The organism is Mycolicibacterium chengduense (assembly GCF_033741155.1).
Lineage (GTDB): Bacteria > Actinomycetota > Actinomycetes > Mycobacteriales > Mycobacteriaceae > Mycobacterium.
The window spans coordinates 678,164-791,320 of the sequence record NZ_JAWQNH010000001.1 but is presented as its reverse complement, the minus strand read 5'-3'; the positions used below and the strand labels follow the sequence as shown (position 1 = coordinate 791,320).

Here is a 113,157-nt window from a genome sequence, read left to right as displayed (position 1 = left end):
ACTCCGGCATGTCCACGGTCGAGTACGCGATCGGCACCATCGCGGCCGCCGCGTTCGGCGCGATCCTGTACTCCGTGGTCACCGGCGACTCCATCGTCAGCGCACTGTCGAACATCATCGCCCGCGCGTTGAACACCAAGGTCTGAGCGGCGATGCGGGTGCGGTCACCGTGGAGGCGGCCTTCGCGGTCGCCACACTGGTGGCGGTCCTGGTGTTCTGCGCGGCCGGGCTCACCGCGCTCGGCATGCAGGTGCGCTGTGTCGATGCGGCGCGGGAGGCCGCCCGGCTGGCCGCCCGTGGCGCCGACGGTACCGCCGCGGCCGAACGGGTCGGGCCGCCGGGTGCGGTGCTGGCGCTGCGCCGGGACGGTGGTTTCGTCATCGCCAGGGTCAGCGCGAAAGCGCCCTTGCTGCCCGGTATCACGCTGGTCGCCGAAGCCGTCGCGGCGGCCGAGCCCGGCCCGTGACGATCGTGGTTCGGCCACCCTGATCGCGGTGGCCATGGTGGGTGTGCTGATCACCGTGACCACGGGGCTGGCGGTGCTCGGCGCGGCGGTCATCGCCAGACACCGCGCGCAGGCGGCGGCCGATCTGGCCGCCCACGCCGCCGCCCTCGGTCTCCCGGCCGGTCGCCAATTCGCTTGTGCGCAAGCCGACTCGGTGGCCGTCGCGATGGGAACGGTGGTGGCCGGCTGCGTTATCGACGGGTTGGACGCGGTGGTGACCGTGGATGCCGACACCGGGGTGCGGCGGTGGCGGGCCAGGGCGCAGGCCCGGGCCGGCCCGGCAGATCACTCCGCTTCGTCCTCCGATTTGCCCAGCCGCAGCAGCGATTTCAGGGTGGGCCTGGTGTTCGCCTGGTCTGGGTCTTCGGCCACCACGGCACCCTGTACGGCGGCCGCAAGTTCCTCGTCGGTCGGCAGCCGCACCGACAGCAGGGCGGCGACGGTGTTCTCGTCCAGCTCGACCCGAGTAAGCGTCACGTGGACGGGGGTGTAGCCACCGCCGTGCGCCCGCAAGCCCAGCACCCGGGTGGTCGGGCCAACCGCGAATTCCCGTGCCATGGAAAGGACGTGATGTTCATCGGCCGGGTCGAGCATCGGGATCTCGCGGTCACCGGCCCGCCAGTCGTAGAACGGGCACGGGTCGTCGAGCCACTTCAGCACCCGCCAACTGTTGATGTCGACCAGGGCCCGGTGCACGCCGGGAGTGGCCAACCCGTGCAGGATGCGCTGCGCCAGATCGTCGGGTGGTGACGACGGCTCGGCACGTTCGGCGCGCCAGTTCATCGACCGGCAGATCAGCCGCTCGGACCCGTCGTCTTGCACCTCCAGGCCGGCGCGAGCCACGAAGCCGACCGCAACGGGCTGGCCGCGAAAGTCGGTGACGTTCCAGGTACTGCACAGCACATTGCCCGGCTTGGCCTGGATCACCATGGACAGCACCTTGGATTCGTCCGGTTGCAGGGTCCGCGCGGGCAGGTCCTCGGCGAATGCGCGCCCGTGGGTGGCTTCCCGGGACGGGTCGCGGCCACTGTTGGCCAGCGCCTCCGGGGTGTCGGTGGCGACGCCGGACTCCAGGTCCCATTTCAGCGGCCCGATCACCGGGCGTTGTGGCGCTTCGATATCCGGCGGGCCGATCCACAGCTGCACGCCGTGGATCACCCCGTCGGACATCCGCACCACGTCGGTGCGGATCACCCTGTCGTGCTTGGAGGTGATGCTGGTCAACGGCTGGCCGCCACGCACCGTCTCGCCGATCGCCGACTGGATCGCCATCAGGTGCGGATTCCGTCGTAGGAAGGTGGTGATCGGAACGAGGTTCTTGGTGCGCGATCCCTGGGCCACCACGGCCGGCTCGTCCCCGAGCGTCTCCACGAGCAGCCAGTCGTGGTCCATGAGGGCAGTTTAGCTGGCAACCCTGGGCCCGCCCGAAGTTTGCGGCAGCTGCGGATTCCGTCGGAATTTGCTGATCGGAGGGCTCGAAGCGCGGACTCGTCGGGGTCGCTGCGCCCAGGACGGGTTGCGTCTGCCCAGGTCGCGGGGTACTTTACGTCGGCACCCGGTTTGATCCGGGGTTGAAAACGGATCGCGTTGTCCGACCGTTTGTCGCAATGTCGCGGTGCTCGGCGTGCCGCAGCGGTACGTCGGGGCAGCGGGCGATTGCCGAGGGGTGAATCGTCACTGCTCGTGGCGCGCGAGTACGCCGAGCACCATGCGCAGCACCGCAATCGCCCCGGCCTTGTCCAGCGGGTCATTTCCGTTGCCGCACTTGGGCGATTGCACACATGACGGGCAGCCTGACGGGCATTCGCACGCTTCGATGGCGGCCGCGGTGGCACCCCACCAGGTGCTGAACCTACGGAATCCGCGGTCGGCGAAACCCGCCCCACCCGGGTAGCCGTCGTAGACAAAGATGGTCGGCAACCCGGTCAGGTCTCCCGGGCCCGGGCCCGCCGCCGTCGACACCCCGCCGATATCGCCCCGGTCGCAGCTGGCCACCAGCGGCAGCAGGCCGATCGCCGCGTGTTCGGCGGCGTGCAGCGATCCGGGCACCCGCAACATATCAATACCGTTGTCCGCCAACAGCTCCGGCGTCAGCGTGCACATCGCCGCCACGGTGTCCAGCGTCCGCGACGGCATGTCCAGCTCGATGAAGTCGATGACTTCACCATCCACCCGGCGTCGCAGATAGCCGGTCACCGTGTTGGTCACCGACACCGGAACCAGGCCGATGGTGATATCGCCGAACGTTTTTCGTTCCCCCGGTCCGGACACACTGATATCGGTGATCTCGCGGGCAGAGGTGGTGTAGCCGGGGTCCTCGGCGTGGACGAAGGCGATACCTTCCTCGAAATCCAGCGAATCCACCAGGTAGGTCTCACCCTGGTGCAGATACACCGCCCCGGGGTGGATCGAGGCCGGGGCCTGGCCGGTGCCGGTGGTGCCCAGCATGCGTCCGGTGCCGTCCTCCAGGATCGCGATCTGCCCGCCCGAGGAACCCCGGATGTCGACGGCGTGGTGCGGATCCACACCGGGCGTGGGGAAGTAGCCGCCCGGTCGGTGCCGCAGCAATCCGTCGTCGACCAGTTCACCGGCCACCGCCTCGGCCCCCCAGGTGCGCACCTCGGCGTCGGTCAGGGGCAGTTCGGTGGCAGCGCACAGCAGCTGCGGACCCAGCACATGCGGGTTGGCCGGGTCGATCACCACCCGCTCGATCGGCTTGTCCAGCAGGGCCGCCGGATGGTGCACCAGGTAGGTGTCCAGCGGATCGTCGCGGGCGATCAGCACGATCAGGGCGCTCTGCCCGCGCCGGCCCGACCGGCCGGCCTGCTGCCAGAACGAGGCGACGGTGCCCGGGAATCCGGCCAGCAGCACGGCGTCCAGCCCGGCGATGTCGACACCGAGTTCCAGCGCATTCGTCGTGGCCAGGCCGCGCAGGTCACCTTCGGCCAAGGCCCGTTCCAGTTCGCGGCGGTCCTCGGCGAGGTACCCGGCCCGATACGACGCCACCTGGTCGGCGATGTGCGGCGCGATCTCCTCCAGCCGGGCCCGCGCGCCAAGGGCGGTCAACTCGGCACCGCGCCGGGACCGCACGAACGTCAGCGTGCGGGCACCTTCGGCCATCAGGTCGGCCATCACCCGGGCCGCCTCGGCGCCGGCGGACCTCCGGACCGGGGCGCCGTTCTCCCCGGTGAGGTCGTCGAGCAGGGCCGGCTCCCACAACGCCACCGTGCGCCCGCCCTGCGGTGAGCCGTCGTCGGTCACCGCGACGACGGTCTGGCCGATCAACTCGGCGGCGGTCTCGGCGGGCGAAGCCGTTGTGGCACTGGCGAAGACGATGGTCGGGTTACCCGAATACCGCTCGCACAACCGCAACAGGCGGCGCAACACCATCGCCACGTTCGACCCGAAGATGCCCCGGTAGTAATGACACTCGTCGACCACGATGTATCTGAGATTGCGCAGGAACACCGCCCATCGGGCATGGTTGCGCAGCATCGACAGGTGGATCATGTCGGGATTGGAGAAGATCCACCGGGACCGTTCCCGCGCGAAACGCCGCATCTCGGTGGTGGCGTCGCCGTCGTAGGCGCTGGGCGCGACGTCGCGCAGGGCGCCGATCTCGCCGGTGAGGGCCTGGGCGGTGCGCAGCTGATCGTGGCCCAGCGCCTTGGTCGGGGACAGATACAGCGCCCTGGCCCGCGGATCGGCCGACATCGCGGTGAGGATCGGCAGCTGGTAGGCCAACGACTTGCCCGACGCCGTCCCCGTCGACAGCACCACGTGCCGGCCCGCGTGGGCCAGCTCGGCGGCGGCCAGCTGATGCGACCACAGGCCGGTGACGCCCCGATCGGCGTACGCCGCGACCACGTCGGCCGGTGCCCACTGCGGCCACGGGCGGGTCTGCGCCCGGCGCGGCGGCAGGTCGGTGACGTGGCGTAACGGATGCTCGTCGGCCGCCGTGCCGTCGAGCGCCCTGGCCAGCAGGTCATGCCCGAATTGCGACCCGGATTCGGCCGCCGAACCGCCCACCTGACTTCCTCTCTCACATGCCCGGAGGATCGCTGCAAATTTCGCCGGTGTTTCCCGGATTGTGTCCCCAGGTGAATTGTTAACTACTGACGCGTGCCGAGACTGTCGCAGACGGCTCGAACATGATTGACTTATCGCGGTCGCAGCTTCTGTGTTCGTGTACTAGCACTCGCAGGATCGTCGTTGCGATCGCGGTTCCTGCGAGGGTTGTAGGTCGGGGCTAGTTCCGACGACTCCACGAAGGATTGGCGGTCGGAACGGGCCCGGTACACCGGAAGTCGGTGAACCGCACCCGGTAAGAGAAGGAATGTACGGAAAATGCCACAGGGAACTGTGAAGTGGTTCAACGCGGAGAAGGGCTTCGGTTTCATCGCCCCCGAGGACGGCTCCGCTGACGTGTTTGTCCACTACACGGAGATCCAGGGGTCGGGCTTCCGGACCCTGGAGGAGAACCAGAAGGTTGAGTTCGAGGTCGGCCAGAGCCCCAAGGGTCCGCAGGCCACCGGCGTTCGCGCCGTCTGAGCCAGTCGATCTGAGGAAACACCCCCGGCCACGCCGGGGGCGTTTTCGTTTAGGGTGGCCAATCTCCCGTCACGCGTCGATCTCCCGTCGCTGCGCTCGCCACGCGTCAATTCCCCGTCGCTGCGCTCGCCCCGGATAGTGTCGTGCGGGTGAGCCAGCTGTCGTTCTTCTCGGCTGAGTCGATACCTCCCCAGGTAGCCGACCTGACGGGGATTCTGGCGGCGTCCGGCCAGGTGGTGATCTCCGGCCAGGAGGCACGGCTGTCGGTGGTTGTCGACCGGCTCTGGCGTGCCGAGGGGCTGGCCGAGATGATCACCGAGGCGGGCTTGACACCCGAGATCGCCAGGACCGACGAGAACACCCCGCTGGTCCGCACCGGGATGGACAACCGGCTGATCGGCATCGCCAGGGCGTGGACCCGGGGTGCGGTCAAGACGGTGCCCCCGGAGTGGTTGCCCGGTCCGCGCGAGCTGCGGGCCTGGACACTGGCCGACGGCACGCCGGAGGCCGACCGGTACCTGCTGGGCCTGGATCCGCACGCGCCGGATACCCACGCGGCCCTGGCGGCGGCGCTCATGCGGGTGGGAATTGCGCCCACCCTGATCGGCACCCGCGGCTCGCGCCCGGCACTGCGAATCAGTGGCCGTCGGCGACTGTTACGCCTGGTAGAGACGGTCGGGGAACCGCCGGGGGACACCGATGCGTTCGCCAAGTGGCCGCGGACATGAGCGCCTCCTGCGGGCGAGCCGGTTTGCGTTGATCAGCGCGGGGTGCGAAATTGTCAATTGCTGACGCGCTGGACAAGTGGCGGCACGCAGTACATATAGAAGTGGAGTGTAGGAGCAGGTGGCTGACGACGACCGGAGCCGGGGAGGCGCCGGTACCGTTCGGCGGCTCGTCATAGTCGAGTCGCCGACCAAGGCGCGCAAAATCGCCGGCTACCTGGGCTCCAACTATGTCGTGGAGTCTTCCCGGGGGCACATCCGCGACCTGCCGCGCAACGCCGCCGACGTCCCGGCCAAGTACAAATCGGAGCCGTGGGCCCGACTCGGGGTCAACGTCGACGACAACTTCGAGCCGCTCTACATCGTCAGCCCCGACAAGAAGGCCACCGTCGCCGAGCTGAAAGATCTGCTCAAGGGTGTCGACGAGCTCTATCTCGCCACCGACGGTGACCGCGAGGGTGAAGCCATCGCCTGGCATCTGCTGGAGACGCTGAAACCACGCGTCCCGGTCAAGCGGATGGTGTTCCACGAGATCACCGAACCGGCCATCCGCGCCGCCGCCGAGAACCCCCGCGACCTGGACATCGACCTGGTCGACGCTCAGGAGACCCGCCGCATCCTGGACCGCCTCTACGGCTACGAGGTGTCCCCGGTGCTGTGGAAGAAGGTGGCGCCCAAGCTGTCGGCGGGCCGGGTGCAGTCGGTGGCGACCCGGATCATCGTGCAGCGCGAGCGTGAGCGCATGGCGTTCCGCAGCGCCGGCTACTGGGATGTCACCGCCGAGCTGGATGCCAGCGTGTCGGATCCGCAGGCGTCGCCGCCGCGGTTCACCGCCAAGCTGAACACCGTCGACGGCCGGCGCGTGGCCGCCGGCCGGGATTTCGACTCGCTCGGCGCGGTCCGCAAGCCCGACGAGGTGCTGGTGCTCGACGAGGCGGCCGCGGGTGCGCTCGCCGCCGGGTTGCGCGGCGCGCAGCTCACCGTGTCCTCGGTGGAGCAAAAGCCGTACACCCGTAAGCCGTATGCGCCGTTCATGACCTCGACGTTGCAGCAGGAGGCCGGCCGCAAGCTGCGGTTCTCCTCGGAGCGCACCATGAGCATCGCGCAGCGGCTGTACGAGAACGGCTACATCACCTACATGCGTACCGACTCGACCACCCTGTCGGAGTCGGCGATCAACGCGGCGCGCAACCAGGCCCGTCAGCTGTACGGCGAGGAGTACGTGCACCCCTCGCCGCGGCAGTACACGCGCAAGGTCAAGAACGCCCAGGAGGCGCACGAGGCCATCCGTCCGGCGGGTGACGTCTTCCAGACCCCCGGCCAGCTGCACAGCGCACTGGACACCGACGAGTTCCGGCTCTACGAGCTGATCTGGCAGCGCACCGTCGCCTCGCAGATGGCCGATGCCCGCGGTACGACGCTGTCGTTGCGGATCTCGGGTCAGGCTCGCAGTGGCGAGCAGGTGGTGTTCAACGCCAGCGGCCGGACCATCACCTTTGCCGGCTTCCTCAAGGCCTACGTCGAGAGCCTCGACGAGCAGGCCGGTGGCGAGGCCGACGATGCCGAGAGCCGGCTGCCCAACCTGACCCAGGGGCAGCGCGTGGACGCCGCCGAGCTGACCGCCGACGGGCACACCACCTCACCGCCGGCCCGCTACACCGAGGCTTCGCTGATCAAGGCGCTGGAAGACCTCGGCATCGGCCGGCCGTCGACGTACTCGTCGATCATCAAGACCATTCAGGACCGCGGCTACGTGCACAAGAAGGGCAGCGCCCTGGTGCCGTCCTGGGTGGCGTTCGCCGTGATCGGCTTGCTGGAACAGCATTTCGGTCGACTGGTGGACTACGACTTCACCGCGGCCATGGAGGACGAACTCGACGAGATCGCCTCGGGAAACGAGCGGCGCACCAACTGGCTGTCCAATTTCTATTTCGGCGGCGAGCACGGGGTGGACGGGTCGATTGCCCGCGCCGGTGGCCTCAAACAACTGGTGGGCGGCAACCTGGAGGGCATCGATGCCCGAGAGGTCAACTCCATCAAGCTCTTCGACGACGACCAAGGTCGTGCCATCAACGTCCGGGTCGGCCGCAACGGGCCGTATCTGGAGCGGATGGTCGAAGACCCCGAGAACCCCGGTGAGCTCAAGCCGCAGCGCGCCAACCTCAAGGACGAGCTGACCCCGGACGAGCTGACCCTGGAGCTCGCCGAAAAGCTCTTCGCCACACCGCAAGAGGGCCGCTCGCTGGGAGTCGATCCGGAGACGGGACACGAAATCCTGGCCAAGGACGGTCGTTTCGGGCCGTATGTCACCGAGGTGCTGCCCGAGCCCCCCGAGGATCCGGATGCGGGCGTGGGTGCCAAGAAGGGCAAGAAGCCGACCGGCCCCAAGCCGCGGACCGGTTCGCTGCTGCGTTCGATGGACTTGGAGACCGTCACCCTGGAGGACGCGCTCAAGCTGCTGTCGCTGCCGCGGGTCGTGGGTGTCGACCCGGCCAACGGTGAGGAGATCACCGCGCAGAACGGCCGCTACGGCCCATACCTCAAGCGCGGCACCGACTCTCGTTCGCTGGCCACCGAAGAACAGATGTTCACCATCACCCTGGACGAGGCGCTGAAGATCTACGCCGAGCCCAAGCGGCGCGGCCGTCAGGGCGCGGCCACCCCGCCGCTGCGTGAGTTGGGGGTGGACCCGGTTTCGGAGAAGCCGATGGTGATCAAGGACGGCCGGTTCGGCCCGTACGTCACCGACGGTGAGACCAATGCCAGCCTGCGCAAGGGTGATGACGTGCTGTCGATCACCGACGCGCGCGCCTCGGAACTGCTGGCGGACCGCCGGGCACGCGGCCCGGTGAAGAAAGCGGCCAAGAAGACGCCTGCGAAGAAGGCCGTCAAGAAGACCGCCGCCAAGAAGGCGCCGGCGAAGAAGGCCGTCAAGAAGGCCTGAGCGCCAGTCGCTTTCGCGCGAACAACTCAGCTCTGCGAGTCCGACGGAGTGTCTGCGACCAGGTCGCGGCGTTCCGGCATGGCCAGCTTGACCGGTCGCGCCAGCTGAGTGGGGGCCACCCGGCCGCGCAGCGAGACGATCTCGCCGACATCCCAGCACAGGGCCTCGGCGTCCAGCGCGCCGCTCACCGCGATCGCCGACGCCAGCACGTGACCGGCCTCCAGCTTGGCCAGTTCGGTCAGGCGCGCAGCCTCGTTGACCGGGTCGCCGATCACGGTGTACTCGAACCGGGCCTGCGCGCCGATATGCCCGGCGATGGCGCGGCCGGCGGACACCCCGATACCGAATTCGGTCTGGCCCAGCACCGTCACCAGTTCGTCGTGCAGTTCACGGGAGGCGGCCAGCGCGGCACCGGAGGCGTCCGGGTGCTCAATCGGCGCGCCGAAGATGGCCAGCGCCGCGTCACCCTGGAACTTGTTGACGAACCCGCCGTGCTTGTTGACGGTGTCGACGATGACCCGGAAGAACTCGTTGAGCAGGTTCACCACTTCCGACGCGGGCACCGTCGAGGCCAGCTGGGTCGAGCCCACCAGGTCGACGAACAACACCGCGACGTCACGCTCCTGGCCGCCGAGTTCGGTGCCGCGCTCCAGCGCACGGCGGGCCACGTCCTCGCCGACGTAGCGGCCGAACAGGTCGCGCAGCCGCTGCCGCTCGGCCAGGTCGCGGACCATGTCGTTGAACCCGGCCTGCAGCAGGCCCAGCTCGCTGGCGTCGTAGATCTGCATGTGCGCGTTGTAGTTTCCGCGCTGCACCTCGCCGAGGGCCCAGCGCAGCTGGCGCAGCGGGTCGGCGATGGACATGGCGACCAACACCGTGCCGGACAGTCCGATCACCAGGGCGGCGATGGCCAACAGCAGCAGCGGGGTGTTCAACCGATCCGCCGGTGCGGTGAGGATGGCGAACTTGCTGGCCACCAGCGCCAGCACGATGGCCAGCAGCGGCACCCCGGTGGACAGCACCCAGGTCAGCACCTGGCGCAGGATGACGCCGGGGGCGCGGAAGTTCTCCGGCACGCCGCCGCGCAGCGCGGCCACGGCGACCGGGCGCAGCACCCGTTCGGACTGCAAGTAGCCGATGATCGCGGTGGCGGTGGCACCCAGGGCCGTGGCGACCGCGACGACGGGCGCGGACTTACTGGCCACCGGCCAGCTGGCGATGATGAACACGATCGACCCGAGCAGCCAGTTGGAGACGCTGATCAGGGTTCGGTAGAAGGGCATCTTCAGCGCGCGCACCCGCGCCAGGCCGGTGATCGTGGGGTCGCCGTCGGCCAGCAGGGTGTCCCGACGTTGCCAGCGGATGACGGGCAGCAGCAACCGCAGGCTCAGATAGGCGCCGACGGTGAACGCGACGAACAGGTAACCGAGGAAGACCGCGAGGTTGACCGCCGGGAGGTCCTGCAGCTGGATACGGTCCTCGGCCGGTAGTCCGAACCGCAGGAAACCCAGCACGAACAGCGCGCCGATGATGTCGGACTGCACCATGCCGAGCGTGAACACCGGCCACGGCGTACGCGCCACCCAGCGGACGAATGCGCCGATTCGCCCGATCGGGTTGGTTGCCGTGCTCACCCGTTTACCGTATCGGTCGGGTGTGACCTCGTGCGTCGCAGTTCTTATGTCGTGTCTGTCGGCACCACTAGTCTTGCTGCGGTGGGAAGCGGTGTATTCGAGCGGCTGGTGGGCCAACATGCCGTGGCGGCCGAGTTGGTGGCCGCGGCTCGGGCGGCCCGTGGTGATTCGTCTCACAGTGCGCTCACAGCCGGCGGGATGACGCATGCGTGGCTGATCACCGGTCCGCCCGGGTCCGGCCGGTCGATCGCCGCGGTGTGCTTCGCGGCGGCGCTGCAGTGCCAGTCCGAAGGCGATCCGGGCTGTGGTGAGTGCCGGGCCTGCACCACGACGCTGGCCGGCACGCACGCCGACGTGCGGCGCATCATCCCGGAGGGGCTGTCCATCGGCGTCTCGGAGATGCGCGAGATCGTGCAGATCGCGTCGCGCCGACCGGGCACCGGCCGTTGGCAGATCGTGGTGGTCGAGGATGCCGACCGGCTCACCGAAGGTGCGGCCAACGCGTTGCTCAAGGTGGTCGAGGAACCGCCCCCGTCGACGGTGTTCCTGCTGTGCGCGCCCTCGGTGGACCCGGAGGACATCGCGGTGACGTTGCGCTCCCGCTGCCGCCATGTCGCATTGGTGACGCCGCGGGCCGAGGCCATCGCCCAGGTGCTCACCGACAGCGACGGGTTGGCCGAGGATGTCGCCGCCTGGGCGGCCTCGATCAGCGGTGGGCACGTGGGCCGGGCCCGCCGGCTGGCGACCGACCCGGAGGCCCGGCAGCGCCGGGAGCGGGCACTGGGGCTGGCCCGCGACGCCGCCACGCCGGCCCGCGCCTACGCCGCCGCCGAGGATCTGGTGGCCACCGCGGAGGCCGAGGCCAAGGCGCTGACGGCCGGGCGTAATGAGACCGAAGCCGAGGAACTGCGGACCGCCCTGGGTGCGGGCGGCACCGGCAAGGGCGCCGCCGGGGCGATCCGTGGCGCCGCCGGCGCGATCAAAGACCTTGAGAAACGGCAGAAGTCGCGGCAGACCCGGGCATCCCGGGATGCGCTGGACCGGGCGTTGATGGATCTGGCGACCTACTTCCGCGACGCCCTGGTGGTGTCCGCCGGTGCGGGCGGGGTGGTGGCCAACCATCCGGATATGCAGGACAAGGTCGCCGCCCTGGCCGCGCATGCCCGCCCCGACAAACTGCTGCGGTGCATCGAGGCGGTGCTGGAGTGCCGCGAGGCGCTGGAGACCAACGTGAAACCCAAGTTCGCCGTCGACGCCATGGTGGCGACGGTGGGGCAGGCGTTGAAGGGCTGATGCGGGGCGGCCTTTTGGGTGGTGGGCGGGGACTGCCGTAGACTCACCTGCGCCTGCGTGTCGGGCATCGCCGCCTTAGCTCAGTCGGTAGAGCATCTCACTCGTAATGAGAAGGTCGGGGGTTCGATTCCCCCAGGCGGCTCCATCTCGCCCTCGGGATATCCCGGCGGCGCATCCAGCCCACACTCCGCCAGATTGCGGTTGTTGCGGCGAAGTTCGAGTGGAAGCCGCACCAACCGCAATCTCGCGTGCGGCCCGCAGACCGTCCGCGTGGACCCCTCGTCCCAAGCGGATGCCGCGAGCCACCGCAGCGGCGTGCCTGCACGACGCTAAGGGACTCGAGCCCGCGGGTACTGAGTAGTCGACTACTCGATCGCTCAGGCCGGCCGCGCGGCCCGGGTCCACGCCAACGGGTTCAGCTCCCGGTAGGGATCCTCGACGCGCACGGCCTGCAGCTCCTGCAGGGTGCGTTCCAGCGTCTTCTTGGTCTCGTCGCGCACCGTCGCCACCCACGTCTGCTCGTCGATGCCTGCCGGCTTCGTGGTGTCGATGGGGGTGGCGAAGCGCAGGTACATCCGCTGCGGGTGGGGGATCAGGGTGGGGCCGACGCCCCGCAGCAGCGGCATGGCCATCTCCGGCTTGCCGCCCAGCTTCTCGGCCAGCCCCTGGCTGAACCGGCCCCACCGGCCGTCGCGCCGGGTCAGGCTGGTGTAGACGTCGTCGCCGCCGAGCAGGGCCACCGGCACGATCGGGTAGTCGTGCTCCACCGACAACCGGGCGAACCCGGCGCGGCCTTCCCAGCGCAGGGTGTTCTGCTCACCCTTGAACTTCGCGATCTCGCGGCCACCGCCGGGAAAGACCAGGATGGGTTGATCGTGGCGCATCAGCTGCCGCGCGGATTCCGGTGAGCCGACGGTGGCACCGAACGCGGCCATCAGCTCACCCGCCGGGAACGGCATCTTGCCGAAGCCACGGTCGGTCAGCGGACGGACCAGAACACCGAGTTCTCGACGGACCGCGAACGGGATCAGGAAGCCCTCGACGCCGCTCTGAGAATGGTTGCCCACCAACAGGAATCGGCCGTCGCGGGGTAGCTTGTCCTGCCCGTCGACGTACGGCCGGTACAGGTCGACCAGCGGGGCCGCCGCATCGACGACGGATTCGGCGGCGCGGCGCAGGGCGCGGATATGGGCGGGCGGGTCGAGGAGGGCATCCACATTGGTCATGATGTGCGCGGACATGGTCACCACGCTACCGAACGAACTAGTTCGTATGGCTATGATCCAGCTGTGAGGTCCACGACCGAATTGCGCGACGAGATCCTGACGGCGGCCCGCGCCGAATTCGCCCAGTACGGGCTGGCAGGCTCCCGCATCGACCGCATCGCCAAAGCCGCCAAGGCCAGCAAGGAACGCCTGTATGCCCATTTCGGCGACAAGGAGACGTTGTTCCGGGAGGTGGCACTGGCCGACGCCGCCGAGTTCTTCCGATCCGTCACGATGGCGCCCGAGGATGTCGCCGAGTACGCCGCGGGCGTCTACGACCTGGCCTCCCGGCACCCCGAGCATCTGCGCATGCTCACCTGGGCCCGGTTGGAGGGCTTCGCGCTGCCCGGACCGGACAGCGACGGCCATCCCATCCCGGCGACGGTGCTCGCCGCCATCGCGGCCGCCCAGGCCGACGGCCGGGTGGACCCGTCCTGGAAACCCGACGACCTCATCGTGCTGTTGTTCGGCGTCGGGCTGGCCTGGGCGCATCTGCCCGACGCCGTCACCGGCGCCGCCGACGAAACGACCATCGCGCACCGGCGGACCCTCGTCATCGAGGCCGCCCGACGGATCATCACCGCCCCGGGCGCTTAACCGGCCTCGGCTCGCAACGCCTCCCTGCGCACCGCCAGGCGCTGGAACAGATCGTCGAGGTCGATGTCGTTGGCCTGACGCGGCCGGCGCCGGTAATGCCGGGAATCGTCGTAACTGGCTGGGCAGCCGAACCTGTGCAGGCTCAGACATTGTGCCGGCCAGCGTGATTCGAGGACGTTGTCCAGATCGACTACCTGACGGGTACGGCGCGCGATGGCGAACCGGTTGCCCGGCGCGCTGTCGTCGATCGGCTGCATCTTCGCGTCGAACAGCTGCCAGCCCCCGTGCACCGTCTGCAGCCAGACCGTCTCGGTATCGCAGTGCGGGCACGGCGCGACGACCGACGGTCGGGAATCTGGCCAACTCATGGGCAAAAGCGTAGGCAATGCCACCGACAAGTCCCGGTGTCACACGCCGGGGATCACCGGGGCGCCCACGTCACTTCGGTGCCACGAACCCGACCGGACCCGAGGCGATACACACCGACAGCGCCGCGGTGTTGGCCCGCACCCGGATGGCCGCTCCCGCGCCGGACAACCGCACGAACACCCGGTTGAGGCCGGGCCGCACCGGCACCTTTGCCGGCACTCCCTCGGGCAGTGTCATCGTCAGCGAGCCGTCGTTGTTGGCCAGGTAGTTGATCTCGGCGGTCCAGTCGGCGGGCAGGAGCGGCCCATCGAGCGGCATGGTGACCTCGGTATCGGGCTGCACCAGGTAACCGCAATGCGGTGCCGGCCCCTCGACGATGGTCCGCACCCAGGTGACTTGGGCGTCCAACAGCCGTCCAGCGCTGTCGAACATCCGCAGTTCCGTTGTGGCGGAGGCGAACTCCGGGCGAGGTCGGGTGAGCGCGAACATATGGCTGGCCAGGTTCTCCGGCGCGGCCACCCGCTGCAGGATCAGCGGGTCCACCTCCTGGTCCAGCAGGGGAGTGTCGACCGCGGCCAAGCCGGCTCGGGCGTTGGCCAGGTACGCGGGCACCGGGCTGTCCCGCCACACCCGTAGGAATGTCACCGTCGAGTACAGGCTGCTCGCCACGAACGCCACCGCCACCGCGACCACCGCCACCGAACGCGATACCGAGGCGTCCAGACGCGCAGACGGCCGGTTCGGCGCACAGAACGCGACGGCGGTCAGCAGTGCGAGCACCACCACCAGGTCCGGCAGATAGCGCAACGTCTGGGCCAACTCCAGCGCCGTGAACCGGGAGGACCGCATCAGATAGATGGGCACCTGACAGGCCACGGCATAACCGAGCGCGGCCGCCCACACCCAACCGATCCGGCGTTTGCGCGCCAACGACACCGCCACCACCGCCGCCAGCACCACCCAGCCCAGCACCATGGCGCCGACCGGCGGTGTGGCCCACGGCGACGCCGGCGCCCAGCGCTGCCACTCCCACGGGCCGCCGGCCAGGCTGGGCACGATGGCGTGAGTCACCGAGCGGCGCAACAGGTCCCACGTCATCGCCGGATCGAGCGTCCAGCGCTTCTGGTCGACGACGAGCAGGTACACCCCGATCCACGCCACGGTGATCGCGAGCAGCGCCACCCACAAGTCCCGGCCGCGCACCCACACCGCCCGCACCGAGTCGCCACGGACGTGCGCGAGAAGTGCGGCCACCGTGAACGCGACGAACGGGATCACCGCCGACTTCTCGAAGAACAGCAACGCGCCGACATACGCCAGCACCGCCGACCAGAGGTGCCGTCGCTCACCGCTGCGCACCAGCAGGATCGCCGACCCGCACACCCAGGCCAGCGCGGCCTGCAGTGGCAGCGAATTCAGCCCGGCCGCCCACCACGCGAACGCCGGCACCGTCAGCGGGGTGAACAGCGCGAAAGTCAAGGGCACCAACAACACCGGACGCCATCCGAGGATCACCTGCAGCGCCCGCAACAACGCCAGCGATGCCAGCAGCTGCAACACCAACAGGCTGAGGGCCGGCCACACCCACGAGAACGGGGCCAACCGAGTGATGATTCCGGCCACCAGGAACGCCCCCGGCATGACGTGCCCGTCGTGATCGTCGAACAGATAACCCGGAGACAGCAGGCCCTGGGTGCCGGCCCGGCCGATCAGGATCAGGTCATCCCAGTAGAAGTACCCGCCGAAGGCCACCACGGCGCGGATCACCAGCTGCGCCACGATCAGCGCGATGGCGGCGCGGACCCATTTCCCGTCGCTTCGCTCGCCCAGGAGCCATTTCCCGTCGCTTCGCTCGCCCAGGAGCCATTTCCCGTCGCTTCGCTCGCCCAGGCCGATCCATTTCATCGTCGCCGACTGTACGGACGCACATCTGCGCTCGTTAGAGTGAGCCCGTGCGCACACTCGTCACCGGGGCAGCCGGATTCATCGGATCAACCCTCGTCGATCGTTTGCTCGCCGACGGGCACACCGTGGTGGGCATCGACGATCTCAGCACCGGCCGACGACCCAACCTGACCTCGGCTGAAGCTCATCCGAACGGCACCTTCATCGAGGCCGATATCGTCGACGCCGACCTCGGCGCCATCGTTGCCGACGCCAAGCCGGAGGTGATCTTCCACTTGGCCGCGCAGATCTCGGTGCGCCACTCGGTGGACAACCCGCAATTCGATGCGACGGTCAACGTGGTGGGCACCATCCGGCTGGCCGAGGCCGCCCGCACCCACGGTGTCCGCAAGATCGTGCACACCAGCTCCGGCGGTTCCGTCTACGGCACCCCGCCGGTGTACCCCACCGGCGAGGACGTGCCCACCGACCCGGCGTCGCCGTACGCGGCGAGCAAGGTGGCAGGCGAGGTGTACCTCAATACCTTCCGCAACCTCTACGGGCTGGACTGCTCCCATATCGCGCCCGGCAATGTCTATGGCCCGCGCCAGGATCCGCATGGTGAGGCCGGTGTAGTGGCGATCTTCGCCAAGGCGCTGCTGGCCGGACAGTCCACCAAGATTTTCGGCGACGGCACCGACAGCCGCGACTACGTCTACGTCGACGACGTGGTGGATGCGTTCGTCAAGGCGGCCGGGGAAGCCGGCAGCGGGCAGCGGTTCAACATCGGCACCGGCGTCAGCACCAGCGTCCGTGACCTGCACACGGCGATCGCCAAGGCGGCCGGGGCCCCCGACGATCCGGAATTCCTGCCGCCGCGCCTGGGGGATCTGCGCAAGTCGCAGCTGGATATCAGCCGCGCCGCGCAGGTGCTGGGTTGGCGCCCGCAGGTCGGCATCGACGAGGGCATCGAGCGGACAGTCGACTATTTCCGCGACAACTGATTTCGTCAAAAGATTGTGAGCGCTCGCTATCTAACCTAGGCTCGCGTGATGTCCTACGACGTGATCATCCGCGACGGCCTCTGGTTCGACGGAACGGGACGCGTCCCGCTGGTCCGCACCCTCGGAATCCGCGACGGTGTCGTCGCCGACGTGTCGTCCGGCCCGCTCGACGAGACCGGCTGCCCCGAGGTGATCGACGCGGCGGGCAAATGGATCGTCCCGGGGTTCATCGACGTGCACACCCACTACGACGCCGAGGTGCTGCTCGATCCCGGCCTCCGCGAGTCCGTGCGCCACGGTGTCACCACCGTGCTGCTGGGCATGTGCTCGCTGTCGACGGTGTACGCCGACAGCGAGGACGCCGCCGACCTGTTCAGTCGGGTCGAGGCCGTCCCGCGCCAATACGTGCTGGGCGCCCTGCAGGGCCACAAGACCTGGTCCACCCCGGCCGAGTATGTGGCCGCCATCGACGCGCTGCCACTCGGCCCAAATGTCGCGTCGCTGCTGGGGCATTCGGACCTGCGGGCCTCCGTGCTCGGTCTGGACCGCGCCACCACGCGCGATGTCGTGCCCACCGACGCCGAACTGGAGACCATGGCCGCCCGGCTGGACGCGGCGCTGGACGCCGGGATGCTGGGGTTGTCCGGGATGGACGCGGCCATCGACAAGCTCGACGGTGACCGGTTCCGGTCCCGTGCGCTGCCGTCCACCTTCGCCACCTGGCGGGAACGTCGACGGCTGATCAAGGTGCTGCGCAAACGCGGGCGCATCCTGCAGAGCGCGCCGAACGTCGCGAAAATACAAGAGGCGCTGAACTTCTTCCTCGAAAGCAGCACCCAATTCGGGCGGCGTCGCGGCGTGAAGATGAGCCTGCTGGTCTCTGCCGACGCCAAGTCGTCACCCGGCGCGGTGCACGTGCTGGGACGAGGCACCCGGCTGTTGAACCGGCTGCTGGCCGCGAAGGTCCGCTTCCAGCACCTGCCGGTCCCGTTCGAACTGTATTCCGACGGTATCGATCTGCCGGTGTTCGAAGAGTTCGGCGCCGGCACCGCGGCCCTGCATCTGCGCGATCAACTCGAACGCAACAAGCTGCTCGCCGATCCGGAGTACCGCAGGCGCTTTCACCGCTCCTTCGACCGGCGCAAGCTCGGACCGGCGTTGTGGCACCGCGATTTCCACGACGCCACCATCGTCGAATGCCCCGACGCCACACTGGTCGGCAAGAGTTTCGGACAGATCGCCGATGAGCGGGGCCTGCACCCGCTGGACGCTTTCCTCGACGTTCTCGTGGAGAACGGCGAACGCAACGTGCGGTGGACCACCATCGTGGCCAACCACCGGCCCAAGCAACTGGACCGACTGGCCAAGGAACCGTCGGTGCACATGGGGTTCTCGGATGCCGGTGCGCACCTTCGCAACATGGCCTTCTACAACTACGCGCTGCGGCTGCTCAAGCGCGTGCGCGACGCCGACCGGGCCGGCCGGCCGTTCCTGACCACCGAGCACGCCGTGCACCGGCTCACCGCCGAGGTGGCCGACTGGTTCGGGCTCGATGCGGGCACCCTGCGCCGCGGTGATCGGGCCGACTTCGTGGTCATCGACCCGGCCGCTCTTGATGACTCGCTGAACGAGTACCACGAGGAGACGGTGCCGTTCTACGGCGGGCTGAGCCGCATGGTCAACCGCAATGACGCCGCCGTGGTCGCCACCGGGGTGAACGGGCAGGTGGTGTTCCGCGCCGGTGAGTTCCGCGACGGCTACGGAACGACCGCCAAGTCCGGCCGGTACCTGCGGGCGGGCACCGGGACCGTGCAGTACCCCGCCACGGTCTGATGGCCCGCACCCAGCAGCAGCGCCGCGAACAGACGGTCGCCCGACTGCTCGACGCCAGCATCGAGACGATCATCGAAATCGGTTACGCCAGAGCGTCGGCCGCGGTCATCTGCAAGCGGGCCGGGCTGTCCGTGGGGGCGCTGTTCCGGCATTACCCGACCATCGGGGACTTCATGGCCGCCACCGCCTACGAGGCGCTGCGCCGTCAACTGGAACTGTTCAGCAAGCGGGTCGCCGAGATCCCGACCACGGAACCGCCGCTGCCCGCCGTGCTGACCGTGCTGCGCGACATCACCGGCAACGACACCAACGCCGTGCTGTACGAGCTGATGATCGCGGCCCGCACCGACGGCAAGCTGCGGGCAACGCTGGCCGACGTCCTCACCGAGTACAGCGCCAAGATCGTCGAGGCGGCCGGCTCGGCACCGTCGGCCGAACTGTTCCCTGCCGAAGGTCGCGCCGTCGTCACCGCACTGCTGACCAACACCTTCGACGGCGCCGCCATGCTGCGCCCGGTGCTGCCCGACCCGGAGTTGGAGGCCCGCAAGATCGCCCTGCTGACCAAGCTGCTCAGCGGTCAGTGAGCGGGTTCGTCCGGGGGACGGGCCGATTCCAGGGCCACGGCCCGCGCCAGCCGCGCATACCGCAGTTCCAGGTCCTTGAACCGCATATAGGTGCTGATGGTGGTGAACAGGAACGCGATGATCAGGGCGTACTCCAGCAGGTCGGCGCCGCGTTTCACGCCCAGCCAGTTGGCCACCACGGTGGTGTCGTCGGGTCGCACGATCGCGTAGACGGCCGCGACGACGAACAGCAGATAGCCCAGCTTCACCCATGCCTTGGCCTGGGCGCTGCGCCGGGACCGCAACAGGTACACCAGCAGCGTGATGACCGAGGCGATCAGCAGCACCTGGATCCAGTTCATCGCGGCATCCTTCCGCGCAGCAGACCGTCGAACAAGATGTTGACCCCGTTGAGCAGCGGCTGGCCCTTGGACTTGGAATAGTCGGTGTAGAGGATCTCTACCGGTTCTTCGGCCACCCGCCAATGGTTTTCGACCGCCAGCGCGATGAACTCGCCGGCGTGCGACATCCCGTTCATGGTGATGTTGAGTTCGTCGGCCACCTTCTTGTTGAACACGCGCAGGCCGTTGTGTGCGTCGGTCAAGCCCAGGCTGCGGCTGTGCGGGCTGACGGCGGCCGCGACGCGCAGGATGATCCGTTTGAGCGGCGGGGTGTGGGTGACCGTACCGCCGAACCGGGTGCCGATCACCAGATCGACCTCGTCGGTCCGGCCGGGCGCCAACCGGTCGATCATCCGGATCACGTCCTTGACCCGGTGTTGACCGTCGGCGTCGAACGTGACGAACACCGCCGCACCCGGCCTCGCCCTGGCGTACTCCACGCCGGTCTGGATGGCCGCCCCCTGGCCGAGGTTGACCGGATGACGTACCAGGTGCGCGCCGGCGGCATGCGCGGCCTCGGCAGTACCGTCGCGGCTACCGTCGTCGACACACACGACGTTGGGAAAGGCGGTGCGCAGATCGGCGACGACATCGGCGATGACGCTCGCTTCGTTGAAGGCGGGGACGATGATCCAAACGTCCTGGTACGGGGTATCGATGCGCATCAGACTACCGCGCGTCATCCCCGCGCCAGCGCGGTCAGGTGCACGGCGATTCCGACCACCGGGCCGCACAACAGCGCGATGATGGTCCGGGTCTCCAACCCGACCGGCAGCAGCAACAGCAGGGTGGCCGCCACCGTGGCACTCACCCACCCGACCGCATACGCCCGCTGCCGGGCGGCGGCCACGGTGGCCGCGCCGGTCAGCGTCAACAACGCAATGGCCACCGCCCCTGCGGTCAGCCAGGCCAGCAGCGGCCCACCGGCCACATAGTCGGATCCGAACGCGGTACGCAGCAGCCACGGCCCGGCCAGTCCGGCGGCGACCACGCCGAGCAGCCCGATCACGGCCACCACCAGCACCGGGGTGGTCAGGGCGCGGATCCGCTCGTGCGGTTTGTCGACGAAGTAGGCGATCAGGTTGCCCTGCAGCGCGGTCAGCGGAACCAGCAGCGGTGCCCTGGTCAGGGTGACGGCCAGGATCACCACCCCGCCGGTGGCGCCCAGATGCGTGGTGGTGGCCTTGAGTAGCACCGGAAACCCCATGATCAGAATCGCGCTGGCACCGGCGGCCGCGATCGAGTGGGTGGCGCCGGCCAGGAAGGTGCGCACCCCGCCCGGGGTCGCGAGCCTCGCCGCGGCCCGGCTGGCCGGTGAGGCCGACAGCAGGATCAGCCACGCCACCGAGCCGGCGACCGTCGCCCACAGATAGCCGGTCAGCCCCCACCCGGCCAGGAAACTCGCCGCCGCGACCAGCACCCGGATCCCGGCGTCGGTCACCATCAGGGCGCCGTACTGGCTCCAGCGATCCACCCCCGCGAGCATGCCCAGCAGCGTGGCGTGCAGACAGAAGCCGGCCAGCCCGACGCTCAGCAGCGCCACCGACAGCAACCTGGACTGCGCGAACACCTGCGCCGACCACAACGGTGCGCTCAGCGCGGTGACGATGGCGGCGGCCACCCCCACTCCGGCCGCCACCCGCATCGGGTGGGTGCGCGGACCGGTGTCCGCCGCGGTGTACCGGGCGGCCCGAACCTCTCGGGTGGACTCCTGCAGCAGGCCGAAGGCGGCGCCGGTCACCAGACCGAACGCCCCCCAGAACACCCCGAACAGGGAGAACCCGGCCGGTTCCAGACTGCGGGCCGCCAGGTAGAGCACGGCGTAGCCGCACACGGCGGACAGCACCGTGGCCACCCCCACCCTGGCGACGCTGTTCCGCGTGACCGGCCCCTCCGTCATCCGGCCGTCACAGCTCCGGCACGGCCGTCGAATACAGCCAGGCATCCCACAGTGGGCGCAGCGACACGGTGGCGTGGTTGGCGGCCAGCCCGGTGAAGTCGTCGGTGACCGCGGTGCTGTGCCGGTATCGGGTGGTCCAATCCCTGAGCAGCGCAAAGAAACTCGCATCGCCGATGGTCAACCGCAGGGCGTGCAGGGTCAGCGCGCCCCGTTTGTACACGCGGTCGTCGAACATATCGGCCGGCCCCGGATCGGTCAGCAGCAGATTCTGCGGGGAATGCTGCAGGCGCTTGTGATACGAGCGGGCCCGCTCGTCGGCGCTGGGACCACCGGACTGCTCGGACCACAACCACTCGGCATAACAGGCGAACCCCTCGTGCAGCCAGATATCGCGCCAGCGCCGGGCCGTCACCGAATTGCCGAACCACTGGTGGGCCATCTCGTGGGCGATCAGCCGCTCGCAGCTGCGCCTGCCATCGCAATGGTTGGCGCCGAAGATCGAAAGACCTTGCGCCTCGAGGGGAATTTCCAGATCGTCATCGGTCACCACGACGGTGTAGCCGTCGGCCAGCGGGTAAGGGCCGAACAGCTTGATGAACAGCTTCATCATCTCCGGTTGCCGGCTGAAATCGTGATCGAAGTTGCGGCGCAACCGATCCGGCAGCACCGCGTACATCGACACCGGACTCTTCTGCAGCCGCAGCCGTTCGTACATCCCGATCTGCAGGGTGACCAGATAGGTGGAGGTGGGCTCGGCGAGCTCGTAGGTCCAGATGTTCAGGCTGGCTCGGCTCTGCCGGGACACCAGCTCGCCGTTGGCAATCGCGTAATAGGGATTGTCGGTGGCGATCCTGATGCGGAAGCTGGCCTTGGCGGCGGGATGGTCGTCACACGGGAACCAGGACGCCGCGCCGTTGGGCTGGCCGGCCACGAGTGCGCCGTTGGTGAGTTCCTCGAAACCCACCTCACCCCAGACACTTCGGATGGGGCGCGGGTTCCCGCCGTAGCGGACGGTGATGGTCATCGCCGCGCCGGCGGGCAGTTTGGCGGGCAGCGTGATGTGCAACTTGCCGTTCGAACATCGGAACTGGTCGGGCCGGCGCCCGTTGACGGCGACCTTTGTCACGCTCAGTGGGTCGGCCAGGTCGAGGGTGAAGGTGCGCAGCTCGGCCAGTGTCACCGCGGTGATGGTGGCCGACCCGCTGAGCCGGTTGCTGGACACCTTGTACTCCAGGTCCAGTTCATAGCGTGACACCCGGTACCCGAAATTGCCGTTGGCCGGCAGGTACGGATCGATGACAGGTGGGCTGGAAGCGGCCGCTCCCGCGGGCTTCTTCGCGGCCTTCCTGGCGTTCGACCTCATCCGTTCTTCTTCTTACGCGAGGGATCCCACACCGCGATCGGGTTGCCCTGCCAGCGGGTGGACGCCGGCACCTCGTCACCGCGCATCACCAGCGATGCCGGGCCGACGGTGGCGCCGGCGCCGATCCGGCTGGCCGGCAGCGCCACGCAATGCGGCCCCAGGGTGGCGCCCGCATCCAGGATCACGGTGTCCATCCGCATGATCCTGTCGTGGAACAGGTGCGTCTGCACGACGCAGCCGCGGTTGACGGTGCTGCCGGTGTCCAGCCGCACCAGGTCGGCCTCCGGCAGCCAGTACGTCTCGCACCACACGCCGCGGCCGATCTTCGCGCCGAGCCCGCGCAACCAGATGTTCATCACCGGTGTGCCGGTGGCCGCCCGCGCGAACCACGGCGCCGCGACCGTCTCGACGAAGGTGTCCGACACCTCGTTGCGCCACACGAACGACGACCACAGTGGATGCTCGACGGCCCGGATGCGGCCGATCACCAGCCATTTGGCGACCACCGCGATGGCGCCGGCGACCGCTCCGGCGATCAGCAGGACCAGCCCGCCGGCCACCGCGGCGACACCGAACCCGTAGGCGCCGGCCAGTGCCTGCAGGGCGCCGAGCACCGCCACCCCGATCGCGAACGACACGATGACCGGGATGATGCGGCAGGTCTCGACCACCGAACGCATGATCTTCAGCTGCGCCGACGGATGGAAGGTGCGCATCGCGTCCGCGTCGGTGGGGTTGCGGCGCAACCTGATCGGTGGGCTGCCCAGCCACGACGAGCCGGCCTTGGCCTTGTGCGGCGCGGCGGACAACACGGCGACCAGACCGTCGTCGGGCACCCGGCGCCCCGGCTGGGTGATACCGGAGTTGCCCAGGAAAGCCCGTTTCCCGATGGTGGCCCGCGCGACGTGGATCCAGCCGCCGCCGAGTTCGTAGGAGGCGACCATGGTGTCGTCGGCCAGGAACGCGCCGTCCTCGACGACGGTGAACTTCGGGGTCAGCAGGGCCGTGGAGATCTCGGTGCCCTTGCCGACCTTGGCGCCCAGCAGTCGCAACCACCACGGCGTGAGCAGGCTGGCGTAGATGGGGAACAGATAGTTGCGCGCGGCATCCATCAGGCGTTCGGTGGCCCACAGCTGCCAGCCCACCCGGCTGCGCACCGGGTGGTAGCCCTCGGTCAGGCCGATCGAGAGCATGCGCACCCCGATGACGGTCAGCGCGGCGTACGCGGCCATCGCCGCCACCGCGGCCACGGGGGTCCAGATCAGCGCAGGCACGATCGCGGCGGTGGGTGTGGTGGTGTCGCGGACCGCCCAGGCCAGCACGGCCAGCCCCGCCCCGATACCCGCCAAGGGCAAGGCCCCCAACAACATCGACGTCACCGCATAGATGCCCATCCACACCGGGGAACGCGGCGGCCTCTCGTCGGGCCAGGGGTGGCGGGCCTTACCGGATTTCGCCGCGGGCGAACCCTTCCAGTACTGCCCGTTCTTCACCTTGCCGACGACACCGGAGCCGGGCGCCACGTCGGCGTTCTTGCCGACGCTGGCCCCGGGGAACAGCGTGGTGCGCGCGCCGATGGTGGCGTCGTTGCCGACGCTGATCGGACCGACGTGGAACAGGTCACCGTCGATCCAGTGCCCGGTGAGGTCGACCTCGGGTTCGATCGACGCGCGATGCCCAATGGTGAGCATGCCGGTAACCGGCGGCGCCGAATGCAGGTCGACGCCCGAGCCCACTGAATTACCAAGGGCCCGTGCGTAATACACCAGCCAAGGGGCGCCTGCCTGATTCTCCGCGCCGCTGGCGTCGGCGAGCCGTTCGGCGAACCACACCCGCAGGTGCTCCGATCCGCCGCGCCGGTAGGTGCCCGGCTGCAGATTCGACAGCAGGGTGCGCGCGCCGAGCACCGCGATGCCCATCCGGCCGATCGGGGTGATGAAGACGACGAATCCGGCCAGCACGATCCACCAGTTCAGGTGTGTCGCCCAGGGCACCAGGTGCGTCGCGGCGGCGATGTTGTTGAGCACGGCCAGCCACACCACCCACTGCAGTCCGCCAAGGGTGGCCAGCGGAACCGACAGCACCACCTGGGCGAGCTGGCTGAGCAGCGGGGTGGGGGCCACCGTGCGGGTCTGCACCTGGGGCGGGGGAGCCAACTCGTCGAGATAGCCGGCCAGCGAACCCAACCGGGGATGGTCATAGAGGTCGGCGACGGTGACCTGCGGATAACGGGACCGCACGGCGGTCACCAACTGGGCGGCCGACAGCGATCCACCGCCGAGGGCGAAAAAGTCGGCTTCCGGCCCGTCGACGATGGCACCCAACACATCGCGCCACAGGCCGGCCAGCCAGCCGGTGGTCCCGGTGCCCAGATCGGGTTCGTCCGCCGCGGCGGATCCCGGTGGCGGCCAGGGCAGCGCATTGCGGTCGACCTTGCCCGAGGTTCGGGTGGGCAGTTCGTCGAGCAGCACCAGCCTGGGTACCAGCGCCGCGGGCAGCGCGGCGGCCAGCGCGGTGCGCGCGGCGGCCAGATCGAACGCCGGGTCGGCGCTGGCGATGTAGCCCACCAACAGCGGGGTGCCGCTGGCGGTCTTGCGCACCGCCGCCGCACCGCCGCTGACCCCGGGCAGGTGAACCAGGGCGGCATCCACCTCGCCGAGTTCGATCCGGCGGCCGCCGACCTTCACCTGATCGTCGGCGCGGCCCTGGAAGTACAGGCCGTCGGGCTCCAACCGCACCAGGTCGCCGCTGCGGTAGGCGCGATCCCAGCCGAGGGTCGGCATCGGCGCGTACTTCTCGGCATCCTTGTCCGGATCCAGGTAGCGGGCCAGGCCCACCCCGCCGATGACGAGTTCCCCGACGTCGCCGTAACCGACCGGGGCGCCGTCCTTGTTGACCACCACCAGGTCCCAGCCGGGCAGCGGCAGCCCGATACTGACCGGGCCCCTCCCGTCCAAGCGGGCCGCGCAAGCCACCACGGTGGCCTCGGTGGGGCCGTAGGTGTTCCACACCTCGCGCCCGACAGCATCCGGACCGGTCGCCAACCGCTCGGCCAGTTCCGGCGGGCAGGCCTCACCGCCGAAGATCAGCAGCCGCACCGCCTCCAGGGCCTCGGCCGGCCACAGCGCGGCCAGCGTCGGGACCGTCGAGACGACGGTGATATCGCGGGACACCAGCCACGGGCCCAGGTCCATGCCGCTGCGCACCAGCGATCGCGGCGCCGGCACCAGGCAGGCGCCGTGGCGCCAGGCCAGCCACATCTCCTCACACGATGCGTCGAACGCCACCGACAACCCGGCCAGCACCCGGTCCCCGGGGCCCAGCGGATTGGCCTGCAGGAACATCCGCGCTTCGGCGTCGACGAAGGCCGCCGCGTTGCGATGTGTCACGGCCACCCCCTTGGGCGTGCCGGTCGATCCGGAGGTGAAGATGATCCAGGCGTCATCCCTGGTCAGCGGCGCCGCGGCACGCCAGCCGCGCGATGAGCCCGATCCGCGCACCAGGCCTTTCTCGGTGATCACCGCGACCACATCGGCCTCGCCGAACACCAGCGCGGCGCGCTCGTCGGGATCGTCGGCGTCCACCGGGACGTAGGCGGCCCCGCAGGCCAGGGTGGCCAGGATGGCGGTGTAGAGCGCGTAGCTGCCCGAGGGCATCCGGATGCCGATCCGGTCGCCGCGGCCGATACCGCGGGCAGCCAGCCAGGCCACGCTCTCCTCGATATCGCCGATCAGCTCGGAGTAGGTGAGCTGGATCTCGCCGTCGTCGATGGCGGGCGCGTCGGGGTGGCGGCGTGCGGTGTCGTACAGGATGTCGATCAGCGTGCGGGGCTCCGGTGCCGACGACGACAAGAGGTACTGAGGGGGAATCACCGGGACCGGTTCCGCTGTCACCCGTACAAACTACTAAGCGTCGGTGACGGGCCGGTGACGGCGCACCTGCCGGAGGCATTCCCATTCGGTCTCGCTGATCGCAACCGTTTGGCCGGGTACGGTCCGCGCCTAGGGTGACGCCGTGCGGCTATTTCTGGCAGACGAAGCATGGAGTGAACTGACCTCCGGCGCGGAACCCGCGGTGCGGGTGGCGGCCGCGGACCTGGGCCAGGCCAGGCGCGCCCGGGCGCGGCTGCGCGGTGGGCCGGAGCGGGTGGCGGTGATCCTCGATATCGAGGTGGCGGTCGCCGGCGATGTGCGCGTGGCGGCTGCGTCGCTGGCCGGGACGACCGCGGGGGTGCGCTACGCCGGCACCGTCGACGGTCTGGCCGGCTTGATCGCCGATATCGAATCGGCCGAGGTGGCCGACGGGGTGACGTTGATCGCGTCGGCATCCGCGCAGGATCTGCGTGGTCTCGGCGAGGATGTGCTGCGCCGGCTGGCAGAACGGGGCCGGATCTCGGCCTGACGGGCCGATCACTCCATTCAATACAGGTATCAGTGGGTGCTAAATCGGTCTTGGACATGAATTGATTGGCGTCCTAGCGTTGGACGGGTGACCACCCAACTGACCGCCCGCCCGACCGGCCAGATGATCATCGCCGGGACGCCCGTCACCGGGACCGGCACCGAAATCCGCGGCTTCAACCCCGCTACCGGCGAGACTCTGGAGCCCCCGTTCCGCTACGGCGACGAGTCGCACGTCGATGCCGCGTGCGCGGCGGCCGCGCAGGCATTCGGTCCGTACCGGTCCACCACCGCCGAGCAGCGAGCCCAGTTCCTGGAGACCGTCGCCGCCGGCATCGAGGCCATCAAGACCGAACTGGTGCAGCGCGCCGTCGCCGAGAGCGGCTTGCCCGAGGCCCGCATCACCGGGGAGGTGGGCCGCACCACCGGGCAGCTGCGCCTGTTCGCCGCGGTACTGCGTGAGGGCAGTTGGAACGGTGCCCGCATCGACCCCGCCCAACCCGAGCGCAGCCCCATGCCCCGGCCCGACATCCGCCAGCGGGCGGTGCCGCTGGGCCCCGTCGCGGTCTTCGGTGCGAGCAACTTCCCGCTGGCGTTCTCCGTCGCCGGCGGCGACACCGCCTCGGCGCTGGCCGCCGGCTGCCCGGTGGTGGTCAAGGCGCACGACGCTCATCCGGGTACCTCCGAATTGGTCGGGTCGGCCATCACACGCGCGGTCGCCGAGGCCGGGCTGCCTGCGGGCACCTTCTCGCTATTGTTCGGTTCCGGGCCCGGTCTGGGTACCGCGCTGGTCACCGACCCGCGGATCAAGGCCGTCGGGTTCACCGGATCACGTTATGCCGGAACCGCATTGGTGGCTGCCGCGGCTGCCCGCCCCGAGCCCATCCCGGTGTACGCCGAGATGAGCGCCGTCAACCCGGTCTTCCTGCTCGACGGTGCCCTGCGGGCGCGCGGCGCGCAGATCGGCGCCGCCTTCGTCGGGTCACTGACCATGGGATCCGGCCAGTTCTGCACCAATCCCGGACTGGTGCTGGCCGTCGACAGCCCGGGGCTGACGGACTTCCTGGCCGCCGCCGAGGCGGCGCTCGCGGGTGTCGCGGCCACCCCGATGCTGACCCCTGGCATTGCCGCCGGATATGCCAAGGGTGTGGACACCTTGCGCGGCGAGGCCACGCTGCTGGCTCAGGGCCGGCCTGCCGACGACGAAACATCCTGTCAAGCAGCGCTTTTCAGTGCCGATGCCGAGACCTTCCTGGCCTCGGAGGCGTTGCAGGCCGAGGTGTTCGGCGCCGCCAGCGTGCTGGTTCGGTGTGCCGACGTCGACGAGATGGTGCGCGTGGCCGCCGCATTGGAGGGCCAGCTGACGGCCACCGTGCATGCCGAGGAGTCCGACTACGGCGTCGCGGCCACGCTGCTGCCGGTGCTGGAACTCAAGGCCGGGCGCATCCTGTTCAACGGCTGGCCCACCGGTGTCGAGGTCGGCTACGCCATGGTGCACGGCGGCCCGTACCCGGCCACCTCGGACGCGCGCACCACCTCCGTGGGCGCCCGCGCCATCGAGCGTTTCCTGCGTCCGGTGTGCTACCAGGATGTCCCACCGGCGTTGCTGCCCAGCGCCATTGCCGACGGCAACCCGGATCGCATCTGGCGCCGGGTCGACGGCCAACTATCCCGCGACTGACCTTCCACGATTCCCGCTAGGAGTACCCCCATGCTTGACGGCGTCTTGTTCTTTCCTGTCACCCCCTTCACCGGCACCGGCGAGGTGAACCTGGAGGCGCTCGCCGCGCACGTCGCCAAGGGCGTGGATGCCGGCCCCGGCGGCGTGTTCGTCGCGTGCGGCACCGGCGAGTTCCACGCCCTGGAAGCCCAGGAGTTCGGCGGGGTGGTACGCACCGCGGTGGCGGCCACCGCGGGCCGGGTTCCGGTGTACGCCGGCGCGGGCGGTGCGGTGGCCCAGGCCAAGGTGTTCGCGAAGACGGCCGCCGCCGCCGGCGCCGACGGGTTGCTGCTGCTGCCTCCGTATCTGGTCACCATGCCGCAGCAGGGTCTGATCGACTACACCCGCGAGGTCGCGGCGGCCACCGACCTGCCGGTGATCGTCTACAACCGGGGTAATGCCCGCTACACCGAGGAGTCCGCGGCCGAGGTGGCCCAGATCCCCAACGTGGTCGGATTCAAGGACGGCACCGGCGATGTCGACCGGGTCGCGCGCATCGTGCGGGCCGTCACCGACGTTCTCGCCCCGTCCGGCAAGACCTTCCAGTTCTTCAACGGACTGCCCACCGCCGAGGTGTCCCAGCAGGCCTACCGGGCCATCGGGGTCACGCTGTACTCGTCGGCCACCTTCGCCTTCGCCCCGGAACTGGCACTGGCCTACTACCGGGCGCTGGAAACCGGCGACGAGGAGGCTCTCGGGGCGTTGCAGCGCGAGTTCTTCCACCCCTTGGTGCGGCTGCGTGACACCGTGCCGGGATATGCCGTGTCGCTGGTCAAAGCCGGTGTGACGATGGAGGGTATCGACGCCGGGCCGGTGCGCCCGCCGCTGGTCATGCCCTCGCCCGAGCACCTTTCCGAACTCACCCAGATCGTCAAAGCCGGCCGCGCGGTGCTGTGATGGCGCCCGCCTCCATCCGGATCACCGGGGCCCGCATCACCCCGGTGGCCTTCGTCGACCCGCCGCTGTTGAACACCGTCGGTGTGCACCAGCCCTACGCGCTGCGTGCCATCGTCGAACTGCGCACCGACGCCGGCCTGGTCGGACTCGGCGAGACCTACGCCGATACCCGTCACCTGGCCCGGCTGAACGCGGCGGCCGAGGCGATCACCGGACTGGATGTGTTCGCGCTCAACGCCATCCGGGCCGCCATCGCCCAGCGGCTGCGCGGTGACGACGCCGCTGTCGGAACGGCGGGGATGATCACCTCCGCCAGCGCCGTCGACCAGGTGTTCTCGCCGTTCGAGGTGGCCTGCCTGGACGTCCAGGGCCACGCCACCGGCCGGCCGGTGGCCGACCTGCTCGGTGGTGCGGTGCGCGACGCGGTGCCGTTCAGCGCGTACCTGTTCTACAAGTGGGCCGCGCATCCAGGAGAGCGGCCCGACCGGTTCGGCGAGGCGCTGGACCCGGCCGGCCTAGTCGCGCAGGCGCAGCACATGATCGACGAATACGGTTTCACCGCAATCAAACTCAAGGGCGGGGTGTTCCCTCCCGAGGAGGAGATGGCGGCCATCGAAGCGCTGCACGCGGCGTTCCCGAACCACCCGTTGCGACTGGACCCCAACGCCGCCTGGAGTCCGCAGACCTCGGTCAAGGTGGCCTCCGGGCTGGCGGGCATCCTGGAATACCTGGAGGACCCGACACCGGGCATCGCGGGCATGGCCGAGGTGGCGGCCCAGGCTCCGATGCCGCTGGCGACCAACATGTGCGTGGTGGCCTTCGACCAGCTGGCGCCCGCCGTCGCCGCGGGTGCGGTGAAAGTGGTGCTCTCCGATCATCATTACTGGGGCGGCCTGCAGCGCTCCCGGCTGCTGGCCGGCATCTGCGACACCTTCGGGCTCGGCCTGTCCATGCACTCCAACTCGCACCTGGGCATCAGCCTGGCCGCGATGGTGCACCTGGCCGCGGCAACCCCGAACTTGACCTATGCCTGTGACACGCACTGGCCTTGGAAGAGCGAAGACGTCGTCAAGCCGGGGGTACTGAGCATCCGGGACGGCAGTGTGGCCGTGCCGACCACCCCGGGCCTCGGCGTCGAACTCGACCGTGACGCGCTGGCCGCGCTGCACGAGCAGTACGTGCGGTGCGGTATCCGCGACCGCGACGACACCGGTTACCTGCGCAGCATCGACCCGACCTTCGAGGCGATCAGTCCACGCTGGTAGTGGTCCGTACGGCCGCGAACAGGGTCACCAACACCTCGACGAGGTGGGCGCGCTCCACCTGGACGTCACCCTGCAGCACGGCACCGACCGTGCTGATCATCCCGCCGACCAGGAACTGCGCGATCAGCCGGATATCGGTGGGCAGGCTGTCGGGCTCCAGGCCCGGATCACCACCACTGGCGGCCGACGATGCCAGCATGCCGGCGAACCGGCGCGACTCGGCCAGGCTGCGCCTGCCCAGTGCCGGTGAGGCGGTGGACTCCAGCACCAGGATTCGGCCTTTGCGCGGGTCGGCGAGGATCAGGTCGACCATTTCCTCGAGCACCGCCCTGATGCGGGCACGGTCATCGGCGGGTGCGTTGGCCAGCGCGGCCACCGAGCGCTGAGCGCCCTCTTCGATCACCTCGCCGTACACCGCGAGGTGCAGCGCCTCGATATCGGCGAAGCTCTCGTAGAAGTATCGGGGTGCCACGCCCGACAGTTCCGTCACGCCGCGCACCGTCGTTCCCGCCACGCCGCGGGTACCCATCAGTTCGAGGCCGGCCGCCAGTAACCGGCTGCGGCGCTCGGCGACTCGGTCCGCTGCCTCCTGGCCGCCGTAGCGCCGGCGGACGCGGGGCGCGTTGTCGGGCCTGGGATCGGACACCGAATCATCTTGACACAGACGCCCATCCGATTGGCCTAGCGGACATTGGCCCTGCCCGCGCGGCGGCGCGCATAGACTGCAGCGATGTTCTCGTTGGCCCGGCTGTCCTGTTTCATCGCCGTCGCCGAGGAACTGCATTTCGGCCGCGCTGCCGAACGGCTGCACATGACCCAGCCCCCGCTGAGCCGGCAGATCCAACAGCTGGAGGCCGAGCTCGGCGTGCAGCTGATCGATCGCACCACCCGCTCGGTCACCCTCACCCCGGCGGGGGTCGCGTTCCTGCCGGACGCCCGCCGCATTCTGCAGCTGGCCGAGAGTGCGGCCCTGACGGTCAAGCGGGTGCCGGCCGGTGACTTGGGCACCGTTGTCGTCGGATTCACCGCGGCCTCGGCCCATGCGGTGCTACCGCGGCTGCTCGAACGCACCAGGGCCAAGCTGCCGGATGTGAAACTGGAACTGCGCGAGATGGTTTCGGCCGCCCAGATCGAGGGGCTGATGACCGGCGAGATCGATCTGGGCATGGCGCGGCCGCCGCTGAAGCGGCCCGGCATCGTGTCCCGGCCGCTGCTGCACGAGCAGCTGGTGGTGGCGCTGCCCGCCGAACATCCGCTGGTCGGTCAGGCTCGGCAGCTCACGCTCAACGACCTGGACGGCCACGACGTCGTCATGTACTCGCCGATCGAGGCGCGCTATTTCAACGAACTACTCATCAGCGCATTCACCATCGCCGGCGCGACGCCGCGGTACGTGCAGTTCGTGACCCAGGTGCACACCATGCTGGTGCTGGTCCGCTCGGGCATCGGGATCGCGCTGGTGCCGGCATCGGCCGCCACGCTGCACCCCGAGGGCGTGGTGTTCCGGTCCATCGGTGCGTTCCGGGAACGGCCGGTCGAACTCGATGCGGCCTGGCGTCAGGACAGCACGAATCCGGCGTTGCTGCGGCTGCTGCGCGATGTTCTGCCCACCCGGGAGTGGACCACTGACGACCTGGTGGAACGACACACCTGAGCGGTCGGCGTCAGACCCGCGCCGCCGGCTGCAGCACCGGGGTGACCAACCGCCCGGTGGCCAGGAATTCGTCAAGGTTGCGCAGCGTGAGGGCCTCCATCGCGGCACGGGTCTGCACCGTGCCGCTGCCGACATGAGGCAGTAGCACCACGTTGTCCATCCGCAACAACTCCACCGGGACATTCGGTTCGTCGGCGAAGACGTCCAGGCCGGCGCCTGCCAGCCGGTCCTGCTGCAGCGCGGTCACCAGCGCGGCCTCGTCGACGACGCTGCCGCGCGCGATGTTGATCAGGTAACCCGCGGGTCCGAGGGCATCCAGCACGTCGGCGCCGACCAGGCCGCGGGTGGCATCGCCGCCGGCCGCGGCCACCACCAGGGCGTCGACGTCGCGAGCCAGTTCCACCGGCGTCGCGGCGTAGCGGTACGGCGAATCGGGCACCCGATGGCGGTTGTGGTAACTGATGGTGCATCCGAAAGCTGTGAGCCGCTTGGCAATTGCGCCGCCGATCCGGCCCATCCCGATGATGCCGACCCGGGTGTTGCTGACCTGCCTGGTCAGCGGGTAATTGCCGTCGACGGTCCAGCGGCCGGCCCGCACGTAACGGTCTGCGTCGGTGAACCGGCGCAGCACGTCGATCAGCAGCCCGACGGCGGTGTCGGCGACGCAGTCGGTGAGCACGTCGGGGGTGTTGCTCACGCCGATACCGGCGGCGGCCGCCGCGTCGATATCGGTGGTGTCATAACCGACCCCGAAGTTGACCACCGCACCCAAGGCCGGCAGTGCCGCCATCAACGCGGCGTCCACGCCGGTGCGGCCCGAGGTGACCGCCGCCGTGACGTCGGCACCGTGTGCGGCCAGGAACTCGGCGCGTTCCGTCTCCTCGTCGGGCAGGACCAGGGCGTCGTACGTGGCGTGCAAGGTCTGGGCGAGCGAGGGCTTGAGCGGGCCGACCTGCAGGACGCGTGGCGCGGGCACGGCACGGGGCGCCGAATCGGACCTCATATCGGACATGGGCACTCCTTCGTCGCTCATCACGCTAAGGATGCCCGCGAATACCTGTCCAACACGGAAATAGCATAGGTTGATGCCGAACCGGCATAACGTTTCAAACGGGTGCCGGAACTCGGTATCAAACATCCCGGACGAACGGCAAAACAGCAGTACAAGGGGTATAGCCCCGCCGTCCGACGGGACGGGAATGCGCCCCGCAGGGCCCCGAAACGGCCCTTTTGGGCGGGCTTGACGCCATTCGAAAGGCGCTCCTACGGTGTGTCTACCGTCACAGATTCCGTCCACATACATGGACATCACACGGAACAGCCCACTGTCGAACCGGAGGACCAGATGGCCGCACCAGTGACGCCTGCCGTCGCATCCCTTGCCGCAGCGGGCGTCGTGCTGCTGACCGGCGGGTGCACGGTGGCCAACACCGGTCATGGCGGATACGACCCCGACACCCTGCGCCTGGTGATCTCCCAAGAGCCGCCGACGCTGGAGCCCTGCGAGAGCTCACTGACCTCGACCGGCATCGTGGTGCGTTCCAACATCACCGAGCCGCTGATCGAGCGCGACCCGACCACCGGTGATCTGCAACCCCTGCTGTCCACCGGGTGGCGCCAGGACACCCCCAACCGGTGGACCTTCGACATCCGCTCCGGGGTCACCTTCTCCAACGGGGCGCCGTTCACCGCGGCCGACGCGGCGTTCGCCATCGACCGCGCGGTCAACTCCGATCTGGGGTGCAATGTCGACGGATACGTGTTCGGTGACGAGAAGCTCGCCCTGGCCAGCCCCGACGACGCGACCTTGACCGTCACCACCGAGAAGCCGGATCCGATTCTGCCGCTGCGTATCTCGTTCGTCGAGATCGTCCCGCGCGGCACCAGCACCACGGCGAAGGTGCGCGAACCCATCGGCACCGGGCCCTACGTCATCGCCGGCTGGGACTATGGCCAGAAGCTCACCCTGAGTCGTAACGAGCGCTACTGGGGGCCAAAGCCCGCCTTCGCCCGCGCCGAATACCAGTGGCGCAGTGAGGGCAGTGTGCGCGCCGCGATGGTCACCAACGACGAAACCGATATCGCGACAGGCCTCGGACCCGAGGACGGCGCGGGGGAGCTGGGGGTGGAATTCCCCAACAACGAGACCACCGCGCTGCGCATCACCTGTACCGATGCACCGCTGGACGACATCCGGGTCCGGCAGGCCATCAACTACACCGTCAACCGCAGCGGCATCGTCAAGGCACTCTTCCGGGGTATGGGTCAGCCAGCCGCCCAACTGGTCCCCGACGGCGTGGTCGGTCACAACCCGGATCTGACACCGTGGCCGCACGACGTCGACAAGGCCAAGCAGCTCGTGGCCGAGGCGAAAGCCGCGGGCGCTCCGGTGGACCGGCCGATCCGATTGATCGGACGCACCGCCCAGTTCCCCAACATCACCGAGACCATGGAGGTGATCCAGAGTGAACTGGCCGAGATCGGCCTGAACCCCCGCATCGAGATGATGGACACCGCGGGGCAGCTGCAATTCCAGCTGCGACCGTTCCCGTCCGGTGCGGGTCCCTTCCTCGCGATGATCCAGCACGGCAACCAGGCCGGGGATGCGGCATTCAGTGTGGACCAGTACATGCGCACCGACGGTGCCCAGAACGGCTGCGGCACTGCGGCATTCGATCGAAAGATCGAGGCGGCCGGGCAGCTGACCGGCTCGCAACGCCAGGATGCCTACGCCGCGCTGTTCGCCGAGGAACCGACCGAAGTGGCCCAGTTCGCCTATATCGCGCACATGACCGGCATCCTCGGGAAGTCCCCGCGCGTCGAATACGCACCCAACTCGGCCACCGGAGACGAGATGCGGCTGGCCGAGATGACCAAGGCCGGCAACGGCTCTGATCGATCAGACAGGAGCTGAGCCGACATGTTCTCCTTTGTCCGGCGCCGGATGTACACCAGCACCATCCCGCTGATCGTCGTGCTGCTGGGGGTGTTCCTGCTCGCCCGCCTCACCGGCGACCCCACCAACCTCTACCTGCCCGAATCGGCGACCGCCGCGCAGCGGGCCGCGTTCGCGCAATCGCACGGCTTCGACCAGCCGCTGATCGTGCAATTGACGGATTACTTCAAAGGCGTGCTGCACCTGGATTTCGGCACCTCGCTACGCACCGGCGAATCCGCATCGGCGATGGCGCTGCGCGCCTTCCCCGCCACGCTGCAGCTGGCGGTCACAACGATGGTGCTCGCGATCCTCGGCGCCGTGATCGTCGGCTGCTGGGCCGCGTACCGGCCGAACTCGCTGGCCGACCGGTTCTCCAGCCTGCTGTCCATGACCGCCGCCAGCATCCCCGATTTCTGGTTCGCCATCACCGGGGTGTGGCTGTTCGCGGTGCTGCTCGGGGTTTTGCCCACCTCCGGCACCGACGCCGGCATGCTGTCCTGGATCCTGCCGATCGCCACCTTGATGATCCGTCCGCTCGGGGTGCTCACCCAGGTGGTGCGCGGGGCCATGGTCGCGGCCCTGTCGGCGCCGTATATCCGGCTGGCCCGCAGCAAGGGCGCCGGTGACTTTCGCGTGGTCACCCACCACGCGCTGCGCAACGCGGCGGCACCCGCGCTGACGGTCGCCGGTGACCTGGCCGTCGGCCTGATCAACGGTGCGGTGGTGGTGGAGGCGATCTTCGGCTGGCCGGGCATCGGCAAACTGATGATCGACGCAATCCTGCAGCGCGACTTCGCGGTGCTGCAGGCCGCAGTGCTGCTCACCGCGGTCAGCATCTTCCTGCTCAACATCCTCATCGATGCCTGTTATGCGCTACTGGACGCGCGCGTCCGCGAACCCGCAAAGGTCTGACCATGACGCAAATCGACCTCGTACCAGCCAAACCCGCCGCCGCGGAGCCGCACACCGAACCGCCCGCGGCCCGGTCGTTGTGGTTGCGGTTGCTGGTCAACGACCGGGTGGCCACCGTCGCCGCGGTGGTGCTCGGCCTGGTGGTGCTCACCGCGGTGTTCGGCCCGATGGTGGTGGGCGGTGCGGCCACCCACATCGACCTGGACAACTCGAACCAGCCGCCGTTCACCCTCGCCCACGGTTGGGTGAACGTCCTGGGCACCGATCCGCTGGGGCGCAGCATGCTCGCCCGGTTGGTGGTGGCCTGCCGCACCACGCTGTCGGTCGCGATCCCCGCCGTCGTCATCTCTGCGGTGGTCGGCTCGGTGATCGGCATGTGGGCCGGCTACCACCGTGGCTGGCGGGAAACCCTGGCGATGCGGGTGGCCGATGTCATCATGAGCTTCCCGTCGCTGCTGCTGGCCGTCGTCGTGCTCTACGTCTTCTCGCCCAGTGCCGCCAATATCGTTCTGGTACTGGCCATCACCCGTATCCCGGTGTACCTGCGCACCGCCCGCGCCGAATCCGCCGAACTGTCCAGCCGGGTCTTCGTGGACGCCGCGCGGACGTTCGGCGCCAGCGGATCATCGATCATCATCCGACACGTACTGCCGATCGTTCTGCCGACCTTGCTCACCGTCGCCACCCTGGATTTCTGCTATGTGATGCTGGCCGAGAGCTCACTGAGCTTCTTGGGCATCGGGATCCAGCCGCCCGATGTCAGCTGGGGGTTGATGGTGTCGCAGGGTCGGACCTACCTGCACACCGCGTGGTGGCTGTCCTTCTTCCCCGGCCTGGCCATCGTCATCACCACCGTGTCGGCGACCATCCTGGCCGCGTGGGCGCGGATCGCCACCGACCCCGGCCAACGCTGGCGACTCACCGTGCCGAAGACCGGAAAGGCCATCTGATGACCGTGCACGTACACAGCGACCTCGCCGAACGCCGCACCACCGACCGTCTCGACGTCGACCCGGCGCTGGAAGTGGACGGCCTCACCGTCGACATCCGCACCATCGCCGGCACCGTCCGCGCCGTCGACCACGTATCGTTCACCGCGCGCCGCGGCGAAACCCTGGCCCTGCTCGGCGAATCCGGATGCGGAAAGTCGATGACTGCGACCGCGTTGGTCGGGCTGCTGGAACCGGTCGCCGAAGTCGTCGACGGCTCCGCCACCCTTGCCGGGGTCGACCTGCTGACCGCCGACCGCAAGGCGCGCCGCAAGCTGGCCGGACCGGAACTGGCCATCGTGTTCCAGGACGCGCTCACCGCGCTCAACCCGCTGTACACCGTCGGCACGCAACTGGCCGAACCCTTCCGCATCCACCACGGGATGAAAGCCAAGGAGGCCAGGCGCAAAGCCGTCGAACTGATGGCCCGGGTTGGTATCCCGCAACCCGAGGACCGGGTGAACGCGTATCCGCACCAGTTCTCCGGAGGTATGCGTCAGCGGTTGCTCATCGCCATGGCCGTGGCCCTGAACCCGCGCGTGCTGATCGCCGACGAACCCACCACGGCCCTCGACGTCACCGTACAGGCGCAGATCATGGCGCTGCTGAAGAGCCTTCGCACCGAATATGACATGGCCGTCGTCCTGATCACCCACGATCTGGCGCTGGTGGCCGAGGAGGCCGACCGGGTCGCGGTCATGTACGCCGGCAACGTCGTCGAGACCGGGCCGGTGGCCGAGGTGTTCGCCGACCCCCAACACCCTTACACAAGAGGCCTGCTGGAGTCGGTGCCGGTCAGCGCCGAACGTGGCAGCGAGCTGAAGTCCATCGGCGGGGCGCCGCCGGATCTGCACTCCATCCCGAAAGGCTGTGTCTACCAAGACCGCTGTCCCAAGGCGGCGGCGCTGTGCCGGCAGAGCCGGCCCGAACTGACCGCTGTCGCCGCGTTCCGCGCAGTCGCGTGCCACTTCCCCGGGGAGACCGACCATGAGTGACGAACTGTTGTCCGTGCGCGGGCTGGCCAAGAGCTTCCGGGTGGCCGGTGGTAAGAAACTGCACGCGCTGGACGGGATCGACCTTGACCTGCACCGCGGTGAAACCCTGGGGCTGGTAGGCGAATCCGGCTGTGGAAAGTCCACGTTGGCTCGTACCCTGATGATGCTCGAGCGCCCGGATGCCGGCGCCGTCAGATTCGACGGTATCGACCCATACGGCCTGCGCGGCAAGGAACTGCTGAGGTTCCGTCGTCGCGTGCAGATGGTGTTCCAGGATCCCTACGCCTCGCTGAACTCCCGGATGACGGCGGCCGAGATCATCGCCGAACCGTGGCGCACCCACAAGACGTTGCACCCGTCCCGCAAGGATCGCGACATGCGGGTGCGCGGGCTGCTCGACATGGTCGGGCTGGGACCCAAAGCGTTCGGCAAATACCCGCAGGAGTTCTCCGGCGGTCAGCGCCAGCGGATCGGCATCGCGCGGGCCCTGGCGTTGAACCCCGACGTCATCATCTGCGACGAACCGGTCTCCGCGCTGGACCTCTCGGTGCAGGCGCAGGTGCTCAACCTGCTCAACGATCTGCAGCGGGAACTGCGGATCTCCTATGTGTTCATCTCACACGACCTGTCCGTGGTCCGCCACGTCGCCGACCGGGTCGCCGTGATGTATCTGGGGCGCATCATCGAAACCGGCCCGACCGAAGCGGTATTCGATCGTCCCCAACACCCCTACACGGCCGCACTGATGTCGGCGGCGCCCAGGCTGCACGCCGAGCATCGCGGCGAACGCATCCTGCTCACCGGCGAGGTCCCGTCACCGCTGAACCCGCCGTCGGGGTGCCGGTTCCGCACTCGGTGCGCGCACGCCACCGACATCTGTGCGCGGCAACGCCCCCCGGTCGCCCGCGACCCGCAGACGGTCGAGCATGCGGCCGAATGTCATCACCCGCTCGGGGCGTCGCCCCGGTTGTCCCACAGCGCATGAGCGATGTGAGTGCGTCCGGTTTCGCGACCATCGCGGTCGCGGTGTTGATCGCGTCCTGTCTGCAGGCCTCGATCGGCTTCGGCCTGGGCATGTTGGCCGCCCCGATCGTCGCGTTGGTCGACCCGGCGCTCATCCCCGGCACCCTGATCATGTTGGCGGCCATCGTCACCTTGATGGTGGTGGTGCGGGAGCGGACGGCGATCGACGTGAGGGGCACCGGCTGGGCGCTGGCCGGCCGGATACCCGGCACCATCGCCGGGGCGCTGATCCTCACCGCCATACCGCAACAGGCCTTGGCGATGCTCATCGCGGCCGTCGTGCTCGGCGGTGTCGTACTGACCAGTCTGGGTTGGATACCCGCGCCCCGGCGCCGCAACCTCGTGTTGGCCGGTGCCACCTCGGGCATGCTGGGCACGGCCACCTCGATCGGCGGCCCGCCGATGGCGTTGGTGTGGCAGCGAAACAGCGGACCGCGGCTGCGTGGGACGATGTCCGGATTCTTCCTGATCGGCTCGCTGATGTCGTTGACGATGCTGACCGTCACCGGCGCGGTGAACCGGCACATCCTGGTCATGTGCGCCATGCTGATACCGGCCACGGTGGCGGGATATGCGTTGTCCCGCTATGCGAATCGGCTGCTCAATCCGCGACGGCAGCGGTGGACGGCGATCACTGCCTCGGCCGTCGGAGCCCTCGTCGTCGTCGTTCAGCAGATGGGACTGCTATGACCGAACACACCGTGCGCAGTATCACCGGAACCGGTGTGAAATCCGCCGTCCGCACCGTCGAACTGCTGGAGTTCCTCGCGGCCCGCCACGACCAGCCGGCCCGCATCCGGGAGGTCAGTGCCGCCCTGGACATGCCGCGTAGCAGCGCCCACGCACTGTTGCGCACGCTGATCGCGCAGGGCTGGGTGCGGTGCGACGAGTCGGGCACCTTGTACAGCATCGGGATTCGTGCCCTGCTGGTCGGGACCAGTTACCTGGACACCGACCCATACCTGCCCGGCATCACGCCCTTCCTCGACGAGCTGCGCGGCGCCTGGGACGAGACGTTCCACCTGGCCCGCCTGGACGGCTACGACGTCGTCTACCTGGCCACCCGGGAATCCCGGCAGTACCAGCGCACCACCAACCGGGTCGGCAGGCGGCTGCCCGCATACACGACCGCGCTGGGCAAGGCGCTGCTGGCCGAACGGGTCGGCGCCGAGCGCGACGCCCACATCCCGACCGAGCTGACCGCCATCACCGAGCGGACGGTGACCAACCGTGCCGCGTTGGACGAGGCGCTGGATACGGCACGAATCCGGGGCTACGCCACCGACGACGAGGAAAACACCGTCGGCGTGCGGTGTTTCGCGGTGCCGCTGCGCTACAGCCGGCCGGTCCAGGACGCGATCAGTGTCTCGGTGCCGGTCGCCCGGTTGACGGCCGACCGGGAGGTCGGCCTCATCGAGGCATTGTGCGCAACCGGTGACAAGGTGAGCCGAGTTCTACGGCCATTGGCAGAGAAGGTGAATTCATGAGTACCCACAAGAGTCCCCACCGGACACCCACCGTCACCGAGATGCGGGTGGTCCCCATCGCCGGACATGACAGCATGCTGCTCAACCTCAGCGGCGCCCACGGACCGTACTTCACCCGGAACTTGTTGATTCTCAAGGATTCCGAAGGCAACACCGGAGTGGGGGAAGTGCCGGGCGGGGCCGCCATCCAGCACACGCTGGAGGAGGCCCGCCCGCTGATCGAAGGCCGCGGCATCGGGGATCACCACGCCGTGCTCGGTGATGTCCGCCGCGAGTTCGCCGGCCGCGACGCCGGTGGCCGCGGTGCCCAGACCTTCGACCTGCGGGTCACCGTGCATGCCGTCACCGCGGTGGAATCCGCGCTGCTGGACCTGCTCGGCCAGTATCTCGGGGTGCCCGTCGCGGCCCTGCTCGGCGACGGCCAGCAGCGCAGCCGGGTGCAGGCGCTGGGATACCTGTTCTTCGTCGGGGACCGCACCCGAACCGACCTGGCTTACCGCTCGGCGGCCGACGAATCGCCGGGAGCCGATGACTGGCTGCGCCTCCGGCACGAGGAGGCGATGACACCGCAGGCCGTGGTGCGGTTGGCCGAGGCGGCCCGCGACCGGTACGGCTTCCGGGATTTCAAACTCAAGGGCGGTGTACTGCCGGTCGCCGAGGAGGCCAAGGCGGTGATCGCGTTGGCCGATCGGTTCCCCGACGCCAGGATCACCCTGGATCCCAACGGCGGCTGGCTGCTGGCCGACGCCGTCACCACCTGCCGGGAGCTCACCGGGGTGTTGGCCTACGCCGAGGACCCGGTGGGCCCCGAAGGCGGCTTCTCCGGCCGCGAGGTGATGGCCGAGTTCAAACGCGCCACCGGGCTGCCGACGGCGACCAACATGATCGCCACCGACTGGCGCGAGATGGGGCATGCGATCCGGTCCGGTGCCGTGGACATCCCGCTGGCCGATCCGCACTTCTGGACCATGAGCGGGTCGGTTCGGGTGGCGCAGCTCTGCGATGCGTGGGGTCTGACCTGGGGATCGCACTCCAACAACCACTTCGACGTGTCGCTGGCCATGTTCACCCACGTCGCGGCCGCTGCGCCCGGTGCCATCACCGCGATCGACACGCACTGGATCTGGCAGGACGGTCAGCGCATCACCAAGGCGCCCTACCGGATCGTGGACGGTTACCTGGATGTCCCGGACGCGCCCGGCCTGGGCGTGGAGCTGGACGAGGACCGGGTGGCCGCCGCGCACGAGCTGTACCTCGCCGAGGGACTCGGCGCCCGCGACGACGCGGTGGCCATGCAGTACCTGATCCCCGGCTGGACCTTCGACAGCAAACGTCCAGCCCTGCAACGGGATATCTGATATGCAGATCCTGGTCGCCGACCGCAACCTGGTACCGCACCGGACTCGCTTCGAGGCGGCGCTGCCCGCCGGAGCATCCGTGGTCTGGGGTGACGGGCACGCCCTGCGGACCGCGGAGGTCTTCGTCGGTGGCCGGTTCACCGCCGAGATGGCCGCGGTGGCCGAGAAGCTGCGACTCATCCACGTGGCCGGGGCCGGCACCGACCGGGTCGACTTCACCGCGCTGGACCCGGATGTCCAGGTGGCCAACACCTTCCATCACGAGCACTCGATCGCCGAATACGTGCTCAGTGCCGTGATCACGCTGCGCCGGGACTTCCTGGCGCAGGACCGGGCGCTACGGCGCGGGGTGTGGGCCACCTCGGTGTACGACGACACCATCGCACAACCGCCCACCGTGGCGGGCGCGCGGGTCGGCTTCGTCGGGTTCGGGCATATCGGTCGCCGATCATGGGAGTTGTTGCGGGCGTTGGGTTGCACCGGCGCGGCCGTCACCGGGTCGGGGCGCGTCGACCCGGCGCACGGTCTGGCCTGGGCGGCCGACACCGCATCGGCCCTGGACCGGCTGATGGCCGAATCCGACGTCGTGGTCGTCTCGGCCCCGCTGAGCGCCGCGACCACCGGCATGATCGGGGCAGCGCAACTGGCCGCGCTCGGGGCCGACGGGGTGCTCATCAACGTGGGACGGGGCCCGCTGGTCGACGAGCGCGCGCTCTACGAAGCCTTGCTGCACAGCCATATTCGCGCCGCGGCCATCGACGTGTGGTATCGATACCCGACGCCGGGCGCGGGCGATGGCGCACCCGCCGACCTACCGTTTCACGAGCTGACCAACATCCTGATGACGCCGCACTCCTCGGGGGTCACCGCGGACACCTTCGCGGGCCGCGCCGACGATATCGCCGCCAACATCGGCCGGCTGGGCCGGGGCGAACCGCTGCACAACCTGGTGTCTCACAGCGCGTCGTAGACCAACCGGAAGTACCGGTCGGTGCGCGCCGATCCCTCCACACCGGGACCCATCTTGTTCATCACGTAGGCGACGGTCGCGCGGCGGTCGGGGTTCATGGTCTCCCACGACCCGCCCCAGCCGCCCCAGAAGCAGATCTTCTCGTCCGGCACATACGGGATCGTCTCCGGTTTCGGTAGCCCGAACCCGAGTCCCCAGCGCAGCGGATGGCCGGCCAGCACCAGATCGGGCCCGTCTAGTTGCACCTCGAAGATCTGCTCCACCGTTTCGGGGCGCAGCAGGGTGACGCCGTCGACGGTGCCGCCGAGCGAGATCACCGACAGGATCCGGGCCAGTGCCCTGGCGTTGGTGTGCCCGTTGACCGCACCGAGGTCCGCGGCCCGCCAGGCCGCGGTATTGGCGATGGCGGGGTCGGGTGCCGGTCCGGTGAAGGTCTTGCGCATCGGCACCGTCCACTGGTCGATCGGCGGTAGGTCGAAAGGTTCGGTGGACGGGATGATCTCGGCGATCCGGTCGGTGTCGGCCGGGGCCGCACCGATCTGGAAATCGGCCCCGAGCGGCCCGGCGATCTCGTCGCGTACGAATTCCTTGAGCGGGCTGCCGGTGACCCGGCGCACCACCTCGCCGATCAGGTGTCCGTAGGTCAGGGCGTGATACCCCGACGCGGTGCCCGGCTCCCACCACGGCGCCTGAGCGGCCAATGCGGCAGTCGAGCTGTCCCAGTCCAGGATGTCCTCCGGGACGACGGGTTGCTCCCACCCCGAGACACCGGAGGAATGGGTGAGCAGGTGACGGATCCGCACATCGTGTTTGCCGTTGGCGGCGAACTCCGGCCAATGGTCGGCCACCCGGTCGTCGGCAGTGATCAGTCCGCGATCGACGAGCATCAGCGCGGCCAGGCTGGTGACCGTCTTGGTCGACGACCACACGTTGACGATGGTGTCGCGGGTCCACGGCACCGTCCGCGCCGCGTCGGCGTGACCGGCCCATACGTCGACCACCAATTCGCCGTCGATGTCCACGGCGATGGCCGCACCGACCTCGCCGCCGGTCTGTACCTCCTCGGCGAGCGCCTCGACCAGCCCAGTGAAGCGGTTGTCCCAATGTCCGTGCACGGTCATCGGGACATCATCCGCCCGATTCAGGCGCTGGCCGCCCAGATCTGGCGAACCTGTTGCAGCCCAGACTCGGTCAAGTGACCGAAGAGCCGCAGCCGGGCCATTCCGCCGTCCGGGTAGATGTCCAGCTGGGCCTCGGTGACCGGGCGGTCGTCCTCGATCAGGAAGCGGTGCCGGGTGTCGGGCTGAAGTTCGGTGCGCGGTAGCACCTCGAACCAGTCGCCGTCCCCGCTGCGTCCGGACAACCGGGCCCAGCCCGGCGCGTTCCCGACGAAGTAGCTGGTGTCCAGTTCGGCGGCGGCGAGCAGTCCTTGCCCGGCCAGCCGCACCTGCACCCAGTCGTTGCCGGCATCGCGGCGCCGCGACGTCTCCCAGCCCTCGCCCATGTGCCGCGGGGTCCCGGGCAGCAGCAGATTGTTCGGCGAGCTGTAGAACATGTTGGAACACGCCGTGATCCGGCCACCGTTCTCCAGAGCGGCGAGGTCCAGCGGCAGGGCGGCGGCGAAATCGGGATCGAGCACGCCCTGGCCGTGTACCCGGAACCGGGCGATACCGCCGTCCGGGTACATCGAGAGGCGTACATGCGTCCAGCGTCGGGTCGACTTGACCGGGAAGGGGTTTCGCGTGTCCCCGTTGACCGCGGCGCGTTCCACGATGGTCGTCCACTCCGTCTTGTGCACCAGTTCCTCGACCGAGGGGTGGCCCGCCACGTTGGCGGCCTCGACCGAGATGTGCGGCGGGTAGTTGCCGGTGAACCAGGCGGTGTCGACCACGACGCCGTGCACCAGGGCCGGTGCCCCGAGCCTGACGATGGCCGAGTCGCAGGAGTCCGGGGTGGCCCCGCGGCGCCTGCGCGTCTCCCAGCCGTCGTAGATCTGACCCTTGTGACCGAAGGTGGCCGGCCGGTGCTCGGCGGCGGCCGGGGTGATCAGGTTTTCCTTCTCGGCGAACACGTCATCGTTGGCCCAGAGCACGGCACCGCCCGCGGCGCGCGACGCCAGATCCGGGAAAGCTTGGAAGGGGGGAGGGGTAGCACTGCTCACCGGGCGAGCCTAATGCTCTTCGCGCGAGCGCTCATGCCGAGTCTGATGCTCTTCGCGCGAGCGCTCATGCCGAGTCTGATGCTCTTCGCGCGAGCGCTCATCGCTGCCACGGCTACCAGTTGTCGAAACCGCCCTCCGGCCCGAGCATCCGCTCCAACCGGGTCCGGTTGATCTTGGCGAGCTCGTTGCGCACCACCTTGCGCTCGGTCTCCACGTCGTGGTGCATGCGGTCGGCGATCGTGGTGAGCACGTCAGGGGCACACAGGCCGGCAACGTACATCACGTAGTCGAAGCCGAACTTCTCGCTGTAGCGCTGCTCGGCGGCCAGCAGGGCGGACCGCTCCGTATCGTCACAGGGCCGCACCGAACAGGGGTAGGCCTGCAGGATGGCGTCGACCGACTGCTCGGACAGCCCGAACAGCAACCCGTCGGCCCGGCGGAACAACGCGTCGTGGTCCGGGTAGGGCCGCCCGGCCACGAGGTCCCCGGCCAGTGTCACGCAGTGCACGCACTCGTAGACGGCGTGCATGGCGCGCCGCTGTGGCATGGCGTTGAACGCCTCGAGGCCGATCCCCTGATGCATCAACACGCCTCTCATGATCGAAGGCGCAAGACACGCGGGGGTTACCGCGTGTTACGGCAATGCAAAATCAGCTACCGCTGAACTTCAGTGCGTCTTGAACCGCTCGATCGAGCGCTGCAGCTCGGCCACCGCGGCGTCCCGACCGGCCCAGTCGGCGGCCTTGACGAACTTGCCCGGCTCCAGGTCCTTGTAGTGCACGAAGAAGTGCTTGATCGCCTCGAGCTCGAACGGCGGCACATCGGCCAGGTCCTGGATGTGATCCCAGCGCGGATCGCCGGCCGGCACGCACAGCAGCTTGTCGTCACCGCCGGCCTCGTCGGTCATCTGGAACATCGCGACGGGCCGGGCCTCGACGATGACGCCGGGGAATACCGACTCGGTCAGCAGCACCAGCGCGTCCAGCGGGTCGCCGTCCTCACCGAGGGTGTTCTCGAAGAAGCCGTAGTCGGTCGGGTAACCGAACGACGTGTAGAGGTAGCGGTCCAGCTTCACCCGCCCGGTCTCGTGATCCACCTCGTACTTGTTGCGCGATCCCTTGGGGATCTCGATGACGACGTCGAACTGCTCGCTCAAAGCTCCTCCATGGGGACGGATAACGGTGCGGGCACCGCTGTCGCGGCGCGGGTCCACCCTAGAGGTAGCGATACCCTGCTCTATATGCGGCCCGCTCGGTGGCGCCGATCCACCCACCTGGTGATCGGCCTGGTGGTACTGGTACTCGTGGGTGCCGTCGTCGGTGTCGCCGCGGTGATGGCCTCCGGGGACACCGCGGCGCGCAACACCGACGCGATCCGGCCCCAGCCGGCCCCCGCCACGGCCGCCCCCGGCGTCCAGGCGCTGGGCAATGACACCGACGAGCCGTCGGCGGCCGGGCTGGCCGCCGCTCTGGCCGGTCCGCTGGCCGATCCGAACCTGGGCATGCTCACCGGGCGGGTGACCGACGTCGGCACCGGCGCCGAGCTGTGGGCCCAGGGGGCGACCGTGCCGATGCTGCCCGCCTCGACCAACAAGGTGCTCACCACCGTGGCCGCACTGGCCACCCTGGACCGCGGCGCCACGCTGAGCACCACGGTGCTGGCCGGGCCGACGCCCGGTCTGGTGGTGTTGCGCGGCGGCGGTGATCCCACCCTGTCGGCGGCCCCGGCCGGCAAGCCGACCTGGTACAAGGGTGCCGCGCGGATCAGCGACCTGGCCGATCAGGTCAAGCGCAGCGGTATCACGGTGACCGCCGTGCAGGTGGATCTGTCCGCGTACAGCGGGCCCACGATGGCGCCGGGCTGGGATCCCGCCGATATCGACGGCGGTGATATCGCCCCGATGGAGTCGGTGATGCTCGACGGCGGCCGCACTCAGCCGGTATCGGTCGATTCACGACGGTCCACCACGCCCGGCCTGGATGCCGGCCGCGCGCTGGCCACCGCGCTCGGCGTCGATCCGGCCACCGTCACCGTGGCCGCAGGCCCGATCCCGGACGCCAGGCAGCTCGCGTCGGTGGCATCGCCGCCGCTGCTGGAGCGGCTGCGGCAGATGATGAACGAATCCGACAACGTGATGGCCGAATCGACGGGGCGTGAGGTCGCCGCGGCGCTGGGCCGCCCGCAGAGTTTCGACGGCGCCGTGCAGGCCGTGCTGACCCAGTTGCGCAAGGTCGGTGTGGACACCGCCGGCGCGGTCCTGGTGGATTCCAGCGGACTGTCCGTGAACGACCGGTTGACCGCCGACACGCTCGACGGTGCGGTGGCCGCGGCGGTGAGCGGGGACCATCCCCAGCTCCGCCCGCTGGTGGACGTGCTGCCGATCGCGGGCGGCAGCGGCACGCTGTCCAACCGCTACCTGGACACCGATGCCGGTAAGGCGGCCGCCGGCTGGTTGCGCGCCAAGACCGGGTCCCTGACCGCGGTCAACACGCTGGCGGGCATCGTCACCGATGTGAGTGGGCGGGTGCTGACCTTCGCGCTGATGTCCAACAATGCCGGGCCGACCGGGCGGACATCGCTGGATGCGCTGGCCGCGGTGCTGCGGTCGTGCGGGTGCGGCGGATGAGCCCCGGTTCACGGCTGACCGTCGGTGGCGCGGTCGACTGGGAGTTCGCCGCCACGGTCGGCGCCAAGCTGACCAGGCCCGCCCCCGTCACCACCGACTACACCCGCGACCAGGCCATTGCTCAGCTCTCCGAATTGTCAAGGCGCGCAGAGCTTCCGGTACGCGAGGTGACCGGGATGAACGAGGGCGCCGACATCGCCGACGCCAGGGTGGTGGACCGCCCGCAATGGGTACGCGCGGCCACCGGCTCGATGCGGACGATGACCGGTGGCACCGGTACGCCCGGCGGATTGCTGACGTCGAAGATCACCGGGGCGCAGACCGGTGCGGTGTTGGCATTCGTGTCGGCGGGCATTCTCGGCCAGTACGACCCGTTCGGTGAGAACGGTGGTGAGCTGCTCCTCGTGTATCCGAATATCATTGCGGTGGAACGACAATTGCGGGTGGATCCGACGGACTTCCGGTTGTGGGTCTGCCTGCACGAGGTGACCCACCGGGTGCAGTTCCGGGCCAACCCGTGGCTGCCCGAGCACATGTCGTCCGCGTTGGCCGCGCTCACCTCGGACGCCGGTGAACAGGTCGGCGAAGTGGTCGGCCGGCTCGCCGAGTACATCAAGGGGCAGCGCAACGGCGAAGCCGGCGAATCGCATTCGGGCGGTGTGGTGGGTTTGCTGCGCGCCGTGCAGGCCGAACCGCAACGGCAGGCGCTGGACCGGCTGCTGGTGCTGGGCACCCTGCTGGAAGGCCACGCCGAGCATGTGATGGACGCCGTCGGGCCCGCGGTGGTGCCGACGGTGGCCACCATCCGCCGCCGATTCGACGACCGGCGTCAGCGCCGACAACCCCCATTACAACGGATCATCCGGGCACTGCTGGGTTTCGACGCCAAGATGAGCCAGTACACCAGGGGTAAGGCATTCGTCGACGAGGTGGTGGGCCGGGTCGGCATGGCGCGGTTCAACACCATCTGGACCAGCGCCGAGACGTTACCGCTGCCCACGGAAATCGAAGAGCCGCAACGGTGGATCGACCGGGTGCTGTAACGCTCGTGCGCGCTGCCGTCGGCGCCTTTGCGGCCGCACACGGTGGCCAACGCTGGTGCGTCGCGCTGTCCGGCGGTGCCGACTCGCTGGCCCTGACCGCCGCCGCCGCGACGCTGCGGCCCACCGTCGCGCTGATCGTCGACCATGGGCTGCAGCCCGATTCGGCCGATGTCGCCCGGCACGCCCGGCAGCAGGCGCTGGATCTGGGATGCGTTGCGGCGCACGTGCTCACCGTCGACGTCGGTACCGAGGGCGGACCGGAGGCGGCGGCCAGGGCCGCGCGTTACCGGGCGCTCGACGAGGCCCGTGCCGGGCTGCCGGTGCTGTTGGCGCACACGCTCGACGATCAGGCCGAGACGGTGGTGCTCGGGCTGGGTCGCGGGTCGGGGGCCCGGTCGATCGCCGGGATGCGCGACTACGACGCCCCGTGGGGGCGTCCCCTGCTCGCGGTCCGCCGTACCGTGACCCGGGCGGCCTGCGCCGAACTGGGTCTGCGGCCCTGGGAAGACCCGCACAACACCGACCCGCGGTTCACCAGGGTCCGGCTGCGCACCGAGGTGCTGCCCTTGCTGGAAGAGGTGCTCGGGGGTGGCGTGGCCGAGGCGTTGGCCCGCACCGCCGCGGCGCTGCGGGAGGATTCCGAGGCGCTGGACGCGTTGGCCGCCGGGGCCACGGACGAGGTGCGGCGCGGTGACGGTTTGGACATCGCGGGGCTGGCCGGCCTGCCCGCCGCGGTCCGCCGCCGGGTGATCCGGCGCTGGCTGCTCGACGGTGGTGCGCGGGACCTCACCAGCGCCCAGATTCACCGCGTCGACGCGCTGGTGACCGAGTGGCGCGGTCAGGGCGGGGTGGCAGTCCCCTCGGCAGGCCGTAGCAGTGAGCGGCGCGCCCGGCTGTTCGCGTCCCGCCGCGACGGGATGCTGACGATGCACACCGAACCGGTCTGATCCGAGACCGCCGTTGGAACCGGGCGCGTTGACGTGGCACGCTGTGGGCGTGCCTGCGCATTCCGCCGCCGAGTTGTACTCCGGTGACATCAAGTCGGTGCTGTACACCGAGGAGCAGATCCAGACGCGCACCGCCGAATTGGCGGCCAGCATCGCCGAGCACTACCGCGACCTCGTCGCCGGTGCCGACGACCTGCTGCTGGTCACGGTGCTCAAGGGTGCGGTGATGTTCGTCACCGACCTGGCGCGGGCCATCCCGCTGCCCACCCAACTGGAATTCATGGCCGTCAGTTCCTACGGGTCGTCCACCTCGTCGTCGGGCGTGGTGCGCATCCTCAAAGATCTCGACCGCGATATCAACGACCGGCACGTGCTGATCGTCGAGGACATCGTCGACTCCGGGCTGACCCTGTCGTGGCTGCTGCGCAACCTGGCCACCCGGCGTCCGCGTTCCCTGCAGGTGTGCGCGTTACTGCGCAAACCGGAGGCGGTGCGCGCGGACGTGGACATCTCGTTCATCGGCTTCGACATCCCCAACGAGTTCGTCGTCGGCTACGGCCTGGACTACGCCGAGCGCTACCGCGACCTGCCGTTCATCGGCACGCTGGAACCCAAGGTGTACGAGCTCCCCTAACCGGCGCAGAATGCGGTGATGACCGAAACAGCCCAACGGATCTGCCCGCTCTGCGAAGCCACCTGCGGTTTGGTGCTGACCATCGAGGCAGGCCGGGTCACCCACGCCCGCGGGGACGCCGACGACGTATTCAGCGCCGGATTCATCTGCCCCAAAGGCGCCAGCCTGCCCGGTCTGGACAACGACCCGGACCGGTTGCGTCGCCCGCTGATCCGGCGCGACGGCGAATTGGTCGAGGCCACCTGGACCGAGGCGTTCGACGCGGTCGCCGCCGGACTCGGCGATGTGCTGGCCGCACACGGCGGGACGTCGGTCGGGGTGTACCTGGGCAACCCGAATGCGCACACCGTCGCCGGAGCGCTGTATGCGCCGGTGATCGCCAAGGCGCTGGGCACCAAACAGGTGTTTTCCGCCAGCACGCTGGATCAGATGCCCAAACACGTCGCCCTCGGCTACCTGTTCGGCAGTCCGGTCGCCTTCACCGTGCCCGATATCGATCGCACCGACCACCTGGTGATCATCGGCGCCAACCCGATGGTGTCCAACGGCTCGTTGGCCACCGCAGCGGACTTCCCCGGCAAGCTGCGCGCACTGCGTAAACGCGGCGGTCGGCTGACGGTCATCGACCCGGCGCGCACCAGGACCGCTGCCCTGGCCGACCGGCACATCACGCCGCGCCCCGGCACCGATGCCGCACTGCTGTTCGCGGTGGTGCACGTGTTGTTCGACGAGGGGCTCACCGATCTGGGTGCGATCGCGGATCTGGTCGACGGTGTCGAGCAGGTGCGCACGCTGGCCGCGGGATTCGCGCCGGAGACGGTGGCCGAGCACTGCGGGGTGTCCGCCGCCGAGATCCGGGAACTGGCCCGCGAGATCGCCGCGGCGCCGTCCGCGGCGGTGTACGGCCGAATGGGAACCTCCACAGTCGAATTCGGCACGCTGGGCAGCTGGCTGGTCGACGTGGTCAACATCCTGACCGGCAACCTGGACCGGCCCGGCGGGGCGATGTTCCCGCTCGGGGCGACCGCCCCCGCGCCGAAGAAGCCGGGGCCCGGGCGCGGATTCGTCACCGGTCGGTGGTCCAGCCGGGTGTCCGGGCATCCCGAAGTGCTCTCCGAACTGCCCGCGGCCGCACTCGCCGAAGAGATCGACACCCCCGGCGACGGTCAGGTCAAGGCGCTGATCACCATCGCGGGCAATCCGGTGCTGTCCGCGCCCGACGGTGCGCGGCTGGACCGCGCGCTGGCCACCGTCGGGTTCATGGTGTCGGTCGACCCGTACCTCAACGAGACCACCCGGCACGCGGATGTCATCCTGCCGCCGCCCCCGCCGTCGGCCAGCCCCCATTTCGACTTCGCGCTGAACAATCTGGCGTTGCGCAACAACGTGCGCTACACCCCGCCGGTGTTGCCCGCCGCGGACGGCAGGCCCGACGAGGCCGAGATCCTGTCCCGGATCGCCCTGATCATCTTCGGCGTCGGCGCGCACGGCGACCCCGGCCTCGTCGACGACCAGATCATCGCCGCGGCACTGGCCAAGGCCACCGCCGACCCGAACTCGCCCGTGCACGGCAGGCCGGTCGAAGACCTGACCGCGGCGCTGAGCGGGACGCGGGGGTACGAGCGCCGGCTGGACATGATGCTGCGCCTCGGTCCGTACGGCGACGGTTTCGGCGCCGACCCGGACGGACTGACGCTGGCCCGGCTAGGGCAGGCGCCGCACGGTATCGACCTGGGTCCGCTGAAACCCCGACTGGCGCAAGTCCTTTCGACTCCTTCGGGCAAGGTGGAGCTGGCCCCGGCGCCGCTGGTGGCCGACAGCGCCCGGCTACGTGAATCGATCGGACGGGCCGCCGAAGCGTATGTGCTGATCGGCCGTCGGCACCTGCGGTCCAACAACAGCTGGATGCACAATGTGGCGACGCTGACCGGCGGAAGCAACACGTGCACGCTGCAGGTGCATCCAGACGACGCCGCCGAACTGGGCCTGACCGACGCGGCCAAGGTGCGCGGCCCCGGTGGGGAACTGATCGCCCCGGTCGAGCTGACCGCGGATATGCGCCGCGGTGTGGTGTCCCTGCCGCACGGTTGGGGGCACGACCGTGCGGGCACCCGGCTCGGTGTCGCCGCGGTGGCGCCCGGGGTGAACGTCAATCAGCTCAACGACGGTGCCGCGTTGGACCCGCTGTCGGGAACGGTCGTGCTCAACGGCATCCCGGTCGATATCGCACCCGCCGGTTAAGTCAGCTCCCACACCACCGTCACCGAGAAACCGACCGTCTGCTGGCCGGGCTCCAGCGGCACCGCCTCGGCCATCGCCGCGCGCGGCATCGGGGTCGGCGGCTGCGGGGGAGTACTGCCGGATGGCGCTTCGGAAATTGAGATGACCTTGCCCAGCGCGAGCCCGGACAGCTGCGCGTACTGGTCGGCCCGGTCCTTGGCGTCGTCGAAGGCGCGGGCCCTGGCGTCCTTCACCAGCTGCGAGTCGTCCTCGATCGAGTAGTTGATGGAGTTGATCCGGGTGGCCTCACCACCGGTGTTGGCGATGAGCGCCAACACGTTCGACGCGGTGTCGATCTTGCGGATCTTCACCTCGATGGAGTTGCTGGCCCGATAGCCGGAGATGGTGGAACCGTCGATGTTGTACTGCGGCTGCAGCGACACCTGCGACGTGCTGATGTCCTTCTTGTCGACACCGGCCCCGCCCAGCGCGGTGATCACCGCCTGCTGGCGCTGGCTGGTCTGGTTCAGCGCCGCGGTGATATCGGGTGCGGTGGCCTCCATGGACGCCGACACCGTCAGCGTGTCGGGGGTGCCCTGCACCTTCCCGCTGCCGATCACCGTGACCTGACGCGGCGCGTTCTCACCCGGCTGCGGGGCCGGTTTGGAGTCGCAGGCGGCTACGCCGACAGCAACCGCCGCGGCAACGATGGCCAGACGGAGGGCGAGGCTGATACGGACCGGTGCACGCAGTGCAAGGGGCATGTTCGCACCCTAGCGGCTGTGGGTAGCCGCACAGGTCAGCCCGTTGTGGCGGACGTCACTGCAGTTCTCGGCGGCCTGTACCGGACGATTACTGGAAGGGAAAGGCTGTCGGTGGTGGGGGCGGGGGTTGAGTTGAGGGCTGGGAAGCGCGGCGGGGCATCGTCGCCTGGACGGTATGGACTGGCGATCGCGGCGGTCGTGACGGGTCTCGTCGGCTGTAGTGCACCGGGAGCCGGCTCACCGGTGGAGGCGACGCCGCCGTCGGCACCCGGATGTGCGCCGGTGGAGGCGACGGAATGGGTCGCCGACGAAGGAGCCGCATCGCTCGGAGTCCACGTGGAGGTGCCTCGACCGCAGCGCTGGCAGTCCCGGCCTGAGGACGCCGCACGGTTGCTGGCCGCGGGGCGACGCGCAGAACAATCGGAAGGGGAATCCGCACGGCCGCAATCTGCGGTGGTGTTGACGGGTCCGGTGCAAGGTGCCGACGCGCAGCCTCCGATAGCGGTGGCGACGGTTTCCGATGTGACCGCGGATATCGATGGACGCAGTCCCGACGACTACCTGGACTACCAATTCGAAGTCGTCGACGACCTTGCCACGCAGGGCCAGCACGTCGACAAACAACCGCCGACCACCTTGTGCGGCTTTCCTGCGCGCTCCCACGTGTTGCTCGACTCGCCTCGCGGACGAAGAGTTTTCAACATCATGGCCCTGGTTCCCGCGGCCGGACGCAGCTATCGAGTCGATCTCGGCGTCGCCCCGTTCGGCGCCACCGACACCGCGCTGCGTGACGAGATCGCTCTTGTCCTAGCGGGGGTGCGAATCCGCGCCGGCGTGTCGGGTACGGCTATGTGAGGGCGGGTTGCCGAGGGGCCGCAAGAAGTCCAGCAGCACGGCGTTCACCTCGGCGGGGCGTTCCTGCTGCAACCAGTGCCCGGCCCCGTCGAGCAGCACCTCGCGGTAGTCGCCGGTGACCACGTCGTGCACGCGATGACGTGGCGTGAACGTCAGCACCGGGTCCGCACTGCCGGCGAGGAAGAGGGTCGGGACCGCGATGGTGCGCGCCGGGGTGGTTTCGGTCAGCTCCCAGTTGCGGTCGAAGTTGCGGTACCAGTTCAGCGGGCCGGTGAACCCGGTCCGCTCGAACGCCGCCACATACCGGTCGAACTCATCGGCACTCATCCACTCCGGCAGCGGCGGCACCGGATCACCCGCGAGGTCGCCGGCCGGCGCGGTGAATCCCTGCATCGCGAAGATGCGGGCCATGGTGACGCGCACATCGTGGGCCAACTCCGCGTCGGCGACACCCGGCTCCTGGAAATGCAGGATGTAGAAGAAACCGTCGCCGACCAGCCTGCGCCAGATCCGGGTGGGCGGCTCCGTCGCCCGAGGCACCGGCGGCACACTCAGCGCCGCCACGGCCGCCACCCGCTCCGGGTACAGCAGGGCGAAATTGCACACCACCGGCGACCCCCAGTCGTGACCGACCATGACGGCCCGCTCGGCACCGACGTCGTCGAGCAGGCCGGCCAGATCCGCGGTCAGCGCCACGATGTCGTAGTCACCGATGGCGGGCGGGCGTGCCGACCCGCCGTAGCCGCGCTGATCGGGGGCGATGACGTGATAACCGGCGGCGGCCAGCGCCGGTATCTGATGCCGCCACGAGTACGCCAGCTCGGGGAACCCGTGGGCCAGCACCACCACCGGCGCGCCCCGCTCGCCGGCCTCGGTGATCCGCAGCGTCACACCGTTGGTGTGCACTGACCGCTCCGTCGGTGTCGGCACGCAGCCAGCCAAGCACACCGGTGATGCAAAGGTGAGCTTGATCCCACGGTGGGAACTGCCGATCGTTGGTCTAGCGGTAGCCTGAAAGTTCTCAACTGCGCACATTGGAAGGACCGGGCCGGCCACCGCGCCGGCGGAAGACATCGATGAACCGTAAAAACGTGATCCGCACAGTCACCGCGATCGCGGTCGTGCTGCTGCTGGGTTGGTCCTTCTTCTATTTCAGCGATGACACCCGCGGATACAAACCCGTCGACACCTCGGTGGCGATGGCGCAGATCAATGCAGACAACGTCAAGAGCGCCCAGATCGACGACCGCGAGCAGCAGCTGCGCCTCGAGTTGAAATCCGGCAACGGTGACACCGAGAACAGCAACAAGATCATCACCAAGTACCCGACCGGGTACGGGGTTGACCTCTTCAACGCCCTGAGCGCCAAGAACGCCAAGACCAACACCGTGGTCAACCAGGGCAGCGTGCTGGGTTCCCTGCTCATCTACCTGCTGCCGCTGCTGCTGCTCGTCGGCCTGTTCGTGATGTTCTCCCGCATGCAGACCGGCGGCCGGATGGGCTTCGGTTTCGGCAAGTCGAAGGCCAAGCAGCTGGGCAAGGACATGCCCAAGACCACGTTCGCCGATGTGGCGGGCGCCGACGAGGCCGTCGAAGAGCTCTACGAGATCAAGGACTTCCTGCAGAACCCGAGCCGCTATCAGGCCCTCGGCGCCAAGATTCCCAAGGGTGTGCTGCTGTTCGGTCCGCCTGGCACCGGTAAGACCTTGCTGGCGCGTGCCGTGGCGGGTGAGGCCGGGGTTCCGTTCTTCACGATCTCCGGCTCGGACTTCGTCGAGATGTTCGTCGGCGTCGGCGCGTCCCGGGTCCGCGACCTTTTCGAGCAGGCCAAGCAGAACAGCCCGTGCATCATCTTCGTCGACGAGATCGACGCCGTCGGCCGCCAGCGCGGCGCCGGCATGGGCGGCGGCCACGACGAGCGCGAGCAGACGCTCAACCAGCTGCTCGTCGAGATGGACGGCTTCGGTGACCGGCAGGGCGTCATCCTGATCGCCGCCACCAACCGGCCCGACATCCTGGACCCCGCGCTGCTGCGGCCCGGCCGATTCGACCGCCAGATCCCGGTGTCCAACCCCGACCTCGCGGGCCGGCGCGCTGTGCTGCGCGTGCATTCGCAGGGCAAGCCGATCGCCCCCGACGCCGATCTGGACGGGCTGGCCAAGCGCACCGTCGGATTCTCCGGTGCCGACCTGGCCAACGTCATCAACGAGGCCGCACTGCTGACGGCCAGGGAGAACGGCACCGTCATCACCGGACCGGCCCTGGAAGAGGCCGTCGACCGGGTGATCGGCGGCCCGCGCCGCAAGGGTCGCATCATCAGCGAGCTGGAGAAGAAGATCACCGCCTACCACGAGGCCGGGCACACCCTGGCCGGTTGGGCGATGCCGCACCTGGATCCGGTGTACAAGGTCACCATCCTGGCCCGCGGCCGCACCGGCGGGCACGCCGTCGCCGTCCCCGAGGACGACAAGGGCCTGCAGACCCGGTCCGAGCTGATCGCCCGGCTGGTGATGGCCATCGGCGGCCGGGCCGCCGAGGAACTGATCTTCCGCGAGCCGACCACGGGCGCGGTGTCCGATATCGAGAACGCCACCAAGGTCGCGCGCGCGATGGTCACCGAGCACGGCATGAGCCCGAAGTTGGGTGCGGTGCGCTACGGCACCGAGCACGGCGACCCGTTCCTGGGCCGCACCATGGGCACCCAAGCCGATTTCGGTCACGAGGTGGCCCGCGATATCGACGACGAGGTGCGCAAGCTGATCGAGGCCGCCCACACCGAGGCGTGGGAGGTGCTCACCGAATACCGCGACACCCTCGACGTGCTCGCCGGCGAGTTGCTGGAGAAGGAAACCCTGCACCGCCCGGACCTGGAGCGCATCCTCGCCGACGTCAAGAAGCGGCCGCGGTTGACCATGTTCGACGACTTCGGTGGCCGCATCCCGTCGGACAAGCCGCCCATCAAGACGCCGGGCGAGATCGCCATCGAACGCGGCGAACCGTGGCCGCCCCCGGCGCCCGAACCGGCATTCAAGGCGGCGATGGCCAAGGCCAACGCGGCCGCCGAGGCCGCCGCAGGCACGAACGGCAACGGTGTCGGCGGACATGCCAACGGCAGCAACGGGGCGCCCAACGGTGCCCATCCCGCGCAGCCCGACTATGGCGCCCCGGCCGGCTGGCACGCCCCGGGCTGGCCGCCGCGTCAGCCCGGCGGGCAGCCGCCGCAGCAGGGGTACTGGTACCCCCCGGCGCAACAACCGCCACAACAGCCCGGGTATCCGCCGCAGCACCAGCAGCCGTATCCGCCCTACCCGCCCCACGGCGAGCCGGCGCCGGAGGAGCGTCGATGACGGCCAGCGAGGCCAACGCGGCGCTGCGCGATTTCGACCAGCCGCGCGCCGAGGCTGCCGTGCGGGAGCTGCTGCTCGCGGTCGGCGAAGACCCGGACCGGCACGGTCTGGTGGATACCCCGGCCCGGGTGGCGCGCGCCTATCGGGAGATCTTCGCCGGGCTGTACACCGATCCGGACGCGGTGCTCAACACCACCTTCGACGAACAGCACGACGAACTGGTGCTGGTGAAGGAAATCCCGATGTACTCCACCTGTGAGCACCACCTGGTGTCCTTCCACGGGGTGGCCCACGTCGGGTATATCCCCGGTCGGGACGGCCGGGTGACCGGGCTGTCCAAGATCGCCCGCCTGGTCGACCTGTACGCCAAGCGCCCGCAGGTGCAGGAGCGGCTGACCGCGCAGATCGCCGACGCGCTGATGCGCAAGCTCGACCCGCGCGGGGCGATTGTCGTGATCGAGGCCGAGCACCTGTGCATGGCTATGCGCGGGGTGCGCAAACCCGGTGCCGTGACCACCACGTCGGCCGTGCGCGGACAGTTCAAGACGGACACGGCGTCCCGGGCCGAGGCACTGGAACTGATCCTGCGCAAGTGAGCGACAGCCCGCTTCCGCCCGCCCCGGTGGTGATGGGCGTCGTCAACGTCACCGACGATTCCTTCTCCGACGGCGGACAGTTCCTGGATCGGGACCGTGCCGTGGCGCACGCCCTGCAGCTGGTCGCCGATGGGGCCGCGATCATCGACGTCGGTGGGGAGTCCACCCGGCCCGGTGCCACCAGGGTGGACGCGGCGGTGGAGACCGGCCGGGTGGTGCCGGTCATCAAAGAGCTTGCCGCCCATGGCCTCACCATCAGCATCGACACCATGCACGCGGCGGTCGCCGAGGCGGCGCTGGCGGCGGGCGCGCGGATCGTCAACGACGTGTCGGGCGGGCGGGCGGACCCGGCCATGGCGGGTGTGGTCGCCGAGGCCGGCGCGCCATGGATCCTGATGCATTGGCGTTCGGTCGGCGCGGACCGCCCGCACGAGGTGCCGCAGTACACCGACGTGGTGCGCGAGGTGCGCGAGGAGTTGCTGCGCAGCGTGGACGCCGCGATGTCGGCGGGGGTGGCCGCGGGCAATCTGATCATCGATCCCGGGCTGGGCTTCGCCAAGACCGGGCAACACAATTGGGCGCTGCTGCGGGCATTGCCCGAATTCGTCGGCACCGGCCTGCCGGTGCTGGTGGGTGCCTCCCGTAAGCGATTCCTGGGCACCTTGTTGGCCGGCGACGACGGCCAGGCGCGTCCCCCGGCGGGGCGGGAGACGGCGACGGCCGTGATCTCTGCGCTCGCCGCACGCGACGGTGCATGGGGAGTGCGCGTGCACGACGTGCGGGCGTCGGTCGACGCGCTGGCGGTGGTGGGAGCCTGGCAGCATGGCTGATCGAATCGAACTGCGCGGTTTGACCGTCCGCGGACATCACGGGGTTTTCGACCATGAGCGCCGCGACGGCCAGGACTTCGTGGTCGACCTGACGGTCTGGGTGGACCTGGCCGCGGCCGCGGCCAGCGACGACTTGGCCGACACCCTGGATTACGGTGCGCTGGCCCAGCGGGCCGCCGCCATCGTCGCAGGCCCGCCGCGCAACCTGATCGAGACCGTGTCGGCCGAGATCGCCGACGACGTGATGACCGATCCCCGGGTGCATGCGGTCGAGGTCGTCGTGCACAAGCCCAGTGCCCCGATTCCGTTGACCTTCAACGATGTTGCGGTGGTGGCGCGGCGGTCCCGGCGCGGTATGCGGGAGCGGGCATGACCCGCACCGTGTTGTCCATCGGGTCCAACCTCGGTGACCGGCTGGCTCATCTGCAGTCGGTGGTCGACGGTCTCGACGGCTGTGTTCGAGCGGTCTCGCCGGTCTACGAGAGCGACGCCTGGGGTGGGGTCGAGCAGGGCCCCTTCCTGAACGCCGTCGTCATCGCCGAGCACCCGGACCGCAGCCCGGCGGACTGGCTGCGGATCGGCCAGGAGTTCGAGAACGCCGCCGGTCGGGTGCGCGAAATCCATTGGGGACCAAGGACGCTGGATGTCGACATCATCGTCTGCCAGGACGGGTCCGGGCAGCTTCGCAGCGACGACCCGCAGCTGACACTGCCTCATCCTTTCGCCCATCTGCGCGCCTTCGTGCTGATTCCCTGGTTGGCCGCCGACCCCGACGCGCTGCTGTGGGTGACCGGCACCGAACGGCCGGTCGCCGCCTTGCTGGCCGAACTGGACGCCAAGGACCGCGCCGGTGTCCGGCCGACCGACCTGGTGCTGAGTCCCTGATGGGCCCGACCCGCAAACGCGATCTGGTGGTGGCGGCGGTGATCGCCGCCGTGCTGAGCTACCTGCTGGTGGTCGGCTTGTACAAGTGGTTCCCGCCGATCACCTTGTTGACCGGAGTGTCACTGCTGGCGGTCGCGGCGGCGGAAGCCGGCTGGGGACAGCACGTGCGGGCCAAGATCCGCGCGGGCCGCATCGGGGTGGGCGGCGGCAGACTGCACCCGCTGGCGGTGGCCCGCTCGGTGGTCACCGCCAAGGCGTCCGCCTGGCTGGGTGCGCTGGTTTTCGGCTGGTGGGTGGGCGTTCTCGGCTATCTGCTGCCGCGCCGCGGCGAGTTGCGCGTCGCCGGTGAGGACACCGGGGGTGCGGTGGTGGCCGCGCTGTGCGCGCTGGCCCTGGTGATCGCGGCCCTGTGGTTGGAGCATTGCTGCAAGTCACCCGACGAACCGGAGGAGCCGCGGGACGCGGCGCCCGAGTAACCGAGCGGCGCCGAATCCCTGTCGAATCGCCGGAGCGGTCGACACGCGATGTGACCTGTGAACGGTACAGTCGGCCCATGACCGATCCGTCCCGCGGCATGCGTGTTCGGCGCGTGTCCCGCAGGCCGGGATGGATGCTGCTGTCGGTGTTGCTGGTGCTGGCCATCGTGGCCAGTTCCGTGCTGGTGTTCACCAACCGGGTCGAATTGCTCAAACTCGCGGTGGTACTGGCGTTGTGGGCGGCGGTGGTCGCCGCCTTCGTCTCGGTCATCTATCGCAGGCAGAGCGATGTCGACCAGGCCAAGGTGCGCGATCTCAAGCTGGTCTACGACCTCCAACTCGACCGTGAGATCTCGGCGCGCCGCGAATACGAACTCGCGGTGGAGGCGCAACTGCGTCGCGAACTGACCGCGGAGCTGCGCGCCCAGGCCGCCGACGAGGTTGCGGCCCTGCGGGCCGAGTTGGCGGCGCTGCGCAACAATCTGGAGATCCTGTTCGACACCGACCTCGACCAGCGGCCGGCGCTGGAAACCGATCGTCCGGCCGGCCGTGTCATCGCCAGCCGTATCGACGAGGGGGAGCGGGCCGACTCCTTCATCCCGTCGTTCACCCCGCCCCGCCCGGCCGCGGAGCCGCGCACCGAGGAAAGCCCGATCATCGACGTGCCCGCCGAGCCGCCGGTGCCGGAACCGCAGTGGGCGCCGTGGCAACCCGCCGGTGGAGCGCACCGCCGGGCCGGTGAAGCCGAGCAGCCACCATGGACCGAGCCATGGACCGAGCCTGCCCCCCAACCAGCCCCGCAACCGTCGCCGCAGGTACCCCCCCAGCCCCAGCCACCCGTCGCCCCGCCGGCCCGGGAATCGGTATGGCAAGCCCCGGCAGCGCCGCAGCCGGAACCCGCGCCGGCGCAGGCATGGGCACCGCCGCCACCGGCCCCGCCGACCCAGCCGGGCACCGGCTGGCAACCCGCACCGGCGGAAGGCCAGTTCATTCCGGCCGGCGCCCCCGGCAGCAACTGGGTGTCGCCCCCGGCCACCGGCACTGCGCCGCAGGCTCATCCCGAGCCGGCCATGACCCCGCCGCCGGTGGAGACCCGGCGTGGGCGGCATTCCAGCACCGGCGAACCCGAGGCCCCGCCGCGTTCGCGGCACGCCGCACCGCCCGAGAGCACCGCCGCGCCGACGCTGGCGACGCCGCCACTGCCGCAGGAACCGTTGCGGGCAAGCGAGGCGCCGGGGGACACAGCTGACCGGCCGGCTCGGCACCGCGGGCCGGGCGAGCCCCAGCCCACCGCCGAAACCCCGGAGGAAAGCGCAGGTCAGCACGCTGGCGGCCAACCCGTCTCGGAGCTGCTGTCGCGGTTGCAGGCCGGCCAGACCGGAGGTGGGCGGCGCCGCCGCCGCGAGGAGTGAGCTACGCTCTTGGCGACCGTCCGGTACCTGCAGGGCAGGACCGGAACGACCGAATCTCAAGAAATGTGCGAGGTCACTGCGATGGTGCAGTCCCCTTCGGCTTCGTGGTCTGCCAGCGGTGGGCCCGACGGCCTGCGTCCGGCCCGGCTGACGGTCGGCGTGGTGTCGGCGGGGCGGGTCGGGTCGGCGTTGGGGGTGGCGCTGGAACGTGCCGGCCACGTGGTGGTGGCCTGTAGCGCGATCTCCCGGGCATCCCGCGACCGCGCGGCTCGTCGGCTGCCGGACACCGCGGTTCTGCCGGTCCATGACGTCGCTGCCCGTGCCGAACTCCTGGTGCTGGCCGTCCCGGATTCCGAGTTGGGCGCACTGGTGTCCGGCCTGGCGGCGACCTCCGCGGTCCGGCCGGGGACGATCGTCGCGCACACCTCCGGCGCCAACGGTGTCGGTGTGCTGGCCCCGCTGACCGAGCAGGGCTGTATCCCGTTGGCCATCCATCCGGCGATGACCTTCACCGGGGCGGATGAGGACATCAGCCGGCTGCCCGACACCTGTTTCGGTGTCACCGCCGCCGACGAGGTCGGCTACGCCATCGCCCAGGCTTTGGTGTTGGAGATCGGCGGCGAGCCGTTCCGGGTGCGCGAGGACGCTCGCGCGCTGTATCACGCGGCCCTGGCGCACGCCAGCAATCATCTGGCCACCGTGGTGCTCGACTCTCTGACCGCGCTGCGTCATGCCTTGCGCGGCAACGAATTGCTCGGCCAGGAACTGGTGGGCGACGCACCGGGCGGGCTGGCCGAACGGATCGTCGGCCCGCTGGCCCGGGCGTCGCTGGACAACGTGCTGCAGCGCGGGCAGTCCGCGCTCACCGGTCCGGTGGCGCGCGGCGACGCCGCGGCGGTGGCCGGCCATCTGGTAGCCCTTGCCGAGTCCGATCCTGAACTGGCACAAGCATATCGGGCCAATTCGTTGCGTACCGCCCAGCGGGCGCACGCACCCAAGGACGTGTTCGACGTGCTCGCACAAAAGGGGACCGATCAGCAGTGAACGCCACCAGACCGCCCAGCTTCACCGCGGGGGAGCTCAATCTCTACACCCGCCCGTCGGACGTCGCCGACCTGACGCGGGCGCTGCGGGCCACCGGCCGCCGGGTGGCGCTGGTGCCGACCATGGGCGCCTTGCACGACGGGCATCTGAGCCTGGTGCGCACCGCCAAGCAGGTGCCGGGTTCGGTGGTGGTGGTGTCGATCTTCGTCAACCCGTTGCAGTTCGGCGCCGGGGAGGATCTGGACGCCTACCCGCGCACCCTGGACGCCGACCTCGCTGCGTTGCGCTCCGAGGGGGTGGATGTGGTGTTCGCGCCGAGCGTGGCCGAGATGTACCCGAACGGGCCGCGGACCAGCGTGCACCCCGGTGCGCTCGGTTCCGAGCTCGAAGGTGCCTCGCGGCCAACACATTTCGCCGGGATGCTGACCGTGGTGCTTAAGTTGCTGCAGATCGTCCGGCCGGACCGGGCGTACTTCGGCGAGAAGGACTACCAGCAGCTGGTGCTGATCCGGCAGATGGCCGACGATCTGAACCTGGACACCCGCATCGTCGGGGTGCCCACGGTCCGGGAAGCCGACGGCCTCGCCATGTCGTCGCGCAACCGCTACCTCAGCGAAAGCGACCGCGAACAGGCGAGCGCACTGTCGGCGGCGCTGTTGGCCGGGATGTACGGTGCCGGCGAGGGTGTGGAGTCCGCCCTCGACGCGGCGCGGGCGGTGCTCGACGAGGTGCCGGCCATCGAGGTCGATTACCTGGTGGTGCGTGACACCTGGCTGGGCCCGGCGCCCGAGCAGGGCCGGGCGCGAATGCTGGTGGCGGCCAGGATCGGTGGTACCCGGCTGCTGGACAACGTGGCCGTCGATATCGGCGTGCCGTCCGGACTGGGCCCGGACGTCGAGTACGACGAGCATGAATTACCTTGGAGGAATTGATGTTACGTACCATGCTGAAGTCGAAGATCCACCGCGCCACGGTGACCCAAGCAGACTTGCATTACGTCGGGTCGGTGACCATCGACGCAGACCTGATGGACGCCGCCGACCTGCTCGAGGGTGAGCAGGTGACCATCGTCGATATCGACAACGGCAACCGGCTGGTTACCTACGTCATCACCGGCGAACGGGGCAGCGGGATCATCGGGATCAACGGTGCCGCAGCTCATCTGGTGCATCCGGGCGATCTGGTCATCTTGATCGCCTACGGCACCATGGAAGACGCGCAGGCCCGCGAATACCAGCCCAGGATCGTCTTCGTGGACGCCGCCAACCGGCAGGTCGACCTCGGTTCGGATCCCGCCTTCGTACCGGCCGATGCGGCCGGCTTGATGTCGCCGCGCTGATGCTGCTCGCCATCGACGTTCGTAACACCCACACGGTGGTCGGACTGGTCGCCGGGTCCGGTGATCACGCGAAGGTAACCCAGAACTGGCGCATCCGAACCGAATCCGAGATCACCGCCGACGAGCTGGCGCTGACCATCGACGGGCTGATCGGCGATGCGACCGAGCAGCTGACCGGTGCCACCGCGCTGTCCACGGTGCCCTCGGTGCTGCACGAGATCCGGCTGATGCTCGACCAGTACTGGCCTGCGGTGCCGCACGTGCTGATCGAACCCGGGGTGCGTACCGGCATCCCGCTGCTCGTCGACAACCCCAAGGAAGTCGGCGCCGACCGGATCGTCAACTGCCTGTCCACTTTTCACAAGTACGGCTCGGCGGCCATCGTGGTCGATTTCGGATCGTCGATCTGTGTCGACGTGGTGTCGGCCAAGGGTGAATTCCTCGGCGGTGCCATCGCCCCCGGTGTGCAGGTGTCCTCCGACGCCGCCGCCGCGCGGTCGGCCGCGCTGCGCCGGGTCGAATTGACCCGGCCGCGCTCGGTGATCGGCAAGAACACCGTGGAGTGCATGCAGGCCGGGGCGGTGTTCGGGTTCGCGGGCTTGGTGGACGGGTTGGTCAGCCGGATCCGTTCGGATGTCGACGGTTTCGCGGGCAGTGAGGTGGCCGTGGTGGCAACCGGGCATTCGGCCCCGCTGGTGCTACCGGATCTGCGCACCGTCGAACACTACGAGCCGAACCTGACGCTGGACGGTTTGCGGCTGGTGTACGAGCGCAACCGGGACAACCAGCGGCTGCGCCGCTCCAACTAGAAGGCCGTCTCGACTAGAAGAACGTCCGCACCAGGTCCACCACCCGGTCGGCGTCGTCGAGCACCGGGATCAGCTGCCATTTGTCGAATGTCGTGCAGGGGTGCGAGATGCCGAATCCGAGCCGATCGCCGACCGCGACGGTGTGCCCGGCCAGCTGCAGGTAGGCGTGCTGGTCGTTGAGCTTGGTCACCGCGGCGCCGGGCAGGCTCAGCGCGACGGGCAGGCCGGCGTCGAAGGAGACGTCGCGCCGGCCCATCCCGACCAGCGCCAGACTCGGTTCGGGGCGGGACAGCACCGGGGCCCAGACCTGCATCGCGGGGCGCATCGGCAGGGGCGAGGTTGCCGCGTACAACCCGTGATCGTGGGTCAGATAGCAGCCGCTGCGCAGGATCACCCGCTGGGCCGCGCCCGCGAGTTCGTCGGCGACGACGTCGGGATAGGTGCTGCCGCCTGCGGTCACGATCACTTCGTCGGTCTCGAACAGCGGGGCCAGCCGGGTCAGCGCCGCGCGCATCTCGGACAGCTGGGCGCGCACCTGGGCGACGGCCTCCGGACCGGCATCCCGTGCGGCGCCCGTTCCGACCGCCTCATAGCCCGCCACCCCGACCAGCCGTAACCGTGGCGACGCCGCGGCGGCCGCGGCCACCGCGTCCACGTCGGCTGCGGCCCGGCAGCCGGTCCGGCCGCCCGCCATGCCCACCTCGACGCACACGTCCAGCGGGCGGGTGGCGCCGGCCAGCGCCTCCGTCATCAGCTCGACCCCGCGCACCGAGTCCACCCAGCACACCGCATCGAGAGCGGGGTCGGCGTCCAGCTCGCCGGCCAACCAGGCCAACCCGACCGGTTCGACGAGTTCGTTGGCCAGCACGATGGCGTTCACTCCGAACGCCCGGTACACCCGCGCCTGCGCGATGGTGGCCACCGTGACAGCGCAGGCTCCGGCGGCGGACTGCCTGCTGAACAGCTGCGGTGACATGTGGGTCTTGCCGTGCGGCGCCAGTTGCACGCCCCGATCCCGGCACCAGGTGGACATGGCCGCGAGGTTGTGGGCGAGCGCGGGCTCCCGCAGCACGCACACCGGTCCGGTCAGACCGGCGTCGAAGAGCACCGGCGCGGCGGCCAGGATCTCGACCGTCGTGGCGTCCTGCCAGCCGGGCGGAACGCCTTTGAAACGCCAGTCGAGGCGCTCACCGGCCAGGGCGGCGAAGGCGGCGTGCGGCGGCGGGCTCACGTGTTCATTTAAGCTGGCACGTCGTGAGTTCTTCTGATGCGTCCGCCCACCCCGCCGCGAACTCGGCCGACTCCGACGACATTCCGGAGCAGTACCGCATTCGTCAGGCCAAGCGTGAGCGCCTGCTCGCCGAGGGACGTGACCCGTACCCGGTGCACGTGGCCCGCACCCACTCGCTGGCGGAGCTGCGCGCCGCCTACCCGGACCTGGAGGTCGACACCCAGACCGGCGATATCGTCGGGGTGGCGGCCCGGGTGGTGTTCGCCCGCAACTCTGGCAAGCTCTGCTTCGCCACGCTGCAGGATGGTGACGGCACCCAGTTGCAGGCGATGATCAGCCTGGCCGAGGTGGGGCAGGAATCGCTGGATGCCTGGAAGGCCGATGTCGATCTCGGTGACATCGTCTTCGTACACGGCCAGGTGATCAGCTCGCGGCGCGGTGAATTGTCTGTGCTTGCCGATTCCTGGCAAATTGTTTCCAAGGCGCTGCGACCGCTTCCGGTGGCGCATAAGGAGATGAGCGAGGAGAGCCGGGTCCGGCAGCGCTATGTCGACCTGATCGTCCGGCCGGAGGCGCGGACCATCGCCCGGCAGCGCATCGCGGTGGTGCGAGCGGTCCGCTCGGCATTGGAGCGTCGGGGTTTCCTCGAAGTCGAGACGCCGATGCTGCAGACCCTGCCCGGCGGGGCGGCGGCCCGGCCTTTCGTCACCCACTCGAATGCCCTCGATGCCGACCTGTACTTGCGCATCGCGCCGGAGTTGTTCCTCAAGCGGTGCCTGGTGGGCGGTTTCGAGAAGGTCTTCGAGTTGAATCGCAACTTTCGGAACGAAGGCGCGGATTCCACGCATTCGCCCGAATTCGCGATGCTCGAGACATATCAGGCCTACGGCACCTACGACGATTCGGCGCGGGTCACCCGCGAAATTATTCAGGAGGTTGCCGACGAGGCGATCGGCACGAGGTTGGTGCCACTGCCGGATGGCAGCACCTATGACCTGGACGGAGAATGGCCGTCGCTGCAAATGTACCCGTCGCTGTCCGAAGCGCTGGGCGAGGAGATCACACCGGAAACCGGTGTCGACACGTTGCGCGCAATTGCCGATCGGCTCGGGCTGGAGATACCGACGGATCGTGGCTACGGCCACGGCAAACTGGTCGAGGAACTGTGGGAGCACACCGTCGGCGAACAGCTGTGGGCGCCCACGTTCGTGCGGGACTTTCCGGTCGAGACGACGCCGCTCACCCGTGCTCATCGCAGCATTCCCGGCGTCACGGAGAAATGGGACCTGTACGTCCGCAAATTCGAATTGGCCACGGGCTATTCCGAACTCATCGACCCGGTGGTCCAGCGGGCACGGTTCGAGGACCAGGCTCGCGCGGCGGCGGCCGGTGATGACGAAGCAATGCGCCTGGACGAGGATTTTCTCGCCGCACTGGAGTATGCGATGCCGCCCACAACGGGCACCGGAATGGGTATTGACCGGCTGTTGATGGCATTGACGGGGTTGTCGATTCGGGAGACTGTTTTGTTCCCCATTGTGCGAAGGCACGGCAACTGATTGTGCGGAGGCACGGTAACTGATCGCACCCATTGCCGGCCTTGTTGAATGAATTTCGATCCTATGCAAATATTGCTTTGGGGATCAAGTACAACCACGGCGGCCACAGAAGGGTCAGTGTGAGCTAATGGCGAAGAAAGTAACCGTCACGTTGGTCGATGATTTCGACGGCGAAGCGGCTGCGGATGAGACCGTCGAATTCGCTCTCGACGGCGTGAGCTACGAGATCGACCTTTCTTCGAAGAACGCCGCCAAACTTCGCAACGACCTCAAGCAGTGGGTTGAAGCCGGCCGGCGGGTCGGCGGCCGGCGTCGCGGTCGTTCGGCCGGTTCGGGCCGCGGTCGCGCCGCGATCGACCGTGAGCAGAGCGCTGCCATCCGGGAGTGGGCCCGCCGCAACGGCCACAATGTGTCCACTCGCGGCCGCATTCCCGCCGAAGTCATCGACGCATTCCACGCGGCAACCTAACCGGTCGTTGCCAGGACGGTTCGCGCGTCGACCCGTCCCCGATGCCGCCACGGCAGACTCTTGTGCCGTTCTTTCGCTACCGGCGAACCGAAATGGGTATTCCGTCGGTAACGCCGGGTACTCCCTGTGCGTTACACCTGTGCACCACGGATGTGAACCGTCGGCGATGCACCAAAGCACAACCAAGGCAACGCACCCGTCGGCACCGCCCATTAGAGTGGACGGCAGGCGCCATGTGTCGAGCAGCGCAAGCCGTGCCCCTCGTAGATAAGGCCCCAGCAGGAAGAGCAGGTAAGCACCGATGTTTGAGAGATTTACCGACCGTGCCCGCAGGGTCGTCGTCCTGGCTCAAGAAGAAGCCCGGATGCTCAACCACAACTACATCGGCACCGAGCACATCCTCCTGGGCCTCATCCACGAGGGTGAAGGCGTCGCGGCCAAGTCGTTGGAGTCGCTGGGCATCTCCCTGGAAGGCGTGCGGAGCCAGGTCGAAGAGATCATCGGCCAGGGCCAGCAGGCCCCGTCCGGGCACATCCCGTTCACCCCGCGCGCCAAGAAGGTGCTGGAGCTGTCCCTGCGTGAGGCACTGCAGCTCGGCCACAACTACATCGGCACCGAGCACATCCTGCTCGGCCTGATCCGCGAGGGCGAGGGTGTCGCCGCTCAGGTGCTGGTGAAGCTCGGCGCCGAACTGACCAGGGTGCGCCAGCAGGTCATCCAGCTGCTGAGCGGCTACCAGGGCAAGGAAGCCGCCGAGGCGGGCACCGGAGGCCGTGGCGGCGAGTCCGGCAACCCGTCCACCTCGCTGGTCCTCGACCAGTTCGGCCGCAACCTGACCGCCGCCGCGATGGAGGGCAAGCTCGATCCGGTCATCGGCCGCGAGAAGGAAATCGAGCGGGTCATGCAGGTGCTGAGCCGGCGCACCAAGAACAACCCGGTGCTGATCGGTGAGCCCGGTGTCGGCAAGACCGCCGTCGTCGAGGGCTTGGCGCAGGCCATCGTGCACGGCGAGGTCCCCGAGACGCTGAAGGACAAGCAGCTCTACACGCTGGACCTGGGGTCGCTGGTCGCGGGCAGCCGCTACCGCGGTGACTTCGAGGAGCGTCTGAAGAAGGTGCTCAAGGAGATCAACACCCGCGGCGACATCATCCTGTTCATCGACGAGCTGCACACGCTGGTCGGAGCCGGTGCCGCCGAGGGCGCGATCGACGCTGCCAGCATCCTCAAGCCCAAGCTGGCCCGCGGTGAACTGCAGACCATCGGTGCCACCACTCTCGACGAGTACCGCAAGTACATCGAGAAGGACGCCGCCCTGGAGCGTCGCTTCCAGCCGGTCCAGGTTGGCGAGCCGACCGTCGAGCACACCATCGAGATCCTCAAGGGGCTGCGCGACCGGTACGAGGCGCACCACCGCGTCTCCATCACCGACGGCGCCCTGGTCGCCGCGGCGACGCTGGCCGACCGCTACATCAACGACCGGTTCCTGCCGGACAAGGCGATCGACCTCATCGACGAGGCGGGCGCGCGCATGCGCATCCGCCGGATGACCGCGCCGCCGGACCTGCGCGAGTTCGACGAGAAGATCGCCGACGCGCGCCGGGAGAAGGAATCCGCGATCGACGCGCAGGACTTCGAGAAGGCAGCGCGGCTGCGCGACTCGGAGAAGCAGCTCGTCGCCCAGCGGGCTGAGCGTGAGAAGCAGTGGCGCTCAGGCGATCTGGACGTGGTCGCCGAGGTCGACGACGAGCAGATCGCCGAGGTCCTCGGCAACTGGACCGGTATCCCGGTGTTCAAGCTGACCGAGGCCGAGACCACGCGCCTGCTGCGCATGGAGGACGAGCTGCACAAGCGGATCATCGGTCAGGTCGACGCCGTCAAGGCGGTCTCCAAGGCGATCCGCCGCACGCGTGCCGGTCTCAAGGACCCCAAGCGCCCGTCGGGTTCGTTCATCTTCGCCGGACCGTCCGGTGTCGGTAAGACCGAGCTGTCCAAGGCGCTGGCCAACTTCCTGTTCGGTGACGACGACGCGCTCATCCAGATCGACATGGGCGAGTTCCACGACCGCTTCACCGCGTCGCGGCTGTTCGGTGCCCCTCCGGGCTACGTCGGCTACGAAGAGGGCGGGCAGCTCACCGAGAAGGTGCGCCGCAAGCCGTTCAGCGTGGTGCTGTTCGACGAGATCGAGAAGGCACACCAGGAGATCTACAACACCCTGCTGCAGGTGCTGGAGGACGGTCGTCTCACCGACGGTCAGGGCCGCACGGTCGACTTCAAGAACACCGTGCTGATCTTCACCTCCAACCTGGGCACCTCGGATATCTCCAAGGCGGTGGGTCTCGGCTTCACCCAGGGTGGCGGCGAGAACAACTACGAGCGGATGAAGCTCAAGGTGCACGACGAGCTGAAGAAGCATTTCCGCCCTGAGTTCCTGAACCGTATCGACGACATCATCGTGTTCCACCAGCTGACGCAGGACGAGATCATCCAGATGGTCGACCTGATGATCGGCCGGGTCTCCAAGCAGCTGGCGGCCAAGGACATGACGATGGAGCTGACCGACCAGGCGAAGGCGCTGCTGGCCAAGCGCGGATTCGACCCGGTGCTGGGTGCCCGGCCGCTGCGTCGCACCATCCAGCGCGAGATCGAGGACGCGTTGAGCGAGAAGATCCTGTTCGACGAGGTGGGTCCGGGCCAGCTGGTGACCGTCGATGTCGAGGGCTGGGACGGCGAAGGCCAGGGCGAGAACGCCAAGTTCACGTTCTCGGGCAAGCCGCGGGCCTCGGCCGAGGCCGACCTGGCCGCCACGGCAGCGGAATAGTCGCGACCCGCGACGCCCCCGAATAGTCGCAACGAAAATGCCCCTGGCGATGCCGGGGGCATTTTCGTTGTCGGGTCAGCGGACCCCGAGGGCCGGGCCGACCGTGGTGTTCCAGGACTCCTGCATCTCGGACTCGAACAGGCCCCAGGTGTGCGATCCGTCGGGGCGGACCACATAGGTGACCGGGACGCCCGCCGCCTTCGCGGCATCGGCGAAGGCCCTGGTGCTGTCGGCGACGATGCGCTCGATCAGGCCGCCGGTGAAGTTGGGCCCGAATCCTTCCGGCAGTCGGTCCACGGCGCCGACATTGCCGGACCCCGAAGCGGCCACATAGACGGCCGTCCCCTTCAGCGCGCCCGCGTTGAGCGTCGGATCGTGCTGGATCCACAGCGGGCCGCCGCCGGGTCCCCACATGTTGTCCGCGCTGAGACCGCCGCCCATCAGGGTGATACCGACCTGCCCGGGATCGGCGGACGGATTGAGCATGCCGCTGTAGGACGCGACCGCGCGGAACAGGCCGGGGGCCTGCACGGCGTAGTCCACCGCAGTACCACCGGTGCTGGACAGGCCGCCGACGGCATTGCGGCCGTTGGTGTTGTACTGCTTGTTGATCAGCGGCGGCAGTTCCTGCGTCATGTAGGTCTGGTACTGCTTGTCGGCGTCGTTGACCCAGTTGGTCCACCAGCTGAACTGACCGCCCAGCGGGGACACCACGTTCACGTTCTTGTTGGCGAAGAAGCCCTGGATATCGGTCATGCCGAACCAGGATTTGGACCCGGGCGCGAAATTGCCACCGGGATCCAGGTTGTCGCCGCCGTCGATGCCGGGCAGCAGGTAGAACGTCGGGGCACCCGAGGACCGCGCTTTGAACACGTCGTTGACGATCACCTTGTTCATCGCCGGCGAGTACACCGAGACCTTGTCCCAGCGATCGTTGACGTGCTGGATATCGGTGATGTGCGGAGCATCGGCTGCCGCGGTGGGTGCGGCGACGAAAGACAGAACCGCCAAAAGTGCGAAGGCGCACACGCGGGAACGGCGTATGAGTTGGGTCACGCGGGTGAGACTAATGCATAGGAAACTCCAAGGTTTGCCGCGCTGACCAGGTGTTTGCGTGCTCAACGAGTCCGCGCCGCATCGGGTCGGCACCGATTTCCCGGACTAGGTGCGCCGAACAGGGCTGCTGTGCTTACTATGCGTGTGTACTCGACGGACGAGGAATCTGGTGTAAGTCCAGAACGGTCGCGCCACTGTGAAAGTCAGACCCGACTCCGTCATCAGCTTGACGACTGGGACGCGATATCCCGAAAGGACTGGACATGACTTCTGCTGAGGCACCCAAGACAAGGGTCCCCGCCATCGACCTCTCTGCCGCCCGGGCCGTGGTGTGGCTGACGGCGACGGCTTTCCTGGCATTGCTGGTGCTGTACTTCGTCGGGATGGATCAGGGCGCGACGTCGGTGTTCGGCAACAACACCTACGTGCATGAGTTCGTGCACGACGCGCGCCATCTGCTCGGCTTCCCCTGCCACTGAGCCATGGAAAAACACCTCATCGGGCGCGGTCTACTGGCCGGCGCCCTGGCCGGCCTGCTCGCGTTCGTCTTCGCAAAGATCTTCATCGAACCGGTGATCGGCCGGGCCATCGACTTCGAGGATGGTGCCGGCGCCGCCCATGAAGCCATGGCGGGGCATGCGCACGGCGGCCACGAGCACGGCGCCGAGTTGTTCACCCGTGGCGTTCAGTCGAATATCGGTATGGGCTTCGGCGTGCTGGCGTTCAGCGTGGCGATGGGTGCCCTGTTCGCGGTCGTGTTCTGTGTGCTGTACGGCCGGGTGAATGTGTCGGCTCGGGCCACCTCGGCGCTGATCGCGGCCGGCATGCTGGTGGCGCTGTGGGTGGTGCCGGCGTTGAAGTACCCGCCGAGCCCGCCGGCGACCAGCCTCGACGAGACCATTAAACAGCGCACCTTGCTGTACCTCTTGGTCGTGGTGCTCTCGGCTGCGCTGTTCGTCGGCTCGGTGTTGCTGGTCCGACGGCTGGCGCCGCGCTTCGGAAGCTGGAATGCCGCGTTGCTCGGCGCTGCGGGCTACATCGTCTCGATGGCCGTCGTGTTCCTCGTCCTGCCGGCCATCCACGAGGTGCCCGGCCCGATCACCGATGCCGGTGGCACCATCGTCTTCCCCGGTTTCGCCGCGGAGGACCTGTACCAGTTCCGGCTGTACTCGCTGGGAACACAGGTGGTCATGTGGGTCACCATCGGGCTGGTGTTCGGCGCCTTGGCATCGCGATTGCTGGAAGGCAAGCGCGCGCAGCGCACCGTCACAGTGTGAGTGAGATCGTCCGGCTGACCCTGGTGTCACATGCCATGACCGACGCCATGGCGGCCGGGCGATTCCCCACCGACGAGCCGCTCAACGCGCTGGGACAGCGGCAGGCGACCGATACCACGATCGATGTCGGTCCTGCCGATATCGCCATGAGCGGTCCGGAACGTCGTGCGGTGCGGACCGCCGAACTGTTGGGGCTACAGCCCCATACCGAGCCGGCGCTGGCCGACCTGGATCACGGTCGGTGGCGGGGCACGGCCCTCGACGGGGTGGATCCGGCGGAACTGGCCGTCTGGCTCACCGATCCGGCCCGGGCTCCGCACGGCGGTGAGACGATCGTCGACCTGATCGGTCGGGTGCGCGCCTGGCTGGGCACACTCGCCGATCGACCGGCCAAAGTGGTGGCGGTGACGCATCCGGCGGTGATCCGCGCGGCCGTCCTGACCGCCCTGGAGGCGCCACCGAAGTCGTTCTGGCGCATCGATATCGGGCCGGTGAGCCGTACCGTGCTGCACTTCCGCGGGCAGGCCTGGACGGTGCGCAGGCTCTAACTGCGGTGCGCCAATGCCCACATCTGCTTGATCACCGTCATCAGCCAGCCCGCGGTCCGCACACTGTAGAAGCGCGGCCAGTTGGTTTGCAGGCTCAGCACCCAGGCTTGGCCGGCACGGTCCACCGCGTACCAGCTGAAGGTGAGCTCACCGGGCAGGTTCCCGGCTTTGGCGGCGATATAGGGCCATTCGTCGCGGTCCAGGTCTATCCCCGGGATGGCCGAAACGATATCGCGGACCGGCGCGGCAGCCCCGACGGCCGCCGACTGCAGTGCCGCGTGCACCCGGCAGATGTCCTCGGCGCTGCCGTACCACTCGGCGCCGTAGGCCGACGCGGGGGAGTGGGTGCGTAGCGGATCCGGTTCGTACGGGCGGGCGCTGGTCTGCTTGAGCAGTTCGATCCGGCCTGCGGCATCGGCATGCTGCCATTGCGTACGCAGATCCGGCTCGCCCCAACCGATCGAGAACATCTCGTGCATGGTGGGGAACGGAGTCATGCTGGCCGGGTCATGGTGTCCGGCCTCGGCCAGCGCCCGTTCCACCGCGCCGGGCCCGAGTCGCCCGATCAGCAGATCGGTGGCCATGTTGTCACTCGTGGCGATCATCTTGTCGGCCGCCTGCCGCACCGAGATATGGGCGCCGGGGGGCAGCTTGTCGAATCCCGAGGACCCCAACTTCTTGCCTTCGGCGGTGATGGTCAGCTGGTCGTCCCACCGCACGGTGCCCGCCTTGACGGCATCGGCCACGGCGTAGAGCACGTACAGCTTGAAAATCGAAGCCAGCGGCAGGGATTCGGTGGTGTTGGTGCCGGCCACCTTCACGCATCGGCCGTTGTCGACCTTCGACAACTGGTAGGCGTACCGAGCGCCGGTCTTGGCCAACACCGCGTCTACATCGGCCCAACTGTGAAGTGCCAGAGGCTGATTGGTCACCGTCATGCGTTCGACCAAGGTGGTGGTGTCGTCGGTGCGCAACTCGATGTCCTGGCGTGCGCCATAAGACGTCACCACGTGCAGGGTGGACACCCCGGCGCCGATATCCACGCCGGCCAGGGTGTAGGGCCGATCCCACCACATCATGTCCATCGTGGTGCCGATGTCGTCGACCTGGGCGGGATCGGCGAGAGTTTTGACCCCGACCGGACCGATCGGCCAGTCCGAATTGAGCATGTCCATCAGCTGTTTGGCGCGCACACCCGGCGGGGTGCTGGTGCTGATGACGGCACCGCCCGCGTTGGCGGGCGGTGTACTGCTGGGCGTGCAGCCTCCCAGCGTCGCGGTGGCCAGGGCGAGGGTGCCGATCAGTGCCGTGAACCGGCGGGCCGCCCCGGCACCGTCAGGACTGGGTGCCGGTCCCCGCAACGTCCAACACAACCTCGAATTCCAGCAGCGAGGCTCCGGTGGCGACCGGGTTCTTCTGCTGGCCGGCGTGCGCCTCGACGGCCGGCCCGCTCGCCCAGGCCTGGAACGCCTCCTCGGACTCCCACTGCGTCACCACGAAGTAGCGGTTCTCGCCCTTCACCGGGCGCAGCAGCTGGAAGCCGAGAAAGCCGGGCTGGTTGTCCACCGCGTGGGCGCGGTGCGCGAACCGCTTCTCCAGTTCCGGGCCTGCGTCGGGCGGGACCTCGATGGCATTGATCTTCACGACGGGCATGGCATGAGGTTACCCGTGTCCGGCACGGGCAGGATGTCGGCATGCGGACCGAACTTCTGACGGCGCGCGGTGGCACCGGCACCCCGCTGGTTCTGGTGCACGGCCTGATGGGCAGGGGTAGCACGTGGTCGCGCCAGATACCGTGGCTGACCCGGTGGGGCGCGGTGTACACCTACGACGCGCCGTGGCACCGGGGCCGCGAGGTCGACGATCCGTATCCGATCAGCACCGAGCGGTTCGTCGCGGACTTGGCCGACGCGGTGTCCGAACTGGGCCGGCCGGCCATCCTGGTAGGTCATTCGATGGGTGCGCTGCACTCCTGGTGTCTTGCCGCGGCCCGACCCGACTTGGTGAGCGCGGTTGTGGTGGAGGACATGGCGCCGGACTTCACCGGGCGCACCACCGGCGCCTGGGAGCCGTGGTTACATGCGCTTCCGGTCGAGTTCTCCTCGCCGCAGCAGGTTTTCGACGAATTCGGCGCGGTGGCGGGCCAGTACTTCCTCGATGCTTTCGATCGGACCGAGTCGGGTTGGCGCCTGCACGGTCATCCGGCACGGTGGATCGAGATCGCGGGGCAGTGGGGTGTGCGGGACTATTGGGAGCAGTGGCGAGCGATTCGGGTCCCGACGTTGCTGATCGAGGCCGGCGGTACGGTGGCGCCACCGGGTCAGATGCAACGGATGGCAGAAACCGGTTACCGCACAACGTATCTGCGCATTCCGGGTGCCGGCCATCTGATCCACGACGACGCTCCTGCGGAATACCGCGCCGCTGTGGAGTCGTTTCTAACGGCGTTCGCCCAGCACGCCTGACGTGGGCCAGGACGGGGCCTGCTCGAACCGGGTGCGGATGGCCTCCAGGTCGTGGTGCAGCCGGCTCGCGTCGGGATCGGTGTCGAACAACCGGTCCCATGCCGAGGTGGGAACCCGGAACTGGTCGAGGTGCAGTCGCAGGATGTGCGACCGGTTGGCCAGCCAGCCGAGTGCGACGGCGAGGGCGAAGGGGGTCAGCAGGATGAGGATGGCGAGTGCGACGGTCATGGCAGTAATTCTTCGACAGCCAATATCCCGCCGAACAGTGGCAGCGCTGCCTCGGTTGGATAAGATGCTGCCATGATTAAAAGCGTATCGGCGATGGTGCTGGACGGTCTAGCGGTTTTCGAGTTCGGCGTCATCTGCGAGGTCTTCGGAATCGACCGGTCCGCCGACGGTGTGCCCAATTTCGACTTCAAGATCTGCGGGCCGGTGGCCGGTCAACCGGTGCGCACGTCGGTGGGTGCGCAGGTCACGCCGGATCATGACTTCTCTGCGCTGGTCGGCGCCGACCTGGTGGCCGTTCCCGCGGTCAGCACGCAGTACGGCCCTTATCCGGAGGTGGCACTGGAGGCGCTGCGCGCCGCGTCGGCGGCAGGGTCGATCATCCTGACCGTCTGCTCCGGCGCCTTCGTCGTCGGGGCGGCAGGGTTGCTGGACGGGCGACCGTGTACCACCCACTGGATGCATGCCGACGAACTCGCCACGATGTATCCCACCGCGCGGGTCGATCGCAACGTGCTCTTCGTCGACGACGGCAACCTGATCACCAGCGCGGGCACCGCGGCCGGGATCGACGCCTGCCTGCACCTGGTGCGCCGTGAACTCGGCAGCGAGGTGACCAACAAGATCGCCCGCCGGATGGTGGTCCCGCCCCAGCGCGACGGTGGCCAACGTCAGTACATCGACCAGCCCATCCCGATCCGATGTTCGGAAGGTTTTGCACCCCAACTGGATTGGATTCTGGCCAACCTGAAGGAGCCGCATACGGTGGCCACCCTGGCCGCCCGTGCCAGCATGTCGGCGCGCACCTTCGCCCGGCGCTTCGTCGAGGAGACCGGGACCACCCCCATGCAATGGGTCACCGACCAGCGGGTGCTGTACGCGCGGCGCCTGCTCGAGGAAACCGACCTGGACATCGACCGGGTTGCCGACAAGTCGGGTTTCGGCACGGCGACTCTGTTGCGCCACCACTTCCGCCGGGTCATCGGTGTGACCCCGTCGGACTACCGGCGTCGGTTTGCGCGGGCCTCCTGAGGCTCGCCCTCGCCCGCCAGGGCGAACAGCCCGTCGGGGGTCTGCTCCACCAACCCGTCGACCAGTAGCGAGTGCAGGGCCCGATCCCGCTGCGCGGTGTCCGAGCGCCACACCACGTCCAGCGCCGCCCGGGTCACCGGCGCCGGGCTGGCCCGCAGCACGTCGAGCAACCGGCCCCGCACCTGGCGGTCGGTGCCGGCGTACTTCTGCACCTTGCGGGCCGGGGCGTCGGCGGGGTCTCTGGTGGGGTAGCCCGCTGCGCGCCATGCGCAACTGCTCAGCGGGCACAGCCCACACTTGGGTGCCCGGGCCGTGCACACGATCGCGCCCAGCTCCATCAGGGCAGCCGAGAAGCGTTGTGCGACGGCATCGTCGTCAGGCAGCAGGGCCGCCACGTCGTCGAGGTCGCGGGTTCGGGCCGGGGCCTCGTCACGACCGTGCACGGCGCGGGAGAGCACCCGCCGCACGTTGGTGTCCACCACCGGGACCCGCTTGCCGTAGGCGAAGCACGCGACCGCTCTGGCGGTGTAGGCGCCGACGCCGGGCAGCGTCAGCAGCGTGTCCACGTCGTCGGGAACCACGTCGCCATATTCGGCGGCGATGGTCTCCGCGCATTCGTGCAACCGCTTGGCCCGCCGCGGGTAGCCCAACTTGCCCCACGCCCGAAGGACGTCGGCGGCGCCCGCGGCGGCGGTGGCCGACGGGGTGGGCCAGCGGGCAACCCAGGCCAGCCAGATCGGCTCGACCCGAGACACCGGCGTCTGCTGCAGCATGAATTCACTTACCAGGATCTGCCACGCCGAAACTCCTGGTTGGCGCCATGGCAGCGGTCGCTGGGTGGTGTCGAACCAGTCCACGAGTTCGCCCGAGTCGATTGCGGACCTGGCGGCCGCACCGTCAACATCCGTCGGCTCAGGCAGAATGTCGGTCATGCCCAACTCGAATCCGATATCCGCTTGGAAGGCACTCAAAGAGGGTAACGAGCGCTTCGTCGCCGGTAAGCCCGAGCACCCCAGCCAAGGTATCGACTACCGCGCGAGCCTGACCGCCGCCCAGAAGCCGACCGCCGTCGTCTTCGGCTGCGGGGACAGCCGGGTGGCCGCCGAACTGATCTTCGACCAGGGCCTCGGCGACATGTTCGTGGTCCGTACCGCCGGGCACGTCATCGACTCGGCCGTCCTCGGGTCGATCGAGTACGCGGTGGCGGTGCTCAACGTCCCGCTGATCGCCGTGCTCGGGCACGACAGCTGTGGCGCGGTCAAGGCGACGCTGTCCGCTCTCGACGAGGGCGCCGTCCCCGGCGGCTACATCCGCGACATCGTCGAACGCGTCACCCCGTCGATCCTGCTGGGCCGCCGCGACGGACTGACCAGGGTCGACGAGTTCGAGGCCCGCCACGTCACCGAGACCGGCGCCCAGCTGATGGCGCGCTCGACCGTCATCTCCGAACGGGTCAACGCCGGCTCGCTGGCGATCGTCGGCCTCACCTACCACCTGGCCGACGGCAGGGTGGTGCTGCGCGACCACCTCGGCGACATCGGCGAAGTCTGAGAGCAAGCCTGAGACCGACACGCCGGGCCGCCTCGGACGGCACGGCGTGACACCGGCTTACCGTTGAGTTCGTGCTAGACGTAGAACCGCATGGTGGCCCCACACCGAGCCAGATCTACCGGCGGCGCCGGGTCGCGGCGATCGGCATCGCGGTCGTCGTGGTTGCCATCATCGCCGGCATCATCGCGGTCGTGGTGGCCAACAGCACCAGCTCGGGAACGCCGACGCCGGACAAGACGGCGGCCACCGGCAACAGCCCGGCCGCCGCACCGCCGCCGCTGCCCGGCGAGACGCCCGGGGTGAAGACACCCGTGGTGCCCGCCCAGCAGCCCGCGGCGCCGACACCGACGCCGACCGCGGCGGTCACCCCGCCGCCGGTGCTCAAGGAGGGTGACGACTGCCCCGATTCGACGCTGGCGGTCAAGGGCATCACCAGCGCGCCGGACTACGTCATGGGTGATCAACCGAAGTTCACCATGGTGGTCACCAATATCGGCTTGGTGGCCTGCAAGCGCGACGTGGGTGCGGCGGTGCTGTCGGCCTACGTCTACTCGCTGGACAACAAGCGGTTGTGGTCCAACCTGGACTGCGCCCCGTCCAACGAGACGCTGGTGAAGACGTTCAACCCGGGTGAGCAGGTCACCACCGAGGTCACCTGGACCGCCATGGGTTCGGCCCCGAACTGCCCGCTGCCGCGGGAGCCGATCGGCCCGGGCACCTACAACCTGATCGTGCAGTTGGGCAATCTGCGCTCGGCGTCGGTGCCGTTCATCCTGGCCGAGTCCAAGCCCGCCGATCCGGCCGCGCCGCCGGCCGATCCGGCGGCACCCCCGGCCGAGCCCGCCCCCGCCGGGGAGCCGGCGCCCGCCCCCGCGCCGGCCGGATAGCTCAGGCCAGCTGGTCGGCGATCGTCGACTCGGCCAACTGGGACAGCCCCTCCCGGATGTGCCGGGCCCACATCGAGCCGATGCCGTCCACCGACTGCAGATCGCTGGCGCTGGCCGCCAGTACGCCCTGTAACGACCCGAACGACCGCACCAACAGGTCGACGTGGGCGAACTGCAGCCGCGGGATGCCGGCCATCGCCCGGTACCCCCGTGAACTCATCGCCGAATCCTGCGCTTCGACCGTCGATGGGTAGCCGAAAACCCTTGCCAGCGCGGTGAAGTCGAGCAGCTCGTTGTCCGAAAGGGCATCCAGTTCCTCCAGCGTCGCGCCGACCTGCGCGGCGCTGGGCGGGTCCGGGTTGGCGTGGTAGTCCCGCACGATCAGCTCCCGTGCGGTGTCGTTGTCGCCGACCAGTTCTTCCAGCTGCAGTTGCAGCTGCCTGCCGTCGGTGCCCAGTTCCACCACATCGGCGTCGATCTCCAGGCTGATGCGGCGCACCATCTCCAGGCGCTGCACCACCGTCATGACGTCGCGCAGCGTGACGAAGTCCTCGATCTCGGCCGTCGACAGTTGCCGGTTCACCTCGTCCAGGCGGGACTTGTAGCGCTCCAGGGTCGCGATGGTCTGGTTGGCCCGCGACAGGATGGTCGGGGTGTCCGGGACGACGTGCCGTTCGCCCGCGACGTAGACGGTCACGATGCTCATCGAGTGGCTGACCGAGATCACCGGGTAGCCGGTCTGCACGGCGGTGCGCTCGGCCGAGCGGTGCCGGGTGCCGGATTCCTCGGTGGGAATGGACGGATCCGGCACCAGCTGGACGTTGGCCCGCAGGATGCGGGTGCCGTCACTGGAGAGCACGACGGCGCCGTCCATCTTCGACAGCTCGCGCAGTCGGGTGGGCGCATACCGGACGTCCAGGGAGAACCCGCCGTCGCAGATCGCCTCGACGCTGTCGTCGTAGCCCAGCACGATCAGGGCGCCGGTGCGTCCGCGCAGGATGCGTTCCAGGCCGTCGCGCAGGTCGGTGCCCGGCGCCAGCCGACCGAGGGTTTCGCGCAGCGTGGGCCGCGCCAGATGCACCACCGTGCGGCCGGCCCTGGATTTCACCGCCATCGCGCCTCCTTGGACTGGCCGCCATTGTCCGTGATGGACTTCAGAACCTGCAATGCCTCCCCGATATTGCCCGCGGTGGTGATGCGCAGGCCGGCGGGCACGTCGGTGACCCCGGGCGGTACCACGGCATGCCGGAAGCCCAGCCGGGCCGCTTCGGCCAGCCGCCGCTCCATACCGGTGACCCGGCGCAGGTCACCGGCCAGGCCGACCTCGCCGATGGCCACCACGGTGGCCGGGACGGGCAGGTTGGTCTGGGCCGAGGCGACGGCCAGTGCCACGGCCAGGTCCGAGGACGGGTCGGTCAGCCGCATTCCACCGACAGTGGACAGGTAGATGTCGTTGCCGGCCAACCGCAGCCCGGCACGCTTCTCCAGGACCGCGGTGATCATCGCGGCCCGCGCCGAGTCGATACCGCTGACCGCGCGCCGCGGGGTGCCCTGCGCGGCGCTGCCGATCAATGCCTGCACCTCCCCGAGCAGGGGCCGTTTGCCGTCCATCGTCACGGTCACCGCGGTACCGGGCACCGGGGCGGGCCGCTCGTCGCGGAACAACCCCGACGGGTCGGCGACACCTTCGATGCCGTTGTCGCGCAACAGGAAACAACCCACCTCGTCGGAGGCACCGAACCGGTTCTTGACTCCGCGCACCATCCGCAGCGCGGACGCGCGGTCGCCCTCGAAGTGCAGCACCACGTCCACCAGGTGCTCCAGTGAGCGCGGCCCGGCGATGGCGCCGTCCTTGGTGACGTGGCCGACCAGGAGCAGCGCCAGGCCGCCAGGGCCGGCGGCCTTGGCATACGACGTCAACGCCGTGGTGACGGCCCGGACCTGGGTGACACCGCCGGTCACCCCGTCGACCTCGGTGGTCGACATGGTCTGCACGGAATCGACCACGACCAGGCTGGGCCGCACCGCTTCGATATGCCCCAGTGACGTCTGCAGATCTGATTCCGATGCCAGGTACATCTCGTCGTGGGTGCAGCCGGTGCGCTCGGCGCGCAGCCGGATCTGGCCGGCCGACTCCTCACCGGACAGGTACAGCGCGCGTCTTCCGGTGCGGGCCCAGCGGTGGGCGACCTCCAGCAGCAGGGTGGACTTCCCGACACCGGGATCGCCGGCCAGCAGGGTGACCGAGCCGGGCACCAGACCGCCGCCGAGGACGCGGTCCAGCTCACCGACGCCGGTCGGCACGTGTCGCGTGACCCCCGGATCGATGGCGGTGATCGGTACCGCGGGGGAGGTCGGCGCGACGGCCCGCCGGATGGACTTGCCGTCGAGGGCGGTCAGCGTGGCCACCTCGTCGACGGTGCCCCACGTTCCGCAATCCGGGCAGCGCCCGACCCACTTCGCAGTGGTGTGGTTGCACTCAGAACAACGGTATTGCGAACGTACTTTCGAAGCCACGCTCAAACGGTAACTGCCGGGGGTGACAGAACCGTCAGATGATCAGTGGCCGCCGTCCGTGTCGCTTCCGGCCTTCTCGGTGCCCGCGTTCGGCTCGCCGTCGCGGCGCGGGGTCTCGCCCGCCGAGATCGGCACGTTGACCGTGGTCTGGCCGGACTTCTCGAAGGTGAAGGTGAACGGGTACGTCAGCCCGTTGGTGATCGGCTTGCTCAACGCGACCTCGGCCCGCACCGCGTCGGCGCGTTCGGCGGCGTCGAGCGCCTTGAGCTGACCGTCGGGTTCGCCGATCACGAGGACGCCGCCGGCCGGGACGGAACCGTCCCCGGTGAGCGTGACGTTGCCGACGTCGGAGGTGATGGACACCAGCTTGTCGTTGGCATCGGCCGAGTTGTTGGCGGCGACCAGCAGCAGTTCGACATCACTGCCGGGGCGCACGTAGTCGGTGACCTGCGGGGCGCGCAGATGCACGTTGCGCAGCGCGATATTGCCCGCCGTCGCGGCCGCGCCGTTGACGGCAGGCTCCTGGTTGGCCGTCTGCGACACCTGGCCGGAGCCGCAACCCGTCAGGGCGACGCTGACGACCGCCGCGCAGGCGGCGAGTCCGATGACGGACGCCTTGAAAGCTTTTGCAGCCACTGGAGCCTCCTGCTCGCCGTTGCGGTTCAGCCGTGCAATTCAACTATGCACAGTAGTAGGTCGCCATCGGGGGCGGTAGCGGAGGGCCTGGGACGGTCTCTCGGGGGTGCATCGCGGGTTGATCTGGGGTGCATCACCGCCCCGCGCGACGCCGGCAAAACCATGTCGCGTTGCACGTAACGGTCGCTGTGTCAACCCCTAGTATTCATCTGCTATGCCCCTGACCTGCAATGTTGGTGCACGCACGGAGGCGCCCCGTGCTAAGATTGAGATGTGAAAGGGGCTCTAATCTGATGATTTTCAAGGTCGGAGACACCGTCGTCTATCCACACCACGGTGCTGCGTTGATCGAGGCGATCGAAACCCGGACCATCAAAGGCGAGCAGAAAGAGTACCTCGTCTTGAAGGTCGCCCAGGGTGATCTGACAGTTCGAGTCCCCGCCGAGAACGCCGAATACGTGGGTGTGCGCGACGTTGTGGGCCAGGAAGGTCTTGACAAGGTGTTCCAGGTGCTGCGCGCCCCGCACACCGAGGAGCCGACCAACTGGTCGCGCCGGTACAAGGCCAATCTGGAGAAGCTTGCGTCAGGAGATGTGAACAAGGTGGCCGAGGTCGTTCGCGATCTGTGGCGCCGGGATCAGGAACGTGGACTGTCCGCCGGTGAGAAGCGGATGCTCGCCAAGGCGCGGCAGATCCTCGTCGGTGAGCTCGCGCTGGCCGAGAACACCGATGACGAGAAGGCTGAGACCATTCTCGACGAGGTGTTGGCCGCAGCTTCCTAAGCTGTTGGAGTTGCCGCGCGTCGGTCTGGGTACCGACGTTCATCCCATCCACGCCGGACGGCCGTGTTGGCTGTTGGGTTTGTTGTTCGACGGTGTCGACGGCTGTGCCGGGCATTCCGACGGTGACGTCGCTGCTCATGCATTGTGCGACGCGCTGCTCAGTGCCGCCGGGCTCGGCGACCTGGGCAGCGTGTTCGGCACCGATCAGCCGCAGTGGCGTGGCGTCACCGGGGCCGACATGCTGCGTCACGTTCATGAGCTGGTGCGGGCCGAGGGCTTCCGGGTGGGCAATGCCGTGGTGCAGGTGGTCGGCAACCGTCCGAAGATCGGCCCCCGGCGCGCCGAGGCTCAGCAGCTGTTGTCAGGTCTGCTCGACGCACCGGTGTCGGTCTCGGCGACGACAACCGACGGACTGGGCCTGACCGGCCGCGGCGAAGGGCTGGCTGCGATTGCGACGGCGTTGCTCGTCCGGGTCGAATAGGCCGGTAAGCTGGCCCGTCGTGAATGGAAGTGGGCCCCAAGTGAGCGGTGCGAACGGTGAGCTCGCGTGAGCGGTGCGAACGGTGTACCGAAGTGAGCGGGCTGCGACTGTACGACACCCTGTCGGGTGGCGTTCGTGATTTCGTGCCGCTGCGTCCCGGCCACGCGTCCATCTACCTGTGCGGTGCGACGGTCCAGGGCCTACCCCATATCGGACACGTGCGCAGTGGTGTCGCCTTCGACGTGTTGCGGCGCTGGCTGACGGCAAAGGGTTTCGACGTGGCGTTCATCCGCAACGTCACCGATATCGACGACAAGATCCTCAACAAAGCCGCGGACGCGGGCCGGCCGTGGTGGGAGTGGGCGGCCACCTTCGAGCGCGCATTCACCGCGGCCTATGACGCGCTCGGCGTGCTGCCGCCGTCGGCCGAACCCCGCGCTACCGGGCATATCACCCAGATGGTGGAGCTGATCGAGCGTCTCATCGAGCGCGGCCACGCGTACGCGTCCCAGGGCGATGTGTACTTCGACGTGCTGAGCTACGCCGAGTACGGGGCACTGTCGGGGCACCGGATCGACGATGTGCACCAAGGCGAGGGCGCCGCGACGGGTAAGCGTGATCAGCGTGATTTCACGCTGTGGAAGGGCGCCAAGCCGGGTGAGCCGTCGTGGCCGACGCCGTGGGGGCGCGGACGACCCGGCTGGCACACCGAATGCGTGGCCATGTGCGAGTCCTATCTGGGGCCGCAGTTCGACATCCATGCTGGCGGCATGGATCTGGTGTTCCCGCACCACGAGAACGAGATCGCCCAGGCGAAGGCCGCCGGTGACGGTTTCGCGCAGTACTGGCTGCACAACGGCTGGGTCACCATGGGCGGCGAGAAGATGAGCAAGTCGCTGGGCAATGTGCTCGCTATTCCCGCTGTGCTGCAACGGGTTCGGGCCGCCGAGCTGCGCTACTACCTGGGCAGCGCGCACTACCGGTCGATGTTGGAGTTCTCCGAGAACGCTCTCACCGACGCCGCCAAGGCGTACACCGGTGTGGAGGAGTTCCTGCACCGCGTGCGTCATCGCGTCGGCGCGGTGGAGCCGAGCACCTGGACCGAGAAGTTCGGCGCCGCCCTCGACGACGATCTGGCGGTGCCCATCGCCCTTGCCGAGGTGCATGCCGCCAGGGCCGAGGGCAACCGCGCGCTGGACAGCGGGGATCACGACGCGGCGATGGCAGCGGCGCAGTCGATCCGGGCCATGATGGGCATCCTCGGCTGCGACCCCCTCGACGAGCGCTGGGAGTCCCGCGACGAGACGTCGGCCGCGCTGGCCGCCGTCGACGAGTTGGTGCACTGGGCGCTGGCCGGTCGCGCCGAGGCCAGAGAGAAGAAGGATTGGGCGGCCGCGGATGCTATCCGGGACCGGCTCAAGGCGGCCGGTATCGAGGTCACCGACACCGCCGATGGCCCGCAGTGGTCACTGCTGGAGGGAAGCAACTGATGGCCGGCAATTCACAGCGCCGCGGCGCGATCCGCAAGGCCGGCACCAAGAAGGGGCCCACGGTCGGCTCCGGCGGCGTCCGCAGACGCGGCCTGGAAGGTAAGGGCGCCACCCCGCCCGCGCATATGCGGCCCCATCATCCGGCAGGCAAGAAGGCGGCCAAGGCGGCGCGGCAGGCACAGGGCAGGCAGCGCAAGACCGACGAGGTCGAGGTCGTCCTCGGCCGTAATCCGGTGGTGGAGTGCCTGCGCGCGGGCGTGCCGGCGACCGCGCTGTTCGTGATGCTCGGGGTGGACTCCGACGAGCGCATCACCGAATCGGTGCAGCGCGCGGCCGATGCCGGCATCGCCATCATGGAGGTCCAGAAGCACGATCTGGACCGGATCGCCAGCAATGGCTTGCATCAGGGTTTGGCGCTGCAGGTGCCGCCGTATGCCTACGCGCACCCCGACGATCTGCTCAAGTCGGCCCAAAGTGACAGCATGCCAGCACTTTTGGTGGCGCTGGACAATATCTCCGATCCGCGTAATCTCGGCGCCATCGTGCGCTCGGTGGCCGCCTTCGGCGGCCATGGTGTGGTTATCCCGCAACGGCGTTCGGCGTCGGTGAGCGCGGTGGCGTGGCGCACCAGTGCCGGTGCCGCGGCCCGGTTGCCGGTGGCCAGGGCTACCAACCTCAGCCGCACCCTCAAGGCCTGGGCCGACGCCGGCCTGCAGATCGTCGGTCTGGACGCCGGTGGAGACACCCAGCTCGACGAATGGGATGCGTCCGGACCCACGGTCGTGGTGGTGGGGTCCGAGGGTAAGGGCCTGTCGCGTCTGGTCCGGGAGAACTGCGACGCCATCGTCTCCATCCCGATGGCCGGGCCGACGGAGTCGCTGAACGCCTCGGTGGCGGCCGGTGTCGTGTTGGCCGAGATAGCCCGCCAGCGCCGGGTTTAGAGTCCAAGCACCCGGGCCGCGGCCCACAGTGCCAGCACCCCGGTCACCAGGCACAGCGGTGTGGTCAGCATCCCGACGCGGCTGAACTCCAGGAAGCTCGCCGACATGCCCTCCCGACGAATAATGTTGCGCCACAGCAGGTTGGCCAGCGAGCCGGGATAGGTGGCGTTGGGTCCGATGTTGACTCCGAGCAGCACGGCCAGCACCGCGACCGGGCCGGCCGCCGGGCTGGCGGCGACCACCGGGAGCAACACCAGCACCGCGGGCAGGTTGTTCACCACGTTGGCCAGCACCGCCGCCACGGCGGCGATCACCAGCAGGGCGGGCAGCGAGGTGCCCAGCGGCATATGGGCTTTCATGAAATCACCGAGACCATGCCGCATCACGGCATCGACCACCACGCCAAGGCACAGTACGAAAACCAAGAACGGGACGTCCAGGGCTTTCACGATGCCGACGATGCTGGTGTGCCCGCGGGCCAGGCTGCGTACCCCGAGTACGACGGCGCCGGCCAGCGCCGCCCAGGCTGGCGCGATATCGAGGGCTGAGGTGACGGCGAAGCCGGCCAGCGTGAGCCCGATGACGACGAGCGCGAACACCGGAAGGTCGGTAGCCGGTGGTGGGTCTTCTTGGGTCGTCGGCGCGACCAGCTCACGCCGAAAGAGCAGGCGCAGCACCAGATATTCGACGGCGATGACCGCCAGCCAGGGCAGCGCCATGACGGCCGCGAACATGCCGAACGAGATGCCGGCGGCGCCGAAGGCCAGCAGGTTGGTCAGGTTGGACACCGGCAACAGCAGTGACGCGGTGTTGGACAGGTGCGCCGTGGCGTAGGCGTGCGGTTTGGGCGACACCGACATGGTGCGCGCGGTGGCCAGTACCACCGGGGTCAGCAGCACCACCGTCGCGTCCAGGCTCAGCACCGCCGTCGTCGCGGCGGCCAGCACGAACACCCCGACCAGCAGGCGGCGCGGGTCGCCGCGGCTGAGTCGTGCCATCACCGCACCGGCGGCACGGAACAACCCTTCGTCGTCGCACAGCTTGCCGAGCACCAGCACCGCGGCCAGGAACCCGGTGACAGGCAACAACTCCCGGACTTCGTGGGCCGCCGACTCGGTCGTCGTCACCCCGGTCAGCAGTAGCAGGCCGGCGGCGGGGGCGGCCACGACGACCTCGGGCCAGCGGTGGGGCCGCACCATGGTGAAGATCAGGACGATCGCCAGCAGGGCGGCAGCGAACAGCAATGGGACGTTCAAGGCGGGGTCAGTTCCAGGGATCCGTCGGTTGCCACAGTGTCGGCAGGTGCAAGCCGACGCCGTCCTGTTCGGCCAGCCCGCGCAGCACGCGCATGGACGCGTCCAGGTCGTCGCCCGCGTAGGGCAGTGCACGCAGCGGGGCATCGAGCGGACGGAAGAAGTCGTCCCAATGGGTCAGCACCACCCGGCGCGCCCCCACAGTGCGTACCGTCTCGGTCCAGTAGTCGATGAGGTAGCGCTCGGGCTGCAGGCCCAACTGTCCGATGCCGAGGTAGACGACCTCGGCGCGCTGCCCGGCCAGGGCGCCAGGGACGAAGCCGGCGCTGCCGACGATCAGCAGCCGACGGTCCGACGGGCGGTGGTGCACCACGGTGGACCAGGCCTCTCCACATCGGTAGGCCGACGCGCGCACCGGCGGGTGAACGGGGGCGGTGATCGGGCCGGGGAACCGGTCCGGCGGGCAGTGCTCGCCCACGATGAGCGTGACGTCAAAAGCGCCGAGGCGCTGGGGTTTTCCCGGGGTGGCAACGATGGTGCGGTCGGCTGCCAGACCGTGCCCCAGGTGTGTCACCGACGCACCACCGACCAGCGCGGCCCCGGTGCGTTCGGCCACCACCGCGGAGTCCATCGCATGATCGAAATGGGCATGCACCGGTAGGACCGCCGCGAGTCTGCGCACCCGCAGTCTGGCCAGGCAGCCGTCGATGCGCGGAGCAGACGGGGCAATCCGGCGCAGGCCGACGCGCAGTAGCGACGGCCTGCTGAAGAATCCGTCGGTCATGATCGCGGATGCGCCGTCGTCGATCAGCAGGGTGGTGACGCCGGCCCAGGTGACGGTGAGGGGCGCCGGGCCGGCCGCGGGCAGATCGAAGAACTCCGCGTAGTCCGCGAGGTCCGGGCGGCCGGTCTTGAGGCGCATGCCCCCACCCTAGGGGGTGCGGCGCACCCCGTAGCGACGGCGGAACTTCTCGACCTGGCCGGCAGTGTCGATGTGTCGGCTCGAACCGGTCCAGAACGGGTGCGAATCGGCGCTGACGTCGACGACGATCAGCGGGTAGGTGCGCCCCTGGAAATCGACTGTGCGATCACTGGTTGCGGTGGAGCGGGTCAGGAACATGGCACCCGTGTTCGCGTCGGCGAATACGACGGGGTGGTAGTCGGGATGGATATCAGGTCTCATTGCGTGCCTCCGTGCTCGTGTCGGTATCGGCGGTCTCGTGCCAGTCGCCGAACGGATCCGGGTAATCCGGCCAGTCCTGCGGGCTGGCCAGCTCGTCGTCGGTCAGCAGTGCTCGGTTCAGGGCGCCGGTGATCACATCGGGGTCGGCACCGCAGACCAGGGCGGTCATCGCGATGTGCCGGTCACCGAACCGGTCGTCCCAGATCGAGGCGGCCAATGCAATGCGCTCCGGGTCCACGTAGGCGCGCTCGCCGGGCTCCATATCGGCCAGCCAGGTGCCGCAGTGTCCCACCCCGAGCCCGGCACCCGCCGATTCGATCCAGACGACGGCGTCGGGCTGACTGGCCAACCAGGCCCGACCGCGGATGCGCACCACGCCGTCGAGCAGCTCGTCGATCGCGTGGTGCAGGCGCAACGGGTGAAAGGGTCTGCGGGAGTTGAATTCCAGCAGCTGGACCGCGCCCTCGGGGCGCAGCGGTGGTTGGCCGGCCAGCAGCGGGTCGTGTGGATCGTCGGAGCGGCCACGCCTGGCCCCGGAATCCAGGTTGGCCAGCGCCAACTCGACGTTGTCGGTGCCCACCGTGATGCGGGCCCGTGGGGTGAGCCGGCGCAGTACCGCCAGGGTCTGCGCATCGGGCTCGGTGAGCACCAGCACGTCGGCGAACTCGGCCTGGCCTACCACCACCTGCGCCACCGTGCGGTCGTCGTCCAGATCATCGTCGCCCAGTGCGTCGGCCAGCCAGCTGCCGGTGTCGATCCCGGTCACCACGGCGGTGACGACGACGTCGCGAGCGGCGGGCCCGTCGATATAGCCGGGACCGAGGTGCAGCGGGGTGTGTTCTATTGCGTTACAGAGTGATTCGGGGTCACCCCAGGTGGGCAGCTGGACGGCGATTCGGGCGACGTCTGCGCGCCGGTGCAGGCGACGCAGCAGCGGTAACAGGTCGGCCCGGATGGCGCAGTTCAGGCAGCCGGTCACCTCGATCGGCCACACCGAGATGAGCCGCCGCTGCGCGCGCATCTCGGTGATCTGCCGGATCGCAACGTGTCCCTCGATCGCGTAGCCGACGCTGATCGTGCCCGGCGTCTGGATCAACGTGGTGGCCACGTCGTCCGTCGTTCCCTGACCCGCCACCAGTACCACTGGGGTCCGCATCAAGCCTCCGTACTATTGACAATGATTTCCATTAGTGCGCCCCGTACGTTACCGTGCCGGAGTCGACTTGTCGAAAATCATTTTCAATAGCTAGAGGAGGCTCACGTGTCGGCGCACTGCCAAGTCACCGGCCGCGCACCCGGTTTCGGTAACCGGGTGTCCCATTCGAACCGGCGTACCCGCCGGCGCTGGAACCCCAATATCCAGCTCAAGACCTACTACCTGCCCTCCGAGGATCGCCGCATCCGGCTGCGAGTCAGCGCCAAGGGCATCAAGGTCATCGACCGGGACGGCATCGAGGCCGTCGTCGCCCGGCTACGTCGCAACGGGGAGAAGATCTGATGGCCCGCAACGAGATCCGTCCGATCGTCAAACTCCGGTCCACTGCTGGAACCGGCTACACCTACGTCACCCGCAAGAACCGACGAAATGATCCGGACCGGCTGGTGCTGCGCAAGTATGACCCGGTCGTACGCCGCCATGTCGACTTCAGGGAGGAACGCTGATGGCCAAGACTTCCAAGATCGTGCGCAACGAGCGGCGCCGGGTGCTGGTGCAGCGTCATGCGGCACGCCGAGCCGAACTCAAGGAGATCATCCGGCGGCCGTCCAGCAGCGTGCAGGAACGGACCGAGGCGCAGGCGGCGTTGCAGCGGATGCCGCGCGACGCCAGCCCGGTGCGGGTGCGCAACCGGGATGCTGTCGACGGCAGGCCCCGTGGGCACCTGCGCAAGTTCGGGCTGTCCCGGGTCCGGGTACGCGAACTGGCCCATCGTGGCGAGCTGCCCGGTGTGCGCAAGGCGAGCTGGTGATGGCGACCAAACGCAAGCGGGCCCCCGCCCCGGAGATCAAGCGGCCCAGAGAAAATCGGCTGAAGAAGCTCGGTATCACCCGGGTCGACTACAAGGACGTGGCGGTACTGCGCACGTTCCTCTCCGAACGCGGGAAGATCAGGTCGCGCCGCGTCACCGGGCTCACCCCGCAGCAGCAACGTCAGGTGGCCACCGCCATCAAGAATGCCCGCGAGATGGCGCTACTGCCCTAAGCGGTGAAGGCCGTCAGCGCGATACCGTCCGCGCTCAGGCGGTCGCGCACCGCCTGCGCGATGCGCACGGCATCCGGTGAATCACCGTGCACGCAGACCGATTCCACGGTGATGGGGATGGTCGAGCCGTCGACGGCGGTGACCTGGCCGCGCTGCACCATGGAGGCCACCCGGTCGGCGATGCGGGCCGGGTCGTGCAGCACCGCGTTGGGTAGCCGGCGTGAGACCAGCTGGCCGTCGGCGCGATATGCCCGGTCGGCGAAGGCCTCCGGCACGGTCTGCAGGCCCAGCTCGCCGGCCGCGGCGAAGAATGCCGAGCCGGCCAGGCCGAGCACCGGCAAACCCGGGTCGACGGCGTGCACCGCGGCGGCCACCGCGGCTGCCTGTTCGCGGTGTGTGACGATCGAGTTGTACAGCGCACCATGCGGTTTGACGTAGGACACCGTGGCGCCGACGCTGTGCGCGATGGCCACCAGCGCGCCGATCTGATAGATCACCTCGGCGCGCAGCTCCTCGGGTTCGGCGTCGATGAAGCGGCGCCCGAAGCCGGCCAGGTCGCGGTAGCTGACCTGCGCGCCGATGCGCACCCCACGCTCGGCGGCGGCCCGGCAGGTCCGCACCAGCCGGGCCGGGTCGCCGGCGTGGAAGCCGCAGGCCACGTTCGCGCTGGTGACGATGTCCAGCATGGCGTCGTCATCGCCCAGGTCCCACGCCCCGAAGCCTTCACCGAGATCGGCGTTGAGATCCACGCTCATGTCAGCAGCCCGGCTCGGCCCCAACGGTTTTCCGAGACGAACTCGGGCAGCGGCCGCCCGTACGCCCAGTCATCGATCTCCAGGGACGGCCGCGGCGGGAACTCGGGCACCGGGCCCAGGCACAGGATGGCCACCGGCTCGGCATCCGACGGCATGTCTAGCAACGCGGCCAGCCGCCCGGGATCGAAGAGCGACACCCAGCCCATGCCCAGGCCTTCGGCGCGGGCGGCCAGCCACAGGTTCTGGATCGCGCACGACACCGAGGCCAGATCCATGTGCGGCATGGTGCGCCTGCCGAAGACGTGCGCCTGCCTGCCTTCGCCGAGGGCCACCACGAACAACTCCGCGCACTCCAGGATGCCTTCGACCTTGAGCTCGAGGAACTCTTCGCTGCGGGTGCCCAGTGCGGCCGCGGTCGCCCGGCGCTCTTCGTCCACCAGGTCGTGCAGCTGCACGCGCAAGTCCCGATCGGTGATCCGGATGAAGCGCCACGGCTGCATCAATCCGACACTGGGTGCGGCATGGGCCGCGGCCAGCAGCCGCGCCAACACCTCGGCAGGAACTTCGGAGCCAGGAACGAACCGGCGCATATCGCGGCGCTCGGCGATGGCCCGGTACACGGCCTGACGTTCGGTGTCGCTGAACGCATGATCGGTCACCACCGCAGCCTAGGCTGGTCGGGTGAGTACGCGAGCGCAGGTTCTGATATCCGCCGCCGAACTAGCCGAAATGATTGAATCCGGTTCGCCGGTGGCCATTCTGGATATCCGCTGGCAGTTGGCCGAGCCCGACGGCCGCGCGGCCTTCGAACGTGGCCATCTGCCGGGGGCGGTGTACGTGTCGCTGGAAGACGAGCTGTCCGACCACGGTGTCGCCGGCCGCGGCAGGCACCCGCTGCCTTCAGGCGCGGCCGTGCAGGCTGCCGCTCGTCGCTGGGGTGTGCGCACCGGGGTTCCCGTGGTCGTGTACGACGACTGGAACCGGGCCGGCTCCGCGCGGGCCTGGTGGGTGCTGACCGCCGCAGGTATCGGTGACGTCCGAATCCTCGACGGCGGGCTTGCCGCATGGCGCGGCGAACTCGCCACCGGGCCGTCGTCGGTACCGCCGGGTGACGTAACCGTGCAGTACGCGGATCTCTATGCCGGTGCCCGCCCGACGCTGACCGCCGAACAGGCTGCGGTGGCCCCGGTTCTGCTCGATGCCCGGGCGCCCGAGCGGTTCCGCGGCGACGTGGAACCGGTCGACCCGGTGGCCGGCCACATCCCGGGCGCGCGCAATCTGCCGAGCACCGCGCTGCTGGCCCCCGACGGCACCTTCGCGCTGGACGCGCTGCCGCGTTTCGACGGGCCGGTCGGTACCTACTGCGGATCCGGGGTGACGGCCGCCGTTCTGGTCGCGGCGCTGGCGGCGACGGGGGTGGACGCCGCGCTGTTCCCGGGGTCATGGTCGCAATGGAGCGCCGATCCGGCGTTGCCCGTCGACACGGGCGACTGATCGGCGTCGATTCAATGCGTGTGCGTGACGCCCCAGGCCGGCAGCGGATCGGGGAAGTGCAGCCAGCTCTGCTCGCCCGCGGCCACCTCGTCGTCGGTCAGCAGCGCCGAATCGAGTAGGCCACCGATCCGGTCGCGATCCAGCCGCACACCGATGAACACAATCTCCTGACCCGGGGTGACGTCGGTGGACGACCAGTACTGTGCCGGCTCGATCACCAGATTGGGGCCGGCCTGCGACCAGATCGCGGCAATGGCCGGGCGGCTGGCGATCCAGCAGAAACCCTTGCTGCGCAACAATCCCCGCATCTGCTCCAGGGCTGTGGCGAGCCGGTCGGGATGAAAGGGCCGGTCGGCGCGGAAGGTCATCGACCCGATGCCGTACTCCTCGGTTTCGGGCGTATGGCCGTTGGCGATCTCCTCATCCCAGCCCGGCACCTTGGCGGCCGCGTCGGGATCGAATCGGCCGGTGTCCAGCACCTCGCCGAGCGCCACCACGCCATGATCGGTGCGCAGCAGGCGCGCGGTGGGGTTGAGCCGGCGCACCACGGCTTCGACGGCACCCAACTGCTGCTCGCTGACCAGGTCCGTCTTGTTCAGCAGGATGACGTCGGCGAACTCCACCTGGTCGGTGAGCAGGTCGGCGATATTGCGGCCATCGCCGGGGCCGGCGACCATATCGCGGTCGGCCAGCGACTGACCGCGGGCCAGTTCGGGCAGGAAGGTGGACGCGTCCACCACGGTCACCATGGTGTCCAGCCGGGCCAGCCGGCCGAGGCTGAAGCCATCCTCAAACTCCCAGCCGAACGTCGCCGCGACGGGCATGGGTTCGGAGATGCCGGTGGATTCGATGACCAGGTGATCGAACCGGTTCTGCCGGGCCAGCTTGGCCACCGCCTCGACGAGGTCCTCCCGCAGCGTGCAGCAGATGCACCCGTTGGTGAGCTCGACCAATTTCTCCTCGGTCCTGTCGAGGTGCCCCTGGCCGGCGATGAGCGCGGCGTCGATGTTGACCTCGCTCATGTCGTTGACGATGACGGCGACTCGGCGGCCCTCGCGGTTGGCCAGGATGTGGTTGAGCAGGGTGGTCTTCCCGGCGCCGAGGAAGCCGGACAACACCGTGACGGGCAGCAGCATGACACTCCTTAATGAAAATGATTTCCAAAAAGCATGATCCGATTGTGCGGCGGTTAATGCAAACGGTTATCGTTATCGCCATGACCGCGCCGAAGACCTTCCGCGCCCTGGCCACCGGCCTGGCGCTCGCTGTTCCGTTCGCCCTCGCCGCCTGCTCGAGCGGCGGCACCACCACGGCGACGTCGAGCTCGACAGCCTCCGGGGAGTGCCCGACCACCCCGGTGAACGTCGTCGTCAGCGTCGACCAGTGGGGCCAGATCGTGAACGCCCTCGGCGGGGCCTGCGCGAAGGTGACGACGATCCTGGCCGGATCGTCGGTCGATCCGCACGATTTCGAGCCGTCCCCATCGGACGCCGCCACCTTCACCGGTGCTGCGCTGGTCGTCGTCAACGGCGGCCACTACGACGACTGGGCGAGCAAGCTGGCGGCGAGCTCGGCGCCCAACGCTCCCGTGATCAACGCCCTGGAGGCCAGCGGCATCGAACACGACGAGCACCCCGAAGGCGAGGGCCACGATGGTCACGATCATGGCGACGGGGTGAATCCGCACGCCTGGTACAACCCCGCCGCGGTGACCGCGGTCGCCGACGCGGTGACCGCCAAGCTCGGCGAGCTGGCTCCGCAGGCCAAGGACTACTTCGCGACTCAACGCAGTGCGTTCACCACCTCGATGCAGCCATATGACGCGCTGATCGCCAAGATCAAGGCAGGCGCCGCCGGCAAGACCTACGGGGCCACCGAATCCGTCTTCGACTACATGGCGGCGGCGGTCGGCTTGCAGAACAAGACGCCTGCGGGCTTCCAGGCGGCGGCAAGCAACGAGACGGACCCCTCCCCGGCCGACCTGGACGCCTTTCTGAAGCTGTTGAATGGCAAGGGTGTCGACGTTCTCATCTACAACACCCAGACCGAGGGATCGGTGCCCGAGCAGATCCGCACCGCGGCGCAGAATGCCGGGATTCCGGTGGTGAACGTGACCGAAACGGTGGCGCCGGGCGCGAAATCGTTCGAGGCTTGGCAGGTGGACCAACTCACCGCACTGGCCAAGGCCCTTGGTGTCCAGCCCTGACGCGTCCGAACCCGAACCGCCCGCACTCTCGTTCTCCGACGTCAGTGTCGTTCGCGGCGGCCGGCTGATCTGGTCCGACGGCACGTTCGACGTGCCTGCCGGCGGCATCGTCGCCGTCATCGGCTCCAGCGGGTCGGGCAAAACCACCCTGCTGCATGCCGTGCTCGGCACCATCCCGGTCGGCTCGGGCACCATCCGGGTACTCGGCAAGCCGCCGGGCGCCGCCACCGGATTGATCGGGTATGTACCGCAGAACTACGCCGTCGCGGCGGGTAACGCGATCAGGGCCTGTGATGCGGTGCTGCTCGGGTTGACCGGTAATCGGTGGGGATTCGGGCGGGCCAGCGCCGCCGAACACGCCAGGGTCGCCGACGTGCTCGACGCCGTCGACGCCTCGGAGTTCGCGCACCGCAGGCTCTCCCAGCTGTCCGGCGGCCAGCGGCAGCGCATCGCGATCGCCGAGGCACTGGTCGCCCGGCCGCGGCTGCTCATCCTGGACGAGCCGCTGACCGCCCTGGACGTCCGCAATCAGCGCGATATCGTGCGGCTGCTGGCCAAGATCCGCGACGAACTGGGGGTGACCATTCTGGTGGTCGCGCACGATCTGAACCCGCTGCTGGCCGTGTTGGACGGCGCGATCTACCTGCTCGACGGGCACGCGCATTTCGACACCACCGACGAAGTCGTCGACGCCGAACTGCTGAGCCACCTGTACGGCACCTCCATCCAGGTGGTGCACACCCCGCAGGGCGACCTGTACGTCCGGAGTATCTGATGCACACCACCGTGTTGGCGCTGGGCTACCAGGAGAACTGGTGGCAGATCCTGACGTCGGCGTTCATGCGCAACGCGCTGCTCGGCGGCACGCTGGTGGCCCTGGCCGCCGGGCTGATCGGCTATTTCATCGTGGTGCGCAACAGTGCCTTCGCCGCACATGCGTTGGCGCACATCGGTTTTCCCGGCGCCACCGGAGCGGTGCTGCTGGGTCTGCCCGTCACCGTGGGGCTGGCGACATTCTGCATCGGGGGCGCCCTGGTGATCGGCGCGCTGGGCAAACGCGCCGACGAGCGGGAGGTGGCCACCGGCACGGTACTGGCCGCCGCCACCGGGCTGGGGCTGTTCTTCAGTTCGCAGGCCACCAAGAGCAGCAGCACCGTCACCAACGTGTTGTTCGGGAATCTGCTCGCGGTGACCCATGAGCAGCTGGTGTCGTTCGGGGTGGCGGTGCTGGTGCTGGCCGTCGTCGTCGCGTTCGTCTACCGGCCGCTGTTGTTCGCCTCGATCAACGCCGAGGTCGCCGAGGCCAAGGGTGTCCCGGTGCGGGTGCTGTCGGTGGTGTTCATGGCACTGCTCGGGTTGGCGGTGACGATGGCGGTCCAGGCGGTCGGCACATTGCTGCTGTTCGCGCTGGTCGTGACGCCTGCGGCCACGGCGATCATGCTGGTGGCCCGGCCCGGACTGGCCATGCTGGTCTCCACGCTGCTTGCGGTGTTCTCGGTGTGGGCGGGGCTGGCATTGTCGGCCATGTTCAACGTTCCGCCGAGCTTCGTCATCGTCACGATCGTCAGCGCCATCTGGTTGGTGGTGTGGGCGATCGCGCAACGGACCGGAACGGATCGGCGAATCGCGCCGCCACACGGCGCTTCCGGGCTGCCCGTCCACTAACCTCGGAGAGCATGTCCAGAAGCCCGGCGCCCAGGCGACGGGCCACCCTGGCCTCGTTGGCCGCCGAACTGAAGGTTTCGCGCACCACGATCTCCAATGCCTACAACCGTCCCGACCAACTCTCCACCGAACTCCGGGAGCGGGTGCTGGCCGCCGCCAAGGAGATGGGGTACCCCGGGCCGGACCCGGTGGCGCGGTCGCTGCGCACCCGCAAGGCCGGCGCCGTTGGGCTGATGATCACCGAACCGCTGCATTACTCGTTCAGCGATCCGGCCGCCCTGGATTTCGTTGCCGGGCTTGCCGAGTCATGCGAAGAGGCGGGCCAAGGCCTGCTGCTGGTGGCGGCCGGACCCAACCGGAGTGTCGCCGACGGCACGGCCGCGGTGCTGTCGGCGGGGGTGGACGGGTTCGTCATCTATTCGGCCTCCGACGACGACCCCTATCTGCCGGTGGTGCTGCAGCGGCACCTGCCGGTTGTCGTCGTCGACCAACCCAAGGATGTGCCGGGGAGTTCCCGGGTGTGTATCGACGACCGCGCCGCCATGCGCCAGCTCGCCGAACACGTTGTGGGACTTGGCCACCGCGAGATCGGCCTGTTGACCATGCGGCTCGGTCGGGACTGGCCGCACGAACATCGCACCCCCGCGGTGGCTCAGCCACAGCGGCTGAACTCCCCCCATTTCCACGTCCAGCGCGAACGCGCGCACGGTGTCTTCGACGCGATGAAGGCGGCCGGCCTGGACCCGGCATCGGTCACCGTGGTGGAAAGCTATGACCATGGGCCCGCTTCCGGCGGGCAGGCCGCCGAGGTGGCGCTGGCCCGCAATCCGCGCATCACGGCGCTGATGTGCACCGCCGACGTGCTGGCGCTGTCGGCCATGGATTCCCTTCGGGCGCGTGGCATCTATGTGCCGGGCCAGATGACGGTGACGGGTTTCGACGGGGTGCCCGAGGCGTTGCGCCGCGGCCTGACCACGGTGGCGCAGCCCAGCATGGAAAAAGGCCGGCGTGCGGGGCGTTTGTTGCACAATCCGCCGCGGTCGGGCTTGCCGGTCATCGACATGCTGGCCACCGAACTGATGCGCGGACGCACCGCGGGCCCGCCCGCCTGATCAGCGGCGCGCGGCCACCAGAAAGCGCAGCACCTCGGCGACGTCCTCGGGAGCCGGGACGCGATAGCGGGCCAGGGTGTCGCCCGGGCCGACCTTGACCCCGACATCGGTCTCGCGCAGGCGGCGGAACGCCTTCTCGTCGGTCACGTCGTCACCGAGGAACACCACGGCGGTGGCATCGTGTCGGCGTCGCAATTCGTCGACGGCCTCGCCCTTGTCGGTGACGATCACCGCGAACTCCAGTACCGCCTTGCCCGCGGTGAGGTGCGCGTCCCAGGATCCGGCGGCGGCGCGGGCCGCCTCGAGCGCCGCGTCGCCGTCGGCCGGATCGGCATTGCGGACGTGCAGGGCGACGCTGGCCGGCTTCGTCTCGACGGTCACCCCGGGCCGGCCGGCGGCGATTTCACGCAGCGTGGTCGTGATGGTGGCCAGCAGGTCGGTGTCGATATCGCGGACGAAGCCGGTGTCGAATTCCGCGCCGTGGCTGCCGACCAGTGCCACGCTGTCGGGCATGCCCGACAAGTCCCGCAGCACGTCACGGGCGCGTCCGGAGATCAGCGCGGCGGTGGTGTCGGGCAGCGTCGACAGGGTGACCAGGGCTTCGGCCGCAGCGGGTAGTGGCCGTGCGTCAGCGGGATTGTTGACGATCGGCGCCAGCGTGCCGTCGAAATCGGAGGTGACTAGCAGGCGTGGGGTCCGGGCTATGGCAGTCAGCGCGTGCTGCAGGTCATCCACGCTGGGTCACACTCCCGTCGCTTCGCTCGCCCTGTCAAACCTTAGATTGTTCCCCATCCCCGATGAGTAACCGGACCGCCAGGTCCAGACGTTTGCTGACGTCGGTGGCCGAGGCGCGCCGGGTCAGCCACGCCAGCAGGTTCGACAGCCACACGTCGGAGATGACCCGGGCGATGTGGTACTGGTCTTCGGTCGGTTCGCCGTCGCTCATGGCGCGGGCGAACATCGAGTCCATCAGCTTGCCGACGTGATCGACTTCACCCGCGGCCGACGCGTCGGCGAACACGAACGCCCGGGTCATGGCCTCGGTCAGCAGCGGGTTGCGCTGCATCGACCGGTTGAGTCGGCCGACCATCATGTTCAGCCGCTGGTATGGCGTGCCGCCGGTGAGCGAGGCGCGGTCGGTCTTGGCGTCGATGCGCTCGAATTCCCGGCCGAGTGCCGACACGAGCAGGTGCACCTTGGACGGGAAGTACCGATAGAGGGTGCCGACGGCGACGTCGGCCCGTTCGGCGACGGCGCGCATCTGGACCGCCTCGTAACCACCTTTGGACGCGATGGCCAGGGTGGCGTCGAGGATGCGCTTGCGGCGCTCGCGCTGCGCTTCGGACCCCAGTTCGGATTCGGCGAGGACGGCCACCGTCGTCACCTGACGTGGCGAGTCAGAACCCGATCCGGGCTGTGCTGGTGACGACATTCGGTGAGCTGCTCCTTGGTAGTGCGTTCTTGACAAAAAAGATACGCATGTCGACAGCTAATTTCCCACCTCCGAGCACCCTGCACAAGCGGCGTGTCCTGCCGTGATGGCGGTCGACTTGACGTTCGAACGCTGGCACTATTAGAACACGTTCTAGTGGGAAGCGTGGCCTTCTCACCCAATGTGAGGAGACGCCGGTGTCCGTGTTGTCGTCCAGGGCCGACACGTCCGAACAGTTTGCCGCCCGCGAACTGGTCAGGAGCTGGGCGGCCAGTTCCCACTCGATCACCGCGGTGCGCGATGTGGAACTGGGCGACCCGGACGCCTGGCGGGGTCCCTACGACGGTTTCGCGCAACTAGGGACCTTCGGTGTCGCGGTCCCCGAGGAGCACGGCGGCGCAGGCAGCGGTATCGAGGATCTGCTCGGCATGATCGATGAGGCGGCCGCTGCCCTGGTGCCCGGCCCGGTCGCGACGACGGCACTGGCGACCCTGGTGGTCGACGACCCGGCGGTGCTGGAGGCGCTCGCGGCCGGCGAGCGCAGCGCCGGCCTGGCCGTGGAATCGGACATCGCGTTCGACGGCAATACCGCGTCGGGATCGGCGAAATGGGTGCTCGGGGCGGACGCGTCGGGTCTCTTGCTGCTGCCCGCCGGCGCGGTCTGGATTCTGGTCGACGCCGCCGCCGACGGGGTGCACATCGAGTCTCTGGAGGCCACCGACTTCTCCCGTCCGCTGGCGCGTGTCACGCTGACCGCCGCGCCCGCGCACCAAGTTTCCGCGCCCGCGCAGCGCGTGCAGGACCTGGTGGCCACCGTGCTGGCCGCCGAGGCGGCCGGGCTGGCCCGATGGTTGTTGCAGACCGCGACCGAGTACGCCAAGGTGCGCGAACAGTTCGGCAAACCGATCGGCAGCTTCCAGGCCGTCAAGCACATGTGCGCCGAGATGCTGCTCCGCAGCCAGCAGGCCGCCGTCGCCGCCGCCGATGCGGCCGCCGCGGCCGACGATCCCGACGGCAGCCAGCTCTCGATCGCCGCGGCTGTCGCCGCCGCAGTCGGCATCGAGGCCGCCAAGGAGAACGCCCGCGACTGCATCCAGGTGCTCGGCGGGATCGGCATCACGTGGGAGCATGACGCACACCTGTACCTGCGTCGCGCCTACGCGTTGTCCCAGTTCCTGGGTGGCCGCTCGCGCTGGCTGCGCCGCACCGCCGAGCTGACCAGGGCAGGCGTGCGGCGCCACCTGCACGTCGACGTGACCGAAGCCGAGGCGGTGCGCGCCGAGATCGCCGCCGCGGTGGCCGATATCGCGGAGCTGCCCGAGGATCAGCGCCAGCGTGCCCTGGCCGAGGCAGGCTTGCTCGCCCCACACTGGCCCACGCCGTACGGGCGGAACGCCACGCCCGCAGAACAACTGGTCATCGACCAGGAAATGGCCGCGGCCCACGTGGCGCGTCCCGACATCTCCATCGGGTGGTGGGCGGCGCCGACCATCCTGGCGCACGGCACGCCCGAGCAGATCGCGAAGTTCATCCCCGGCACCCTGACCGGGGACATCTACTGGTGCCAGCTGTTCTCCGAGCCGGGCGCCGGATCGGATCTGGCGGCCTTGCGTACCAAGGCCGTTCGCACCGACGGGGGTTGGCTGCTGACCGGCCAAAAGGTGTGGACGTCCAACGCGCACCGCTCCAACTGGGGGATCTGCCTGGCGCGCACCAACCCGGACGCGCCGAAACACAAGGGCATCACCTACTTCCTGGTCGACATGAGTGCTCCCGGCATCGACATCCGGCCGCTGCGCGAGATCACCGGCGAGGCCCTGTTCAACGAGGTGTTCTTCGACGATCTGTTCGTGCCCGACGAGCAGGTGGTCGGCCCGGTCGACGGCGGCTGGCCGCTGGCCCGCACCACACTGGCCAACGAGCGGGTGGCCATCGCCACCGGCGGCGCGCTGGACAAGGGCATGGAACATCTGCTCGGCGTGATCGGAGACCGCGAACTCGACGGCGCCGAGGCCGACCGGCTCGGCACGTTGATCGTTGCGGCACAAGTGGGTTCGCTGCTCGATCAACTCATCGCCCGGATGGCCGTCGGCGGGCACGATCCGGGTGCACCGTCCAGCGTGCGCAAGCTGATCGGGGTGCGCTACCGGCAGGGCCTGTCCGAGACCATCATGGATTCACTCGACGGCGCGGGCATCGTGGACGGCCCTGATGTGCGGTATTTCCTCAACACCCGCTGCCTGTCCATCGCCGGCGGCACCGAGCAGATCCTGCTCACCCTCGCCGGCGAGCGGCTGCTGGGGTTGCCGCGCTAGAGGTCTGCTTATCCGGGCTCAGTTGAAGGTGGTCTGCGCGCACGCGCTCGGCGTGGTCACGTTCACCCCGCCGAACACCACCTGGATGTCGGAGCAGGCGATGAAGCCGCCCTTGAGGTTCGGCTGGCCCGTCTGCCAGTCCGTTTGCACCGAATCGCCATCCACCGCAAAGCGTTCCATGGGGCCGCCACCGAAGTAAGTCACCGAGACCTGGTAGTCGGAGATGGACTTGTATGCCTTGGACAACACGTTGTCGTGGTTGGCGCCCTTGAGTTCCCGCGGCATCCCGGCGGGGGCGCTGTACCAGGCGTTCTGATACACATCGCGGTTGGTGCTGCGGATGGTGATGGTCTGCCGGGCCCAGGTGTCCCCGGGCAGCCCGATCGGTCCGTCCGGCGTCAGCAGATTGGCCTGGGTGTTGAAGAAGCAGCGACCTTCGGGGCCCGCGCAGTTGGCCGTGACGTGCATCTCGACGGTCCCGTTCGGCGTCGGTATCGACGTGGTCGCGGTGTTCACCCCGGCCGCTGCCGCCGGGGCTTCGAGTACGCCGAGCGCGGCGACCGAGCATGCGGCCGCGAGCACTCCCAGAAACTTCTTCACGGCTCTCCCTCCGGTCCGCCGAATGTTAGCCTGGGCGCTATTCGTCGTAGGTGACTTCCACGGAATCGGAGGTGGGCAGCGCCTGGCACGCCAGGATCAGCCCCTCCTCCAGATCCGAGGGTTCCAGCACGTCGTTGATCTCCATCTCGACGTCACCGGATTTCTTGACCACCGCGCAGGCGCCGCAATGGCCCTCTCGGCACGAGAACGGTGCATCCAGTCCCTTGTCCAGCAGCACGTCGAGCAGCTTTGCCCGGCGCGGCCACGTCACCTCCTGGGTGGTGCCGTCGAGAGTCACGATGGCGGTGGCCGGTCCTTCATCGCTGTCGTCTTCTTCGATCACGACCGCAGCGAACGGATCGGAGTCCAGCGATTTGAACACCTCTATGTGGATCCGATCGGCGCCGACGGCCTTGAGGGCCTCCTCGGCGGCCGCCATGAACGGCGCTGGTCCGCAGATGAAGGCGTCGTGTCCGGCGTAGGGGCCCACCAGGCCGGCCAGCGTCGCCGCGCTGGGCAGACCCTGCACCGTTTCCAGCCAGTGGACGACGGTGAGCCGGTCCGGATATTTGGCGGACAGTTCGCGCAGGGTGGCGCCGAAGATCACCGAGTTCTCGTCCCGGTTGGCGTACACCAGCACCACCCGGCCGTTGCCCTCGGACAGCGCCGATTTGCAGATCGCCAGCATCGGGGTGATACCGCTGCCCGCGGCCAGCAGCAGGAAGTCGGTGTCCAGGGTGGTGGGCACGAAGGTGCCCGACGGAGCGAGCACGTGCATGCGCATGCCGGCATGCGCGTTGTCGCACAACCAGTTCGAGGCGTAGCCGTCGGCGGTGCGCTTGACCGTGACGGTCAGCTGGTCACCGGTGAACGGCGAGCTGGACAGCGAGTAGCAGCGAGCCACCGAGCCGGTGCGGTCACTGGGCACCCGCAGAGTCAGGAACTGGCCGGGGGAGTAGCGCAACCGATCCTGCGGGATGGCTGGATCTTCGGGGCCGTCAGGAACGGAGAACACCAGCGAACGTGCGTCCGCGGTCTCCTCGACGACCCGGGCCACCTGCAATTCGAGCACGTGGTTGCCGAGCGGCTCGTCGGTCACGCTTTGACCCCTCTCCTCACCCAATAACTAGAACAGGTTACAAAAATGAACATGCCCAGGTCCAGCCGCTGAAAGAATGCCCTGCTCGACACAAATCGTAACGTGTTCTAATCTCTGTCTAGTGGTGGATCTCGATCCGGGAGGCATTTCAGTGACGTCCATTGAACAGCGTGACGTGCAGGCGGTCCTCGCCGGCATCGATGATCTGCTGCCGAAGCTGCGCGAACGCGCCCAACAGGCCGAAGACCAGCGCCAGGTGCCGTACGAAACCGTCAACGAACTGGACGAGGTGGGCTTCTTCAAGCTGCTGCAGCCCGAGCAGTGGGGCGGCCTGCAGGCCGACCCGACGTACTTCTACGAGGCGGTCCGCCGACTGGCAAGCGCGTGCGGTTCGACCGGCTGGATCAGCTCCATCATCGGTGTGCACAACTGGCATCTGGCGCTGTTCGACCAGAAGGCCCAGGACGAGGTGTGGGGCGATGACCCGACCGTCCGGGTGTCCTCGTCGTACGCCCCCATGGGTGCCGGCACCGTCGTCGACGGCGGCTACCTGGTCAGCGGCGCGTGGCAGTGGTCCTCCGGCAGTGAGCACGCCACCTGGGCGTTCCTCGGCGGACCGGTGATCAAGGATGGTCGCCCCGTCGATTTCGGCAGCTTCCTCATCCCGCGCACCGAATACACGATCGACGACGTGTGGCATGTCGTGGGTCTGAAGGCCACCGGCAGCAACACCGTCGTCGTCAAGGACGTATTCGTGCCGACGCACCGCTTCCTGTCCTACAAGGCGATGAACGACGGCACCGCGGGCGGTTACCAGAACAACACCGCGCCGGTGTACAAGATGCCTTGGGGCACCATGCATCCCACCACCATCTCCGCGCCGATCGTCGGAATGGCCTACGGCGCCTACGCCGCCCATGTCGAGCACCAGGGCAAGCGGGTGCGTGCGGCGTTCGCCGGCGAGAAGTCCAAGGACGACCCGTTCGCCAAGGTGCGGATCGCCGAGGCGGCCAGCGATATCGATGCCGCCTGGCGTCAGTTGATCGGCAATGTGGGCGAGGAGTACGCACTGCTGCAGGCCGGCAAGGAGATTCCGTTCGAGCTGCGCGCCCGCGCCCGCCGCGACCAGGTGCGCGCCACCGCGCGGTCCATCGCCTCGATCGACCTGCTCTTCGAATCGGCCGGTGCCACCGCGCTGGTGTCCACCGCGCCCTTGCAGCGGTTCTGGCGCGATGCGCATGCCGGCCGGGTGCACGCCGCCAACGAGCCCGAGCGCGCCTACCTGATCTTCGGCAACAACGAGTTCGGTCTGCCGCCCGCGGACACGATGGTCTGATGACTGCTATTTCGGAGATCACGTTCGAATCGACCTCGAGGTACGCAGATGTCGAGGCCGGGGATCTGACCATGCGGTTGCACTACCACGAGGCCGGTGATCCGACCTCGCAGACCATCGTGCTGTTGCACGGCGGTGGCCCGGGTGCGTCGAGTTGGTCCAACTTCGGCCGCAATATCGCGGTCCTGGCCGAGCATTACCACGTGTTGGCGATCGATCAGCCCGGCTATGGCCTGTCGGACAAGCACACCGAACACGAGCAGTACAACCGGTACAGCGCCAAGGCGGTGCTCGGCCTGCTCGACAAGCTCGAAATCACGGGTCGGGTTCCGCTGCTGGGTAATTCGCTCGGTGGCGGCACCGCGGTGCGGTTCGCGTTGGACTACCCGGACCGCGCGGGCAAGTTGGTGTTGATGGGGCCCGGTGGTCTGTCGGTCAACCTGTTCGCTCCGGATCCCACCGAAGGCGTCAAGGCGCTGGCCAAGTTCAACTACGAGCCGACGCGCGAGAACCTCGAGGCCTTCATCCGCATCATGGTGTTCGACCAGCAGTTGGTCACCCCGGAACTGGTTGAGGAACGCTTCAAGATCGCCAGCACCCCCGAGTCCCTGGCCGCCACCCGCGCGATGGGAAAGTCCTTCGCGGGGCCGGATTTCGAGCTCGGCATGATGTGGCGCGAGGTGTACAAGCTGCGCCAGCCGGTCCTGCTGATCTGGGGTCGCGAAGACCGGGTCAATCCACTCGACGGCGCGCTGGTGGCGGTGAAACAGATTCCGCGTGTGCAGTTGCACGTGTTCGGTCAGTGCGGACACTGGGCGCAGGTCGAGAAGTTCGATGAGTTCAACAAGCTCACCATCGATTTCCTTGGGGGTTAACGCATGAGCATCAAGTCGCTGGGGTACATGCGTATCGAGTCGACCGATGTGGCGGCGTGGCGCGAGTTCGGGCTCAAAGTCCTCGGCATGGTCGAGGGCTCTGCCCCCGCCAACGCCACCCCCGGTGCGCTGTACCTGCGGATGGACGAGGTCGCGGCTCGGCTGGTGATCGTGCCAGGAGAGCAGGACCGGTTGCTCATCTCCGGGTGGGAGGTGGCCGATGCGCCGGCCCTGCAGAACCTGCGCGAGACGCTGTCCAAGGCCGGCGTCAGCTTCACCGAAGGCACCCGCGAGGAGAAGTCGGAGCGCCGTGTCGAGGGCCTGATCCGGTTCACCGATCCGGCGGGCAATGTTCTGGAGGCGTTTCACGGTGCCCAGTTCGTTGGCCGCCGATTCGTCAGCCCGTACGGCCACAAGTTCGTCACCGACCAACAGGGTTTGGGGCACGTGGTGCTCACCTGTGACGACGACGCCGCGGCGCAGGCGTTCTACCAGGATGTGCTGGGCTTCCGGCTCCGGGACTCGATGAGCCTGCCGCCGCAGCTGGCCGGCCGCCCTGCCGACGGTGACCCGATCTGGTTGCGGTTCTACGGCTGCAATCCGCGCCACCACGCGCTGGCGTTCATGCCGATGCCCAACCCGACCGGCATCGTGCACCTGATGGTCGAGGTGGAGAACGCCGATGATGTCGGCCTGTGCCTGGATCGCGCGTTGCGTCGCAACGTGAAGATGTCGGCGACGCTCGGCCGGCACACCAACGACAAGATGCTGTCCTTCTACATGAAGACCCCCGGCGGCTTCGACATCGAATTCGGTTGTGAGGGACTCGAAGTCGAGGACGCGAATTGGGTCGCCAGGGAGAGCACCGCGGTGTCGCTGTGGGGCCACGACTTCAGCGTCGGTTTCAAGTAGCCCTGCGATGGCCCAGCCGATCGATCCGCGCACATTCCGTAATGTGCTCGGCCAGTTCTGTACCGGCGTCACGGTGATCACGACCACGCTCGACGACGTGCCGATCGGGTTCGCCTGTCAGTCGTTCGCGGCGTTGTCGCTCGATCCGCCCCTGGTGCTGTTCTGCCCCACCAAGCAGTCCCGGGCCTGGCAGGCGATCGAGGCCAGCGGCCGGTTCTGCGTCAACATGCTGCACGAGAACCAGCAGCACGTGTCGGCCCAGTTCGGGTCGAAGGCGACGGACAAGTTCGCCGGAATCGACTGGCACCCCTCCGACCTCGGCTCTCCGGTGATCGACGGCTCGCTGGCGCACATCGATTGCACGGTGCACTCTGTCGTCGATGGCGGCGATCATTTCGTGGTGTTCGGTGCGGTCCAGTCGATGTCGGAACCACAGGCCATCAAGCCGCGCCCGCTGCTGTTCTACCGCGGTGAATACACCGGTATCGAACCGGACAAGAACACGCCGGCGCAGTGGCGCGACGATCTGGAGGCGTTCCTCACCACGACGACATCGGACACCTGGTTGTGACGGACTCGCTCTAGTCCCCGGTGCGCTGCAGTGTGACGTCGAGCTCGACCTTCGCCGGGCAGTCGCCGGTGTAGTCCTGATACGACTTGCCCGCCAAGCCCAGCAGCGGATCCTGCGGCCCCTGCGGCAGCGGGAGCTCGTCGCGTGAGGACTGCCGCACCTTGCCAATCCCGTCGGTGCAATGGGCATCGCCGTCGGGGAAGTTGGCGGTGAAACGCCCGTCGCCGTAGACCATCACGAACAGGTTGTGGGTATCGGGACTCGCCATCAGCGATATACACCGCTCACCGGTGCGCAGGCAGAACGTCGTCGCTTCATAGGTGTGGGACGGGAAAACCTCACCGGTCTGCGGGTAGGTCTGGGTGTAGACGTAGCTACCTCGCAGTGCCGCACCACGGGAGGACTTCAGTGGCGGCTGGGTCGCCGGGTCCGGCGGCTGGGTGGCGTTGTCGGTGCCGCGGGTGGGCGTCAGGTTGACGGCTCGTTTGTTGGCGCACAGGGCCGGCGCGGTGGCCCAGGTGTACTCACCGCCGAGCGAACCATCAATCCTGGACTGCAGTTTCATGATCGTCCAGCCCATGACGTCGACGTCGGCGTCGCCCACCTTGCACTTGTCCGGTGCCTCGCGGACCATCAGCCAGTCACCGCCGACGTAGTCGAACACCATGGTGTCCCGCGCCGGCTCACCGGGTTTTCGGGGATCGACGACGGCCACCGTGGCGACGCAGCCGCCGCCGTCCTGGCACGCCGACCGCGCCACCCACGTCTCGGTGCGCGCGGTGCCGGGAACCGGTTTCCCGTCCGGTGTGGCGGTCGGGCCGATATCGACCTTGAACGTGCCGTCGAGCACCGGGCCGGTTTTCGGCGCGGCGGCCTGCTTGCCGGGCATGCCGACCGTGAACAAGCACGCGGCGAAACCGCCGAGCACGGTGGCGACCAGAGCCGCCGCAGCCAACAATCTCACCAACGTGCGTTGCGCACTCTTGCTCAATGCCATCGCGCTACAGGATGCCATCCCGGAACGCCATCAGTTGCCGATATGCGTCCCGACGAAGCCGATGACGGCGGCCGCCACCTCACGGTGCACCGTCTCGTTGAGCACATCGTGATGCGCCCCGGCGAACTCGGCGATGCTCAGCGCCTCGATCTGGTCGGCGTAGGCCCGGACCGGACCCACGGGGGCGATCGGATCGGCCGTGCCGTGCACGGCCAGGGTGGGCACCGTCAACGCGGGAAGCTCGGTGCCGAACCGGTCCCAGGCCGCGTCCAGCGCGCGCGCCAGCGGCGTGCCATCGGCGTCGGTGAAGGCCAGGGGGTCGTTCTCCAGCGAGTCCACATAGAACGGATCGCCGGACAACCAACTCGGGTCGAGGTCGAATTCGGAGTCGGTGTCCAACAATTCGGGGATCGGGATCAGCGGGGCACCCGACACCACCGCGGCCCGGTAACGGTCCGGCTGTTCCAGCACCCGCAGCAGGGTGACCACCGCCCCGAACGAATGTCCGGCCGCGATCAACGGCAGTCCGGGCCGGTCCCGTTCGACGATCTCGGTCAACTGCTCACCGAGGGCGGAGCTGTCGGCCAGGGTGCCGAAGTTCCCGCGCGGTCCCGGGCTCAATCCGTGCCCGAGTTGATCCACCGCCCACAGGTCGATCCCGGCCGCGTTGAGTGTGAAGCCGTACCGGTGGTACAGGCCGGTGTGCTCACCGAACCCATGCAGGAAGACGACGGCGGCGCGCGGATCGGTTGCCGCCCAGTGCCGGTAGTACGCCCTGGTGTCGCCGGACTCGAGGAATGGCATGACACCACTGCAGCAGGTGGGGGCGGGTAAGGACAAGCCTTTCGCTCACCGCGCACCGAGCAGCACATCACGCTGGGCGGCCACCTGTCCGCGCAGCGCCTCCACGACGGCGGACACCTCGGGTCTGCGCAGCGTCTCGGCGTGGCTCACCAGCCAGTAGGACAGCCGGGGGGAGATGGTGTCGGGCAGCACCCGGACCAGATCGGGCCAGCGGTCGGCCATGAAGCACGGCAGCAGACCCAGTCCGGCCGCGGCACGGGTGGCCTCGACGTGCACGAAAACATTGGTCGACGAGACTGATTCCCGCATCGCGGGCATGAAGTTGGCGGCCAGGTCCAAGTCGTCGACTTGGAGCATCGAATCGATGAAGTACACCAACGGATGGTCGGCCAATTCGTCGACGGAGGCCGGCGTGCCGTGGTCGGCGAGATAGGGCCGGGAGCCGTAGAGGCCCAGGCTGTAGTCACCGAGCCGGATGGCCAGCGCACGGCGCACGGTGGGTTCGCCGACCACGATCTCGATGTCGACGCTGGAGCGCTGCAGGCTGGCCCGGCGCGTGGTGGCCACGATCTCGACGGCCACATCGGGGTGCTCGCGCTGTACCTGGGCGGCCGCCGGGGCGGCGATATAGGCGCTGAATCCGTCGGTCGCCGAGATCCGCACGACACCGGCGAGTCGGGGCGGGCGTCCCGGTGCACTGCCCACCGAATGCACCGCCGCCTCGACTGCTTCGGCGGCGATGAGGACCGCACGGCCGCGGTCGGTGAGTTCCCAGCTGCTGCCGACGCGAACCAGCACGCGCGCTCCGATGGCTTGTTCGAGAGCAGCGATGCGCCGCGAGATGGTGGTGTGGTTGATGCCCAACTGCTCGGCAGCGGTGACATAGCGCCCGGTCCGGCCGACGGCCAGCAGGATCAGCATGTCATCGGCGCTCGGCGCGGTCATATCTGCATTTTTGCAGAGCGGAACTGCGCATCTCGTCATTGTGAAGGCCTGAGCCTGCATGAATACTCATCAGCGTGTGTGCTGCCGATCACAATTCCTTCACGCCCGCGGGCCTCAAACGCGTCGTCACCGCCTCCATGGCGGGCACCGTCGTCGAGTGGTACGAGTTCTTCCTCTACGGCACCGCCGCGACGTTGGTGTTCAGCAAGGTGTTCTTCGCCCAGACCGGCAGTGAACTCGACGCCATCTTCGCGGCCTTCGTCACCTATGCGGTCGGTTTCGTGGCGCGCCCGCTGGGCGGCATCGTCTTCGGTCATTACGGCGACAAGTACGGCCGCAAGAAGCTGTTGCAGTTCTCGCTGTTGCTGGTCGGCGCCGCCACCTTCCTGATGGGGTGCCTGCCCACGTTCGGGCAGATCGGCTATTGGGCACCGGCGCTGTTGGTCGTGCTGCGGTTCGTCCAGGGCTTCGCGGTGGGCGGCGAATGGGGCGGAGCCGTGCTGCTGGTCGCCGAACACAGCCCCGACCGCAGCCGCGGGTTCTGGGCCAGCTGGCCTCAGGCCGGTGTGCCTGTCGGCAACATGCTCGCCACCATCGTGCTGATCGTGCTCACCTCGACACTGTCCGACGCGGCGTTCCTGTCCTGGGGTTGGCGGGTCGCGTTCTGGCTGTCGGCGGTGGTGGTGCTGATCGGATACTACATCCGCACCAAGGTCACCGATGCGCCGATTTTCGTTGCCGCCCAACGAGAAGCCGAGGAACTGAAGGATTCGTCGTTCAGCGCCGTCGAGGTGCTGCGCCGCTACCCGCGCGGCGTACTGACCGCCATGGGGCTGCGGTTCGCGGAGAACATCATGTACTACCTGGTGGTCACGTTCTCCATCACCTATCTGAAGGTGCATGCGCACGCCGACACCGGCTCCATCCTGCGCTGGTTGCTGGTCGCGCATGCCGTGCATTTCGTGGCGATCCCGCTCGTCGGCAGACTGTCCGACAGGATCGGGCGGCGCCCGGTGTACCTGGTCGGCGCGGTGGCCACCGGCACCTGGGGCTTTTTCGCCTTCCCGATGATGGACAGCCAGAACCACCTGGTGATCATGGCGGCGGTGGTGATCGGTCTGCTGTTCCACGCGTTCATGTACGCGCCGCAGCCGGCGATGATGGCCGAGATGTTCCCCACCCGGATGCGTTATTCCGGTGTCTCCCTGGGCTATCAGGTGACCGCGATCGTGGCGGGATCGCTGGCACCGATCATCGCGGTACGGCTGTTGGAGGACTTCCATTCCTCGGTGCCGATCGCCGTCTATCTGGCCGGGGCGTCGGTGATCACCCTGGTCGCCGTGTACTTTGCCAGGGAGACCAAGGGTATCGACCTGGCCGATGTCGATCGGGCCGACGCGAAAGCAGTTGCCGCGTGAGCGATCTGACCGGGCGAACCGCATTGGTCACCGGCGGGGCGAGTGGTATCGGAGCCGCCTGCGCGCGGGCACTTGCCGCGCGTGGAGCGCACGTCACCGTCGCCGACCGCGACGGTGCGGGCGCCACCGAGCTGGCCAGGGAGATCGGGGGTACGGCCTGGGCAGTGGACCTGCTGGACGCGGCCGCCCTGGAAGATCTGCGGCTGCAGACCGACATCCTGGTCAACAATGCCGGGGTGCAGCGGGTTGCGCCGATCCAGGAGTTCGCACCCGCCGATTTCCGCACCATCCTCGCGTTGATGGCCGAGGTGCCGTTCCTGCTTGTCCGCGCGGCCCTGCCGCACATGTACGCGAACGGATTCGGCAGGGTGATCAACGTGTCGTCGGTGCATGGGCTGCGCGCCTCGGAGTACAAGGTGGCCTATGTGATGGCCAAGCATGCCCTGGAGGGCCTGTCCAAGGTCACCGCGCTGGAGGGCGGCCCGCACGGTGTCACCAGCAACTGTGTGAACCCCGGCTACGTCCGTACCGCGTTGGTGGACAAGCAGATCGGTGATCAGGCCCGTACCCACGGCGTGGACGAACAGCAGGTG

At 68.7% G+C, this 113,157-nt stretch carries 113 protein-coding genes, 1 tRNA gene and 1 pseudogene (2 of these 115 only partly in view); 73 read left to right on the top strand and 42 right to left on the bottom strand.

The features are described 5' to 3' along the window. The 3 genes and pseudogenes from SBI67_RS03995 to SBI67_RS03985 form a co-directional block, all read left to right on the top strand. Positions 1-146, top strand: partial view of a DUF4244 domain-containing protein gene (locus tag SBI67_RS03995; protein ID WP_318979285.1) — the 3' portion only. The gene continues 58 nt to the left of window position 1, outside the view; the window shows 146 of its 204 coding nt (coding positions 59-204); its start codon lies beyond the left edge, outside the window; the stop codon is at positions 144-146. Between the two features lie 23 nt (positions 147-169). Beyond that, positions 170-466, top strand: coding sequence for a TadE family type IV pilus minor pilin (locus SBI67_RS03990; RefSeq protein WP_318979284.1), 297 nt, complete (start codon positions 170-172; stop codon positions 464-466). After that, positions 369-773 (top strand): annotated as a pseudogene (locus SBI67_RS03985) (Rv3654c family TadE-like protein); the annotation flags it as partial. The gene SBI67_RS03990 and the pseudogene SBI67_RS03985, both read left to right, overlap by 98 nt. A 17-nt stretch (positions 774-790) precedes the next feature. Here SBI67_RS03985 and SBI67_RS03980 read toward each other — a convergent pair. Next, positions 791-1,897, bottom strand: a complete 1,107-nt coding sequence (locus SBI67_RS03980) for a PAS domain-containing protein (protein WP_318979283.1) — start codon at positions 1,895-1,897, stop codon at positions 791-793. A 282-nt stretch (positions 1,898-2,179) separates the two neighbouring features. Continuing rightward, on the bottom strand, positions 2,180-4,534 hold the full coding sequence (locus tag SBI67_RS03975; protein ID WP_318979282.1) for a DNA 3'-5' helicase SftH: 2,355 nt from the start codon (positions 4,532-4,534) through the stop codon (positions 2,180-2,182). 318 nt (positions 4,535-4,852) lie between these two features. Here SBI67_RS03975 and SBI67_RS03970 point away from each other — a divergent pair, with 318 nt between their 5' ends. The 3 genes from SBI67_RS03970 (at position 4,853) to topA (ending at position 8,725) form a co-directional block, all read left to right on the top strand. Next, the gene (locus SBI67_RS03970; RefSeq protein WP_006243848.1) at positions 4,853-5,056 is read left to right on the top strand and encodes a cold-shock protein; all 204 of its coding nucleotides are present in this window, start codon (positions 4,853-4,855) and stop codon (positions 5,054-5,056) included. A gap of 149 nt (positions 5,057-5,205) precedes the next feature. After that, positions 5,206-5,784: a hypothetical protein gene (locus tag SBI67_RS03965; protein WP_318979281.1), complete on the top strand. Its 579-nt coding sequence runs from the start codon at positions 5,206-5,208 to the stop codon at positions 5,782-5,784. Positions 5,785-5,902: 118 nt separating this feature from the next. After that, positions 5,903-8,725: a type I DNA topoisomerase gene (gene topA, locus SBI67_RS03960; RefSeq protein WP_318979280.1), complete on the top strand. Its 2,823-nt coding sequence runs from the start codon at positions 5,903-5,905 to the stop codon at positions 8,723-8,725. 26 nt (positions 8,726-8,751) lie between these two features. Here topA and SBI67_RS03955 read toward each other — a convergent pair whose 3' ends face one another. Next, complete coding sequence (locus SBI67_RS03955; RefSeq protein ID WP_318979279.1) at positions 8,752-10,359, bottom strand: adenylate/guanylate cyclase domain-containing protein; 1,608 nt, start codon at positions 10,357-10,359, stop codon at positions 8,752-8,754. An 81-nt stretch (positions 10,360-10,440) separates the two neighbouring features. Between SBI67_RS03955 and SBI67_RS03950 the strand changes: the two genes are divergently transcribed. Further along, positions 10,441-11,652: a DNA polymerase III subunit delta' gene (locus SBI67_RS03950; protein WP_318979278.1), complete on the top strand. Its 1,212-nt coding sequence runs from the start codon at positions 10,441-10,443 to the stop codon at positions 11,650-11,652. Positions 11,653-11,721: 69 nt separating this feature from the next. Further along, a tRNA-Thr gene (locus SBI67_RS03945) sits at positions 11,722-11,797 on the top strand. Between the two features lie 232 nt (positions 11,798-12,029). Here the strand turns inward: SBI67_RS03945 and SBI67_RS03940 are convergent. Continuing rightward, positions 12,030-12,893 carry a lysophospholipid acyltransferase family protein gene (locus SBI67_RS03940; protein ID WP_318979277.1) on the bottom strand — a complete coding sequence of 288 codons (864 nt, stop codon included), beginning with the start codon at positions 12,891-12,893 and terminating at the stop codon, positions 12,030-12,032. Positions 12,894-12,941: 48 nt separating this feature from the next. Between SBI67_RS03940 and SBI67_RS03935 the strand changes: the two genes are divergently transcribed. Then, positions 12,942-13,514, top strand: coding sequence for a TetR/AcrR family transcriptional regulator (locus SBI67_RS03935; RefSeq protein WP_318979276.1), 573 nt, complete (start codon positions 12,942-12,944; stop codon positions 13,512-13,514). Here SBI67_RS03935 and SBI67_RS03930 read toward each other — a convergent pair. Together SBI67_RS03930 and SBI67_RS03925 are read right to left on the bottom strand one after the other, a co-directional pair. Then, positions 13,511-13,882, bottom strand: coding sequence for a hypothetical protein (locus SBI67_RS03930; RefSeq protein ID WP_318979275.1), 372 nt, complete (start codon positions 13,880-13,882; stop codon positions 13,511-13,513). The two genes, SBI67_RS03935 and SBI67_RS03930, sit on opposite strands and share 4 nt — an antisense overlap. Positions 13,883-13,952: 70 nt before the next feature. Further along, positions 13,953-15,788 carry a hypothetical protein gene (locus SBI67_RS03925; RefSeq protein ID WP_318979274.1) on the bottom strand — a complete coding sequence of 612 codons (1,836 nt, stop codon included), beginning with the start codon at positions 15,786-15,788 and terminating at the stop codon, positions 13,953-13,955. A gap of 47 nt (positions 15,789-15,835) precedes the next feature. On the opposite strand from SBI67_RS03925, the gene SBI67_RS03920 reads away from it, so the two are divergent. The 3 genes from SBI67_RS03920 to SBI67_RS03910 are packed head-to-tail and all read left to right on the top strand — an operon-like array spanning position 15,836 to position 19,188. Then, entirely contained in the window at positions 15,836-16,771 is a 936-nt protein-coding gene (locus SBI67_RS03920; RefSeq protein ID WP_318979273.1) for an NAD-dependent epimerase/dehydratase family protein, read from the top strand. Between the two features lie 48 nt (positions 16,772-16,819). Continuing rightward, positions 16,820-18,604: an N-acyl-D-amino-acid deacylase family protein gene (locus SBI67_RS03915; protein ID WP_318979272.1), complete on the top strand. Its 1,785-nt coding sequence runs from the start codon at positions 16,820-16,822 to the stop codon at positions 18,602-18,604. Then, a complete protein-coding gene (locus SBI67_RS03910) occupies positions 18,604-19,188 on the top strand; it encodes a TetR/AcrR family transcriptional regulator (protein WP_318979271.1) in 585 nt (194 codons plus the stop codon). Before SBI67_RS03915 ends, SBI67_RS03910 begins: the two co-directional genes overlap by 1 nt. Here SBI67_RS03910 and SBI67_RS03905 read toward each other — a convergent pair. Genes SBI67_RS03905 through SBI67_RS03885 form a run of 5 tightly spaced genes read right to left on the bottom strand, consistent with a single transcriptional unit; the run spans position 19,182 to position 26,724 of the window. Beyond that, on the bottom strand, positions 19,182-19,529 hold the full coding sequence (locus tag SBI67_RS03905) for a DUF2304 domain-containing protein (protein WP_266048401.1): 348 nt from the start codon (positions 19,527-19,529) through the stop codon (positions 19,182-19,184). The two genes, SBI67_RS03910 and SBI67_RS03905, sit on opposite strands and share 7 nt — an antisense overlap. Beyond that, positions 19,526-20,233: a polyprenyl-phospho-N-acetylgalactosaminyl synthase PpgS gene (locus SBI67_RS03900; RefSeq protein ID WP_318979270.1), complete on the bottom strand. Its 708-nt coding sequence runs from the start codon at positions 20,231-20,233 to the stop codon at positions 19,526-19,528. The genes SBI67_RS03905 and SBI67_RS03900 overlap by 4 nt, the downstream gene beginning before the upstream one ends. 14 nt (positions 20,234-20,247) lie before the next feature. Further along, on the bottom strand, positions 20,248-21,468 hold the full coding sequence (locus SBI67_RS03895; protein WP_318979269.1) for a polysaccharide biosynthesis protein: 1,221 nt from the start codon (positions 21,466-21,468) through the stop codon (positions 20,248-20,250). A 7-nt stretch (positions 21,469-21,475) separates the two neighbouring features. Then, a complete protein-coding gene (locus tag SBI67_RS03890; protein ID WP_318979268.1) occupies positions 21,476-22,831 on the bottom strand; it encodes a M1 family metallopeptidase in 1,356 nt (451 codons plus the stop codon). Beyond that, on the bottom strand, positions 22,828-26,724 hold the full coding sequence (locus tag SBI67_RS03885) for a Pls/PosA family non-ribosomal peptide synthetase (RefSeq protein ID WP_318979267.1): 3,897 nt from the start codon (positions 26,722-26,724) through the stop codon (positions 22,828-22,830). The genes SBI67_RS03890 and SBI67_RS03885 overlap by 4 nt, the downstream gene beginning before the upstream one ends. Positions 26,725-26,845: 121 nt before the next feature. On the opposite strand from SBI67_RS03885, the gene SBI67_RS03880 reads away from it, so the two are divergent. The 4 genes from SBI67_RS03880 (at position 26,846) to SBI67_RS03865 (ending at position 31,113) form a co-directional block, all read left to right on the top strand. Continuing rightward, on the top strand, positions 26,846-27,232 hold the full coding sequence (locus SBI67_RS03880) for a hypothetical protein (protein ID WP_318979266.1): 387 nt from the start codon (positions 26,846-26,848) through the stop codon (positions 27,230-27,232). 123 nt (positions 27,233-27,355) lie between these two features. Beyond that, entirely contained in the window at positions 27,356-28,912 is a 1,557-nt protein-coding gene (locus SBI67_RS03875; protein WP_318979568.1) for an aldehyde dehydrogenase (NADP(+)), read from the top strand. Between the two features lie 30 nt (positions 28,913-28,942). Further along, on the top strand, positions 28,943-29,848 hold the full coding sequence (locus SBI67_RS03870) for a 5-dehydro-4-deoxyglucarate dehydratase (RefSeq protein ID WP_318979265.1): 906 nt from the start codon (positions 28,943-28,945) through the stop codon (positions 29,846-29,848). Next, the gene (locus SBI67_RS03865; RefSeq protein WP_318979264.1) at positions 29,848-31,113 is read left to right on the top strand and encodes a glucarate dehydratase family protein; all 1,266 of its coding nucleotides are present in this window, start codon (positions 29,848-29,850) and stop codon (positions 31,111-31,113) included. The genes SBI67_RS03870 and SBI67_RS03865 overlap by 1 nt, the downstream gene beginning before the upstream one ends. Here SBI67_RS03865 and SBI67_RS03860 read toward each other — a convergent pair. Continuing rightward, positions 31,097-31,759 carry a TetR/AcrR family transcriptional regulator gene (locus SBI67_RS03860; protein WP_318979263.1) on the bottom strand — a complete coding sequence of 221 codons (663 nt, stop codon included), beginning with the start codon at positions 31,757-31,759 and terminating at the stop codon, positions 31,097-31,099. The two genes, SBI67_RS03865 and SBI67_RS03860, sit on opposite strands and share 17 nt — an antisense overlap. A gap of 84 nt (positions 31,760-31,843) precedes the next feature. Between SBI67_RS03860 and SBI67_RS03855 the strand changes: the two genes are divergently transcribed. Beyond that, positions 31,844-32,767: a LysR substrate-binding domain-containing protein gene (locus SBI67_RS03855; protein ID WP_318979262.1), complete on the top strand. Its 924-nt coding sequence runs from the start codon at positions 31,844-31,846 to the stop codon at positions 32,765-32,767. 10 nt (positions 32,768-32,777) lie between these two features. Here the strand turns inward: SBI67_RS03855 and SBI67_RS03850 are convergent, their stop codons facing one another. After that, a complete protein-coding gene (locus SBI67_RS03850; RefSeq protein ID WP_413232391.1) occupies positions 32,778-33,779 on the bottom strand; it encodes a 2-hydroxyacid dehydrogenase in 1,002 nt (333 codons plus the stop codon). Between the two features lie 333 nt (positions 33,780-34,112). On the opposite strand from SBI67_RS03850, the gene SBI67_RS03845 reads away from it, so the two are divergent. Genes SBI67_RS03845 through SBI67_RS03805 form a run of 9 tightly spaced genes read left to right on the top strand, consistent with a single transcriptional unit; the run spans position 34,113 to position 43,439 of the window. Then, the gene (locus SBI67_RS03845; RefSeq protein ID WP_318979261.1) at positions 34,113-35,681 is read left to right on the top strand and encodes an ABC transporter substrate-binding protein; all 1,569 of its coding nucleotides are present in this window, start codon (positions 34,113-34,115) and stop codon (positions 35,679-35,681) included. 6 nt (positions 35,682-35,687) lie between these two features. Then, a complete protein-coding gene (locus SBI67_RS03840) occupies positions 35,688-36,617 on the top strand; it encodes an ABC transporter permease (protein ID WP_266048390.1) in 930 nt (309 codons plus the stop codon). 2 nt (positions 36,618-36,619) lie between these two features. Continuing rightward, entirely contained in the window at positions 36,620-37,567 is a 948-nt protein-coding gene (locus tag SBI67_RS03835; RefSeq protein ID WP_318979260.1) for an ABC transporter permease, read from the top strand. Further along, on the top strand, positions 37,567-38,601 hold the full coding sequence (locus tag SBI67_RS03830; RefSeq protein WP_318979259.1) for an ABC transporter ATP-binding protein: 1,035 nt from the start codon (positions 37,567-37,569) through the stop codon (positions 38,599-38,601). The genes SBI67_RS03835 and SBI67_RS03830 overlap by 1 nt, the downstream gene beginning before the upstream one ends. Then, positions 38,594-39,586 carry an ABC transporter ATP-binding protein gene (locus tag SBI67_RS03825; protein ID WP_318979258.1) on the top strand — a complete coding sequence of 331 codons (993 nt, stop codon included), beginning with the start codon at positions 38,594-38,596 and terminating at the stop codon, positions 39,584-39,586. The genes SBI67_RS03830 and SBI67_RS03825 overlap by 8 nt, the downstream gene beginning before the upstream one ends. Positions 39,587-39,591: 5 nt before the next feature. After that, positions 39,592-40,314 carry a sulfite exporter TauE/SafE family protein gene (locus SBI67_RS03820; RefSeq protein WP_318979566.1) on the top strand — a complete coding sequence of 241 codons (723 nt, stop codon included), beginning with the start codon at positions 39,592-39,594 and terminating at the stop codon, positions 40,312-40,314. After that, the gene (locus SBI67_RS03815; protein ID WP_318979257.1) at positions 40,311-41,111 is read left to right on the top strand and encodes an IclR family transcriptional regulator; all 801 of its coding nucleotides are present in this window, start codon (positions 40,311-40,313) and stop codon (positions 41,109-41,111) included. The genes SBI67_RS03820 and SBI67_RS03815 overlap by 4 nt, the downstream gene beginning before the upstream one ends. Beyond that, complete coding sequence (locus SBI67_RS03810; protein WP_318979256.1) at positions 41,108-42,469, top strand: enolase C-terminal domain-like protein; 1,362 nt, start codon at positions 41,108-41,110, stop codon at positions 42,467-42,469. Before SBI67_RS03815 ends, SBI67_RS03810 begins: the two co-directional genes overlap by 4 nt. A 1-nt stretch (position 42,470) precedes the next feature. Beyond that, on the top strand, positions 42,471-43,439 hold the full coding sequence (locus tag SBI67_RS03805) for a 2-hydroxyacid dehydrogenase (RefSeq protein WP_318979255.1): 969 nt from the start codon (positions 42,471-42,473) through the stop codon (positions 43,437-43,439). Here the strand turns inward: SBI67_RS03805 and SBI67_RS03800 are convergent. The 4 genes from SBI67_RS03800 to SBI67_RS03785 form a co-directional block, all read right to left on the bottom strand. Then, positions 43,424-44,560, bottom strand: a complete 1,137-nt coding sequence (locus SBI67_RS03800; protein WP_318979254.1) for a serine hydrolase domain-containing protein — start codon at positions 44,558-44,560, stop codon at positions 43,424-43,426. The two genes, SBI67_RS03805 and SBI67_RS03800, sit on opposite strands and share 16 nt — an antisense overlap. Positions 44,561-44,580: 20 nt before the next feature. Beyond that, positions 44,581-45,600, bottom strand: a complete 1,020-nt coding sequence (gene alc, locus SBI67_RS03795) for an allantoicase (RefSeq protein ID WP_318979253.1) — start codon at positions 45,598-45,600, stop codon at positions 44,581-44,583. 112 nt (positions 45,601-45,712) lie between these two features. Then, positions 45,713-46,189, bottom strand: coding sequence for a 2-oxo-4-hydroxy-4-carboxy-5-ureidoimidazoline decarboxylase (locus SBI67_RS03790; RefSeq protein WP_413232390.1), 477 nt, complete (start codon positions 46,187-46,189; stop codon positions 45,713-45,715). Between the two features lie 78 nt (positions 46,190-46,267). Next, positions 46,268-46,756, bottom strand: coding sequence for an inorganic diphosphatase (locus SBI67_RS03785; protein ID WP_024450517.1), 489 nt, complete (start codon positions 46,754-46,756; stop codon positions 46,268-46,270). Positions 46,757-46,840: 84 nt separating this feature from the next. Here SBI67_RS03785 and dacB point away from each other — a divergent pair, with 84 nt between their 5' ends. From dacB to SBI67_RS03760, 5 genes are read left to right on the top strand one after another with little or no spacing between them, the layout of a single operon-like run. Continuing rightward, positions 46,841-48,226, top strand: a complete 1,386-nt coding sequence (gene dacB, locus SBI67_RS03780) for a D-alanyl-D-alanine carboxypeptidase/D-alanyl-D-alanine endopeptidase (protein ID WP_318979252.1) — start codon at positions 46,841-46,843, stop codon at positions 48,224-48,226. After that, positions 48,223-49,269: an Rv3626c family coenzyme F420 biosynthesis-associated protein gene (locus tag SBI67_RS03775; protein ID WP_318979251.1), complete on the top strand. Its 1,047-nt coding sequence runs from the start codon at positions 48,223-48,225 to the stop codon at positions 49,267-49,269. The genes dacB and SBI67_RS03775 overlap by 4 nt, the downstream gene beginning before the upstream one ends. Beyond that, positions 49,248-50,216 carry a tRNA lysidine(34) synthetase TilS gene (gene tilS / locus SBI67_RS03770; RefSeq protein WP_318979250.1) on the top strand — a complete coding sequence of 323 codons (969 nt, stop codon included), beginning with the start codon at positions 49,248-49,250 and terminating at the stop codon, positions 50,214-50,216. Before SBI67_RS03775 ends, tilS begins: the two co-directional genes overlap by 22 nt. 49 nt (positions 50,217-50,265) lie before the next feature. Continuing rightward, positions 50,266-50,850: a hypoxanthine phosphoribosyltransferase gene (hpt, locus tag SBI67_RS03765; protein WP_413232389.1), complete on the top strand. Its 585-nt coding sequence runs from the start codon at positions 50,266-50,268 to the stop codon at positions 50,848-50,850. A gap of 18 nt (positions 50,851-50,868) precedes the next feature. Beyond that, entirely contained in the window at positions 50,869-53,091 is a 2,223-nt protein-coding gene (locus tag SBI67_RS03760; protein ID WP_318979248.1) for a molybdopterin-dependent oxidoreductase, read from the top strand. Here the strand turns inward: SBI67_RS03760 and SBI67_RS03755 are convergent. After that, positions 53,088-53,834 carry an SIMPL domain-containing protein gene (locus tag SBI67_RS03755; protein WP_318979247.1) on the bottom strand — a complete coding sequence of 249 codons (747 nt, stop codon included), beginning with the start codon at positions 53,832-53,834 and terminating at the stop codon, positions 53,088-53,090. The two genes, SBI67_RS03760 and SBI67_RS03755, sit on opposite strands and share 4 nt — an antisense overlap. Before the next feature lie 198 nt (positions 53,835-54,032). Between SBI67_RS03755 and SBI67_RS03750 the strand changes: the two genes are divergently transcribed. Next, complete coding sequence (locus SBI67_RS03750) at positions 54,033-54,689, top strand: hypothetical protein (RefSeq protein ID WP_318979246.1); 657 nt, start codon at positions 54,033-54,035, stop codon at positions 54,687-54,689. Here the strand turns inward: SBI67_RS03750 and SBI67_RS03745 are convergent. Then, a complete protein-coding gene (locus SBI67_RS03745) occupies positions 54,642-55,619 on the bottom strand; it encodes an alpha/beta fold hydrolase (protein WP_318979245.1) in 978 nt (325 codons plus the stop codon). The genes SBI67_RS03750 and SBI67_RS03745 overlap by 48 nt on opposite strands. Before the next feature lie 146 nt (positions 55,620-55,765). Between SBI67_RS03745 and ftsH the strand changes: the two genes are divergently transcribed. The 11 genes from ftsH to SBI67_RS03690 all read left to right on the top strand — a co-directional run bounded on the left by ftsH (position 55,766) and on the right by SBI67_RS03690 (position 65,427). Then, complete coding sequence (ftsH, locus tag SBI67_RS03740; protein WP_318979244.1) at positions 55,766-58,036, top strand: ATP-dependent zinc metalloprotease FtsH; 2,271 nt, start codon at positions 55,766-55,768, stop codon at positions 58,034-58,036. After that, positions 58,033-58,632, top strand: a complete 600-nt coding sequence (gene folE, locus SBI67_RS03735; protein WP_318979243.1) for a GTP cyclohydrolase I FolE — start codon at positions 58,033-58,035, stop codon at positions 58,630-58,632. Before ftsH ends, folE begins: the two co-directional genes overlap by 4 nt. A 32-nt stretch (positions 58,633-58,664) precedes the next feature. Further along, positions 58,665-59,462, top strand: coding sequence for a dihydropteroate synthase (gene folP, locus SBI67_RS03730; RefSeq protein ID WP_318979564.1), 798 nt, complete (start codon positions 58,665-58,667; stop codon positions 59,460-59,462). Further along, positions 59,455-59,835, top strand: a complete 381-nt coding sequence (folB, locus tag SBI67_RS03725) for a dihydroneopterin aldolase (RefSeq protein ID WP_266049436.1) — start codon at positions 59,455-59,457, stop codon at positions 59,833-59,835. The genes folP and folB overlap by 8 nt, the downstream gene beginning before the upstream one ends. Next, positions 59,832-60,347, top strand: a complete 516-nt coding sequence (folK, locus tag SBI67_RS03720; protein ID WP_318979242.1) for a 2-amino-4-hydroxy-6-hydroxymethyldihydropteridine diphosphokinase — start codon at positions 59,832-59,834, stop codon at positions 60,345-60,347. Before folB ends, folK begins: the two co-directional genes overlap by 4 nt. Beyond that, positions 60,347-60,823 (top strand): DUF3180 domain-containing protein, encoded by a 477-nt coding sequence (locus SBI67_RS03715; protein WP_318979241.1) that lies wholly within the window; start codon positions 60,347-60,349, stop codon positions 60,821-60,823. Before folK ends, SBI67_RS03715 begins: the two co-directional genes overlap by 1 nt. 77 nt (positions 60,824-60,900) lie before the next feature. Continuing rightward, the gene (locus SBI67_RS03710) at positions 60,901-62,235 is read left to right on the top strand and encodes a DUF6779 domain-containing protein (protein WP_318979240.1); all 1,335 of its coding nucleotides are present in this window, start codon (positions 60,901-60,903) and stop codon (positions 62,233-62,235) included. A gap of 81 nt (positions 62,236-62,316) precedes the next feature. Next, a complete protein-coding gene (locus SBI67_RS03705; protein WP_318979239.1) occupies positions 62,317-63,279 on the top strand; it encodes a Rossmann-like and DUF2520 domain-containing protein in 963 nt (320 codons plus the stop codon). After that, complete coding sequence (gene panC / locus SBI67_RS03700; protein ID WP_318979238.1) at positions 63,276-64,211, top strand: pantoate--beta-alanine ligase; 936 nt, start codon at positions 63,276-63,278, stop codon at positions 64,209-64,211. The genes SBI67_RS03705 and panC overlap by 4 nt, the downstream gene beginning before the upstream one ends. Next, on the top strand, positions 64,211-64,618 hold the full coding sequence (gene panD / locus SBI67_RS03695; RefSeq protein ID WP_318979237.1) for an aspartate 1-decarboxylase: 408 nt from the start codon (positions 64,211-64,213) through the stop codon (positions 64,616-64,618). Before panC ends, panD begins: the two co-directional genes overlap by 1 nt. Then, complete coding sequence (locus tag SBI67_RS03690) at positions 64,618-65,427, top strand: type III pantothenate kinase (protein WP_318979236.1); 810 nt, start codon at positions 64,618-64,620, stop codon at positions 65,425-65,427. The genes panD and SBI67_RS03690 overlap by 1 nt, the downstream gene beginning before the upstream one ends. Positions 65,428-65,440: 13 nt before the next feature. Here SBI67_RS03690 and SBI67_RS03685 read toward each other — a convergent pair whose 3' ends face one another. Then, entirely contained in the window at positions 65,441-66,658 is a 1,218-nt protein-coding gene (locus SBI67_RS03685; protein WP_318979235.1) for an alanine racemase, read from the bottom strand. Positions 66,659-66,681: 23 nt separating this feature from the next. Here SBI67_RS03685 and lysS point away from each other — a divergent pair, with 23 nt between their 5' ends. The 3 genes from lysS (at position 66,682) to clpC1 (ending at position 71,504) form a co-directional block, all read left to right on the top strand. After that, positions 66,682-68,217: a lysine--tRNA ligase gene (gene lysS / locus SBI67_RS03680; protein WP_318979234.1), complete on the top strand. Its 1,536-nt coding sequence runs from the start codon at positions 66,682-66,684 to the stop codon at positions 68,215-68,217. Between the two features lie 127 nt (positions 68,218-68,344). Then, a complete protein-coding gene (gene lsr2 / locus SBI67_RS03675; protein ID WP_024455717.1) occupies positions 68,345-68,686 on the top strand; it encodes a histone-like nucleoid-structuring protein Lsr2 in 342 nt (113 codons plus the stop codon). Between the two features lie 301 nt (positions 68,687-68,987). Further along, positions 68,988-71,504 carry an ATP-dependent protease ATP-binding subunit ClpC gene (gene clpC1 / locus SBI67_RS03670; protein ID WP_266049426.1) on the top strand — a complete coding sequence of 839 codons (2,517 nt, stop codon included), beginning with the start codon at positions 68,988-68,990 and terminating at the stop codon, positions 71,502-71,504. Positions 71,505-71,579: 75 nt separating this feature from the next. Here clpC1 and SBI67_RS03665 read toward each other — a convergent pair whose 3' ends face one another. Beyond that, entirely contained in the window at positions 71,580-72,560 is a 981-nt protein-coding gene (locus tag SBI67_RS03665) for an alpha/beta hydrolase (protein ID WP_318979233.1), read from the bottom strand. Positions 72,561-72,823: 263 nt separating this feature from the next. On the opposite strand from SBI67_RS03665, the gene SBI67_RS03660 reads away from it, so the two are divergent. The 3 genes from SBI67_RS03660 to SBI67_RS03650 are packed head-to-tail and all read left to right on the top strand — an operon-like array spanning position 72,824 to position 74,385. Next, on the top strand, positions 72,824-73,039 hold the full coding sequence (locus tag SBI67_RS03660) for a CbtB domain-containing protein (RefSeq protein WP_024451616.1): 216 nt from the start codon (positions 72,824-72,826) through the stop codon (positions 73,037-73,039). A 3-nt stretch (positions 73,040-73,042) separates the two neighbouring features. After that, positions 73,043-73,837: a CbtA family protein gene (locus tag SBI67_RS03655; RefSeq protein ID WP_318979232.1), complete on the top strand. Its 795-nt coding sequence runs from the start codon at positions 73,043-73,045 to the stop codon at positions 73,835-73,837. Next, complete coding sequence (locus tag SBI67_RS03650; RefSeq protein WP_318979231.1) at positions 73,834-74,385, top strand: histidine phosphatase family protein; 552 nt, start codon at positions 73,834-73,836, stop codon at positions 74,383-74,385. The genes SBI67_RS03655 and SBI67_RS03650 overlap by 4 nt, the downstream gene beginning before the upstream one ends. Here SBI67_RS03650 and SBI67_RS03645 read toward each other — a convergent pair. Together SBI67_RS03645 and mhuD are read right to left on the bottom strand one after the other, a co-directional pair. Then, the gene (locus SBI67_RS03645) at positions 74,382-75,746 is read right to left on the bottom strand and encodes a serine hydrolase (RefSeq protein WP_413232388.1); all 1,365 of its coding nucleotides are present in this window, start codon (positions 75,744-75,746) and stop codon (positions 74,382-74,384) included. The genes SBI67_RS03650 and SBI67_RS03645 overlap by 4 nt on opposite strands. Further along, complete coding sequence (mhuD, locus tag SBI67_RS03640; RefSeq protein WP_024451612.1) at positions 75,721-76,038, bottom strand: mycobilin-forming heme oxygenase MhuD; 318 nt, start codon at positions 76,036-76,038, stop codon at positions 75,721-75,723. The genes SBI67_RS03645 and mhuD overlap by 26 nt, the downstream gene beginning before the upstream one ends. 41 nt (positions 76,039-76,079) lie before the next feature. On the opposite strand from mhuD, the gene SBI67_RS03635 reads away from it, so the two are divergent. Next, positions 76,080-76,850 carry an alpha/beta fold hydrolase gene (locus SBI67_RS03635; RefSeq protein ID WP_318979230.1) on the top strand — a complete coding sequence of 257 codons (771 nt, stop codon included), beginning with the start codon at positions 76,080-76,082 and terminating at the stop codon, positions 76,848-76,850. On the opposite strand, the gene SBI67_RS03630 is transcribed toward SBI67_RS03635, so the two are convergent. Next, positions 76,824-77,078 carry a hypothetical protein gene (locus SBI67_RS03630; RefSeq protein ID WP_318979229.1) on the bottom strand — a complete coding sequence of 85 codons (255 nt, stop codon included), beginning with the start codon at positions 77,076-77,078 and terminating at the stop codon, positions 76,824-76,826. The two genes, SBI67_RS03635 and SBI67_RS03630, sit on opposite strands and share 27 nt — an antisense overlap. A gap of 72 nt (positions 77,079-77,150) precedes the next feature. Here SBI67_RS03630 and SBI67_RS03625 point away from each other — a divergent pair, with 72 nt between their 5' ends. Beyond that, positions 77,151-78,107: a GlxA family transcriptional regulator gene (locus SBI67_RS03625; protein ID WP_318979228.1), complete on the top strand. Its 957-nt coding sequence runs from the start codon at positions 77,151-77,153 to the stop codon at positions 78,105-78,107. Here SBI67_RS03625 and SBI67_RS03620 read toward each other — a convergent pair. Next, on the bottom strand, positions 78,077-79,039 hold the full coding sequence (locus tag SBI67_RS03620) for an iron-sulfur binding domain-containing protein (protein WP_318979227.1): 963 nt from the start codon (positions 79,037-79,039) through the stop codon (positions 78,077-78,079). The genes SBI67_RS03625 and SBI67_RS03620 overlap by 31 nt on opposite strands. Between SBI67_RS03620 and SBI67_RS03615 the strand changes: the two genes are divergently transcribed. Both SBI67_RS03615 and SBI67_RS03610 read left to right on the top strand, forming a co-directional pair. Beyond that, positions 79,038-79,658, top strand: a complete 621-nt coding sequence (locus SBI67_RS03615) for a carbonic anhydrase (RefSeq protein ID WP_266049417.1) — start codon at positions 79,038-79,040, stop codon at positions 79,656-79,658. The genes SBI67_RS03620 and SBI67_RS03615 overlap by 2 nt on opposite strands. 71 nt (positions 79,659-79,729) lie before the next feature. Further along, positions 79,730-80,545 (top strand): hypothetical protein, encoded by an 816-nt coding sequence (locus tag SBI67_RS03610; RefSeq protein ID WP_318979226.1) that lies wholly within the window; start codon positions 79,730-79,732, stop codon positions 80,543-80,545. Between the two features lies 1 nt (position 80,546). Here the strand turns inward: SBI67_RS03610 and disA are convergent, their stop codons facing one another. Genes disA through SBI67_RS03595 form a run of 3 tightly spaced genes read right to left on the bottom strand, consistent with a single transcriptional unit; the run spans position 80,547 to position 83,698 of the window. After that, positions 80,547-81,659: a DNA integrity scanning diadenylate cyclase DisA gene (gene disA / locus SBI67_RS03605; protein WP_266049415.1), complete on the bottom strand. Its 1,113-nt coding sequence runs from the start codon at positions 81,657-81,659 to the stop codon at positions 80,547-80,549. Further along, positions 81,650-83,062, bottom strand: a complete 1,413-nt coding sequence (gene radA, locus SBI67_RS03600; RefSeq protein WP_318979225.1) for a DNA repair protein RadA — start codon at positions 83,060-83,062, stop codon at positions 81,650-81,652. The genes disA and radA overlap by 10 nt, the downstream gene beginning before the upstream one ends. A gap of 42 nt (positions 83,063-83,104) precedes the next feature. Continuing rightward, on the bottom strand, positions 83,105-83,698 hold the full coding sequence (locus tag SBI67_RS03595) for a copper chaperone PCu(A)C domain-containing protein (protein ID WP_318979224.1): 594 nt from the start codon (positions 83,696-83,698) through the stop codon (positions 83,105-83,107). A 293-nt stretch (positions 83,699-83,991) separates the two neighbouring features. Between SBI67_RS03595 and carD the strand changes: the two genes are divergently transcribed. The 4 genes from carD to rlmB are packed head-to-tail and all read left to right on the top strand — an operon-like array spanning position 83,992 to position 87,392. Further along, positions 83,992-84,480, top strand: a complete 489-nt coding sequence (gene carD, locus SBI67_RS03590) for an RNA polymerase-binding transcription factor CarD (protein WP_024451602.1) — start codon at positions 83,992-83,994, stop codon at positions 84,478-84,480. A 4-nt stretch (positions 84,481-84,484) separates the two neighbouring features. Continuing rightward, complete coding sequence (ispF, locus tag SBI67_RS03585) at positions 84,485-84,961, top strand: 2-C-methyl-D-erythritol 2,4-cyclodiphosphate synthase (protein WP_266049412.1); 477 nt, start codon at positions 84,485-84,487, stop codon at positions 84,959-84,961. A gap of 56 nt (positions 84,962-85,017) precedes the next feature. Further along, the gene (gene cysS / locus SBI67_RS03580; RefSeq protein WP_318979223.1) at positions 85,018-86,451 is read left to right on the top strand and encodes a cysteine--tRNA ligase; all 1,434 of its coding nucleotides are present in this window, start codon (positions 85,018-85,020) and stop codon (positions 86,449-86,451) included. Then, positions 86,451-87,392, top strand: a complete 942-nt coding sequence (rlmB, locus tag SBI67_RS03575; RefSeq protein WP_318979222.1) for a 23S rRNA (guanosine(2251)-2'-O)-methyltransferase RlmB — start codon at positions 86,451-86,453, stop codon at positions 87,390-87,392. The genes cysS and rlmB overlap by 1 nt, the downstream gene beginning before the upstream one ends. On the opposite strand, the gene SBI67_RS03570 is transcribed toward rlmB, so the two are convergent. From SBI67_RS03570 to mrf, 4 genes are all read right to left on the bottom strand, one after another. After that, positions 87,389-88,591 (bottom strand): SLC13 family permease, encoded by a 1,203-nt coding sequence (locus tag SBI67_RS03570; protein WP_318979561.1) that lies wholly within the window; start codon positions 88,589-88,591, stop codon positions 87,389-87,391. The genes rlmB and SBI67_RS03570 overlap by 4 nt on opposite strands. 64 nt (positions 88,592-88,655) lie before the next feature. Beyond that, complete coding sequence (locus SBI67_RS03565; RefSeq protein WP_318979221.1) at positions 88,656-89,567, bottom strand: MBL fold metallo-hydrolase; 912 nt, start codon at positions 89,565-89,567, stop codon at positions 88,656-88,658. A 9-nt stretch (positions 89,568-89,576) separates the two neighbouring features. Then, on the bottom strand, positions 89,577-89,828 hold the full coding sequence (locus tag SBI67_RS03560) for a type B 50S ribosomal protein L31 (RefSeq protein ID WP_318979220.1): 252 nt from the start codon (positions 89,826-89,828) through the stop codon (positions 89,577-89,579). Further along, positions 89,818-90,984: a ribosome hibernation factor-recruiting GTPase MRF gene (mrf, locus tag SBI67_RS03555; protein ID WP_318979219.1), complete on the bottom strand. Its 1,167-nt coding sequence runs from the start codon at positions 90,982-90,984 to the stop codon at positions 89,818-89,820. The genes SBI67_RS03560 and mrf overlap by 11 nt, the downstream gene beginning before the upstream one ends. A gap of 105 nt (positions 90,985-91,089) precedes the next feature. Between mrf and rpmB the strand changes: the two genes are divergently transcribed. The 4 genes from rpmB to rpsR are packed head-to-tail and all read left to right on the top strand — an operon-like array spanning position 91,090 to position 92,028. Next, positions 91,090-91,326: a 50S ribosomal protein L28 gene (gene rpmB, locus SBI67_RS03550; protein ID WP_024451594.1), complete on the top strand. Its 237-nt coding sequence runs from the start codon at positions 91,090-91,092 to the stop codon at positions 91,324-91,326. Beyond that, the gene (gene rpmG / locus SBI67_RS03545; protein WP_024451593.1) at positions 91,326-91,490 is read left to right on the top strand and encodes a 50S ribosomal protein L33; all 165 of its coding nucleotides are present in this window, start codon (positions 91,326-91,328) and stop codon (positions 91,488-91,490) included. Before rpmB ends, rpmG begins: the two co-directional genes overlap by 1 nt. Further along, positions 91,490-91,795 carry a 30S ribosomal protein S14 gene (gene rpsN, locus SBI67_RS03540; RefSeq protein WP_318979218.1) on the top strand — a complete coding sequence of 102 codons (306 nt, stop codon included), beginning with the start codon at positions 91,490-91,492 and terminating at the stop codon, positions 91,793-91,795. The genes rpmG and rpsN overlap by 1 nt, the downstream gene beginning before the upstream one ends. Continuing rightward, positions 91,792-92,028, top strand: a complete 237-nt coding sequence (gene rpsR, locus SBI67_RS03535) for a 30S ribosomal protein S18 (RefSeq protein WP_318979217.1) — start codon at positions 91,792-91,794, stop codon at positions 92,026-92,028. Before rpsN ends, rpsR begins: the two co-directional genes overlap by 4 nt. On the opposite strand, the gene SBI67_RS03530 is transcribed toward rpsR, so the two are convergent. Together SBI67_RS03530 and bluB are read right to left on the bottom strand one after the other, a co-directional pair. Then, positions 92,025-92,783, bottom strand: a complete 759-nt coding sequence (locus SBI67_RS03530) for a LamB/YcsF family protein (protein WP_318979216.1) — start codon at positions 92,781-92,783, stop codon at positions 92,025-92,027. The two genes, rpsR and SBI67_RS03530, sit on opposite strands and share 4 nt — an antisense overlap. Beyond that, positions 92,780-93,442: a 5,6-dimethylbenzimidazole synthase gene (bluB, locus tag SBI67_RS03525; protein WP_318979215.1), complete on the bottom strand. Its 663-nt coding sequence runs from the start codon at positions 93,440-93,442 to the stop codon at positions 92,780-92,782. Before bluB ends, SBI67_RS03530 begins: the two co-directional genes overlap by 4 nt. Positions 93,443-93,464: 22 nt before the next feature. Between bluB and SBI67_RS03520 the strand changes: the two genes are divergently transcribed. Continuing rightward, positions 93,465-94,277 (top strand): sulfurtransferase, encoded by an 813-nt coding sequence (locus tag SBI67_RS03520; protein WP_318979214.1) that lies wholly within the window; start codon positions 93,465-93,467, stop codon positions 94,275-94,277. A gap of 11 nt (positions 94,278-94,288) precedes the next feature. Here SBI67_RS03520 and SBI67_RS03515 read toward each other — a convergent pair whose 3' ends face one another. Then, positions 94,289-95,413 (bottom strand): GTP-binding protein, encoded by a 1,125-nt coding sequence (locus SBI67_RS03515; protein ID WP_318979213.1) that lies wholly within the window; start codon positions 95,411-95,413, stop codon positions 94,289-94,291. A 56-nt stretch (positions 95,414-95,469) separates the two neighbouring features. On the opposite strand from SBI67_RS03515, the gene SBI67_RS03510 reads away from it, so the two are divergent. The 4 genes from SBI67_RS03510 to SBI67_RS03495 are packed head-to-tail and all read left to right on the top strand — an operon-like array spanning position 95,470 to position 99,260. Continuing rightward, positions 95,470-96,483 carry a metal ABC transporter solute-binding protein, Zn/Mn family gene (locus tag SBI67_RS03510; protein WP_318979212.1) on the top strand — a complete coding sequence of 338 codons (1,014 nt, stop codon included), beginning with the start codon at positions 95,470-95,472 and terminating at the stop codon, positions 96,481-96,483. Continuing rightward, positions 96,470-97,258: a metal ABC transporter ATP-binding protein gene (locus SBI67_RS03505; RefSeq protein WP_318979211.1), complete on the top strand. Its 789-nt coding sequence runs from the start codon at positions 96,470-96,472 to the stop codon at positions 97,256-97,258. The genes SBI67_RS03510 and SBI67_RS03505 overlap by 14 nt, the downstream gene beginning before the upstream one ends. Further along, a complete protein-coding gene (locus SBI67_RS03500) occupies positions 97,258-98,148 on the top strand; it encodes a metal ABC transporter permease (RefSeq protein WP_266049397.1) in 891 nt (296 codons plus the stop codon). Before SBI67_RS03505 ends, SBI67_RS03500 begins: the two co-directional genes overlap by 1 nt. An 11-nt stretch (positions 98,149-98,159) precedes the next feature. Then, positions 98,160-99,260, top strand: a complete 1,101-nt coding sequence (locus SBI67_RS03495) for an Rv3575c family transcriptional regulator (protein ID WP_266049396.1) — start codon at positions 98,160-98,162, stop codon at positions 99,258-99,260. On the opposite strand, the gene otsB is transcribed toward SBI67_RS03495, so the two are convergent. Both otsB and kstR read right to left on the bottom strand, forming a co-directional pair. Continuing rightward, positions 99,261-99,995 carry a trehalose-phosphatase gene (otsB, locus tag SBI67_RS03490; RefSeq protein ID WP_318979210.1) on the bottom strand — a complete coding sequence of 245 codons (735 nt, stop codon included), beginning with the start codon at positions 99,993-99,995 and terminating at the stop codon, positions 99,261-99,263. Positions 99,996-100,029: 34 nt separating this feature from the next. Next, positions 100,030-100,692 (bottom strand): cholesterol catabolism transcriptional regulator KstR, encoded by a 663-nt coding sequence (gene kstR / locus SBI67_RS03485; protein ID WP_024451583.1) that lies wholly within the window; start codon positions 100,690-100,692, stop codon positions 100,030-100,032. 197 nt (positions 100,693-100,889) lie between these two features. Between kstR and SBI67_RS03480 the strand changes: the two genes are divergently transcribed. Further along, complete coding sequence (locus SBI67_RS03480; protein WP_413232387.1) at positions 100,890-103,007, top strand: acyl-CoA dehydrogenase family protein; 2,118 nt, start codon at positions 100,890-100,892, stop codon at positions 103,005-103,007. An 18-nt stretch (positions 103,008-103,025) separates the two neighbouring features. Here the strand turns inward: SBI67_RS03480 and SBI67_RS03475 are convergent, their stop codons facing one another. Both SBI67_RS03475 and SBI67_RS03470 read right to left on the bottom strand, forming a co-directional pair. After that, positions 103,026-103,607, bottom strand: a complete 582-nt coding sequence (locus tag SBI67_RS03475) for a hypothetical protein (RefSeq protein WP_413232386.1) — start codon at positions 103,605-103,607, stop codon at positions 103,026-103,028. A 37-nt stretch (positions 103,608-103,644) separates the two neighbouring features. Beyond that, positions 103,645-104,706 (bottom strand): 2Fe-2S iron-sulfur cluster-binding protein, encoded by a 1,062-nt coding sequence (locus SBI67_RS03470; protein ID WP_318979209.1) that lies wholly within the window; start codon positions 104,704-104,706, stop codon positions 103,645-103,647. A 151-nt stretch (positions 104,707-104,857) separates the two neighbouring features. Between SBI67_RS03470 and hsaA the strand changes: the two genes are divergently transcribed. Genes hsaA through hsaB form a run of 4 tightly spaced genes read left to right on the top strand, consistent with a single transcriptional unit; the run spans position 104,858 to position 108,400 of the window. Next, a complete protein-coding gene (gene hsaA, locus SBI67_RS03465) occupies positions 104,858-106,042 on the top strand; it encodes a 3-hydroxy-9,10-secoandrosta-1,3,5(10)-triene-9,17-dione monooxygenase oxygenase subunit (protein ID WP_318979208.1) in 1,185 nt (394 codons plus the stop codon). Then, the gene (hsaD, locus tag SBI67_RS03460; protein ID WP_318979207.1) at positions 106,042-106,917 is read left to right on the top strand and encodes a 4,5:9,10-diseco-3-hydroxy-5,9,17-trioxoandrosta-1(10),2-diene-4-oate hydrolase; all 876 of its coding nucleotides are present in this window, start codon (positions 106,042-106,044) and stop codon (positions 106,915-106,917) included. Before hsaA ends, hsaD begins: the two co-directional genes overlap by 1 nt. 3 nt (positions 106,918-106,920) lie before the next feature. After that, entirely contained in the window at positions 106,921-107,829 is a 909-nt protein-coding gene (gene hsaC / locus SBI67_RS03455) for an iron-dependent extradiol dioxygenase HsaC (RefSeq protein WP_318979206.1), read from the top strand. A 7-nt stretch (positions 107,830-107,836) separates the two neighbouring features. Continuing rightward, positions 107,837-108,400 (top strand): 3-hydroxy-9,10-secoandrosta-1,3,5(10)-triene-9,17-dione monooxygenase reductase subunit, encoded by a 564-nt coding sequence (hsaB, locus tag SBI67_RS03450; RefSeq protein WP_318979205.1) that lies wholly within the window; start codon positions 107,837-107,839, stop codon positions 108,398-108,400. A gap of 10 nt (positions 108,401-108,410) precedes the next feature. Here hsaB and SBI67_RS03445 read toward each other — a convergent pair whose 3' ends face one another. From SBI67_RS03445 to SBI67_RS03435, 3 genes are read right to left on the bottom strand one after another with little or no spacing between them, the layout of a single operon-like run. Next, positions 108,411-109,397 carry a hypothetical protein gene (locus SBI67_RS03445; RefSeq protein ID WP_318979204.1) on the bottom strand — a complete coding sequence of 329 codons (987 nt, stop codon included), beginning with the start codon at positions 109,395-109,397 and terminating at the stop codon, positions 108,411-108,413. A gap of 30 nt (positions 109,398-109,427) precedes the next feature. Next, a complete protein-coding gene (locus SBI67_RS03440) occupies positions 109,428-110,201 on the bottom strand; it encodes an alpha/beta fold hydrolase (RefSeq protein WP_318979203.1) in 774 nt (257 codons plus the stop codon). 45 nt (positions 110,202-110,246) lie between these two features. After that, positions 110,247-111,146 (bottom strand): LysR family transcriptional regulator, encoded by a 900-nt coding sequence (locus SBI67_RS03435; protein ID WP_318979202.1) that lies wholly within the window; start codon positions 111,144-111,146, stop codon positions 110,247-110,249. Positions 111,147-111,283: 137 nt separating this feature from the next. Here SBI67_RS03435 and SBI67_RS03430 point away from each other — a divergent pair, with 137 nt between their 5' ends. Both SBI67_RS03430 and SBI67_RS03425 read left to right on the top strand, forming a co-directional pair. Next, a complete protein-coding gene (locus SBI67_RS03430; RefSeq protein WP_318979558.1) occupies positions 111,284-112,564 on the top strand; it encodes an MFS transporter in 1,281 nt (426 codons plus the stop codon). Continuing rightward, a protein-coding gene (locus SBI67_RS03425) for a 3-hydroxybutyrate dehydrogenase (protein WP_318979201.1) crosses the window boundary here: on the top strand, positions 112,561-113,157 show its 5' portion. Its footprint extends 150 nt past the window's final position; 597 of the gene's 747 nt are visible here — the first part of the coding sequence; it begins with the start codon at positions 112,561-112,563; the stop codon falls past the right edge of the window. The genes SBI67_RS03430 and SBI67_RS03425 overlap by 4 nt, the downstream gene beginning before the upstream one ends.

Coding starts and splice junctions, on each gene's coding strand:
- SBI67_RS03980 (WP_318979283.1), bottom strand. CDS start 1,897: ATGGACCACGACTGGCTGCTCGTGGAGACGCTCGGGGACGAGCCGGCC.
- SBI67_RS03970 (WP_006243848.1), top strand. CDS start 4,853: ATGCCACAGGGAACTGTGAAGTGGTTCAACGCGGAGAAGGGCTTCGGT.
- SBI67_RS03940 (WP_318979277.1), bottom strand. CDS start 12,893: ATGTCCGCGCACATCATGACCAATGTGGATGCCCTCCTCGACCCGCCC.
- SBI67_RS03930 (WP_318979275.1), bottom strand. CDS start 13,882: ATGAGTTGGCCAGATTCCCGACCGTCGGTCGTCGCGCCGTGCCCGCAC.
- SBI67_RS03925 (WP_318979274.1), bottom strand. CDS start 15,788: ATGAAATGGATCGGCCTGGGCGAGCGAAGCGACGGGAAATGGCTCCTG.
- SBI67_RS03915 (WP_318979272.1), top strand. CDS start 16,820: ATGTCCTACGACGTGATCATCCGCGACGGCCTCTGGTTCGACGGAACG.
- SBI67_RS03910 (WP_318979271.1), top strand. CDS start 18,604: ATGGCCCGCACCCAGCAGCAGCGCCGCGAACAGACGGTCGCCCGACTG.
- SBI67_RS03905 (WP_266048401.1), bottom strand. CDS start 19,529: ATGAACTGGATCCAGGTGCTGCTGATCGCCTCGGTCATCACGCTGCTG.
- SBI67_RS03900 (WP_318979270.1), bottom strand. CDS start 20,233: ATGCGCATCGATACCCCGTACCAGGACGTTTGGATCATCGTCCCCGCC.
- SBI67_RS03895 (WP_318979269.1), bottom strand. CDS start 21,468: ATGACGGAGGGGCCGGTCACGCGGAACAGCGTCGCCAGGGTGGGGGTG.
- SBI67_RS03890 (WP_318979268.1), bottom strand. CDS start 22,831: ATGAGGTCGAACGCCAGGAAGGCCGCGAAGAAGCCCGCGGGAGCGGCC.
- SBI67_RS03875 (WP_318979568.1), top strand. CDS start 27,356: ATGATCATCGCCGGGACGCCCGTCACCGGGACCGGCACCGAAATCCGC.
- SBI67_RS03870 (WP_318979265.1), top strand. CDS start 28,943: ATGCTTGACGGCGTCTTGTTCTTTCCTGTCACCCCCTTCACCGGCACC.
- SBI67_RS03865 (WP_318979264.1), top strand. CDS start 29,848: ATGGCGCCCGCCTCCATCCGGATCACCGGGGCCCGCATCACCCCGGTG.
- SBI67_RS03855 (WP_318979262.1), top strand. CDS start 31,844: ATGTTCTCGTTGGCCCGGCTGTCCTGTTTCATCGCCGTCGCCGAGGAA.
- SBI67_RS03850 (WP_413232391.1), bottom strand. CDS start 33,779: ATGTCCGATATGAGGTCCGATTCGGCGCCCCGTGCCGTGCCCGCGCCA.
- SBI67_RS03845 (WP_318979261.1), top strand. CDS start 34,113: ATGGCCGCACCAGTGACGCCTGCCGTCGCATCCCTTGCCGCAGCGGGC.
- SBI67_RS03840 (WP_266048390.1), top strand. CDS start 35,688: ATGTTCTCCTTTGTCCGGCGCCGGATGTACACCAGCACCATCCCGCTG.
- SBI67_RS03835 (WP_318979260.1), top strand. CDS start 36,620: ATGACGCAAATCGACCTCGTACCAGCCAAACCCGCCGCCGCGGAGCCG.
- SBI67_RS03830 (WP_318979259.1), top strand. CDS start 37,567: ATGACCGTGCACGTACACAGCGACCTCGCCGAACGCCGCACCACCGAC.
- SBI67_RS03825 (WP_318979258.1), top strand. CDS start 38,594: ATGAGTGACGAACTGTTGTCCGTGCGCGGGCTGGCCAAGAGCTTCCGG.
- SBI67_RS03815 (WP_318979257.1), top strand. CDS start 40,311: ATGACCGAACACACCGTGCGCAGTATCACCGGAACCGGTGTGAAATCC.
- SBI67_RS03810 (WP_318979256.1), top strand. CDS start 41,108: ATGAGTACCCACAAGAGTCCCCACCGGACACCCACCGTCACCGAGATG.
- SBI67_RS03805 (WP_318979255.1), top strand. CDS start 42,471: ATGCAGATCCTGGTCGCCGACCGCAACCTGGTACCGCACCGGACTCGC.
- SBI67_RS03800 (WP_318979254.1), bottom strand. CDS start 44,560: ATGACCGTGCACGGACATTGGGACAACCGCTTCACTGGGCTGGTCGAG.
- dacB (WP_318979252.1), top strand. CDS start 46,841: ATGCGGCCCGCTCGGTGGCGCCGATCCACCCACCTGGTGATCGGCCTG.
- SBI67_RS03775 (WP_318979251.1), top strand. CDS start 48,223: ATGAGCCCCGGTTCACGGCTGACCGTCGGTGGCGCGGTCGACTGGGAG.
- SBI67_RS03760 (WP_318979248.1), top strand. CDS start 50,869: ATGACCGAAACAGCCCAACGGATCTGCCCGCTCTGCGAAGCCACCTGC.
- SBI67_RS03755 (WP_318979247.1), bottom strand. CDS start 53,834: ATGCCCCTTGCACTGCGTGCACCGGTCCGTATCAGCCTCGCCCTCCGT.
- ftsH (WP_318979244.1), top strand. CDS start 55,766: ATGAACCGTAAAAACGTGATCCGCACAGTCACCGCGATCGCGGTCGTG.
- folE (WP_318979243.1), top strand. CDS start 58,033: ATGACGGCCAGCGAGGCCAACGCGGCGCTGCGCGATTTCGACCAGCCG.
- folP (WP_318979564.1), top strand. CDS start 58,665: ATGGGCGTCGTCAACGTCACCGACGATTCCTTCTCCGACGGCGGACAG.
- folB (WP_266049436.1), top strand. CDS start 59,455: ATGGCTGATCGAATCGAACTGCGCGGTTTGACCGTCCGCGGACATCAC.
- folK (WP_318979242.1), top strand. CDS start 59,832: ATGACCCGCACCGTGTTGTCCATCGGGTCCAACCTCGGTGACCGGCTG.
- SBI67_RS03715 (WP_318979241.1), top strand. CDS start 60,347: ATGGGCCCGACCCGCAAACGCGATCTGGTGGTGGCGGCGGTGATCGCC.
- SBI67_RS03710 (WP_318979240.1), top strand. CDS start 60,901: ATGACCGATCCGTCCCGCGGCATGCGTGTTCGGCGCGTGTCCCGCAGG.
- SBI67_RS03705 (WP_318979239.1), top strand. CDS start 62,317: ATGGTGCAGTCCCCTTCGGCTTCGTGGTCTGCCAGCGGTGGGCCCGAC.
- panD (WP_318979237.1), top strand. CDS start 64,211: ATGTTACGTACCATGCTGAAGTCGAAGATCCACCGCGCCACGGTGACC.
- SBI67_RS03690 (WP_318979236.1), top strand. CDS start 64,618: ATGCTGCTCGCCATCGACGTTCGTAACACCCACACGGTGGTCGGACTG.
- lsr2 (WP_024455717.1), top strand. CDS start 68,345: ATGGCGAAGAAAGTAACCGTCACGTTGGTCGATGATTTCGACGGCGAA.
- clpC1 (WP_266049426.1), top strand. CDS start 68,988: ATGTTTGAGAGATTTACCGACCGTGCCCGCAGGGTCGTCGTCCTGGCT.
- SBI67_RS03660 (WP_024451616.1), top strand. CDS start 72,824: ATGACTTCTGCTGAGGCACCCAAGACAAGGGTCCCCGCCATCGACCTC.
- SBI67_RS03655 (WP_318979232.1), top strand. CDS start 73,043: ATGGAAAAACACCTCATCGGGCGCGGTCTACTGGCCGGCGCCCTGGCC.
- mhuD (WP_024451612.1), bottom strand. CDS start 76,038: ATGCCCGTCGTGAAGATCAATGCCATCGAGGTCCCGCCCGACGCAGGC.
- SBI67_RS03635 (WP_318979230.1), top strand. CDS start 76,080: ATGCGGACCGAACTTCTGACGGCGCGCGGTGGCACCGGCACCCCGCTG.
- SBI67_RS03630 (WP_318979229.1), bottom strand. CDS start 77,078: ATGACCGTCGCACTCGCCATCCTCATCCTGCTGACCCCCTTCGCCCTC.
- SBI67_RS03625 (WP_318979228.1), top strand. CDS start 77,151: ATGATTAAAAGCGTATCGGCGATGGTGCTGGACGGTCTAGCGGTTTTC.
- SBI67_RS03615 (WP_266049417.1), top strand. CDS start 79,038: ATGCCCAACTCGAATCCGATATCCGCTTGGAAGGCACTCAAAGAGGGT.
- SBI67_RS03620 (WP_318979227.1), bottom strand. CDS start 79,039: ATGACCGACATTCTGCCTGAGCCGACGGATGTTGACGGTGCGGCCGCC.
- disA (WP_266049415.1), bottom strand. CDS start 81,659: ATGGCGGTGAAATCCAGGGCCGGCCGCACGGTGGTGCATCTGGCGCGG.
- carD (WP_024451602.1), top strand. CDS start 83,992: ATGATTTTCAAGGTCGGAGACACCGTCGTCTATCCACACCACGGTGCT.
- rlmB (WP_318979222.1), top strand. CDS start 86,451: ATGGCCGGCAATTCACAGCGCCGCGGCGCGATCCGCAAGGCCGGCACC.
- SBI67_RS03570 (WP_318979561.1), bottom strand. CDS start 88,591: ATGGTGCGGCCCCACCGCTGGCCCGAGGTCGTCGTGGCCGCCCCCGCC.
- SBI67_RS03565 (WP_318979221.1), bottom strand. CDS start 89,567: ATGCGCCTCAAGACCGGCCGCCCGGACCTCGCGGACTACGCGGAGTTC.
- SBI67_RS03560 (WP_318979220.1), bottom strand. CDS start 89,828: ATGAGACCTGATATCCATCCCGACTACCACCCCGTCGTATTCGCCGAC.
- mrf (WP_318979219.1), bottom strand. CDS start 90,984: ATGCGGACCCCAGTGGTACTGGTGGCGGGTCAGGGAACGACGGACGAC.
- rpmG (WP_024451593.1), top strand. CDS start 91,326: ATGGCCCGCAACGAGATCCGTCCGATCGTCAAACTCCGGTCCACTGCT.
- rpsN (WP_318979218.1), top strand. CDS start 91,490: ATGGCCAAGACTTCCAAGATCGTGCGCAACGAGCGGCGCCGGGTGCTG.
- SBI67_RS03530 (WP_318979216.1), bottom strand. CDS start 92,783: ATGAGCGTGGATCTCAACGCCGATCTCGGTGAAGGCTTCGGGGCGTGG.
- SBI67_RS03515 (WP_318979213.1), bottom strand. CDS start 95,413: ATGCTGCTGCCCGTCACGGTGTTGTCCGGCTTCCTCGGCGCCGGGAAG.
- SBI67_RS03510 (WP_318979212.1), top strand. CDS start 95,470: ATGCAAACGGTTATCGTTATCGCCATGACCGCGCCGAAGACCTTCCGC.
- SBI67_RS03500 (WP_266049397.1), top strand. CDS start 97,258: ATGCACACCACCGTGTTGGCGCTGGGCTACCAGGAGAACTGGTGGCAG.
- SBI67_RS03495 (WP_266049396.1), top strand. CDS start 98,160: ATGTCCAGAAGCCCGGCGCCCAGGCGACGGGCCACCCTGGCCTCGTTG.
- kstR (WP_024451583.1), bottom strand. CDS start 100,692: ATGTCGTCACCAGCACAGCCCGGATCGGGTTCTGACTCGCCACGTCAG.
- hsaD (WP_318979207.1), top strand. CDS start 106,042: ATGACTGCTATTTCGGAGATCACGTTCGAATCGACCTCGAGGTACGCA.
- hsaC (WP_318979206.1), top strand. CDS start 106,921: ATGAGCATCAAGTCGCTGGGGTACATGCGTATCGAGTCGACCGATGTG.
- hsaB (WP_318979205.1), top strand. CDS start 107,837: ATGGCCCAGCCGATCGATCCGCGCACATTCCGTAATGTGCTCGGCCAG.
- SBI67_RS03445 (WP_318979204.1), bottom strand. CDS start 109,397: ATGGCATTGAGCAAGAGTGCGCAACGCACGTTGGTGAGATTGTTGGCT.
- SBI67_RS03440 (WP_318979203.1), bottom strand. CDS start 110,201: ATGCCATTCCTCGAGTCCGGCGACACCAGGGCGTACTACCGGCACTGG.
- SBI67_RS03435 (WP_318979202.1), bottom strand. CDS start 111,146: ATGACCGCGCCGAGCGCCGATGACATGCTGATCCTGCTGGCCGTCGGC.
- SBI67_RS03430 (WP_318979558.1), top strand. CDS start 111,284: ATGGCGGGCACCGTCGTCGAGTGGTACGAGTTCTTCCTCTACGGCACC.